Genomic DNA, 115,343 nt, shown 5'->3' with positions numbered 1-115,343 from the left:
AGCTGGACCTGACTTTCCAGACCAATGACGGGCCGATTCATGCGCTCAAGGACGTGAACCTGACCATCGATAAGGGCGAGTTTGTTAGCTTCATCGGGCCATCGGGATGCGGCAAGACCACGTTCCTGCGCTGTATCGCGGCCCTTGAAGCACCGACTGGGGGTAAGCTGACCGTCAACGGCATGACCCCGGACGAAGCGCGGCGAAATCGGGCCTACGGGTATGTGTTTCAGGCAGCAGGACTGTATCCATGGCGCACCATTGCCAAGAACATCAAACTACCGCTTGAGATCATGGGATACTCGGCGGCAGAGCAGGACGAGCGTGTCAAGAACGTTCTAGAGCTCGTTGATCTTGAAGGATTTGGAGGGAAGTTCCCTTGGCAGTTGTCTGGTGGGATGCAGCAGCGCGCAAGTATCGCGCGTGCATTGGCTTTTGATGCCGATATTCTGCTGATGGATGAACCCTTCGGTGCTTTGGATGAGATCGTGCGCGATCATCTGAACGAGCAGTTACTGGCGCTTTGGGCCCGCACGGAAAAGACCATCGGGTTTGTGACGCACTCGATCCCCGAGGCCGTGTATCTCAGCACCAAGATCGTGGTCATGAGCCCGCGTCCGGGAAGGATTACGGATGTGATCGACAGCCCGCTGCCCAAGGAACGGCCATTGGATATTCGGGACTCGTCTGAATTCATCGAAGTAGCACACCGAGTCCGCGAAGGGCTACGGGCCGGGCACGGAGATGAAGTCTGATGCGACGTCTTAACTTTAAAAAGGCGAGGTCGTTATGAAACAGATAATCGCCGTTTTGACAGTAATCGCCGCAATAGTCGTGCTCTGGTACGGGTCTTGCATCCCGATGAATATCAAAGGTGTGCTGACTGAATTGGAACGCGCAGGTGCCGAGGTTCAACCGCCATCCGCCAAGGATCGACGGGATATGAACGAATTCGGCCTTGCGTGGAACAACAGTTTCGCCATTCCGTCCACGTGGGAACAGGATCGGCCCCGATTGCCTGCTCCGCACCAAGTCGGCATCGAGATGTGGGAAACGATCGCCAAGAAGAAGATAACCTCAAAACGATCGCTGATTTATCATGGCTGGGTCACCCTTAGCGCAACGATGCTGGGATTTGTCATCGGAACAGGGCTGGGAATTCTGTTGGCGGTCGGGATCGTGCATAGCCGGGTCATGGACCTGTCCGTCATGCCGTGGGCCATCGTCAGTCAAACCATACCGATCATTGCTCTTGCACCTATGATCATCGTGGTTTTGTACTCGGTGGGCATTCAGGGGATCATTCCGAAGGCAATCATTTCGGCTTACCTGAGTTTCTTCCCGGTCGTTGTCGGCATGGTCAAAGGGTTGCGTAGCCCGGATGCGATGCAATTAGACTTACTGCGCACCTATAATGCCAGCCGCTCGCAAGGGTTCTGGAAACTGCGGCTGCCAGCGTCGATGCCGTATCTGTTTACGTCTCTGAAAATCGGTATCGCGGCGTCTTTGGTCGGCGCTATTGTCGGAGAGCTGCCGACCGGTGCGGTTGCCGGGCTGGGCGCGCGATTGTTGGCGGGTAGCTATTATGGTCAGACGGTGCAGATATGGTCGGCCTTGTTTGCTGCCGCAATTCTTGCGGCATGCCTTGTCGGACTACTTGGGCTCATTGAGCGTTCTGTCCTGACACGGATGGGGATGGCGCAATGATTATGGTTTCGTTTGCATTTGGGTTGTGGCTGCTTGGCTGGTGGCTGAACAGTCGATTGGCCAGTGGACCGCAAGCTGACACACGGTTGGTGCGGTTTCTGGCGCCGCTTATCTTTGGCCTGACCGTTATAGGAATCTGGGAGTTGGTAGTACGCGGGCTCGAAGTCCCTTTGGTTATCTTACCTGCACCATCGCTCATTGCGGCGCGCTTTGCCGACAGTCTGCCGGTTCTTTGGGCCGATTTCGTGCAGACCATCATCAAAGGCGCGTTGAGCGGATATCTAATCGGCTGCGGCGCAGCATTCCTGATGGCCATTGCAGTGGACCGCTGGGATTTTCTACGGCTTGGCCTTTTGCCTGTAGGAAACTTTGTGGCGGCGCTGCCAATTGTCGGAACAGCACCCATTCTGGTGATGTGGTTCGGGTTTGACTGGCATTCCAAGGCGGCCGTGGTTGTGGTGATGGTTTTTTTCCCGATGCTGGTGAATACCGTGGCCGGATTGCGCGAGGCGACAGCGATGCAGCGTGACCTGATGGAGACCTACGCGGCGACCTATTGGCAGAGCTTTCTCAAACTGCGTCTACCTGCTGCGATGCCATTCATTTTCAACGGGTTAAAGATTTCTACCACTCTGGCACTGATCGGCGCTATCGTGGCCGAGTTCTTTGGCTCACCGACATTGGGTATGGGCTTTCGGATCTCGACCAGCGTCGGGCAATTGTCGCTCGATATGGTCTGGGCAGAAATTGTTGTGGCGGCGCTGGCAGGGACGGCGTTCTACGGCTTGGTCGCGATGATCGAAAAGGCGGTGACCTTCTGGCATCCGTCGCAGCGTGGATAGGAAAAAGGAATTCAACAGACCCCGGTAACGGGGCTCAACAAGCAACTAGGAGAAATGAAGATGAACAAGCTACTCAGCGGGGCGGTTGCCGCCTTTAGCCTGGCAGCCAGCGCGGCGCTGGCAGCGGATGAGGTGACACTGCAATTGAAGTGGGTCACTCAGGCACAGTTTGCGGGCTACTACGTGGCCAAGGACAAAGGGTTCTATGAGGAAGAGGGGCTGGACGTTACCATTCTACCTGGTGGTCCCGACATCGCGCCGACGCAGGTCATTGCTGGTGGTGGCGCGGATGTGACCGTCGAATGGATGCCCGCCGCGCTGGCGGCGCGCGAAAAGGGACTGCCGCTGGTCAACATCGCGCAGCCGTTCAAAAGCTCGGGCATGATGTTGACCTGCTGGAAGGATGCCGGGATTTCCTCGCCCGAAGATCTAAAGAACCGCACATTGGGGGTCTGGTTCTTCGGTAATGAGTTCCCGTTCATGAGCTGGATGAGCCAGCTTGGCATCGACACCGGTGGCAAAGGTGAAAACGGCGTCGAAGTTCTGAAGCAAGGCTTTAACGTCGATCCATTGCTGCAACGTCAGGCCGATTGCATCAGCACCATGACCTACAACGAGTATTGGCAGGTCATCGATGCAGGTGTCAGCCCGGATGAACTGGTAACCTTCAAATATGAGGATCAGGGCGTCGCGACGCTGGAAGACGGTCTTTATGTGCTGGAAGAAAACCTGGGCGACGCTGCTTTTGTCGACAAGATGGAGCGTTTTGTTCGTGCTTCGATGAAAGGTTGGAAATACGCGGAAGAACATCCGGATGAGGCCGCCGATATCGTTTTGGAGAATGATGCAACAGGTGCCCAGACTGAAGAGCATCAAAAGCGCATGATGGGTGAGATCGCCAAGCTGACGGCAGGTTCGAACGGCGCGTTGGACCCCGCGGACTTTGAACGCACAGTTGGCACGTTGCTGGCTGGTGGTTCGGACCCGGTCATCACCAAGCAACCCGACGGTGCCTGGACTCACCAGATCACGGATGCTGCGCTGAACTGATTGCGGTACTTCTGTGCGATTAACAAAACGCGGCCCGGATGCGGGCCGCGTTTCTCGTTGTAGATGTCGGAAATGATCCTGTACTTGGATTGAAATCGGTTTAGTATTCTCCTGTAAATTATGGCATTTCACGCGAAATGCATAAACAATGGTAGAGAATGCAGGGATTTGCATCAGAATTCAGTTCAGCATTGGCTCTGATCCTGAGTGGCGATTCAGACCTGTGGGCAATTGTGCTGCTTTCACTTGAAGTTTCTATCTTTGCAGTCCTGATTTCGGCTGCGATTGGGATGCCTGTTGGTGCAGCTCTGGCGGTCGCCCGGTTTCCGGGGCGCCGGATTTTGATCGTTTTGATGAATGCATTGATGGGCTTCCCGCCGGTGGTTGTTGGCTTATTGGTTTATTTGATGCTGTCCCGCTCTGGTCCGCTGGGTGTGCTGGAGCTGCTTTATACGCCCACAGCGATGATCATCGCACAGGTCGTGCTGGTAACTCCGATCATCGCTGCCTTGACGCGGCAGGTGGTTGAACTGCTTGCCGAAGAGTATGCAGAGCAGTTGCGGTCATTGGGCGTGTCCCGTCTGGCCTCCGTGCCGGTGCTGCTGTGGGACGCACGGTTGGCGCTGGTGACGGCTTTGCTGGCTGGCTTCGGGCGCGCCATTGCCGAGGTCGGCGCGGTGATCATCGTCGGCGGCAATATCAATCACGTCACACGTGTCATGACCACGACCATTGCGCTGGAAACGTCGAAGGGCAATCTGGCTTTGGCACTTGCGCTGGGAGCCATCCTGATCGGTATCGCCATTGCCGTGAACGCAATGGTCAGCAGTCTGAGCCTACGCGCAGAACAAGAGGGGCTGCGCCATGCGTGATTTGGTAACAGGGGTGTCAGACAGGCTTGAGGTGCAAGGCCTGCGAATTGCGCGTAAGGGTAAAACTCTGCTGGACGTGCAAAAGCTGATGCTGGATGGACCCGGACCCACGTTGATACTGGGTCCGAACGGATCGGGCAAAAGCCTTTTGCTGCGGTGCCTGCATGGCCTGATCTCACCTGATCGGGGCAGAGTTCTCCAAAGCGGCGCTCAATTGAACGCAGAACACAAGGCACGGCAGGCTATGGTATTCCAAAGCCCGGTGTTGTTGCGTCGGTCCGTTGCCGCAAATCTGGAATTTGTTCTGAAACGTCAGGGACAGCCTCGCGCGGCCCGCAAATTGCAGATCACCCAGTTGTTGTCCGAAGGCGGATTGGACGACAAGGCACGGCAGGCAGCGCGTTCTTTGTCTGGGGGTGAGGCCCAGCGGCTTGCCATTCTGCGTGCTTTGGCAACCGGGCCAGAGACTTTGTTTCTGGACGAACCAACAAGCGCACTGGACCCGAGTGCGACGCAAAAGATCGAGGACATGATACTGCGTGCGTCTGAACGAGGCGTACGCGTTGTGATGGTGACGCATGATATCGGGCAAGCCCGCCGTCTGGCGGCCGATGTGGTGATGATGCAGGGCGGCCAAGTGGTTGAACACGGTGCGGCCCTTCAGGTGCTGGAGAAACCGACAAGCCCCGCTGCACGCCGATATCTGGCCGGCGGGCTGGTCACGTAGTTTAAAAGAAAACGGAGAAATCGATGTTCCGCGCAATTTTCAGCGCTGTTTTGATCGCGCTTGGCTTGGCTCCCGCGCAGGCTGCGGCCGAAGAGCCGTTTCTCGTGGTGCAATCGACCACCTCGACCCAGAATTCCGGTCTGCTGGACTACATCTTGCCCGGGTTCGAGGCCGAGACCGGAATAGATGTCCGCGTGGTCGCTGTGGGCACAGGGCAGGCGATCCGAAATGCGATCAACGGGGACGGGGATGTCCTGTTAGTCCATGCCAAACCAGCCGAAGAGCAGTTCGTGGCCGACGGATGGGGGGTTGAGCGTTTTGACGTGATGTACAACGACTTTGTCCTTGTCGGCCCGATGTCTGACCCGGCCAAAGTCAAAGGTGGCAACAACATCGTCGCCGCTCTGACAGCTATAGCGCAATCTGAGGCGCCTTTTGCCTCGCGCGGGGATGACAGCGGGACCCATAAAGCCGAGATGCAACACTGGGCCAGTGCCGGTGTTGATCCGACCGGCGCGTCCGGTGCGTGGTACCGCGAGACTGGGTCTGGCATGGGCGCAACACTTAACGTGGCGAGCGGAATGGACGCCTACGTGCTGACCGATCGAGCAACATGGCTGTCATTTGGAAACAGAGGGGACTTGGGTGTTTTGGTCGAGGGTGACCCGCGCCTGTTCAATCAATACGGAGTGATCCTTGTTAACCCCAAAAAAAACCCTGGTGTCCGTGCCGCAGCGGGGCAGCGGTTCATCGACTGGTTGACCGGGCCAGACGGTCAAGACGCAATTGCGTCTTACAGCCTTGACGGGGCGCAGCTTTTTTTCCCGAATGCACGGTGATTGGGCCCGCCGCCCGCGCCTGCGGCCGGGATGTTTGGGCGGGGATGAAGCCTATCAGCCGCTTGCACCGCTGTGATGGATTTTGCCCATCTTGGTGATGTCGTACCCACCAAGTTCTGCCGCGCGGGTTGAGAAACGGTCGCTTTGCAAAAACTTCAGGAGCTTTTGCATCGGCGGATCAAAATACGCGCGGCGCCAGATGGCCAGGTCCAGCCTTTCGGTGTGTGTGGGGACAAAGCTCAGACCGTGAAACCGGGCGAGGGCGCCAAGACCGAAACCGGCTTCGGCCTTGCTGTCGCGCAGGGCCGTAGCAAGCTCTTCTTCCGTGCGGGCGCAATCGGGAAGGGCGGCCAGATCAGCGCGGTCCAATCCGTTCGCGGCAAGTTGAGCGTCGAAAAGGTGCTGGCTGGCGGCACTGTCCTGTCGCAAGATGACGCGGCGCCCCTTGAGGTCCTGAAACCCTGAAATGCCAACAGTGTTGGGGGCCAGCAACAGGCCTCGTTGACGTTGCGCGACTTCAACCAAAACAACGGGCGCCTCACCAAGTGTTTCTCGCAAGGATTGCGCATTGAAACCGTTGTCTTCGTGGATGTGCAGCACAGCCGCCTGAGCATCGCGAACCTTCAGCCGTTCAAGCCCGTCAAACGAGCCGTCATAATAGGTTGCCAGCCCCGATCCGCTTTCGCGCAATGCCCAGTCCAGTAACGGATCGTGGCTGCCTGCAACAATCGGCGGCAATGGTGGCTCGGCGACCTGCGGGCCGGATCGGGACGCGTTGAGCCAGGCAACGATTTCGGCTTTGGGGAAAAGCAGTTTACCCATGGCCCGAACGCAGGGGATTTCACCTGAGGAGGCGAGGTCATAAGCTTTCCGCTCGCCGATGCGCAGCATATCGGCCAGCTCGCGGGTGGTCAGGTACTGGGGCATTCAGTCGAGACGCACAGCCGAACTCGTGCCCGCGTCCGCTGCACTGAACCCGATCTGGTTCAGCACAAAGGGGGCTGCGAAGGTTATGACGACCATCGCTGCGACGGCGGCAAGAAAGGCTTTCATAGTTTCCTCCGGCTCAGTTCTCGGGCGCCGTGGCGCGGCGCAGAAAAGTGATCAGATCGGTTCGGTCCTGTGGTCCCGTTATCCGTTGCATCGGCATCTTGGACCCCGGAATGTAGTGATCCGGTCCTTCAACGAACAGAGCGTTTATCGTGTCTTCATCCCAAATGATATCAGAGTCTTGCAGGATGTCCGAGTATAAATATCCCGGCACAGACCCCGCTTGCCGCCCGAAGACACCGTGCAGGGTAGGACCAGCGCGCCTCTGTCCTTTGGGTGTCAGGCTATGGCAGATCGAGCACTTCCGCGCGAATTGCCGTTCACCGTTCCCCATCTCTTCAGGCTGCTTCAGGAAATCCGGTTGGGTTGATGCCATCTTCGTATGATCCCCCAGCGAAGCAACGGGCCAGCTGTACATCGCCTCATCCAGCCCTCCGGCATGAATGTTTTGACCATCATTGGAAAACGCCAGCGCCCAGACAGGCCCTCGCAGCGTTGCACGAAAATCCTGTGCAATGCGCCAGTCTGCCGTGTCGATCACCATGATAAAGCCCTGTCCGTCGCCGACAGCCAACATCCGTCGGTCCGGGCTAAGAGCCAAAGCAAGGATGGGACGGCGCCCGAGGGAAAAGTCGCGTTCTTCACCGGTGGTCAGATCGCGAATACGGGTAACGCCGTCGACCGCACCATAGGCGATCCAGTTGTCCTGCGTGTTTAGGATCAATTCGTTGATGCCAAAACCATGTTCGACCAATCGTTCTCGCTCTTGGCCCGTAACTATGTCCCAAAGACGCAATGTCCCGTCCATGCCAGCCGAATAAAGCTGCGCCCCATCCTGAGAGAAGACAACTGCATTCACGCCACTGCCGGTTGGGCCAAGTGTTTTCGTCTCGGACCCGTCGACGGGCCAAATTCCGATGGTCCCGTCCCAGCTGGCCGTAGCGACATGGGTCTTGGACGCAGCGATTTCGACGATTTTGCCCGCGTGCTGTCCTACGACCTGTCCGCCGGGCCAGCGCCTTAAGGTGAAATCGTCACCGGCCGAGTAAATCGCGGTTCCGTTGAAAACGACCGTGTTGACGGCAGCCTCATGCCCTTCAAGCCATTTGGGTTGGCGTCCTGACCATAGGCCGACCGAATTGTCGAAACTGGCGGTTGCAATTCGCCCATCTGAAGACGCGGCGATCCCCATGATGGGGCCCCCATGACCCTTCAGCGTATAGAATTCGGCATACGCCGGAAGAGGCAGCAACGCCAGGACACACAGCAGATTGCGCATCTATTCAGCGGGCGAAGCCGCACCCTTGCTGGCTTCGTTTTCCTGCACCTCTTCCAACCAAAGCGAATGGTGCTCACGGGCCCATTGCTCTTCGACTTCGCCGGTGCCCATAGCGTCGAATGCACCTTCCATTCCGATCGAGCCGAGATAGATATGGGCCAGAATGATCGCGATGAAGACATAGGCGATCATGACATGCCAAACTTGGGCATATTGCATCTCTTCCTGCGGGGACATCTGCACCGGAAGGTCCAATCCCATCATTTGCGGCAGGCCGGTTGCATTGGCAATCGCGAAGGTTTTTGCGAACAGAGGCATCTCGAACGGGAAAAGCAGCGACAAGCCAGACAGGCTGATCGAAACACCCAGCACGATGCAGGCCCAGAAGATGATTTTTTGACCTGCGTTGAATTTCTTGGCTGCAGGGTGACTGTCCTTTGTGAACAAACCGCCTCCTGCCGCCAGCCATCTGAGGTCAGTGCGGTTGGGAATGTTGTGGGCGATCCAGGTCACGGTGACGATCACGAGCCCCAGCATGAATGACCAGGCAAGGTTATTGTGCATCCATTTGCAGCCCTGTGCGATGGCGGCGAAACCTTCTTTGCCGAAAATCGGGATCAGGAAGTCGCGACCATAAAGAGTTAGCAGGCCGGTGAGACCCAGGATCAGGAAAGATCCGGCAAACAGCCAGTGACCAAACCGTTCGAAGCCGGAAAAACGGGTGACGGTTCGTCCTGTCTTTTCCCCGTCGATCCGGATTTTCCCTCGGATCAGGAAGAAGAGCAGCAGAACAACAAGCATTCCACCCAAAATATAGGTGCCATATTCGCGTAGTGGGCCGGTACGGAAGTTTAACCACCAAATGCCACCGTCCTGAATCAAGACACCCGCCGCGGGCCCTTTGGACGAGACGGTGACATCTGCCGAGCCGTATCGGAGGGCGCGATACACGTCGCTGTCCGAGGCGACGCCACGTGTTCCAAGCTGCCCCAGAAGACCCTCTGCGTTGCTTTGACCTGTATTCCCGGATCGATAACTGTTGTCGATTTTTTCGCCGCGTTGCCGGGCCAATATGTCTTCCAGAGTTGTCGCGCCGCCCGTGGCGCTGCGGTCAGGTTCCGAAACAACCTCGGTGTTTTCCTGAGCCCATGCAAAACTGGCGAGGAAAAGTGGTATCAGCAGCAATTGGATCAGGCGCATCTGTTATAACTCCTGTGTCATCCGGGATTAACGGTCAAAACCGCCGACTTGTTCGTGAAAGACAGCGCCAACCGGAGTGAGGGTTGCGCGTAGATCGTCACTCACCGGGCCGTAGACGTCCAGTTGAGTAGGCGTCAAAATGGAGAGGAACCGCTCGGCAAAATTGGCCCCAAAGTTCTGCATATGGATCATGGCGTCGCAGGAACTGGCATAACGTTCAAAGATGTGTACGGCAGACCCACTGCGATGCCATTCATAAGATTTAGCACCGCTTTCATCCAACGTCACGGCGACCATTTCTGCCATGAGCGCATTAAAGGACGCGTCCTGATCAGCGTGCAGCTCAAGTTTTAGCGTCCAATAAATATCTTCAGTCATGAAATGCTCCGCGCGGGTAGGTCATGCCAGTTTAGTTCGGCGGCAAATGTCTGACCGAACAGAGACAGCCCCGGGGAAGATCACGGGGCCGTCTTATTTCAGACGGTGTTAACCGTCTTTCTGGTCGTAGGCCGTACCCCAACCCCAGGCGCCGGAACCAAATCCGCGCGCTACGACGCGTTCCCGGTAAATGGCGGACACCACGTCGCCGTTACCGGCAAGCAGGGCTTTGGTCGAACACATTTCGGCGCAGATGGGCAGTTTGCCTTCGGCGATCCGGTTGCGACCATATTTGGAGAACTCTGCGTTCGAATGGTTCTCTTCGGGGCCGCCGGCGCAGAAGGTACATTTGTCCATCTTGCCGCGCGATCCGAAGTTGCCAGCCTGCGGATACTGCGGCGCGCCGAACGGGCACGCATAGAAGCAATAGCCACAACCAATGCACAGGTCCTTGGAGTGCAGGACGATCCCTTCTTCATTCTGATAGAAGCAATCGACCGGGCACACCGCCATGCAAGGCGCATCCGAACAATGCATGCAGGCCACCGAAATCGAGCGTTCGCCCGGGTTGCCGTCATTGATCGTCACCACCCTGCGGCGGTTGATGCCCCATGGGACCTCGTGCTCGTTCTTGCACGCGGTGACGCAGGCGTTGCACTCGATGCAGCGTTCAGCGTCGCAGAGAAACTTTGCTCTAGCCATTAATCGTCCTCCTTACGCTGCCGAGATTTTGCAGAGAGTACACTTGGTCTCCTGCATCTGGGTCACTGAATCATAGCCATAGGTCTGGGCCGTGTTCGAACTTTCACCCAACACATAAGGATCAGCTCCGGCAGGGTATTTGTGCCGCAGATCCTCGCCCTGGAAATGGCCGCCAAAGTGGAATGGCATAAAGGCCACCCCGGCACCGACCCTGTTGGTCAGCATCGCCATTACCTTGACCTTTCCGCCCTCGGGACCTTCGACCCAAACCTGTGACCCGTCACGAATACCAAGATTGTTGGCATCACGCGGGTTGATCTCGACGAACATGTCCTGCTGAAGCTCGGCAAGCCACGGGTTAGACCGTGTTTCTTCACCGCCGCCCTCGTACTCGACCAGACGACCTGACGTGAGGATTATTGGGTAATCCTTTGAAAAGTCGTTCTTTTGGATCGAAGCATAAAGGGTGGGCAGGCGATAGGCCTGACGGTCCTCGTAGGTGGGGTAATCCTCGACCAGATCTCGCCGCGGTGTATAGAGCGGTTCGCGATGGATCGGGATCGGGTCCGGGAAAGTCCAGACAACCGTCCGCGCCTTAGCATTGCCAAACGGTGCGCAGCCATGGGCGATAGCAACCCTCTGGATGCCGCCTGACAGGTCGGTTTTCCAGTTGGTTTTTTCAGCAGCCACAGCGTCGATTGCCGCACGCTCTTCGGCGGTCAGGTCGCCATCCCAGCCGAGATCCATCAGCATTTGCATGGTAAACTCAGGATAGCCGTCCTGAATCTCCGAGCCGACGCTATAGACACCTTCGGCCAGCAGGTTCTGCCCGTCCCGTTCCACGCCAAAACGGGCGCGGAAGGTCAGGCCGCCTTCGGCAACAGGCTTGGACATGTCATAGAGGTTCGGTGTCCCCGGATGACCCATTTCCGCCGTACCCCAGCAGGGCCAAGGCAGACCGTAGTACTCACCATCGTTCGGACCGCCAATAGCTTGCAGCGTCGTTCTGTCGAACATGTGCTGGTTGGCCATGTGGCTTTTCAAACGTTCCGGAGACTGACCAGTGTAGCCGATCGTCCAGAGGCCCGAGTTGAACTCACGCGTTATGCTTTCAACATTCGGGGTTTCCGGGTCTTCCATCTCGATATTGCGGAAGAACCGATCCGCCCAGCCGAATTTGTTGGCGAACTTGGCCATGATGACCTCATCCGGCAGGCTTTCGAACAGCGGATCAACCACTTTGTCACGCCACTGCAACGACCGGTTCGACGCCGTGACAGAACCACGGGTTTCGAACTGCGTACAGGCTGGCAACAAGTAAACGCCATCGGTTCGGTCATGCAGAACGGCGGAAACGGTGGGGTATGGGTCGATCACGACCAGCATGTCCAGCTTCTCCATGGCCGTCTTCATTTCCGGGCCGCGCGTTTGCGAGTTCGGCGCGTGGCCCCACAGAACCATGGCGCGGACATTGTTGTCCTGATCCATGTTCTCGGGGTCTTCCAGAACACCGTCGATCCAGCGGGAAACAGGGATGCCACGCTCATTCTGCAGCGGCTTGTCCTTGCCTTCCTTGTCCTTGATCGTTGCGAACTGACCGGCAAGCCATTCGGGTTCTTCACCCCAGACACGCGCCCAGTGACCCCAGGCACCTTTCGACAAGCCGTAATAGCCGGGCAGGGTGTGGGACAGAACACCAAGGTCCGTCGCGCCTTGAACGTTGTCGTGGCCGCGGAAGATGTTGGTGCCGCCACCCGAGGTGCCCATGTTGCCCAGTGCAAGCTGCAGCACGCAGTAGGCGCGGGTGTTGTTGTTGCCGTTTGTGTGCTGCGTTCCGCCCATACACCAGATCACCGTGCCGGGACGGTTGTTGGCCATGGTGCGCGCAACGCGGCGCAGTTGCGATCCGGGCGTGCCGGTGACGCGTTCGACTTCATCCGGGTTCCATTTCCGAACTTCATCCCGGATCTGGTCCATGCCCCAAACACGGGTGCGGATGAATTCTTTGTCCTCCCAGCCGTTGTCGAAGATGTGCCACAGGATACCCCAGATCAGAGCGACGTCTGTTCCGGGGCGGAAGCGGACATATTCATCCGCATGCGCCGCTGTGCGCGTGAAGCGCGGGTCGCAGACGATCAGCGGGGCGTTGTTCTGCTCTTTCGCGCGCAGGACGTGCAACAGCGACACGGGGTGCGCCTCGGCCGGGTTGCCGCCGATGATGAAGATGGCCCGAGAGTTGTGGATGTCGTTATACGAATTGGTCATGGCGCCGTAGCCCCATGTATTCGCAACACCCGCAACCGTGGTCGAGTGGCAGATGCGGGCCTGATGATCCACGTTGTTCGTGCCCCAGTAGGCAGCGAACTTACGGAACAGATAGGCCTGTTCGTTGTTGTGCTTGGCCGAGCCCAGCCAATAGACGCTGTCTGGACCGGATTCCTCACGGATGCTCATCATGCCGTCGCCGATCTCGTCGATCGCCTGCTCCCAGCTGATGCGCTTCCACTCGCCACCTTCCTTTTTCATCGGATACTTGAGGCGGCGCTCGCCATGGGCATGCTCGCGAACCGCGGCACCCTTGGCGCAGTGTGCACCCAGATTGAATGGGCTGTCCCAACCGGGTTCTTGCCCAATCCAGACGCCGTTCTGTACTTCGGCAATCACTGTGCAGCCGACCGAACAATGAGTGCATATAGATTTGATATTTTCGACGGCCTGATTGGCCGCTGTCTGGGCGCTGGCTGGCGTCACGGTTCCACCCGTGGCGCTGATCGCGGCGAGGCCGCCGATCGTCAAGCCCGATCCACGCAGGAACGCGCGGCGATCGACGGTTTTTTCGCCGACCTGGGACAGGATACTTGTCCGCTGGGGGCGTCTCGCAACCCCGTTGGTCTTTTTCCTAAGCATTTCTTTCCTCCCTTGCTGGCCATGTAAGCCATGGCTGGCTTGGTACTGCTGATGCCGACGTCAGGGCCAATCGCAACCGTCAGTCGGAGGCGACGACGTCCGGTTCAGAACCGGGCGCTGTCCAGATAGGCGCGGGTATGCGCAGTGTCCTGAATGCGGGTTTCGTCCGTCGGCAGCTCGGCTGCCTCGGCTTTCCCGGTCAGGCTGGCTGCGGCAACGGCAGCTGGTGCTGCGGTTCCGGCCAGTTTGAGGAAGTCGCGGCGCGTGGCGCCTTCTTCCTTGGTCTTGCTCATGGGGTCCTCCTCTCCCATTTGCGATCTAGCGCCTTTACTGGCGCTGGCGAGTGGCGGATCAAGCCGCCGTCATTCGGAATGCCTCTCGCTCAATCTCCATGAACACACGACCGGCCGTACCGACCGACGCATAGAGGACCGAGTTTTCAGCGGCTTCCAAATCCGAATAGAAATGTGCGGCCCAGGGGCCGATATGCTTGTTCCAGAATGTTTTTTGTTCGTCCAATGAGGCAGGCGCGCCAAAGCGACCGATGATCATCCCCGCCATCATCTCCATCAGCGAGGCGATGTTGTCTTCGGGTTCGAACACGTTCTGCGCCCGCGTAATCCCGCGGACGGCCATGTCATTGCGCAACTGCGCCAAAGGCTTTTCGTTCAGGAACCCTGTCAGATAAAAACTGGCGTAAGGCAGCAATTCGCCGCGACCCAACCCAATGAACAATGCATTGAATTCCCGCTCGGCCGCCGCTGGCTTGGTTACCTTGGCGACGCGAGACATCGCCTGGATCGCCTGACCCAGTTCGCTGTCGTCTCCGGTCAGGCTTGAAACCTGTTCCAGAAGCATCTGATCCGGAGGGACTGCCAACAGAAGCCCGAGAAAGTTGTAGAAATCCGCGCGCAGGCGATCTTCGGCCGAAACATCCAGATGTTGCGCGTTGTTTGCGGTCATTGGGTTATCCTTCAAATTCAAATTTCATACGGCGCGGGGCATAGGGATAATCGACTTCTTCGACCTCTTCGGTTTCGGCATATAGAACCGGTTCCTCGACCGGCTCCCCCATTGGCTCAGGATTTGGCTCGGGTTCCGGGACTTCGACCTCAGCCTCGGGTTCGTCTTCAACTGCTTCTGCCGCCAATGTCTCGACATGGGCCAACATGCCTTTGCCCACCTGATAGGCAGTCTGGATGTTCTCGAGCACGCAGGCCGCGTCCGTATAATCCTCGCCGTAATCAACCAGACCATCCACGTTGGCCAGAACCGGGTTCAGCCGCCACAGCCGGCGCAAAGCGCGGCGGCGAAGACGGTCGGGAACGGCTTTTGCCATGAACGCCGAAACATCGTCGCCCGTTTGCAGGTGGTCCGGGTCCGGCAGGTTCAATTCAGCGAGAATCTCAACGTCGCTCTTTTCTTCAAGTTCAGCTTGGTGAGCGGCCAATGTCTGGGCTTCGACGGCCTCGCATTCAGCCTCAGTTTCAGCCCGCACAGCGGCCTTGCGACGAGACCAGAAATCGCGGGCTTCGGTCATTGCACAACCCTCCGCGGCGCTCGGTAGACGTCCGAGGCTTGACGAATGCGGGCGTCGCCCCGGCCGTCTTCGACCAGATCGATCCGTTTTTTGTCACGGCGACGCTTTACAAAGACCTCGTCGCGATGATGCTGCAAGGTGAAATCCCGCACCCATGCGATCAGCCCATCACTCATCGGGATCTTCTCGACGATCTCTTCACCGGTATCGGCGTAATCCTGACCTTCGAAAGGAGACGCAGTGACTAGAACGGCGTTCAGTGGGCTGTCCCCGTCCAGCTCGTCCCGCAGGACCAGATAGAGTGACGGCTGTCCGTCCGACAGGTTCACCATATAGCTTTCGGTTTCGTCTGCCCAAAGAGTAAGGGGCAGGGTGGCCGCATGGTATTCCACGGCCTCACCCTCGCGGCGCAGTTCCTGCCAGTTCGCGGGACCCGCGCCGGGTAACGCAGCGACGGCACGCCAACTCCACTTCGCCCAGCGAGTAACCCCGGGCGTTTTGCGTACAACAACACCAACCGGCATTTCGATTTGACTTGCGGCCTTGGCCACGCTTCCTCCCCGAAAAGGCTCTCCCCTGCCTTCTCTTAGATGTACTATGGTACACAAAACGACTGCGTGCCAAGTCTGCATCGAGCGCAAAGGTCGCTATCACAGATTATTTATTCGTTTTTGAGCGCTGAACCGGCGAGCAGATTGGACCGTGATGAAAATTAGTGCACAAATATTGGTTTCTTTGATCCCGCCGCATTGTCACCATCAGGTTTAGGTCTAAGCTGCTTGCAATGGGAACGTGTGTGGGGAGAAAAATGGCGACCAAGATTTTGCTATGCGACTGCGCGGGGTCGCAATCGCTGAACCCCGATGAGATTTCCACGGCCTGTGAAACGGCTTGCTCCAAAGTTCATACAGCACTTTGCACGCGCGAGTTGGAGGCGGCGGCGAAACTGTTGCAGCCGGGTGAGCCAATAGTGATCGCCTGCGGGCAAGAGACCCAGGTTTTTAGCGAACTGGCGGAAGAGCTGGGTGTTGACCAGCCTGGATTTGTCGATCTTCGGGATCGGGCGGGATGGTCCGATCAGGGCCATGAGGCGACGCCAAAGATGGCGGCCCTTGCTGCCGAGGCGCTACTGCCTCAGCCCGAAACCCCCAGTGTTGATGTCATCAGCGAGGGGACATGTTGCGTCATCGGCCCCGGTGACTTTGCCTTTGACTTGGCTGAACTTCTTTCCGAGAATCTGGCTGTCACGGTTCTGGTTACGGATGCAGCGGAACCGCTTAGCCGCGCATTTGATGTGGTTCGTGGCCGACTAAGTGGTCTGACCGGTGCTCTGGGCGGCTTCACCCTGCGTCTAGATCAGGTGCAGCAGTTGGAGCCCGGCGGGCGCGGTGCTTTTGGGTGGAGCGCTCCGCGGGATGGGGCCACTTCGCGTTGTGACATCGTCGTCGATCTGACAGGGGACACGCCTCTGGTCGCAGCACCAGAGAAACGCGAAGGCTACCTGCGGGCGGATCCTCGTGATGCGGTTGCCGTGGCCAAGCTGGCTCTTGAAATTGCGCAACATGTCGGCACCTTTGAAAAACCGCTTTATGTGCGGCTGGACGAAGCGCTCTGTGCCCATTCTCGGGCCGAGCAGGTGGGATGCTCAAATTGTCTGAACGTCTGTCCCACAGGAGCGATCACACCTGCGGGTGAGCATGTTGCTGTCGACCCAATGATCTGCGCGGGATGTGGTGAGTGTGCGGCCCTTTGCCCCTCGACCGCGATTACCTATGAAGACCCGCCGGTGTCGGCGCTGCTGGCACGGATGCATATTCTGGCCCGTACCTATCGCCGTGCTGGCGGCACGGCGCCGCGGCTTTTGGTGCATGACGGCCACGGGGCGCAGATGATCCGACTTGCCGCCCGATTTGGCCGGGGTCTGCCTGCAGATGTCATTCCGCTGGAACTTAATGGCGTGTCCGGGGTCGGACACGCGGAAATGCTGGCAGGTCTGGCGCATGGATTTGCGCGTGTGGATGTTCTGCTGTCCCCCAAAACCGAACGCGATGCGCTGGATCGGGAACTGCCGCTGGCGCAAGCTATTGCCGGACAGGCGGTGTTGGGCTTGATCGATGTTGCGGACCCTGATGCCCTTTCGGATATCCTGTACGGTCAAGAGGTTCTCACGCCCTTGACCGATCCGGTCCTGCCGCTGGGTAACCGGAGACAGATCGCGAGGCTATCCGCACAGGCTCTTAACCCCGGGACGGAGGTGCCATTGCCTTTGCCCGAAGGTGCTCCTTATGGCGCGATTGCCGTGAATACGGATACCTGCACCCTGTGTCTCAGTTGTGTGTCCCTGTGCCCTTCGGGCGCATTGGCCGACAACCCGGATAAGCCTCAGTTGAATTTTCAACAGGACGCCTGCCTGCAATGCGGGCTCTGCCGTACGATCTGTCCGGAACAGGCCATCACACTGGTGCCGCAACTGGATCTCAGTGATGCCGCTCTGTCTCAGCGGGTTCTGAACGAGGAAGAACCGTTTGCCTGTATCGAATGCGGCGCTTTGTTCGGTGTGAAATCAACCGTCGAACGGGTTATGGAAAAGCTCTCGGGCACGCATCCGATGTTTGCCACTTCGGAACAGGCCCGGATGATCCAGATGTGCGATAATTGCCGGGTTAACGCGCAGTTCCACAGTCAGGATAATCCATTCACGTCGAAACCCAGGCCGCCCGTTGTGACCACCGAGGATTACTTCTCAAAGCGCAAGGATCACTGAAATTGAAGTGGGGCGCCCAGATCGGCGGCGCTGAGGGCTGCGACAAAGGCCACAATGGCCTCGAGGTCGCCCATGGTCATCTCGACCGGATGAATCGGAGATGGGCGTTCCTTGGAGAATGGAGGGGTGACGTCCTGGATCTGTGTGAAAGCGGGATGGGGGTTCAAAGCAAAGAACGCCTGAAACCGCTCGGACCAGTCCGGCAGCGCGCGCAGGACGGAAAAAGACGGTGTCGAACCCAAACCGTTCATCCTGTTCTGTGGGCCGATGACATGACATCTGCCGCAATGGGTCATCGACAATTCCTGCCCCAGACTGACATCGCCTTCAACGGTTTGTTCATCCTCGACAGAAACGACCTCGAATCTGGCGCTGAACGGCGCACCCTGCGGAGGGGCAAAGCTTTCGACAGTGCGCTTACCGATATCGGACAACAACCAGTCCCGGAAACGGATCTGGCGGGCATTGTCGTTGGTGCGCAAATGGTAGGTGACGCCGTCACGGGCAAAGACCGGATCGCCGGGTGGCGCAGGGGACAATGACATTTCACCATTTTCTTCCGCGACAACGCGTATCCCGGTCTTGAGAGAGAAGCGCGGAAGGATATGTTGCAAAAGGCCAGAGGCCGAAACCTCTTCCGGGGCCGCAAGGCCAAGCGCCTCCTGCGACAAGGAAGGGCTGGCAGAGAGCGTCAGGCTCAGGCACAAGAGAACAAAGCGCATGGCCCAGCCTAACGGCCCACGGGCAAATGCGTCAAATAAGCAGAATGAGACGGAGATACATGCAATGAGCGGCGACTGCTTTCTGTCGATACGCAAAGCGCGCACCACGGTGCAGATCAAGGGGAATGACGCATGAGCATCCGTGATGCGGTTCTGGCGAACCTGAAAAAGATCACCGACCCGGTTTCCGGTCAGGACATTGTCAGCGCGGGGATTGTGCGCGCGCTGAACGTCGAAGGCGACACTGTGCGCTTTGTGTTGGAGATCGATCCTAAACAGGCCGAGCGTATGGAGCCGGTGCGTGCCACTGCCGAGCAGGCGGCGCAGATGGTGGACGGTGTGGCCAATGTCTCGGCTATGTTGACCGCGCATTCCGACAAGGCTCCGCCTGATCTGAAGCCGAAACCCAAGCCGTCACAAACCGGACCCCAGGCTGTGCCCGGTGTGGATAGGATTATTGCTGTTGCCTCGGGCAAAGGCGGGGTGGGCAAGTCCACAGTCTCCGCCAACCTCGCCTGTGCGCTGGCGGCTGAAGGGCGGCGCGTGGGCCTGCTGGATGCGGATGTTTACGGACCGTCGCAGCCACGGATGTTGGGTGTCTCGGGCCGTCCCGCCAGCCCCGATGGAAAGACTATTCTGCCGTTGCGCAATCACGGCGTGACGATGATGTCGATGGGGCTGATGACCAATGAAGGGCAGGCTGTTGTCTGGCGCGGTCCGATGTTGATGGGTGCGCTGCAGCAGATGATGAGTCAGGTGCAATGGGGCGCGTTGGACGTGCTGATCGTCGACTTGCCGCCCGGCACCGGTGATGTGCAACTGACGCTGAGCCAGAAGTTCAAAGTAGACGGTGCTATTGTCGTTTCGACCCCTCAGGACGTGGCGCTGATCGATGCCCGCAAGGGGATCGATATGTTCAATCAGCTCAAGACGCCGATCGTCGGGATGATCGAGAACATGTCCACCCATATCTGTTCAAACTGCGGGCATGAGGAACACGTGTTCGGTCATGGCGGTGTAAAGTCCGAAGCCGAGGCGCTGGGCGTTCCGCTGCTGGGGGAAATCCCGCTGCATCTGGATATCCGAGTGGCGGCGGATGGCGGCGCCCCCATCGTCGTCAGCAAACCCGACACTCCGCAGGCCGATGCTTTCCGCAAGATCGCCCGTGACATGATTGCCAAGGGCAACGCATGAGTGAACCGGTCTTTCCCCCTCTGCTGACGGGCCATCCGGTGCAGGGTGTGGAGGATCCGTTTGAACGGGCCCAGGCAATGGCCGCGCTGGGCTGTGAGTCCGGCGCTGTCGTCTACAACATTCAGGCCGACCGTCTGAGGGTTGCAATTGTCTTTGCCCCTGAGGTCGCCTTGGCTGATGCCATGGCGATGTTGCCGCTGTGTGCTTTGGGCTTTCAGAATGCGTTGGGCGCACTCGCCCCGCCTGAAGTGGCTGTGCATCTGGGATGGGACGGGTTGATTTGTGTGAACGGAGCGCGCTGCGGCCAGTTTCGCGCTGCCGCCTCTGACTGTGAACCGGGCGAAGCACCCGATTGGCTGGTGATCGGCTGGGAACTGGCGCTGCTGCAAACAGGCGATGCACCGGGTAAGACACCGGATGTGACAGCTTTGTATGATGAGGGATGCGCTGAGGTGTCTTCCACGCAGCTGATCGAAAGCTGGTCACGGCACATGCTGACTTGGCTCAACCGCTGGCAGGAGGATGGCAATGCGCCTCTGCATTCCGAGTGGATGGGTCTGCTGCGCGGCGTTGGCGAGCCGATTGACGGGCGGGGTGTGTTTCTGGGAACAGACGAACGGTTTGGAATGTTGATCCGTGACGGTGCGGACACCCATCTGCGCCCCCTAACGGATTTGCTGGAGGACACAAGATGAAGCTCGCACGAGCCATTCACTTCGACGAAAGCGATATGAACGTCTTTCATGTCCCGGCTCGCACCGGCGAATGGTGCATCTCGGGTGGGTTCGAGTTTTCCAACTGGGGTGAGGGTGATCTTGAAGGCAAGGCGCGGCAGGCCTTTGCCAATGGGTGGCTGGGATTGGAAACCTTTGGTCGTGTAACTTTTGTGGCGGTGACGCAGATCGAATCCGCTGAGCAAGAACAGATCACTCAGAATCTGGCCGAACATTTTGTGCGAATCTATGGTGCACCATCGGTCGAGGCCGCGTTGGGCGTGGCGCGGGCCGAGTTGGACCATATGTCCGAACTGTGCGAGGAGCACGCGCCAAACACGCTGCTGACCGTTGCGCGTGAATTGACCGGGGCAGGGGTGCACGAGGCGTTTCGTGTGATCACTCCGCAGGATGCACAGCTGGAAGCCTTGGCCGTGCACGGCTCTTTGGACGAATAGCCTTCAGAACAGATCGGCGAACCCGCCGAACTGACCACGTTTGAAAATCAACCCCTGACCTTTGCGGTACATGACCTTGTCCACATGACCGACCAGGATCAAGTGATCGCCGGCCTCGTGACAGTCGTGAAGGCTGCAGTCGAAACGGGCCAGACAACCTGCGAGTTGCGGTCGTCCGGCCTCATCGAGCTGCCATTCCGCGTGCGAGAAATCCAATCCGTTACGGGCGAATTTCACCGCCTGGTCCTGCTGATCCTGCGCCATTACATGGATCGAATAAGATTGGCAGGTGCTGAAAGTATCAAACCGGTTCGAGTCCCGAGCCAGGCACCAAAGCACCAATGGCGGGTCCAGAGATACGGACGAGAACGAGTTGACGGTGATGGCGTGCGGGCCATTCTCCGTATGGGCCGTAACGACCGTGACCCCAGTGCCAAAACAACCCAATGCCTCGCGAAAGGCCATGCTTTGGTCCGGGTTGGGCATAAAGGTCTTTTCGGTCATTGCACGCTCGTTCACTGGGCTCGTCTCAGGTGCCACGCCGTGCCGGGATTGTCCACGAAAAGCTAGGTCAAGTTCACATCTTTTTGGTCAGTTCAGATCTTCCAGCAACCGCCCGTGTTTACGGGTTTCCGCGATAACATCGCCAAAGGTAACCATGCCGCGGGCCGAAAGCATCGGCAGCATCCGGACCAGAACCTCGGCAGTTGCCACCGCATCGCCCAGAGCTGTATGCCGCAGTGTCTCGGGGATGGAAATGCCAAGTCGGTCGCATACCGCATCCAGGGTATGCGTTTCGCTGGCTCCGAACAGAACTGCCGAAAGCAGAACTGTGTCCAGAATTGGGTGTGTCCATTCCACTTCCATCTTGTCCGCGTGGCGGCGCAAAAAGGCCATGTCGAACGGCGCGTTGTGGGCCACGATCACGGCGTCACGTGCAAACTGGTGAAAACTACGCCCGGCACTGGCGATATCAGGTGCGCCCTGTACCATTGCGTCGTTGACTTTGTGTACTTTGGTCGAGGCAACAGGGATCGGAATGCCAGGATCGACCAGAGTATTCAGCTGCTCGCCTTCAACGATCTTTCCTTTCACGACGCGAACTGCGCCGATCTGCACGATCTCATCCTTATGGGGCAAAAGCCCGGTTGTTTCCGTGTCAAATACGACGAAGATCAGGTCAGACAGCGCGCGGTCTTCAAAGACATCATCGCCCGGCGTGTCCAAAAGATCGAAATCGTATACCAGCGGACGGGCATCGTCGGGCGGGATGCGAGCAATGCTGTCTTCGAAAATCAACATATACCCCGGCGCATCACCAAGCGGTTTCATCCGGGCAGTGTAAGTTTGTCGCCCGTCAACGCTGGTCAGTGTGCAATAGACATCCATGCCGGTTTTGTTCATCTTGGCATAAGCATCCGTCAACCCGGTGCTTTCGAGATAGTCAAACAGCGATGCATTTAGTCTGGGATGCGCGATTTGCGCCAAAACCTCAGCTGCTTGCGCGTCGTAAAGAACAATCTGATGCTTTGGTCCGGCCAATAACATGGCGACGGGAATTTCGGTCAGCAGCGCGGTCAACCGCTGCTTTTCGGTGGCCAGGTGGGCGGTCTCGGCAGCAACGGCTTCGGCTGTGTTCATCGCAGTGTCGGCCAGTTGTTCCGCCAACCCTGCAGCGGCCGGGGCCAGGTCTCCCAGATACCGCGCTGCTTGCAGATCCAGCTCTGTGCTGACACCGGCGTGTGCCCGGGCACGCAGCTGCGCCGACAGGCGCTCGATCGGTTTCGCCACGTTGTCATCAAACAGAAGCCAGACGCCGACGATCAAGCCCAGAAACCCAAAGGCGATCAGAAGCCCTGCAAATACGTAGGCGTCCAACAGGTCTGGGTTGCCGACCCTTTGATAGCTGATCCACAACGCGGTCGAACTGACGAGCAATCCTCCGACCGCCAACAGGCAGAAGAACAGGAAAATCCGCAGGCGTAGGCTCAGGTGGTTAAACATTTTCAGACCCCGCAGGTCGCCTCGATGACCGGGTCGCCAGAGCCCGCCACAAACCAGTCGGCGTTCAGAAGACGCCCGTCATCGGCAAATTCTGCTCCATCGGCCAGTGTGGCCCGGCTGTTTTCGACACAGTTTACAGCAATCGGCATTTTGGAAACCGGAGCCCAGCGGCCAAAGAAATACAGATCGACCAGGCGCTGTTCCGGAACACTTTCGTTGGTGCGCACCGACACGGTGTCGATGGCGGCAAACCGGTCCACGAAGGGCACCGCATAGGTCCAGGGGCGATAGAGGGCGCGGCTCTCGACCTCTTGCACAATGGTCAACTCTTCCGGCAACTGACCGCGTGTTCGATCATACCACGAATATTCGCTGGAAATGGTCATGGCGATCATGCCCACACCTGCCGCCACAGGGGCAGCCCATTTGGGCAACCGCCCTCCGGTCAGCTTGTTTGCCACCATGACGATGCCCGCAAAGGCAAAGCCTGCAAAGACTGTGCCGATCAATTCCAGAAACATGTCGTCTCTCCGTTCTTCAGCCGCATGTTAACCCAGCATTCCCTTGCCGTGGCCGACCGCGGATTGCATCGTTTTTACCACGACGAAGGCATCGCGCAGATGACTTCGCTCAAAGTCCGACAATTCGGACGGTGGCAGGTAGTTGTCAGGCTTTTCGCCGGACTTGACCAGCCGAACTTGATGGTCCAAGCGCGTTTCCGCGATCAGGTCATACGCGTCCAGCAGATCGTGTGCCCCAGAATGGCTGAGCACGCCCGCCGCTTCGGCAGCTTTCAGGCGCGCACGAGTGTTCGCTTCGGTCAATTTGCCCTGCAAGCTGTAGACACGAGCCAAATCAACCACCGGCACCACGCCGTTGTGTTTCAGATCCAGCGTGTTGCGATGCTCGCCCGAGCGGATGGTGGCAAACCCGCGCAACAACCCCAACGGCGGCGTGTGTTTAAGAGAGTTTGAGATCATGTGCGCCACAAAGATCGAGTTCGCGTTGGCGGCGGCCAGCGTATCGGTCTGCAAGTCTGTGAATAGTTCGAACGCGCCGCCGATGGGGCGCAGGTCAAACATAACCGAGGCCAGCATCTGTGCCTCGGGGTTGGGCTTTGCGATCCACCCCTGGAAATAGTCGCGCCAGACCCGTACCGGCTGACACCAGCGCGGATTGGTCGCCATCATGTCGCCAGGGCAATAGAAGTACCCGCAGATGTCCAGCCCGTCTGAAACAAACTTCGCAAGCTTCGCGAAATAGTCCATGTCCGCATCGGTTACGCTGTCATCCAGCATCAGGCAATTGTCCTGATCCGACACACCTGTCTGTTCCTGCCGCCCCTGTGAACCGCACGCCAGCCACAGATAGGGCACCGGAGGGGCGCCGAGCTTGTCTTCCGCCAGTGCAAGTAAACGGCGTGTTGCCGTGTCAGCAATGTCCGTAATCAAGCGGGTTACGATTTCGTGGCGGTTACCGCCGGCAACCAACTGTACCAGGAGTTGTGGGATTTCGGCCGTGACACTCGCCATGTCCTGTGCCGTGTTCGCGCGCGCAATCCGGCGCACGAGCTCGCCCGAACTGACCGCCTGATAGTGGGTCAGGTCTGTTTGCGTTACAATTCCAACCAGCCGACCGGCTTCAGAGATCGGAATATGACCGATCCCGCGCTCCATCATCACGTGCAGAACATCGGAACCTATGTCATTGGGCGACAAGGTAATTGGGTTAGCCGTCATGATGGCTGAAATCGGAGTGTTCTGCGGTAGTGCCTCCGCTACGAACTTACCGGAAATGTCCCGCAAAGTGGCAATGCCCAGCAGCGCTTCATCCTCAGTCACGCAAAGCGAAGAAATATGTCTGTCGCGCATCATCTGCGCTGCCTGTTGAACCGACGTGTTCGGAGGGCAGGTGGCCGGGTCGCGCGCCATCAGCACGTCAACGGCGCTGGTGGCCAGGCTCTGCGGACCAGCGCGCTGGCCGCGCGAGCGATTGAAGAATTTCGCGACCACATCGTGTTCGGAGATCAAAGTGTGCACCAGGTCGGGCGGTAGCACGATCAGAATGGAAGGCGTATGCGCCCTCGCTTTGGTTGCGGCCTTGCCATCTTTCAGCAAGCCACGTTCGCCAAAGGAATTGCGTAACCCCAAATGCGAAACGACTGCGCCGTTCTCATCGGTAATTTCAATCTGACCTTCATAGATGACGAATACGCCGGGCAGGGGATGTCCCAATTCGTAAACCGCTGAATCCGCCTCGATTTCCCAGACCTTGATCTGACTGGCAAGGTCCTCCAGCGCGTCTGCGGAAAGGGCGTCATACGGGTGTACGGATTTCAGAAACCGCGTGATCTCATCATGGGACAGGGGCATTGTGTGTCTCTGGAATTCTGAAATAAAAGCCCCGCCCGGTGGAATGCCGGGCGGGTACAGTGGATCGAAGGATACGGTCAGAGACGTTAGCCGCCGACCGCATCTAACTCAGTGATCCTGAGCTGCGCCCGCACCACGGGGAATGCGTACGCTTTCGACCAGATCTTTGATCTCCTGCGGTGTCTCTTTGGTCATGCCTGCAACTACGTAGGCAACCGCAAAGTTGATCATCGCACCGATGGCGCCGAACGAGGTCGACTTGATCGGACCCAGAAGCGGATCAGCATCGGTGAACGAGTTGGTGCCCGGAATGAACAGCCAACCCTTGTGCAGGAAGATGTAGACCAGTGTCACGGTCAGACCCGCCAGCATACCAGCAACCGCGCCGGTGTTGTTGATGCGGGTCGAGAAGATCCCCATCATCAGCGCCGGGAAGATCGAGGCAGCCGCCAGACCAAACGCCAGAGCAACCGTCTGCGCAGCAAAGCCCGGTGGGTTCAGACCCAGGTAGGTTGCAACAACGATGGCTACGGCCATTGCGATCCGCGCCGCCAGCAGTTCACCCTTTTCAGAGATCGACGGGTTGATCGCACCTTTGACGAGGTCGTGGGACACAGCCGACGAGATCGCCAGCAACAGGCCCGCAGCGGTCGACAGAGCGGCCGCAAGACCACCGGCCGCAACCAGACCGATTACCCAACCTGGCAGGTTGGCGATCTCGGGGTTGGCCAGAACCAGGATGTCACGGTTGAACTTGGTCAGCTCGTTACCGACCCAGCCTTTTTCTTCCGCAATTGCCTGCATGGCTTCGGACTTGTCGTTGTAGTACTGGATTTTGCCGTCGCCGTTCTTGTCTTCCCAATCCAGCAGACCGGTTTTCTGCCACGTGGCCATCCAGTCATAGCGCGGATCGTTGTCGATCTCTTCGACCGATACGGCGCCACCTTCGATGCCACCGTTGGGCCACATCATGTCGGTGATGTTCAGACGAGCCATTGCGCCAACCGCAGGGGCGGTCAGGTACAGCAGCGCGATGAACACCAGCGCCCAGCCAGCGGACCAGCGTGCGTCAGACACTTTCGGCACGGTGAAGAAGCGCATGATCACGTGCGGCAGACCGGCAGTACCGATCATCAGCGACAGCGTGAACAGCACCATGTTCAGCGTGTTCGAATGGTGTGCTGTGTACTCGGCAAAGCCAAGCTCGGCCACGATGGCGTCCAGTTTGGTCAGCAGCGGCTCACCACCTGCGGCATCACCGAACAGACCCAGCGCCGGAACCGGATTTCCGGTCAGCTGCAGCGAGATAAAGATCGCCGGGATGGTGTAGGCGGTGATCAGCACGCAGTACTGAGCGACCTGAGTGTAGGTCACGCCCTTCATCCCACCAAACACCGCATAAGCAAACACAACGCCCGCGCCGATCAGCAGACCGGTGGTGTTCGATACCTCGAGGAAGCGGCCAAAGGCCACGCCAACGCCGGTCATCTGACCAATAACGTAGGTCACCGACGCCACGATCAGACAGATCACCGCAACGATACGTGCGGTCTGGCTGTAGAAGCGATCACCGATGAATTCAGACACGGTGTATTTGCCGAACTTCCGCAGGTAAGGCGCAAGCAAAAGTGCCAGCAGCACGTAGCCGCCTGTCCAGCCCATCAGGAACGAGCTGTTGTCGTAGCCGGTAAAGGCGATCAGGCCCGCCATCGAGATGAACGAAGCTGCCGACATCCAGTCAGCCGCTGTCGCCATACCGTTGGTGACCGGGTGGATGCCGCGACCCGCGGCGTAGAATTCAGATGTGGAACCCGCGCGGGCCCAGATCGCGATGCCGATGTACAGCGCAAAGGACGCGCCAACAAACAGCAGGTTAATGGTAAACTGGTCCATGCTGCTTAGTCCTCCTCAACACCGTATTCGGCGTCCAGCTTGTTCATGCGCCAGGCGTAGTTGAAGATCAGCACCAGAAAGACCAGAATCGATCCTTGCTGAGCGAACCAAAAGCCCAGATCGGTGCCGCCAACGGCGATACCGGACAGCAATGGACGCAGCAGAATGCCGAATCCAAACGACACCAGCGCCCATATCGCGAGGCTGATGTAGATGAGGCGCAGGTTGGCTTGCCAATAACCCTTATCGGCGTCGGCAGCCTGCGCGGAGTTTGTCGAATTATCCGCCATTGCGGGTTCCTCCTTCGCTTCCTCGTTTGGCGACCCGGAGCAATACTCCTCCAGTGCGTCGGGTCGCTTCTCGATTGTGCCAAACGCCTGGTTGGCGTCGGGCAAAACTCCACCGGTCCGCCAAGGCGGGGCCTTTGAAGTATTCTGTTGTAGGATCAAAGCCCGGAGTGTTGGGCTTATCTCCTCCCCTTAACTCATCGCGTCGCCGACGATCTCTTCCAGATCGCGTGCAATGTTTTCGATCTTGCCCATGGCGTCGGTGCGTTTCAGCACACCATGGTTCTGGTAGTAGTCGATCAGCGGCGCGGTTTGTGCGTGATAAGCCTCAAGGCGTGAGGCCACCGTTTCGGCATTATCATCGGCGCGGCGCTTGAATTCGGTATGGCCGCAATTGTCGCATTTGCCCTCTTCGGCAGGTTGTTTGAACGTGTCATGGAACCCTTCGCCGCAACCTGCACAGGTGTAACGGCCCGAGATACGGGTCACCATTTCAGCGTCTTCAACCTCGAGGCTGATGGCCGCGTTGATCTTTTGGCTTGCCGAGGCCAGCAGGCCATCCAGGGCTTCGGCCTGAACTGTGGTGCGCGGAAAACCGTCCAGAATGACGCCCTTGGCGCAGTCCGGTTGGGCCATGCGGTCACGCAGGATGGCGATGACGATCCCGTCACTGACCAGATCGCCGGCTTCCATGACGGCTTGCGCCGCTTTTCCGGCTTCAGTTCCCGCTGCGACGGCTTCGCGCAGTAGATCGCCAGTGCTGAGTTGAACCAGACCGAACTTGTCTTCGAGCATACGGGCCTGTGTACCCTTCCCGGCACCCGGAGGGCCGAGAAGGATCAGAACAGTGGGTGTGGTGATTGTGGCAGCGTCCATCACATCCTCACTTGCCTGCACGGTTTTCGATCAGGTCTTCGACCACCGACGGATCGGCGAGTGTCGAAGTATCACCCAGCGAGCCAAAATCGTTCTCGGCAATCTTGCGCAGGATACGGCGCATGATCTTGCCCGAACGGGTCTTCGGCAGGCCCGGCGCCCACTGGATCACATCGGGGCTGGCTATAGGTCCGATCTCGGTCCGGACCCATGTGCGCAGCTCTTTGATCAACTCATCGCTGGGTTCGCGGTCGTTCATGAGGGTGACGTAGCAATAGATGCCTTGCCCTTTGATTTCGTGCGGATAGCCAACAACAGCGGCCTCGGCAACGGCGGCATGTGCTACCAGCGCGCTTTCAACCTCGGCTGTGCCCATGCGGTGACCCGAGACGTTGATCACGTCATCTACGCGCCCGGTGATCCAATAGTCTCCGTCCTCGTCGCGGCGGCAGCCGTCGCCAGTGAAGTAATAGCCCTTGTAGTCGGCGAAATACGTCTTCTGGAACCGCTCATGATCGCCCCAGACGGTACGCATCTGGCCGGGCCAGCTGTCCTTGATGCAGAGCACACCTTCGACTCCGTTGCCCTGGATCTCGACACCCGATTGCGGGTCCAGAACCACCGGCTGAATGCCGAAGAAAGGTTTCATGGCCGAGCCAGGCTTCATCGCGTGTGCACCCGGAAGCGGCGTCATCAGATGGCCGCCGGTTTCGGTCTGCCACCAGGTGTCGACGATGGGGCAGCGGCCGCCACCGACAACTTCGTTGTACCAATTCCATGCCTCAGGATTGATCGGCTCGCCGACCGTGCCCAATGTGCGCAGATCGCTCAGATCGCATTTCTCGACCCATTCGTTGCCTTGCCCCATCAGGGCGCGCAGCGCGGTCGGGGCGGTGTAGAACTGGTTGACCTTGTGCTTTTCGCAAACCTGCCAGAATCGGCTGGCATCGGGATAGGTCGGCACACCTTCGAACATCAGCGTTGTCGCGCCGTTGGCCAGCGGACCGTATACGATGTAACTGTGGCCGGTGACCCAGCCTACATCTGCCGTGCACCAATAGACATCGCCTTCGTGATAGTCGAAGGTGATCTCATGCGTCAGAGCAGCATAGACCAGATACCCGCCCGTCGTGTGTACAACACCTTTGGGTTGGCCGGTCGATCCAGAGGTATAGAGAATGAACAGAGGATCTTCTGCACTCATCTCGGCGGGTGCACAGTAGTCATCCGCCTCGAGCGCCATTTCATTGTAGTCATAGTCGCGGCCATCGATCCACGTGGTCTGACCACCGGTGCGCTTGACGACCAAACACTTCACAGTGTCCTTGCAGTGCAGCAGTGCCGCGTCGGCATTTGATTTAAGCGGCGTTTTGCGCCCACCGCGCGGAGCCTCATCGGCGGTAATTACAACTTTTGCGTCGCAGCCATTGATCCGCGCGGCCAGAGCGTCAGGCGAGAAGCCTGCGAAAACGATCGAGTGGATCGCGCCGATCCGAGCGCAGGCCAGCATGGCATAGGCAGCTTCGGGGATCATCGGCAGATAGATGACGACACGGTCACCCTTACGCACGCCCATCGATTCCAGAATGTTGGCCATCCGGCAGGTGCGGCGGTGCAGTTCGGCATAGGTAATGTGCTCGGCGGCATCGTTTGGATCATCCGGCTCCCAGATGATCGCGGTTTGATCGCCCCGTGTTTTCAGGTGCCGATCCAGACAGTTGGCCGAAACGTTCAACGTGCCATCGGCATACCAGTTGATCTTAACCGACCCGAAGTCGTAATTGACGTCCTTGACCTGCGTGTATGGCTTGATCCAGTCAACCCGTTTGCCGTGTTCGCCCCAAAATGCATCAGGATCACTCACCGAGGCCGCATACATGTCGGCGTACTTGTCAGCATCGACATGGGCGCGCGCGACGGTTTCTGCGGATGGCGGATAGGTATTGGCATCTGCCTGGGCAGCGGTAGTCATTTTTGAGGCTCCTCCCTCTGGACTGGATGATATTGGACCGTTTTGCTCGCCGATTAGGCAAAGTCGACCCTGTTCCTCCCCAACTTTGGATAATACGGAGTTCTGAAAAGAAATAAATAAATTGCCGTAATCCTTGGATTTGTTTGTAAACAAATTTTTGAAGGCCAGGGAATTTTGTAAATAAATACTGATGTGCGTGAAAAAATAACACAAAAACAATTGCTAACCTGTAAAAAAATCTATCACGTCAGGCTACCTATTTTGTGCGTGCCGGTCAGGGCTAGCGCTCTTTGTCTAGCTGAATTGTCTAAACTGGCACGTTTCCGATGCAGGGGTTGGCACATCCTAAGGTTGGCGCTAGCTTTACCTCCAAGCGCCTCGGGAGGGGGCGCACCAAAGGGAGAAATCATTATGAACAAGATGTTGAGCGGTGCAGTTGTCGCCGCCCAGAGCATGTCGTTTGTTACCCAAGCGGCTGCAACCGAATGGAATGCTTCGGTTTGGGGTAAGCGCCGGGCCTTTACCGAACATGTGGAAAAGCTGGCTGAGCTGGTCAGCGAAAAGACTAACGGTGACTTCACCATCAATGTCAGCTACGGCGGTTTGTCCAAACCGCGTGAAAACCTGGACGGAATCGAAATCGGCGCCTTTGAAATGGCACAGTTTTGCGCGGGTTATCATCGCGACAAAAACCGGGCGATCACCGTCCTGGAATTGCCGTTTCTCGGCGTGAATACGCTGGACGAAGAGGTGGCGGTCAGCCACGCTGTCTATGATCACCCGGCGGTAAAAGACGAGATGGCGCAGTGGAACGCCCGGATCATTATGACTTCGCCTATGCCACAATACAATCTGGTGGGTACCGGTGATGCACGTGACGAACTGGCGGATTTCGAAGGAATGCGCGTGCGCGCCACAGGTGGTTTGGGTCAGGCGTTCGAAGCCGTAGGCGGTGTGCCGACATCCGTGCCTGCAACCGAAGCCTACAATGCTATGGAGTCTGGCGTTGTGGATACCGTGGCCTTTGCCCAGCACGCGCATCTGTCCTTTGGTACGATCAATGAGGCTGATTGGTGGACAGCGAACCTGAACCCGGGGACGGTTAATTGCCCGGTTGTTGTGAATATCGAAGCCTATGAATCCCTACCTGCCGAGCACCTTGAAGCTTTGAACAGCTCGATTGATGAAGCCATTGACCATTACCTGGCCAACTATGGTGGTCTGTTAGAGCAATGGGACAGTGTCTTGGACGAGAAGGGCGTCCAAAAAGTAATGATCGACGACGCCGTGATTGAAGAGTTCCGCGCCAAAGCGGCGGACCCGATCCGCGAGAAGTGGATTGAAGATATGTCCGCTCAGGGCTTGCCAGCGCAGGATCTCTACGACCTGGTTCAGGCAACGCTGAAACAACAACGTGGCGGCAACTGAAAATCCAGACCGGGTGCCACCTGGCACCCGGGTTATTCTTTCAAGATAGAGGGTCACGGGGATGGCAGGACAGGCCACGGTGCTGGAAGACGGCAGTCTTCTCAGCCGTCTGGATCAGCGACTATTGAGACTTGAGCGGCTTTTGGCATTGATCAGCGGATTTGCGGTGTTCGGCCTGATGGTTCTGGCGGTCGTGTCTGTCAGCGGGCGAAATGCCTTGAACGCACCGTTGCCGGGTTATGTGGACTGGATCGAACAGGCCATGCCGCTGATTGCCTTTTTGGGCATTTCTTTCGTTCAACGCGATGGCGGACACATTCGCATGGACATCGTGATCTCGCGCCTGACCGGGCGGGCTTTGTGGTTTTTCGAATTGATTTCGATCCTGCTGATCCTCGCTTTGATGCTGGCTTTGGTGTGGGGCAGTTGGGCTCATTTCGACCGGTCCTTTGACTTTGGTGCACCACTTTGGAGCCGAGACAGCTCGATCGACATTGGTATCCCGATCTGGCCTGCCAAGCTGCTTGCCCCCATAGCCTTCTCCGTTTTGTCCGCACGTTTGGTTCTGCAAGCATGGGGTTATGGCCGCGCTTTCGTTTTGGGGCTGGAAACACCGGTTGCTGTCCCGCTGATCCAAGACGCTGCGGCGCAAGCAGCGGCAGAGGCTGAACAGTTCGAAGGGCGCTCATAACTCATGGACACGATAGAAATCGGACTTTGGGTCACGGGCGGCATGTTGGCTCTGGTCGTGGTCGGGATGCGCGTGGCGTTTGCTGCCGGACTTGCCGGGCTTGTAGGACTGATTTGGATATTCTGGGCCAAATTCGGCTATGATCCGGGGCGGTTCGGCAAGGCGGTCACGGTCGCCGTCAAAACAGCAGGGCAGGTGCCTCATTCCAAGGTCGCTTCCCATACGCTCAGCCTGATTCCAACCTTTATCCTGATCGGTTATCTGGCCTACTACGCGGGGCTGACCCGGGCCTTGTTCGAAGCCGCCAAACGCTGGGTGGCATGGGTGCCGGGTGGGCTGGCGGTGTCGACCATTTTCGCCACCGCCGGGTTTGCTGCGGTGTCGGGTGCTTCGGTCGCAACGTCGGCAGTGTTCGCTCGGATAGCTATCCCAGAGATGCTGGCCGTGGGATATAACAAACGCTTTGCCGCTGGCGTGGTCGCCGCAGGAGGGACGTTGGCTTCGTTGATCCCGCCCTCTGCAATTCTTGTAATCTATGCCATTATTGTCGAACAGGACGTAGGAAAGCTGCTGCTTGCAGGCTTCATCCCAGGGGCTTTTTCGGCGGTGATTTACGGATTGTTGATCGTCGGAATTGCCGTGATTTTCAAATCCGTTGGCCCTCCCGTGACTGGGTTTACATGGAAAGAACGCTTTGCTGCTTTGCCGGGCGCATTGCCGATCGTAGCTGTCATCCTGATCATCATCTGCTTTGTCTATAACCCCTTCGGTGAAAAGGCATGGGGCACTCCAACCGAGGGTGGCGCCATCGGCGCCTTTATCGTCTTCTGTTTTGCCCTGTTCCATGGCATGCGTTGGCCCCAGTTCAAATCGGCACTGCTGGAAACCGCCAAGCTGACCGCCATGATCTTTGCGATCATCTGGGGTGTTCTGATCTACGTGCGCTTTCTTGGGTTCGCCGACTTGCCTGGCGCGTTCTCCGACTGGATCACGTCGCTGCAGATGTCGCCCATGCTGATCCTGATCTGTATCCTGCTTGCCTACGCGGTGCTGGGCATGTTCATGGACGCAATCGGAATGCTGCTGCTGACCTTGCCGGTCGTCTATCCTGCAGTCATGGCCCTGAATGGCGGCGAGGCAGTATCGGCCGCCGACAGCGCCTTTGGTATGTCGGGCCCGATGTGTGCGATCTGGTTTGGCATTTTAGTTGTGAAAATGGCTGAGTTCTGCCTGATCACGCCCCCTATCGGCCTGAACTGCTTTGTCGTGGCGGGTGTGCGCCCTGATTTGAGTGTTCAGGACGTCTTCAAGGGTGTTACCCCGTTTTTCGTAGCGGATGCTCTGACTATAGCTCTGCTCGTGGCATTCCCGGGCATCGTCCTCTACCTGCCGTCACTGGCCGGATAAAAAAGACCCCAGCGAAAAGCTGGGGTCAGTCAGTCGTCAGAGAGGGTTCTTAGCTTGCCCGCATCAACATCCCAAAAAGGTCTCGTGGATCGTCAGGGTCTGCCAGCATGTCCAGAGATTCATAGAAATCAGTGCCTTCAATGGCAGTCTTGATGTATCGAAGCGCCGAGAAATCCTCGATAGCAAATCCGACGCTATCGAAAAGAGTAATCTGGCGATCATCGGTGCGGCCTTTGGCCTGCCCGGTCATGACTTGCCACATCTCAGTGACGGGGTGATCAGCTTCCAAAGCCTGAATTTCACCCTCGATCCTTGTCTGCTCCGGATACTCCACGAAGATGTCTGATCGTAGAAGGATGTCCCGGTGCAACTCGGTTTTGCCAGGGCAGTCGCCCCCGATCGCGTTGATGTGTACGCCGGGTCCAACCATGTTATCTGTCAGGATCGTTGCGTATTTCTTGTCCGCCGTGCAGGTCGTGATGATCTGAGTACCCTCGATAGCGTCTTCGGGGGTTTTGCAGGAGACAACCGTCAAGCCTTTTCCCGTAAGGTTCGCCGCGCATTTGGCGGTCGCATTGTGGTCCGTATCAAAAAGACGGACTGTATCGATTCCGCACATCGCCTTGAACGCAAGACACTGGAATTCGGATTGCGCTCCGTTACCGATCATCGCCATAGTTGTGGCCGATTTCGGTGCCAGGTACTTGCCAACCATCGCCGATGTGGCCGCGGTACGCAAAGCCGTTAGCATAGTCATCTCAGTCAGCAGAGTGGGGTAGCCCGTATAGACATCTGCCAGCAGGCCAAAGGCTGTCACCGTTTGCAATCCTTCGGACGTATTCTTTGGGTGACCGTTGACATATTTGAACCCGTAGGCCTCGCCATCCGAAGTCGGCATCAACTCGATCACCCCATGAGGTGAATGAGCCGGGATGCGAGGGGTCTTGTCGAAGCTTTCCCAACGTTTGAAGTCAGCCTCGATCTGGGCGGCGATCTGGGTGATCATCGCCTCGACGCCGATGTGGTGAACCAACCGCATCATGTTGTCGACGGAAACGAATGGAACAAGCGCCTTGTCAGAAGGTTGCATGGGAATTCTCCTAGCGGCGTGACAGGTGGATGCCTGCGATCATGCAGCGCACCGACCCACCGGCGGTTTCGATTGTTGGAACGGAAAGCGGCAAGGGTGACGCGCTTGCTTCGATCACGGCAAGCTGATCGGGCCTAAGCGCGGCCAGCGCGCGGCTGGACAGGGCCAGCACCAGACCATCGCGACCGGCCAGTTCGATGGCATTGCCAGCAAATTCGGCGATCTGTTCGTGGCTGAGATCAATAACGGTACGCCCGGATTCTTCCAGCCGGGCCTGCACCGTCGCCCTGCGTTCCCGATCGGTGATCATGTCCAGGCAAATCAGGGCGTAATGTGTGCCAATGCCCATCAAAACGTTGGTGTGGTAGACGTCCCGACCTTGCGCGTCCCGTGCTTCAAACGCGATGGGCTCATAGTTGAAGTGCGTGCAAAACCGCTCAAGCAACACTGGATCGGCACGATTGGATTTGACCGTGTATGCGATACGGCCCACGTGATCCAAAACCATGGCTCCGGTGCCTTCCAAGGCAAGATCGTCCGGTTCAAGTCCCGAATAGTCGATCACGTCCTGCACGCGATAGTCGTGTTTCAGCATCTCAATCACATCCATTCGGCGTTCGCGCCGACGAGACGGGACAAACATCGGATAGATCGCCACATGCCCACCCGGATGCGTAGAGAACCAATTGTTCGGGAACACGCTGTCAGGGGTATCGTGTTCACCGTGATCGTCAAACACGTGGACGGTTACGCCAGCTTCGCGCAGTTGCTCGACCGCACGGTCATGTTCGTCGCGGGCTGCGGCCGAGGTGGCCTCGGAGGAACGATTTGCCAGCGTTTGAAAGGCGTTGTCGTCGCGAGTTTCCGGATTGGACGCAAAGGCGTGGGGGCGGATCATGACGACGGCGGAAGGTGCCTGAAGGGACAGCATCAGAAGCTCCGTGTTACGCGGTCGAAGATGCGGCGGCCCAGCAGTGAAGCCGCCAGATCGACCATCAGTTTTGCGGTACGGCCGCGTTCATCAAGGAATGGATTCAATTCGACCAGATCCAGCGAACACACAAGGCCACTTTCATGCAGAAGCTCCATGACCAGATGCGCCTCGCGCTCGGTCGCGCCGCCGGGAACGGTGGTGCCGACAGCGGGCGCGACGGACGGGTCCAGAAAGTCGACGTCCAGTGAAACGTGCAAAATCCCGTTCGCAGCGCGCACTTTGTCCAGAAACGCCATCAGCGGTGCCTTGATCCCGTGCTCGTCAATGCTGCGCATGTCGACCAGCATGGCATGGTCTTTTTCCAAGGCTGCACGTTCTGCCGGGTCGACCGAGCGTAATCCGATCATGCCGACACGGTCGGTGGAAACAGGTGCAGTCAACGCGGGAAATGCATCGAATCCGGGCTGGCCCGTGAAATAGGCCACTGGCGTGCCGTGTAGATTACCGCTGCCTGTGCTGTCTGGCGTGTGAAAATCGCTGTGGGCATCCAACCAAAGAACGAAAAGCGGTCGTCCGACGCGATCTGCATGCGCCGCCATTCCTGCGACGGTTCCCATCGACAAAGCGTGATCGCCGCCCATGAATATCGGTAGTCCGGTCTGCGAAGATTCCTGCGCTGTACGGCTGAGCGCGCTGGTCCATCCCACGCATTCGGGAAGGGAAAACAAGTGCGGGTGCTCGGGGATGTCCACCAGATCAGGGTGGATGTCTCCGATATCCGAAACGTTGTGCCCAAGGTCTGCAAGGGCTTGTGCGAGACCCGCGACACGATATGCGTCAGGGCCCATTCGGCACCCCTGCCGTTGTTTTCCGGCGTCCATTGGCACACCGGCAAGAATAAGGTTCATTTTGTCCATATGTCTATCTACCGACACAAGCTGGGTTGCGAGAAGAGGGCAAAATGTTCAAATTGAAAGGTAGAAATACGAAATGGAAAGTAAATTTGGACGATTTGGATAACAGATTGCTGAACGCCCTTCACAGGGACGCCCGCGCATCCCTGTCTGAACTGGCCGAGGTGTTAGGGGTGACTCGCACGACGGTACGCAGCCGCCTGCAACGCCTAAAGCAATCTGGTGAGATTGTAGGCTTTACCGTTCTGACCCGGCAGGGCGTCGCTGAAAGCTCGGTGCGCGGACTGATGATGCTGGAAATTGAAGGCCGGGGAACCGAAAGGACCATGGCCCGGATTGCCGCAATGCGTCAGGTGCGGGCGGTTCATTCGACAAATGGCAGTTGGGACCTGATTGCCGAGATCGGCACCGAGACCCTGGCCGAGCTGGATGAAGTTCTGTTTCAGATCAGGCGCATGGAAGGTGTCACGCGGTCTGAGACCAATTTGTTGTTGTCCACCCGCAAGGGACGGTATTGATTGCGTTTCGTCGCACTTTGACCGAGGCGCAAACTGTGCCAAGGTTCACCCATGGCCAAAATACGCCCCTGTTGTCATGCAGTTGGGGCACGGGTGCATAACCGCGCAGGAGCAGAGGCGTTCACCATGAGCACACAGGAAACCGGCGAAGACCCACGCGCCATACGCTGGGCCGAGAAGGTTACCGAGCTTTTGGAAAAGCCCTGGGTGCGTATTGTCATCCCGATATTGGTTACTCTGATTGCATTGACGGTTTTGCATGACCTGTCGTCTCATGTGAAATGGGTGGACGTCAGGACGGATATTGCCGGCACATCTTGGAAAATCATGTTCTTTGCGATGTGCTGGACGGCGATCAGCTTTGTATCGCTGTCACTATATGACGTGTTCGCAGTGCAAAGCATTGCAGGCGGCAAGGTGCCATTGCCGGTGGCTGGCATGGCCGGGGCAAGCGGGTATGCCGTGTCGAACTGTCTTGGCTTTTCCTACATAACCGGCACAGCGATCAGATACCGGATCTACGCCTCGCTCGGGCTGGACCTGGGGCGCGTGGCGGGTGTCATCGCCACGTCCTGGGTCGCGTTCTGGATGGGGTTGGTCCTGATATTGGGCATCCTGCTGACCTTCCACCCGGATGGTGTGGCCAAAGTGCTGCCGATCAGCGAGACAACCGAAACCGCGATCGGCCTGTGTCTGCTGGCCGGGTTGGCCGTTCTGTTCATCTGGCTGTCAAGCGGCGGGCGGCGGCTGTCCGTTGCGGGGTTTGGGTTTAATCTGCCCGGCGGCAAGCTGGCCAGTCTGCTGACACTCGCAGCATTGGGGGATCTGTTTGGTGCCTCGATGACGCTGTATGTCTTGATGCCGGATGATCTTGGGGTGGGTTTCCCCTACTTCTTTACTGTCTACGTAGCGGCCATCGCGGTTGGCATCCTCAGCCATGCTCCCGGAGGCATTGGTGTTTTCGAGGCCACGTTGATTGCCGGACTGGGCGCATCGGGGCGGTCCGACGTAATCGCCGCGCTGCTGCTTTATCGCGTTGTATACACTTTCCTGCCGTTTGGTATCGCCACTCTGTCGATTGCGATTGCCTCGACCTTGACGCAGAGGAACCGGATTGGCGGCGCTGCAACGTGGGTTTACCGAGTCATCCGGCCCATGGTACCGATGGTGGCCGCCGGCGTTGCGGCAGTCGCCGGGGTAACCCTGCTGGTCTCGGGCGCGTTGCCAGCCGGGTCACAAAACCTGGGCGTCCTGCGAGAGGTCTTGCCGCTCTCTTTTGTCGAAGCTTCGCATCTTGCGGGCAGCGCCGTTGGGGTCTTGTTGCTGCTTGTGTCGCGTGGGTTGTTTCGAAAACTCTATCGGGCGTGGGTCGTGGCCATGTTTCTGATGGTAGCGGGTTTCTTTGCGTCGCTTGCCAAGGGGTTGGACACGCATGAAGCCCTGTCGATGCTCGCCACGATCGGGCTGCTGGCGATGTTCCGTGGCGCGTTTTACCGGGTCAGCGGCGCTTCGATATTTCGATTGAACATCCCTTGGCTGGTCAGCGTCGTTGTCTTGCTAGCGGTGATTTTCTGGGTGGGCCTGTTTGCCTATTCCCACGTTGAATATCAGAATGCCTTGTGGTGGGATTTTGCCTGGAACGGCGACGCTTCACGGTTCCTGCGCTCCAGCCTCGTGGTGGCCGTGATTGTCGGCGTTGTGGCAGTGAACTCTCTGTTCGGACGTGAGCTTCCGACCCCTGTACGAACTGAAATCCCCGAGGTCGTCGAGCGCTTGGTGATGGAGTGCGAAGACACCGAGTCGCAGATTTCGCTGACCGGTGACAAACAGTTTCTGATTTCCCCGGATGAAACCGCCTTCATCGCTTATGCCGATACCGGCAACGCGCTGATCTCTAAAGGTGAGCCGGTGGGCGATGAAAAAGCAGGCCAACAATTGATCTGGCAGCTGCGCGAAATGGCGGACCGCGAAGGCAAGCTTTGTGCTTTTTACAGTGTTTCCACTGAATACCTGCCGACATTTTTGGACCTCGGTCTGTCGATCCTGAAAATCGGTGAGGTCGCGCGGGTGCCGCTAAAGGATTTCTCGCTGGATGGCAAATCCCGTAAACGGTTTCGTCAGGCCAAGAACCGGGCCAAGCGCGAAGGGTATGCATTCGAGATTATCCCAAAAGAGAATTTGGCTCCGGTCTTACCCGAATTGCGAAAGATTTCTGACGACTGGCTGGCGCAGAAGGCGGGTGAGGAGAAAGGGTTCGCCCTGGGTGGGTTTGATGACCAATACCTGTCCTATTTCGACCACGCAGTGCTGCGCGATGGCGAAACCGGTAAGATCATGGCATTCGCCAACCTCTTTCAGGGGGGAAACAAATCCGAGCTCTCGCTGGATCTGATGCGATACGAACCCGACAGTCCAAGCTTTGTCATGGACGCATTGTTCGCCGAGATGATGGTCTGGGGGTCCGAGCAGGGGTTCCACTGGTTTTCGCTGGGCGCCGCGCCGTTTTCAGGGATCGAAAACCGGCAGCTGGCCTCGCTGTGGAACCGCATTGGCGGGTTCGTTTACGAGCATGGCGAGCAGTTTTATCACTTCGAAGGATTGCGCGCGTTCAAACAGAAGTTCGACCCGGAATGGAGCCCGAATTATCTGGCCAGCCCCGGAGGGCTGGCTGCACCCCGCATTTTGTATGAAGTGAACATCTTGATTTCAGGCGGATTGCGCGGCCTGACGAAATAGGGGTCAGTTCAGGCTGGCGCGGGTTGGTGTCTTTTCCAGCAAATCGCCCCAATCCGTGCGATACGCCATTTCGGCAAGCACGGTTTCGGGCAGGAATTCCCGGTTTTGTCGGATTTGCCAGCCGCCGCCCAGACCTTTGTAGACCGCAACCAGATTGCTGGACACTTGCTGACGCGCCTCGATCAGATTGGCCTGAGACCGCAGCAGCGCCGTTTGCGTGTTCAGGATGCGGGAATAGCTGGCGATGCCGTCGCGGTACTGATCAACGGCGATTTCGGCCGCCTTGCGTGAGGCATCAACGCTTTTCTGATAAAACGCCACCTGCTTGCGCGCCTCGCTATAGGCAACCATAGCGCTTTCGACTTCGGAATAGGCTGTCAGAACGGTGTTCTGATAGTTCGCAATCAATGCTTGGTATGCGGCATCCTGCGCCCGTACGTTGTTCTGAATCCGACCATAGTTCAGCACGTTCCAAACAACCCCGGCGCTGGCCAGCCCCGTGTTGCTGCCGGAGCTGAACAGATCCTGCCCACCCGAAGCCTGCAATCCGATTGCCCCGGACAGGACGAACTGAGGATAGAGATCTGCAATCGCAATGCCCACCTGCGCCGATTGCGTCGCGGCTGCCAGTTCGGCAGCGCGCACGTCGGGACGGCGGCGCAACAGTTCGGCGGGCACCCCGACAGCCACGTTGGACCGCGCCGAGGGGATACGTCCCGAATTGCCCAGTAGGCTGGTCATGCGTGAAGGCGTCTTGCCCAGCAACACGGCCAAGGCGTTCTTGGCCTGTTGCAGGTCGCTTTCCAATTCGGGGACCAGAGCCTTGGTGTTGTTCAGCAAGGCGAGGGACTCCTGCACGTCCAGCTCGGTCGTGACGCCGTTGTTGAAGCGCAATTGGGTCAGATCCGCCGATTCCTGCTGCAGTTTGATGTTTTCGCGGGCAATTCCCAGTGCTTCTTGCAGCGACCGGATATTGATATAGAGCGCAGCCACATCACCGGTCAGCGTCACCAGCGCGTCGTCGTAATTTGCCACTTGCAGCGCCAGATTAGAGCGTGCCGCCTGAACCCCGCGCCGTTGCGCGCCCCAGACGTCCAGCTCCCATTGCGCGTCAAACCCAACCTGTGAGGTAGAAAATTCGGTATCCAGCGGGATAATCCGCCGGATATCTGAAACCGGTCCCAGATTGTCGCTGATCCGACGCCGCTCAAACGAGCCTCCGACCGCCTGTGACTGGGGGTAAAGCTCTCCGAAGGCTATCCCCAATTGAGCACGGGCCTGCAGGACACGCGCGCCTGCGACCTGTAGTGACAGGTTCTGAGCATAAGCTTCGGCGATCAGCTTGTTTAGCGTTGGGTCGTTGAACGTCTCCCACCAGCGCACCACCGGTGCACTGCGGGAAGTCAGCCCGCTTTGACCTGCGCTGGGGCTGTTTACCTCGATCCATTGTTTCACGACCGGAGAATTCGGGCGGACGAAATCCGGACCAACCGGGGCACAGGCGGCGAGTGTGGCTGCGCAGAGGGCCGAGCCCAACAACCGGCGGAGTGTCATGGCGCGCATCCTCAAATATCCAGCGGTCGGATGAAGTTGGCGAAGGAATAAAGGCGAATGTTAATACGCCTCAGGAACTCGAAACTTTTGCCCATGCCCGTGTAAATAGCCACGGCCGCATGTCCGCCGGCCGGGAAAGTATGCCCCTCGGGCACATCGACCGAGATTTGCACTGCGATCCGCCCAGGAAGCTTGGGCAACTCGAAGCCGGGTAGGCGGCCAGAAGGCAGGTACTGCCCCTGCCTGGTGGCCCACCAGATCGCCTCGACCTTGCCGGTCAGGATTTCACCGGGGTAGAGGTCCAGCGCGACCTCAACCGGTTGGCCGGGTTCAACGAATTTCAGGTTTTGCTGTCGATAGGTGGCAAGGATGTATGGGTTTTCCTCTGTCACGAAACTGGCAATGGCGCCCAGGCGAATATCACCGACCACCAGACCGGGGCGCGCCTGTTGAGAAACGATCATGCCATTTTCGGGCGCATAGATCGTTGTGTTTTCAAGGAAATACTCAGCTTCGGCCAGTTGCGCCTGCGCTTGCAGAATACCGGTGTTCACACCGTCGATCTGTGAAGCCTGAGCCAGTTTCGACTTCTCAAGGTTGGCTTCGGCCTGTTTGACCTGCGCCTGATCTTCGGTGACCTGTTCGTCCCAGCGATCCAACTCGTCCTGCCGTGCTCCACCGGCCGGGACGAGGTTTTCATACCTTGCCTGCTGCGTCAGGGCATAGGCCAATTGCGCGTTGGCGCGCTCGACTGCTTCGGTCGAAGCGATCACATCCTGTTCGAGTATCTTGGCGTTTTGTTCGGCAGCCACCAGCTGTGCCTTGGCATTGTCCACCGCTAGCGAAAAGACCGTATCGTCAAAACGGTAAAGCGGATCGCCTTTGCTGACCGGAGCGTTCGGCTCGACCAGAACTTCGGTCAGAATCGTCGGTTGAGTCAGTTTGGGTACGAGCTGGATGGTCGACCGGACCACGTGGCTGTCGACCGAGAATGGTTGAAAGAACCGCAGGGCAACAAGAAAAATCAGCAGCAGATGGGCACCGACCCAGAAGGAAACGATCCCCCAGGCGATATTGAATTTCAGCCACTCCATCTTGAAGAAGATGAACCAGACGAAAATGATGTAGAAAAGCGTGATGCCTAGGGCAACGAACATAGTAATTAGTTTCCCTTGGCCTTAGCTTTGCTGTGTCTCGTCTGTATCGAGCCGGTCCTGATATTCGGGTTTGATCTTGCCGCCCAGTCGTTTGATCTCATCGCGGATCGCATCACGCTCCTCGTCCGGGCCACGCCGGATGTCTACCGTCACTCCGTCGTGGAATGCCCACATGAACGCGTGAACCCAGGGTACAACGGCCAGAAAACCCATCCAACCCATGATCTTGACGGCCTCGGCATGCGGGTGGTTGCGCTTGATCGCAATGCGTCCAGGCAAGCCCATGAGGAAAAGAAACAGTCCCATAATAGCGGCCAGCAGCAGGATGAGTGCCACAAACGTAAGGTAGTCGTAATATTCCAGTGGTTGTCCCAGAAGTCCCATGCTCACGCCTCCTTATGGGAAGGTTGTTCTATCCTCAGTTGTTGTTGTCCAGTTCGTCAATCAATTTGTAGCTGGTTGGAGGATCTGCGCAAATGCCCGGACCGCATTCCAACAGTGTCGTTCCGGCATTCATTACCGCCAGCCCCAGCATGACAAAGAAAGCGATCTTGGCGAGTTTGTTGCCTCCGAACCGCGGTTCGGCCCGCGAGCGATCCACGTATTGGCGATCAAACAGCAGCATGAAGGCCGTGCCCAACAAGATCAGGAAAAAGCAAATCGCAGCCCACGTATAATAGTGCAGCCCCAATACCGGAGAGCCATAATGACCAGTACCCGGCACGATATGCAGCAGGATTTGCCGAACCGCGACGCTACCGCCGAAAAGCGCTGCAATAAGCACGATCGCATAATGCTGCGGACGTGCGCCATAGAGAAGGTTTAGGCCGAGACCAACACCGACCGCAACGAAACCGACCCGTTGCAGAAGGCATAGAGGGCAGGGAAGCTCGTAGAGTTTCAGTTGGTAGAAATATGCCAACGTCAGAACAATGCAGACGGCCAGCATTCCAAGAGCGTTGAGGGTTCTGGACAATTCAGGTGTCATCTCGCGCCCCTCACAATTGAATGGTCAGCTGGCTGGTGGCGTGGAACTTCAGCCAATACACACTCAACGCCAGCGTGACAAAAAACAGCACGTTGGCTACCTTCGTCAGATTGAAGTAATTCAGTCCCATTGTGACCGTAAGTAATGCAAATAAAAGCGCAATCATGGCCCGGTTCTCCCCTCCCGTGCACAAGTTTCAATGCTAGGGATAGTGTCAGGACCATTGGTATCTGGCAAGAAGCGGCTGCCAGAATTCGTGTTATATGCGAAAGACGCCTAATCGCATAGAACGACCGACGTCTGCCAGTCGCGACAGAGTCGAGGTAGATCGCCGGGCAGGGGAGCGTCGGTATAGACTGTATCGATGTCCGACATCGAGGCGATACGACCGGGTGCCGTTCGCTGGAATTTTGACTGATCGGCAACCAGGCATGTGTGTCGGGATTGTGCAATGATTGCTTGACTGACCTGCACTTCTTGCAGGTCGAAATCCAGCAAATCCCCGTCCGCATCCAGCGCGGAACAGCCGATGATCGCGTGGTCGAATTTGAACTGCCGGATCGTGGATGCGGTCAGGTCCCCCACAAGGCCGCCGTCCGACCGTCGCAGAACTCCGCCGGCGACGACGATCTGACATTCGGGGCTGTCTACCAGAATATTCGCCACGTTCATGTTGTTGGTCACAACCATCAGGTTCCTGTGGCCCAACAGATGCCGCGCGACGGCCTCGGTCGAGGTGCCGATGTTCAGAAAGATCGAGCTACCGTCGGGAATATCTGCAGCGCAGCGCTCAGCGATGCGGGTTTTGACCTTTTCGTTAAGGGCGCGGCGGTCTTCATAGCCGATATTGGACACGCCCGAACGCAGAACGGCGCCTCCGTGGACCCGATCCAGCTTACCCACCTCTGACAGCTCGGAAAGGTCACGGCGGATCGTTTGGACGGTCACGCCGAACCGGTCCGCCAGATCGTCGACGGCTACTCGACCTTCGGCGCTGGCGATTTCAAGAATGTCAGTCTGACGAAATGACAAGGACATGGCAGGTTCCCAAAGATGATAGCTTTATTCGTTTTTGTTCCTTTTTAGGTAGATGGCAAGCAAAACGTGAGAAATTCTCGAATGAAGCCCTAGTTTGTGCTGTAAAGCGAAAGAAAACGAATAAATACGTTGACCTTCCGAATGATGTTCCAATTAATGCCGATGACTATCGTCATCAGGGAATCATCTGACATGCAGCCTCAGGAAGATCAGATCAAAGACCTCTTTGTCATTGGTGGCGGTATCAATGGATGTGGTATCGCGCGGGATGCCGCGGGTCGGGGGTTGTCGGTAACATTAGCCGAGATGAATGACCTGGCGTCGGCTACATCTTCCGCCTCGACTAAACTGTTTCACGGCGGGCTGCGGTATCTGGAGTATTTTGAGTTCCGGCTAGTACGCGAAGCCCTGATCGAACGCGAGACTCTGCTGCGGGCCATGCCGCATATCAGTTGGCCTATGCGGTTCGTGCTGCCTTATCACGCCGACATGAGGTTTGACGCGGAAACGCCCACCTCGCGCGTGTTGAGCACGGTGATGCCCTGGATGCGCGGACGCAGGCCAGCTTGGCTGATCCGTTTGGGGCTTTTCCTGTATGACAATCTGGGTGGGCGGAAAATCCTACCGGGCACAACGTCGCTGAACCTGCATTGCGCTCCGGAAGGCGATCCATTGCACAGCAAATTCGAGACGGCATATGAATACTCCGACTGTTGGGTAGAAGACTCCCGGCTGGTCGTCTTGAATGCTCGAGATGCTGAAGCGCGCGGTGCGCAAATTCTGGTGCAGACCGAAGTTCTCTCGGCCGAGCGCAGTGGCGATCTGTGGAACGTCACCATTCGAGACCGGGCTAGTGGCGAGACACGTGTTGTCGGCGCGAAAATGTTGATCAATGCAGGTGGCCCCTGGGTTGGAGACATCATTCAAACCAAGATCCGGTCAAATTCGCGAGAGGGCGTGCGCCTTGTGCGGGGCAGTCATATTGTGACTCCGAAACTCTATGATCACGACAGATGTTACTTTTTCCAGGGTGAAGATGGCCGGATCATTTTTGCGATCCCCTATGAGCAGGATTTCACCCTGATCGGAACAACGGATCAGGATCATCCCGACCCAGACCAAAAGCCTGAATGCACCGAAGCCGAGCAGGATTACCTTTGCGCCTTCGCATCAAAGTACTTTGAGCGTGCCGTGACGCGCGATGAGATCGTTTGGACCTATTCCGGCGTCCGGCCTTTGTATGATGATGGGGCCAGCAGCGCCACGGCTGCAACGCGGGATTATACGCTGAAAGTAGATGCGGAAGGTGGAGCTCCGGTTCTGAACGTCTTTGGCGGCAAGATCACGACCTATCGCCGCCTTGCCGAAAGCGCGTTGGACAAGGTGGCGACGTTTTTCCCGGACTTGCCCGGGCCCTGGACTGCTGGTGTCGCATTGCCCGGAGGGGATTTCCCAGTTGAGGATGTGCAGAACCAGATCGACGGATTGCTGACGGACTACACGTTTCTGAACGCAAAATGGGCGCGTCGCCTGATCCGCGCCTACGGAACCGACGCGCGAGCCATTCTGGGCGACGCGCAGGATGCCATTGACTTGGGCGAAGATTTTGGTGCCACGCTCACGGAACTGGAACTGGTGTGGTTGATGGACAAGGAATACGCCCGTAAGGCCGAGGATGTGATCTGGCGTCGCAACAAACTGGGTCTTCGCCTGAACGCGGATCAGGTTGCGCGGATAGACACGTGGATGGTGGATCGTCTGCAACCTGAAAAGGTCGCTTGACGGCTTCGGATAATTTGCACGTTTTCAACGATTGGGCGTTTGACGCTTGGCCAACGGGGCATACCGTGTTAGCCATCTGACACGGTCGGCAGACACCGAGGCGTCGCTGCTCTTTTCCAGAGTGCTAAACCTGCCAGAAGACATAAACGACATCGCATACATCAGGGCGTAGTTTCGTTAAGCCAGCGACCAACGATCGAGCAAAACGCCCGACATGGATGCATGATGACCAAAGTCTCTGTTCCCCTTCACACCGATGATTTGACAGCCTTCGTGCGTGCTTTGTCCCGTCAACTGGGAGATACAAGCCCGTCGCACCTGACCTTGATGAACATGGTGGCCCGCGCCGCGGGGTTTCAAAACGTTCAACATATGCGATCCGCCAATGCGGCGCGAAGACGGCTGAACGCGCGAGAAGATCAGCCCGCAACAGATATGCGTACGGTTGAACGCGCCCTTCACCGGTTTGACGAACTGGGCCGTTTGCGTGAGTGGCCGTCAAAGCGGTCCGTGCAAAACCTGTCGCTCTGGGTGCTGTGGTCAGGATTGCCTGCTGGGACGTCTTTTAGGGAAAAGGACATCAACGCGTATCTGTCCCAAGAACATAATTTTGAGGACCCGGCCACGTTGCGCCGGACCATGATATCCAGCGGGTTGTTGACCCGGCAACGGGACGGAACGGACTATCGCCGGGTCGAACAGGAACCTCCGGCCGAGGCAAAGGCGTTGATCCGAGCAGTTACCTCCCGCCGCCGTGCGCGTTCAGCTTAGATCCGCGCTGTGTTGTAAAGCCAAGGACTAGTATCCGAAAGAAAAAGCCCCGCGTTATCGGCGGGGCTTTTTCTTGTGTTTTTTCGGGTTTAGGCGGCCTCTTCGGTCGGGTCCGAATCGTTCTTGGTACCCTTTACCCATTCTCGCAGGCTTTGCATCAAGGCATACAAGACCGGGACCACGATTACACCAATCAGCGTAGCAGCCAGCATCCCGCCGAATACAGCCACGCCGATTGCCCTTTGGCTGGCCGCACCGGCTCCGCTAGCCGCCAGTAGTGGCACAACGCCCAGAAGGAACGACAGTGCGGTCATCATCACCGCGCGGAAACGCTGATGCGCGGCTTCAGCCGCCGCCTCTTTGATCGACAGCCCTTTGGCACGCTGCTCCATCGCAAATTCGACGATTAGAATGCCGTTCTTTGAGGCAAGACCGACAAGCATGATCATCCCGATCTGCGTGTAAAGGTTGATGTCGCTGCCCACGATTGCCACCGCCGCAACCGCGCCAAACAAGGCCACGACGACCGACAACAGAATGGAGACCGGCATGGTCCAACTCTCGTATTGCCCAACCAGGAACAGATACCCAAACAGGATCGCAAGCCCCAGAATGACGATCACCAGACCACCCGAAGCCAGCTGCTGCTGCGCTGTGCCGGTCCATTCGAACGCATAGCCAGGGGGTAGGGCGTTTGCCGATTCCTCGGTCATCACGTTGATCGCATCACCCGTCGACAAGCCCGGAGCGGGAACAGCCGTAACAGTCGCCGACCGGAACAGATTGTGACGCTTGAGCAGGACCGGGCCCAGCACGTTCTCCACGTCGATCAGTGTACCCAGTGGCACCATCTCGCCCTTTTCAGACCGAACATAGAGGTTCGAGATATCCTCGACATTGTCACGATATGTGCCGTCAGCCTGGATCATTACGCGGTAGACGCGACCGAACAGGTTGAAGTCGTTTACATAGTACGAGCCCAGTTGGGCCTGCATTGTCTGGAAAACCTCTGCCACCGACACTTGCAGTGTCTTGGCTTTCTCACGGTCCAGATCAACAAACAGCTGTGGAACATTGGCGCGGAAGGTGGTGTAGGCCTGCGCGATTTCGGGCCGTTGATTGGCGGCATAGACAAAAGATCCAACGGCTGATGCCAAATCCTGCGGTGTGCCGCCTCCGGTCTGTTGTACCTCCATTTCGACGCCGGCGGACATGCCGAGGCCCTGAATCGGGGGCGGGTTGAAGGCGACGATCGAGGCTGCGGATTCGCCGTAGGCGATGGCCAATACCTTGGCGAGGATGGCATCTGCGCTCAGATCATCATCCTGACGTTCGTCCCAGTTGGTAAGGTTGACGAAAATTGCCGCACCGTTTGTTGTGGTGCCGTTCAGCAGCGAAAAGCCGTTCACGAGAACCGTGTTGGCGACGCCTGGGATTTCGCGAATTTGATCGTCGACCCGTGAGCTGATGGTTTCGGTGCGTTCCAGCGTGGCGGCATCCGGCAGCTGGATGTCAACGAACAGATAGCCGTTGTCCTCCAGAGGGATAAAGCCACTGGATGTGTTGGACATGATGGTTCCGGTACCCATTGCGAGCACGACAATCACGCCCAATGCTGCGACTGGCAGGATGAGAAGTTTCCGTACGATCGCGACATAGCCGCTGCGTACGGTGCCGATGAAGCGCTCAAAAGTAGCCAGCACCCCTTTGGGGGGGCCGGACCTTGCCTTCAGCACCAGTCCGCATAGGGCCGGAGACAGTGTCAGCGCGTTAATCGAGGAAATTACAACCGCGGTCGAGATCGTGACGGCGAACTGCGAATATAGCCGCCCCGAGATGCCAGGCATGAACGTCACCGGCACGAATACAGCCAACAGCACGAGAGTTGTCGCAATAACAGGCCCGGTGATCTGCCCCATAGCCTTGCGGGTAGCCTCGGCCGGAGGAAGTCCTTCGTCTGCGATAATCCGCTCGACGTTTTCGACCACAACGATGGCGTCATCCACCACGATCCCGATGGCAAGCACGAGTGCGAACAACGAGATTGTGTTCAGCGACATCCCAAAGGCCAACAAAAAGGCGAATGTCCCGATCAACGAGACCGGAATCGCCACCGCGGGAATGATCGTTGCGCGCCAACTGCCCAGGAACAGGAACACGACCGAGATCACAAGGGTAAAGGTCAGGATCAGGGTTGTGACCACGTCGTTCAGCGATTGCTCAACGAAATCCGTAGTGTTGAAGGGGACAGCATATTCCACATCTGTCGGGAAGGACCGCGACAGGCGTTCCAGCTCTGCCTCCACCCGTTCCGAAACCGCCAGAGCGTTGGCGCCCGGAGCCTGATAAATGCCGATCACCGTCGCAGGGACCGCCTGGTAGTACCCCGAGGCCGAATAGAACTGAGCGCCCAGTTCAATGCGTGCAATGTCCTTTACACGCACGATTGCGCCGGCTTCCCCGGTGCGGATGACGATATCGCCGAATTCGGCGGCCGAGGTCAGGCGCCCTTTGGTCTTGATCGTATACTGAAAAGTCTGCCCTTCAGGGACCGGAGGTGAGCCGATTGAGCCCGCCGAAACTTCGATATTTTGTTCCCGAATGGCGTTGATCACGTCGCCGGGCGTGATGGAGAGCGCAGCCATTTTGTCTGGATCCATCCAGATCCGCATGGCGTATTCCAGATTGGTCAGAACGTCCGCCTTGCCGACGCCCTGAACCCGCGCAAGCGCATCTTTCAGATTGATCGACGCATAGTTCGACAAAAACACACTGTCATAGGTGCCATTGGGAGACGTCAGCGTGACCAGCAACAGCATGTTGGTCGACGCTTTCTCGGTCACCACGCCTGATGATGTCACCTCGGTCGGCAGCGAGGACATCGCCTGCGCCACGCGGTTCTGCACATTCACTGAGGCGATATCCGGATCCGTGCCGACCTCGAACGTGATGTTCAACGAATATGAGCCGTTATCAGACGAAGTTGATGTCATGTAGATCATGTCATCCACACCGTTTACTTGCGCCTCGATCGGGGCGGCGACGGTGTTTTCGACGGTTTCGGCATTGGCGCCCGTGTAGGTCGTAGACACACTGACGACAGGTGGCGTGATGTCCGGGAACTGGGCTACGGGCAGGACCATGTAGCCGATACCGCCCAGAATGGTCAGGACAAGCGAGATGACAAGGGCCAGCTTAGGCCGGCTGATGAACAGGGCTGAGAACATCGGTTATTCTCCCGGCTGTTCTGAGGCGACGACCGCATCGACGGCTACACCTGGACGAACCCTCTGCAAACCTTCGACAATCACGCTTTCACCTTCACGCAGACCGTCAAGAACAATGATGGCAGTTTCTACTGTGTCTCCGGTCGTGATATAGCGCTGTTCGACCATCTGCTTGTCGTTGACGACCAGAACGAATTCGCCGCGCTGGTCGCGTTGCAGCGCCGCTTGCGGGACCAATACCTGCAGGGTGGGCTCCAGCGCCTCGATCTGCACATTCACAAATGCACCGTCGATGATCAGGCGGTTGGTGTTGTCAAACTGCGCGCGCAAGGTGATGGCACCGGTCAGCGGATCGATCCTGTTGTCGACAAAGACGATTTCGCCTGTTTCATCCAGTTCCGTTCCGTTAGGCAAAATCACATGGACATTCGGACTTTTCTGGCTTTCGGCCAGCGATGCCGCGTTTTCTCCGAAAGTCTCCAGGATCGAAGTAAACATTTTTTCGTTTAGCGAGAAGTTCACGTAGATCGGTGCCTCGCTCACCACGTTGACGAGGGGTGGGTTGTTTGGGCCGACGACGTCACCGACGCTGGTTGTGATCCTGCCGATACGCCCGTCAAAGGGCGCGTGAATTTTGGTATAGCTCAGATCCAGTTCTGCCTGCTGGATTGCGGCATTGGCGGCTTTGACCTCGGCCTCGGCCACCAGTTCGTTCGCGCGGGCAATGTCGCGCTCGGATTCCGGCGTGGCATCGCGTTTGTACAATTCTTCTTTTCGAGCCAGATCGACCTTGGCCAGTTCCAGATTGGCCTCGGCCCGGTCCAGATCGGCTTTGCGCGCCTCCAGTGTGGCTTCATAGAGGTCGGGTTCAATGGTGAATAGCAAGTCGCCCGCGGCCACCAACGATCCGTCGTCCACTTCCTTGCTGTCCAAAAAACCGCTTACGCGGGCGATGATGTCGACCTTGTTGATCGCCTCTGCCCGGCCGATGAACACGGCTTCGTCCGTGATTTCCTGTGTGTAGGCTGCGGCAATCGATACCTTAGGCGGCGGCGCGTCGCTTTGATCCTGAGCGGCGGAAATCTGTGCCGATCCCAAAACCGCCAGCATTGCAAGAGGCAGGCCGATCGCCCTGAACCGCCCGCAATTTTGAAATTTCGAAGAAAAGATTGCTGGGGACATTGCGACCGCCTCGTTCAAACTAAGGGTGATGGGCCAAGGCGCATTTTGAGCCTCGACGAGTCGAAGTAATTCTACGGCAGGATGGACGGTTTGGTGGGATTCCTCAAGCACGTTGAAAGACGTGGCGTATCAGCAGTTCGGGATTTTCTTGTGCCAAGCAACCGACTTAGGCGGCCAAACGCGAGAAACAGGGTTCGAATGCCGTTGAAACCCGCAAAATCGAGGACGTAGGCCGCCCCCGATTAATCAATTTGCCTGGTAGGCGTTTAGTCGCGCGCCCCGGCAAACCTGGTCTGCCAGTCTTCGCGCTGCTCGTCCGCGATCTTGGCAAACATTACGTCCGGCACGCTGAACGTGTGTCCGGAGGGCAGGGCATTCAACGCTGCGTCCACGTTCTCGGGCCAACTGGTGTCCAGCGTGTTCATGGCGCTGAGCATCCGGGCCGAGGTTTCGGGGATGAAAGGCGCACTGAGAACAGCATAAAGACGGATTAGGTTCAGTCCCAACCGCACCTGTGCTGCGGCCTGTTCCGGGTTTTCCTTGAAGGTCGACCAAGGAGCGGCCGCTTGCAGGTATTCGTTACCTGCAACCCAGATCGCCCTCAATTCCTGCGCGGATTTGCGAACCTCCATTGCTTCCATATGACCCTCGTACGCGCGCACGCGGCGGGTCAGGTCAGCGATCAGTTCTTGTTCCCGCTCGCCGAATTCGCCGCCCTCAGGAACGGCCTCGCCGAATTTCGAGCGGCAGAACTTGGTGATACGGCTGACGAAGTTGCCCAGAACGTCGGCCAAATCTTTGTTCACCGACTGCTGAAAGTTTTCCCATGTGAATTCACTGTCGCTGCTTTCGGGCGCATGGCTCAGCAACCACCAGCGCCAGTAGTCGGCGGGCAGAATCTCCAGCGCCTGATCCATGAACACGCCACGACCTTGCGAGGTAGAAAACTGGCCGCCATCATAGTTCAGGTAATTGAACGATTTGAGGTGATCGACCATCTTCCACGGCTCGCCCGAGCCCAGAATGGTCGCGGGGAACGATAGAGTATGGAAGGGAACGTTGTCCTTGCCCATGAACTGGACATAGCGCACGTCATCCGCACCTTTGTCCGTGCGCCACCAGCGTTCCCATTCAGCATCGGTTTTGCCGCTGGAATCCGCCCACTCCTTGGCGCAGGCAATGTACTCGATAGGCGCATCAAACCAGACGTAGAATACTTTGCCCTCCATCCCTGGCCAATCCTGATCACCTTTCTTGACCGGCACGCCCCAGTCCAGATCGCGTGTGATCCCGCGGTCTTGCAGACCGTCACCGTCATGTAGCCATTTCTTGGCGATTGATGTCGTCAGGATAGGCCAGTCGCTTTTGCTGTCGATCCACGCATCCAGTTGATCCTTCATCGCAGACTGACGCAGGTACAGGTGCTTGGTTTCGCGCACTTCCAAATCGGTGGACCCGGAAATCGCTGAGCGCGGCTCAATCAGGTCGGTGGGATCCAGCTGTTTGGTGCAATTCTCGCACTGGTCTCCGCGGGCGCGCTCATAGCCGCAATTGGGGCAGGTGCCTTCGATATAACGGTCAGGCAAGAAGCGCTTGTCGGCGTTGGAATAGACCTGCTTTTCCGTGACTTCGCGGATCAGCCCGGCGTCATCCAGTTTGCCCGCGAAATGCTGGGTCAGTTTTTTATTCTGTTCGCTGGATGAGCGGCCGAAGTGATCAAAGCTCAACCCAAAGCGATTGGCGATGTCTGCCTGAATGCCGTACATCTCGGCGCAATACTCAGCCACCGGCTTGCCCGCTTTGGCGGCAGCCAGCTCGGCAGGGGTGCCGTGTTCATCCGTGGCGCACAGGAACATGACCTCGTTCCCCCGGCCACGCTGATAGCGTGCATACAGATCGGCAGGCAATTGCGAGCCGATCAGGTTGCCGAGGTGCTTGATCCCATTGATGTATGGGATTGCCGAGGTAATGAGAATTCGAGCCATGTTCCGTATCCGCGTAACTGTCTGCGCGCCCGTCTACATGAAGTGACCGGCCAGCAAAAGCCCGGTTTCACTCACATCCGAATTTCCGTGCCATCAAGGGATGGAGTTACCTGACACCGAGATCGGTGACCGTCCTTCAGATGACTGTGTCGGAGTGAATGCGCCTTACTCTTCCTACCGCGCGTGCTTACGATGGAATTGAGTGACGACGCGGTGTTCGCGCAACAGGCTTCCACGGTGTATGATGGTTCGGCGAACCTGTCGTGGGGGATATAAAATGCAGTATTCATCGATATGGCGCGGCTTGAAGGCCGCCGTTGTCTTGTGTGCAACCATCTTCTTGTCTTCGGTAGACGCGTCCGCTGATCAAAATGATGCGGAAAAGGCGGTGGAAACATTCAACCACGCGATGCTTTCAATCTTTCATCGCGGTCAGGATGCGCTGACCGCTGAAACACGACCGATCATGGTAATTGCTCGTGATGTCACAGTGATATCGGATGAAGGAGAGGCGACATATTCAAGGAACGCGCCACGGTATGAGATATTTAAGTCAACGTCGCATGTCCTATTGGCAATTATTGGCGCCGTAACACCTTGGCCGGAAGATGATGCGGGGAAAGAGCGCTGGAAGCAGGATTTTTCGGTTGTAGCCACAGAAATAGAAAGCTTGCTCGCTTCAATCGATGGGCTCGACTTACCGAAAGACGAACTGGCGAGCCAACGGGAAATGCTTGAGATGGCCCGCGATTTCGCCAAAAACGCACTGAGCAAAGATGAGCTTTCACGCGAAGCAGTCTCTCAGGTAATCAACGATATGCGACCGGTATGGGCAGCAAACATGCGTTCGGCCGCTCGCGCAGAATTGACCGCGCTCCATTCCGCGGTGTCTCAAGCGCGTGCCGCTATGGACGAGCGGGAATGGGCGAAAATGTACGTCGTGCATCACGGCGGCTCCAGCGTTGAAGACGTAAACGTAGTTCTGCTGTATTTGCAGCGCGTGATGCCCGAAAAGGTGGCAGCCGGCCAAGTGTTGTTCGCAGAAAACGCGCACGGGAATGATGCGCTGACGAAGTATGCTGGTTACGTGAGAATGCAGAGAAATGTCGGGGCGTGGGCTTTCGGAGACCCGGCGCGGATGGAGGTCGACCTTTTGGGCTACGAAGCGGGTTCAATTCTGGACGAAATGATCCCGGCTTCGCCTTCAGCAGTTACTGATGCCGACTGAACATTTTTGACCCTAAGTCCGGGACCAAAAACGCGGTGTGTCTATCGCCTTTCGCGTGACCGTTTCAGCAATCGGCCAATAGTAAAAGAAGTTCGAGGGGCGTAGACGTAGTTGGTCCGTTCTTCCGGGGTAGGGCGGGACCGCATTCGGGCCAGGCCAAAGACGATCAGGAATACATGGCCCAGCGCCACGAAGGCGAACAACGCTCCGGGACCGAACTGCTGGATTAGCGTCGACGATACATAGGGCGACGCGATCGCTCCCAATGCGTACCAGAACATCAATGCAGCGGATAACTCGACCCTTTGTTCCGTCGTGGCAAAGTCGTTCGCGTGCGCAGAAGAAACCGAAAAGATCGGAAACGTTGTGAATCCGAACAGCCCTGCCGCCAGCATGACGCCGAAGGTTCCGGTGCCGCTGGCGATCATCGTTATTCCACAGCTCAGAACCGCTGCGATCGATAGCCAGATCAGAACCCAGCGCCGGTCGTATTTGTCGGCAAGCCATCCCATCGGGTATTGGGCCAGCGCACCGCCCAGAACAAATGACGCCAGGAAGAAGGCGATTTGATCCACACCCAGACCGACCTCTTGCCCGTATACTGGTCCGACCATTCGGAAGGATGCGGAACTCAGAGCGGCCACAATAACGCCCGCAACGGCCAAGGGAGAACTGTTCCAAGCAAGCTTTGGACGCAGACGCGGGGCCTTAGGTGTTTCAGGCTGGCTAGCACGTGTCAGTGTCAGCGGGAGCAGCGATGCACAGCACAAAATGGCCAGCAAATTGTACGAGACGTAAGACGCAGGGGGTAGCACTGCTATAATCAGCTGAGCACCAAGTGACGCGCCCATATCGACAATGCGGTAGGTGCCCATGGCACGCCCGCGCGTCTCATTCGTGACTTTGGCGTTTAACCACGCTTCGATAACCGTATAGCTGCCCGCGACGCAGGTGCCTGATGCGATGCGCAGTGCCGCCCAAATGTAAGGGTTGTCGGTCAGGGTATGTCCGATCAGCCCCATCGCCCCCAATGCTGTGCAAACAGCAAAGGCGCGAGAGTGGCCGACATTGCCCATCAGGCGCGGCGCCCACCAGCAACCGATGAAGAACCCGATAAAATGCGACGACCCCAACAAACCGATCTGCTCGGTCGAGAATTCCAGGGTGATACCAGAGATCGCATCCAGAGGACCGACGCCCCCCGTCGAGAGCTGAAGTAGAATGACTGAAAAAAAGAGGGCGGCAAAGGAAATGATCGTGCGCATGATGGTTTCAGGGTTAACGTATCGCAGAATAATGCGCGCGCCTATTCGACCTCCGCGCGTCGTTTTTTTGCTTTTCTGTAATCAGGTCATGCGTTCGATCTCAGCTTCGATGTTCAGGCCCACCTCTTCCTGCACCAAGTCTGGGTAGCCTGATGCACCAAAGTCGTGACGATTCAGTCTTCCGGTCAGGTGAATGAACAGAACATCCAACTCATCCGCGGCGCTGCCTGGTGGGCGGTAGAGGTTTGCGCTCAGCGTTATTGGGCGTGTGACGCCGCGCAGTGTGAGATCTCCGGTAATGGATGCGCCTTCGGAAATGCGGCCATGGGGACCCAGTCGTATTTTTGTCGAAGAGAATCGGATCGTCGGGAAACGGGCGGCGTCCAGTACGCTTTGGCCCAGCATCGGACCACGAGCGAAGTGAAGTTTGGTCCGCGCCTTGGCCACGTCCATCACGACGTCAACTCGGCTGTTCTGCAAGCGCGTTGTGTCGACCTGAATATTTGCGGACTGGATAGGCATCGTTCCTGACTGAGTTACTCCAGACAATTCAAAGGAAAAGCCGACCGTGGTTTCCCGTGGCGCCAGGACATAGGGGAACAGGGCAGCCTGTGCGGCGCGCGCCAGTGGCAGGGCGGCCAGCCCTGCGATCAGCGTGCGTCGTGAGAAGTGGTTCATGCCAACGCCTGGGATTCGCGTGGACGTGACCGGTTAAGCAAGATCAGCAGGATGGCAATGTTCAACCCGTTCCACAGAATACCATTCACGAAGGCAAGTTGGTAATTTCCGGTAACATCGTAAATCCATCCCGACATCCACCCACCCAGAGCCATGCCCATGATGGTCATCATCATAACAAACCCAACGCGTGCGCCGGCCTCTTGTGGGGGCATGTATTCACGAACCACCAGAGCGTAGCTGGGGACAATGCCACCTTGAGCCAGACCAAAGAGCATGCTGATGACGTAAAGCGACACCATCCCATCGTAGGGCAGGAACATAAAAAGCGCGACGCATTGCAGGATGGATCCGATCAGCAATGTGTAAAGCCCGCCCAGCCGATCCGCTACCAGGCCCGAGATGATGCGGCTGACCACGCCGCCCATCAGCATGAGCGATAGCATTTCGGCCCCTACAGCAGGCCCGTAACCCAGTCCAACACAATAGGAAACGATGTGGACTTGTGGCATCGCCATTGCCACGCAGCATCCAATCCCAGCCAGCCCCAGTATATATTGCAGAGCTCGCGGCGACAGGCCTACGCTTTGCGATCTGACTTCTGCTGCAGCTGCGGCAGTGTTGTGGGCTTCGACCGGAACAGTACGACGCAGCAGCAGAGAGAGGGGGATGACCGAAACCAAAGTGATGAGGGCAAGGCTCAGGTAAACCTGTTGCCAGCCTTCGCGTTGCAATATGCCGGCCAGCAGGGTGGGCCAGATTGCGCCGGACAGGTAATTGCCGCTGGCCACCAGTGCCACCGCGATCCCCCGCTTGCGCATGAACCAGTGCGATATATCGGCGATTAACGGGCCGAAGCCGACGGAAGTGCCCAGCCCCAAGATTAGATGTGCCACCGAAAGCAGAACCATGTTGGGTGCAAGCGTCGCCATAAGATAGCTGACAGCGCTAAGCACAGCCGCCCCGATCAACGCTTTCGTTACGCCCATTCGGTCGACCAACCTACCCAGCCACATGTTGCCAAGCGCAAACCCGATCATGGTAAGCGTGTAGGGCATTGAGGCTTCCGCGCGTCCGGCGCCGAACTGGGTTTCGATGGCTGGCATGACGACGATCACGGCCCACATGCCTACATTGACTACTGTCGCGATGGCCAATGTGATCAGGAGGCGTAGCCAGGAGTATCGGCTGTCATGGATGGGATGCGTCATGCCGGAACGCTAGGGCGCGCCGCTGGCTTTGACCAGTCACAAGTTGCGTGATGTGCCGATCCGTTAAGCAAGCGTGTCTTCTGTTTCGATCTGTTGCAGGTGCAGACCGGCGCGGGCTGCGGTCTGGGTGGCCTGCCAGCTGACCGGGGGCAGGGCGCGGGCACGGCGGCGAGTCAAGGTCCAGCGCCGAGCCTCGCCCTGATGGGCTGCGGCCATGTGCCAGCGCGTCTCAATCCCCTGCGCGCCGCCGTCGCCAGGGGTCAGAAGCAGCCCCATCGGAGCCCGCCCCATCGTGCCACCCTGTTCGGCGGCCAAATGCATCCGTCGTATCGGTGTCAGCCCCGGCGCGCCGGGCAGATCGCCGATGACCAGCGGGATGGTTCCGCTGCGCAGCGCTTCCTCGATACACCACAGCAGATCTTCGGCGCGGGTGGGGCGAACAAACAGAAATCGGGCCGGATCGGCAAAGGGCATCATCCCGTCCGGGTTCAGTTGCCCGGGCTCCCACGCGGGCGATATCCACAGCACCGGCCCCTGCGCCTGACCGGCCAGCCACATGGCAAAGCTGCGCCGGGCGGGGCCGCAGGCCTCGTGCACGCGCCCCAATTGCAGCGTGATCTGCGGGTGCAGTTTCAGCCCCGGCGCCTCACGCGCGGGTTTGCGGCCAAGAAGATGGGTAGACATGCCGAGATGCTAGCATGTTCCGCTTTTGTTCTCAATCGAAAAGCGCAGCGGTTGCGCGATCTAACGCGACAGGATCAGGCGGCCATCCGCGAACTGAATGCTGGGAAACCGATGCAGATACTCCATACCCAGCAGCGATTGATCCAGATCTCCTTCGTTGATCGAGGCCGGGACATTGCGGTCCGTTATCGGCCCCAGCGCCAAGCTCTCCAGGCGGACCGGAGCAGTACGCACCACTCCATTAGCGGTCACGGCCCGGCCCAGATAGTTCAGCTGATCCGTATCAATCCCGACCCGTTTGGCATCCCGCGGGCTGAGGACGATCTGGCTGGCACCAGTGTCGACCATAAAGGTGACAGGCTCGCCATTCACCAGCAACGGCAAGTAATAATGCCCGTCAAAGGATCGCGGCACTTCGATCCGATGGTCGGTCACAGTCATCTGGGGCGTGGTGCTGACGGTCGAGCGGATGTCGCCCCAAAGCCCGATCACTGCGATGACGCCGATAAAGATGAACACCCAGGCGGCGGCCATCTGCATGGTCTTGCCCAGCGATTGCCGGTTCTGAGTGATGAACCACATCAGCAGCGCAGCACCCAGCAGGACCAGATAGGTCAAACGCCCGATTTCATAACCATCCATGCCGTCACCCGAAAAATGCTCTACCAATCCCAATATGGGAATTCATGAAGCAAATCCAAAGGCCTTGAGCCCGTCCAGAATGAACTGAACCGACAAGGCGGCCAGAAGCATCCCGAGCAGCCGCGTCAGAACATTCAACCCGGTTTTGCCCAGAATGCGCGCGATCAGTCCGCCAGACAGGAAGAACGTCAGGACCACAGCCATTACGGCCAACATGACTGCACAGGCTGCCGCGATCCCCTGTATGCCGGGGTTCTGTCCCGCCAGCAGGATGATTGTTGCAATCGAGCCCGGTCCGGCCACCAGCGGGATTGCCAGCGGGAAGACAGACGGATCGGGGTGTTCTTCTTCTTCTGCGCGATCCTCGCGCCGCTTGGTACGCCGATCAAACAACATATCGAGCGCGGTTAAAAACAGCAGCGCGCCACCTGCGACCCGGAATGCCTCCATCGAGATGCCGACGAAACCCAGAACCGCTTCGCCAAAGGCGGCAAACGCGATCAGGATACCAGAGGCCGTCAGGCAGGTGCGAATGGCAGTAATACGACGTGCGCGCGCGCCCATGCCCTGCGTCATGGCCACAAAAATCGGCGTCGTGCCAAAGGGGTCGATCACCACGAATAGTGTGGTGAATGCCGTTACGAAAAAAGCCGCCTCAATCAATCTCTTGCATCCTGTTGCAAACGTTCAAGAACTGCCATTGCATCGTCCAACTGTGTTGCCGGAACGTAGACATGATCGTGATGGTAACCTGCGACCATGTTTGCTGGTATCCCGGATTGTGCAAGTGCTGCCGATACTGCTGCAGTAAGGCCAACGCCTTCAAGCGATGAGTGGACCTGCAGCGTGATGCAGCGCATAGGTAGGGCGCCATGGGTGGCGGCGTTGACGGGAACGATCAGAGAGAGGCCTTCGTCTTCGATACAGCTGGCGCGAGTCCCTTTTGGCCAGGCCGTGTCTTCTGGCCAAATGACGAATGCGAATTCCCCGGCCACCGCATGGGGTCGCATGCCAGCAATCATCGCTTTGGTTTCTTTCACCGGAGAAGTCATGCTGCGGCCTCGGCTTTCTCAAGCCGTTCGGCGGCGGCAACCCACAGCGCCTCGGCTTTTTGCATCGCTTCGGTCACTTCGGCAAATTTACGATTCCAGCCTTCCAGATCGTTGACCCGGTCATCCTCGTACAGCGCCGGGTCTGCCAGCTTGGCCGAGAGTTTCTCGTGCATGTCCGTCAGTTTCTCGATCCGATCCTCGCATTTGCGCAAATCGGCGCGTAACGCGAGCATTGCATCGCGTGAAGGGCGCTTCGGTTTTGCCGTCTGAGGCTTTTCTTTCACGGGTTTGTCGCGCGCCAGCAGCTGGTCGCGATAAACCTCCAGATCGCCGTCAAACGGTTTGACGGTTCCATCCGAAACCAGCCAAAGCCGATCTGCCACCAACCCCAACAGGTGCATATCGTGGCTGACCAGAATGACTGCGCCGGAATAGGCGGTCAGCGCCTCGACCAACGCTTCGCGGCTTTCGATGTCGAGGTGGTTTGTCGGTTCGTCGAGGATCAACATGTGCGGCGCGTCGATTGTGGCGATCAGCAGCGACAGGCGCGCCTTTTGGCCACCCGATAGGCGGCCAACCACGGTTTCCGCCTGATCCGCGCCAAGACCGAACCCGGCCAGTCGCGAGCGCCATTTACCCGGCGCCTCATCCGGGCGCAGCCGACGCAAGTGATCCAGAGGCGTTTCGTCTACGTGCAGCTCATCCACCTGATGCTGCGCGAAATAACCGATGCGCAGCTTCGAACTGCGAGTCATCTTTCCCGCCATCAGGGGCAGGCGGTCGGAAAGTAGTTTCGACAAGGTCGATTTACCTTGACCATTTTTGCCGAGCAGGGCGATGCGGTCATCCTGATCGATACGCAAGTTCAACCGTCGTAGCACCTCGGTCTCGCCATAACCCGTTACGCCGCCCTCAAGTTGAATGATCGGTGGTGACAGCTCTTCGGGTTCCGGGAACGTGAACGCGCGCAGGGCGGCCTCTTGCGGGGTCGAAACCAGCTGGATGCGTTCGATCATTTTCAAACGCGACTGGGCCTGAACGGCTTTGGAGGCCTTGTAGCGGAACCTGTCCACGAAGCTTTGCAGATGCGCGATGCGCGCCTTTGCTCTGGCATTCTCGGATTCGGCCTGCGCCAGACGCTCGGCTCGGCGTTCGGCGAATTTGTCGTACGGAACCGCATAATAGGTCAGCTTGCGGTCTTCCAGGTGCAGAATCGATCCTACGGCACGGTTCAGGAGGCCGCGATCGTGGCTGATGATAATCACCGTATGCGGATATTTCGCCAGATAGCTCTCTAGCCACAGCGCGCCTTCGAGATCCAGATAGTTGGTCGGTTCGTCCAACAGCAGCAGATCAGGCTGCGAAAACAGCACCGCCGCCAATGCTACGCGCATCCGCCAGCCGCCCGAGAAATCCGAGCACGGTTTCAACTGATCTTCGTCATCGAACCCAAGACCCTTTAGGATCGAGGCCGCGCGCGCCTCGGCCGACCACGCGTCGATATCCGCCAGGCGGGTCTGGATATCAGCAATACGACCAGGGTCCGTTGCACTGTCGGCTTCGGCCATCAGCGCACTGCGTTCTGTATCCGCGGCCAGAACCGTGTTGACCAGCGAAACGTCGGACGAGGGCACCTCTTGCGCCACGCCCCCGATCCGCGCCCGTTTGGGAAGGGAAATGTTCCCCGATTCCAGTGCCAACTCTCCCCGGATCAGGCGGAACAGTGTGGTCTTCCCGGTGCCGTTGCGGCCAACAAGGCCGACCTTGTGACCATCCGGGATTGTCGCGCTGGCCCCATCAAACAGGGGGCGGCCTTCGACGGCGTAAGTGATGTCTTCAATCCGTAGCATAGGCCGAGCACTGCGGCACGGCCTGACGCTTGTCAATGGGGTTACTTTGCTGACTGCGTATCAGTTCAATTCAACAGCCACGTCTTCGAACGGGTAGGAGGCAAATCCAACCAAAACCTGGTCGCCTTCCTCACTGAAAGCAAAGACGTGAAATTCGTCGTGGTGCAAAGTGGCACGACAAAAAGCGCCTGATTGGGGCAAGTTTGCCGGGCAAGTTTCCAGATCGGTGTGCGCAATTGATGTTTCGAACAGCTCATAGTCCATTGTCACTGTCGTCTCATCAGCTATGGCCGTTGAAGCAAGAAAACAGGTGGTAAAAGCAAGCTTTGGTATCATTAGAGTGACCTTGTGTTGTTTGTCGACTCTGTTCGCGCAAGGAGTAACTGACTTAAATAATCAGGAATTGAAAGCGCTGTTTTCCGGCTGCGTCATTCCTTCGCACTCGTCCAAGGGGCTATGCGCTCAATCCATGTCCATTCCCCGCAATGCACAGTGGCAAAGGTTCGGCATGGGCATGGCGCGGACCATATGATAGCACGGGTTCGGTTGGCATTTCACACCGGTTTTCTTCATGCGCGCGGCTCAAACACCTCCGTCTCTGATCACGCTGATTTTTGCGACCGCGTTGTCAGTGTTGTCACTGAATATGTTCCTGCCATCGCTTGCTCGGATGGGAGAGGATTTTCAGGTCGATTACGGGCTGGTGAACCTGTCGGTTGCCGGATACCTGGCGGTTTCGGCGGTGCTGCAACTGATCATGGGGCCTCTGTCTGATCGATACGGTCGCAGACCCATCCTGCTGATCTGTATGGCAATCTTCTCCTTTGCATCGTTGGGCTGTGTATTAGCCGACTCGATCTGGACCTTCCTTGGGTTTCGCCTGCTGCAAGCGGCTGTGGTCGCCGGACCAGTTCTTTCAAGCGCATCGATCCGGGATATGCATCCCCCAAACGAGGCGGCCAGTAAGCTGGGTTACGTTGCGATGGCGATGGCTCTGGCGCCCATGTTGGGGCCGATGTTGGGTGGCGCCCTTGATATGCTGTTCGGCTGGCGCGCCGGGTTTATTTTGTATTCCGCATTTGGCGCCGGCATGCTGGTGCTGCTTTGGGTGGATATGGGTGAAACGAATACCGATCGCTCCTCAACTTTCGGTGCTCAGCTGCGAGAATACCCGTATCTTTTTAGGGCGCGCCGCTTCTGGGGCTATGCCTTGTGCGCGGCGTTCTCAATCGGCGGGTTTTTCAGCTTTATCACGGGTGCGCCGTTGGTGGCGGCAGCATGGTTCGACCTCAGCCCGGCGATGCTGGGCCTTGGTATAGGTATCATAACCGGTGGGTTCATGGTGGGTAACTTCATCACAGGACGCATCGCTGCGTCTACACCGTTGACCACTATGATCCTGGCGGGCCGCATCGTCGCATTCTTGGGGCCGCTGTTCGGTTTGATTCTGTTTCTCGGTGAGATGGGCTCGGTCTGGGTTTTCTTCGGTTCGGCGGTATTTGTGGGGTTCGGCAATGGGCTGACCAACGCGAATGCCTCGGCCGGCCTGATGTCAGTGCGGCCCAAACTTGCAGGCAGTGCAGCCGGGCTGTCGGGGGCGATGATTGTGGCGTTGGGGGCGGTTATCACGTCGCTGACCGGTGCATTTGTTAACCCGCAAAACGGGCCGTTTCTGGTGCTGGGCATGATGTGCATCAGCAGCTTCATCGGCCTGTTGGCGGTATTGTATGTCCGCTGGGTAGACCGTCAGGACCCGTTGCCTGAAACGATCTGAACCGCTTTGCATCATAGTGCTTTTCATACGCCCCGTACCATGTTAGGCGGCGCGCGATATATTTCGGCGCGGCACCCCGCGCTTTCAGAGTAAGGAGAGGCCGATATGGCACTGGAACGCACATTCTCGATCATCAAGCCCGATGCAACCCGCCGCAACCTGACTGGCAAGATCAATGCCAAGTTCGAAGATGCAGGCCTGCGCATCGTGGCGCAAAAGCGCATCCACATGACCAAGGCTCAGGCTGGCAAGTTCTATGACGTGCATGCCGAGCGTCCGTTCTATGACGAACTGTGCGAATTCATGTCGTCGGCTCCGGTTGTTGTTCAGGTTCTGGAAGGCGAAGGCGCCATTGCCAAAAACCGCGAAGTCATGGGCGCAACCAACCCCGCAGACGCGGCCCCCGGCACCATCCGTGCTGAGTTCGCTGAATCGGTTGGCGAAAATTCGGTCCACGGCTCAGACGCTCCGGAAACTGCTGCTGTTGAGATCGCCTACTTCTTCTCGGGCATCGAACTGGTCGGCTAAACCGCCGTCAGACGGAACTGATTTGGCCGCTCCCGAATTCGGGGGCGGCTTTTTTGTACTCAGATCTGTTTTAGGTCGCGCGGCGCAATGCGCACCCCGATCGCGTCCAGATCAGAGATCATCTGCGTTTCCGGTGCCGACGATGCCTCGGCCTTGATTGCATCGAACCTCTGCCGCAGCGCCTTTTTCTCTTCGCCCTTGCAGTCGTTCCATGGGCGTCCCTGCAAACCCATTACAAGCACATAGTAGCCAATGAAATGTGGCCGAGTCCCGGCCTGCAACAGCCGCGAATACGCTGCATCAGCACCCAGGTCGCGCAACTCCTGCGCTGAATGAATACCAGCGCGAGCACAGGCTTGCTCAAAAGCTGGACCAAGGTTGCGGATCGAAGAAACGGGGTCGGTCATGCTTTGGTCTTATCGTGACCTCGGGCCGCTGTCACCAGCCCTAGCCGGGTGTTTGCGCCAGACCGGGGGCAGTTTTCCTTGATCCGGCTTACACGTTCCGATTTCATACCTAATAAGAGTGACTGAACGAACTCCGAGAAAGGATAATGCAACACATCGCTTGTGCTTGGTGAATGCCCCGGGTGTCTTTGGCAGGCTTGGCTGTGCTCGGAAACGGTGTTCGGGGAAATGGCGTTTCCAGGGTGGGAATGTATCCGGTGACAGCATGGAAGGGTCTGGTGTGACGGGTGAACAGGGCGCAATTTTTGTGGTCCCGCAGGAACTGCAGGCCGGTTCGCTTGAAGAAGCGTTGGACGGGTACCGGGTGGAGCTGGCGACAATATCGGCGGACCGGGCGTTAACGTTTCTGGATTGCCATGATCAATCGCTGCGACGTTCCGGGCGACTGCTGATCGAAACTTCAGGCGGGGTGCGGCTGATTGGCGATAACGGCGTTGTCGTCGCAGAAGATGTCATCGGGCAGGGCCGTTTTATTCAGGATCTCCCGGATGGAGCATTGCGTCGGACACTTTCAGATTTTCCTTCCTTGCGGGCGCTGATGGTCGTTGGAGAAGGACGGATCGGTGAGCAATCGATTGCTGTCCTGGATGATCTTCAGAAAACCCTGGTTCGCGGCTCGGTCATGTCGCTGAAATCCGAGAATGGTCAGATCGCTATCGTTCACCTGCAACGTCTGCGCGGGTATGATCGCGCGTTTGCCAGGACTTGCGCTGCTTTGGGCAAGCTCGACAAGGGCCAACCCCGAGCCGAGTTTGTGTTTTCTCAATTGTATCCGGGTATGCGCCCCTATCTCGCCAAGCCAGATATTCCGCTTGGGAAATCTGAACCCGCCATTCAGGCCGCCACGGACATCATCCGAACATTCCTTGAAGTCGCACGTCAGAACGAAGCGGGCATCATTGCCGATATCGATACCGAATTCCTGCATGACTACCGAGTGTCTCTGCGTCGTATCCGTTCGGCTCTCAGCCTGTTTCAAAGCGTGTACTCAGATGACCTGACCGATCAACTGAAAAACGTGTTCGCTGACCATATGACACCGACGGGTCGTTTACGGGATTTGGATGTCTATCTTTTTGAGAAAGATAGGTACTTCAGCGTTTTACCAAAAGAACTTCATGCCGGGTTAATTGAATTGTTTGCTCAGATCCAAGCAGAGCGCGTTCAGGAACTATCCCGACTATCACGTCGTCTTCGCAGCGCGAAATACAAGGCCTCCATGCAAGCCTTGGCCACTCAGTTTCAGGACCACACACAGCTTGCGGTTGGTCTGAACGCCGACGTCGGCGCCTATGCCTATGCCCGATCGCTGATCTGGAAACGCTATCGCAAGGTCTGCAAACTTGCTCGCGGCATCACTCCCGATACTTCGGATAAGGTGGTGCACACTTTGCGTATTCACTGCAAGAAATTGCGGTATCTCATGGAATTCTTCGCGCCATTGTTCGATGCTAAAGCTTTCAGAACGATCATTAAGCCATTGAAGAAGCTTCAAAATAACCTTGGATTGTTCAACGACTGTTCTGTTCAGCAAGAGGCGTTGCTGCGTTTTGTTGCCCAACGGACCGCGCGCTCGGGTCAGGCAAATGCGCAGCTTGGCATGGCAGTTGGCGGTCTGGTTGCGGTGCTAAGCCAGAAGCAATTGGAAGAACGCGATCGTGTCCTTTCGAATTTCGAACACTTCGACAGCCCCAAAATCCGCCGCCTGTTCCGAACTCTGTTTCACGAGTCGGAGGACTAAGGAATGAAGATATTGGCCTGCTACAGCAACAAAGGCGGCGTAGGGAAAACAGCAACTGCTGTGAACCTTGCCTATGCTTACGCGCAGGCGGGCAAGCGCGTGCTGCTGTGCGATCTGGACCCACAAGGGGCGTCGGGATTTTATCTGCGCGTGAAGCCGTCAAGAAAATTGACAGAGGCTCGGTTTTTCGAGGGTGTTCAACGCTTTACCAAGGCCATACGCGCCAGTGATTTCGAAGGGTTGGACGTTCTTCCTGCAAATCTGACCCACCGTGATTTTGACGTGTTCCTATCACGCATGCGGAACAAACGCTCGCGTTTGAAAAAGGCATTGATGTTGGTTGGAGGGGACTACGACGTGATCGTTTTGGACTGCCCGCCGAATTTCTCGATACTGTCAGAAAACATCTTCAAGGCTGCTGACACTATCGTCGTGCCGGTTATTCCCACAACGCTTTCGGAGCGATCATTTGAGCAATTGGTCGGATTCTTCGCCGCAAAGAATCTGCCCAAGAAAAAGCTGCGGGCGTTCTTTTCGATGGTACAGAAACGAAAAACGCTACATCTCGAGACAATGCAGTCGATGCGCAAGCAGTACCGCAAGCGGTTCCTGCGTAGCTGCATACCCTTTGCCGCTGATATTGAACGCATGGGACAACACCGCGCGCCAGTGCAAACCTATGCCAGGCGCAGCGCAGCCAGCGCGGCTTATCAGGCGCTGTATGACGAATTGGACAACAGAGTGACTCGGGCCAAATGAGTACGGAAATCGAACGCAAATTCCTTGTGGCCGAGTTGCCCGATCTGACCAAAGTGCAAAAGGCCTTGGTCCGCCAAGGGTATCTGACCGCGCCCGAGGATTCGACAGAGTTGCGTCTACGGCAAAAGAACGAAACCTATTACCTGACCCTCAAAGGTGCCGGGTCGCTGGTGCGAGTCGAACGAGAGGCTGAGATATCAGCCGAGCAATTCGAAACATTCTGGCCCGAAACCTCTGGCCGCCGTGTCGAGAAAGAACGCTTTACCGGAAACCTTGCAGACGGGCGTGTCTTTGAGCTGGATATTTTTCGGGGAGACTTGGCGCCTTTGCAGCTGGTTGAGGTCGAATTTGGGTCTGAATCCGAGGCCAAGCAGTTTAGTCCCCCCGACTGGTTTGGCGTCGAGGTGACTGAGGATAAGCGATTTAAAAACAAGAATATGGCGATCAAAGGTAAACCGATTTAAGGCTTCCTGGCCAATTGAATTACGGTCTCCAGACCCGGGGAGCGGTTTCGTGCCAGGAACGCGCCGCCGTGCATTCGCGAGATGGCGGCGACAAGCGCCAGACCCAGCCCTGCATTACGACCGGTTCTGGCCGGATCAAGCGTAATGAATGGCAGTTGCAGGCGCGGTAGATCGGCTTCGGGTACACCCGGGCCACGATCCCGTACGCTGAGCAGTGTGTGAGGACCATTTTCGCTGATGTTGATGGTGATAGCCGTACCTTTTGGCGCATAGCGCATAGCGTTTTCGAGAAGATTCGAAAGCGCTTGCGACAGCAGCGGCCGGTGGCCTTGGATCGGGTCCGCTGAGCCTGTTACTTCAAGCCGGATACCCTGATCCGCTGCGACCGGTTCGTAAAGTTCGACTACGTCCCCGACCAGTTGCAACAGGTTCACGGGCTCGAATTGTTCGCGACCCAAGCCGGCCTCGGCCCGCGAGATTTCAGTAAGCTGACTGAGAACACGCAGCAAATGGTCGATTTCCACGGTGGCCCGAGCGGTATCGACCTCTCGCTCCTGATCGGATTTTCCGGGTTCTGCCAGAGCTTCGATCCGCTGACGCAGGCGCGACAGAGGGGAGCGCAGGTCATGCGCGATCGAATTGGATGTGGTGCGCAGATTGCTGATCAGTTCTTCGATCCGGTCCAGCATGTTGTTGAGCGTGCCCGCCATCTGATCGAACTCATCGCCCGTGCCGCGGATCGGCATGCGGTGGGACAGGTCGCCCGAAACGATGTCCTCGGCTGTATCCGCAATATCTTTCAGGCGCGAAAACACCAGCCTTGTCAGCAACCATCCGGTCAGCAGACTGAGAGCAAGCGCTGCAGTCAGCGCCAACACGACCGAACGCCATAGCACCTGGTCGAATTGCTGCCGCGCTTGCGCGTCGCGCCCGACCAGCAGCCGCTCTCCTCCGGGCAGGCGGATCGACGCGGCAGAGATCGGAACGAACTGATCGGTGTCCACTTTGCGCAGGCTCAACTCGACCCAACCACTTCCTGCTGCAATGCCTTCGGGCCAGCTAGTCAGGTTACCAGCCAGTTTGTTGCCGACACGATCTGCCAGCAGGTACACGGCGTCGCGTTCGGGCGCACTTGGCAATCGCCGTTCGATCGCGGACATCAGCCCGATCAGACCACGCCGTTCGTATTCGTCGGCCAGACCCGTCAGTTCGGCGGACACAACCGATCTGGTTTCGCCGGAAATGGTTCGGTTGGCCGTGACATAAACCATTGCCAGAACAGTTGCCGTCAGCAGGGCGCTGAGGACCATACTGGCCAGAACCAGACGTGTGCGCGCGTTCTTGAGCGACAGGCGCAGCTCAGCCATCCGATACCATATATCCAGCCCCCCGAACTGTCTCGATCAACGGGTCGGCCCCGTCCTCGTCCAGCTGTCTGCGCAGTTTTGAAATGTGAACATCGACTACGTTCGTATTGGGGTCAAAGTGATAATCCCAAACCCCCTCCAGCAACATGGTGCGCGATACGACGCGGTTTTTTCGACGCAGAAAAAACTCCAGTATCTGAAACTCACGCGGGGTCAGAGTGATTTCCCGATCACCGCGCGTAACTCTGCGGGTCAATAGATCCATTTCAAGGTCGCGACAGGTGAGGGTAGGTGTTTCTTCGGCTTCTTGTGGGCGACGCAGTAAGGCTTCGATCCGGGCGTGCAGTTCCTGAAAAGAAAATGGTTTGACCAGATAATCGTCAGCGCCACCCCGCAGGCCTTTGACGCGTTCGTCTACTGCACTCATCGCGGTCAGCATCAAGACCGGAGTTTTCAGTCCGGCGGCCCGCATCGATTTGATCAACGACAACCCATCCAGCCCAGGCAGCATCCTGTCCAGCACGATGGCATCAAATCCGCCATCAGTGGCATGGTACAGCCCTTCGCGGCCGTCCGCAGCAACCTCGACCACATAACCTTCTTCGCCAAATCCTTTGGCGATGAAATCCCGTGTGTCGGCGTCGTCCTCAACGATCAGCAGGCGTCTACTCATGCTTACGGTTCCTTTCAATCGGGATTTAAACACAGATGGCCGTTAAAAAAAACATGCCGGGTGCGATGCCGCACCCGGCCGTCCTGGCAGCACGTGGACAAACCATGCCAACCAGGAGGCGCGCACCCGTTTTCCCCATCTAAGGTACGCGCTGGGGGGTTAGACGAGTTCGATCGCAACGAAGATCTGGTTGCCGCCACGATTGATCAGAACCAACGCCGGATCGGTCTTTTCGCTCTCCAATGCGGTCTGCAGAGCATCCGGAGTTGCGGTGTCCTGATTGCCCAACCGGACAATGACGTCGCCACGTTGCAACCCGGCCTTGGCGGCGGGGCCTTCGGGCTGCAATTCGGTCACGACAACTCCGTCCACGGTCTCGGCAACGCCCATTTCGGCGCGAGCAGCCTCGGTCAACGGCGTAACTGTGACACCCAATGAGCTGTCGGCGAACTTATCTTCGACAACAGTGTCCGTAGTTGCAGATGCGGATTGATGCTGGCCGATGGTCAGCTCGATCTGCTGTTGCTTACCATCACGCAGAACGGTCAGAACGCTTTCAGTTCCAGCCTTGGTCGTACCGACCAGAATTGGCAAATCGCTGCTGGAATTGACGGCCTCATCGTTGAACGACAGGATTACATCGCCCTGCTGCAGCACACCGTCCGCTGGGCTGCCAGAAACCACGTCTGACACCAGCGCGCCGTTTGCCGCGTCGATTCCCAATGCAGCGGCCAACTGCGGGCTGACGGTCTGGATTGCAACGCCCAACCAGCCACGGCTGACCTGGCCGTCATCACGCAGGTCGGCAGCAATGTGTTCGACGATGTTCGAGGTCACGGCAAAGCCCAGACCAACCGATCCGCCGCTGGGCGAATAGATGGCCGAGTTCACGCCGATTACTTCACCTTCCATGTTGAACAGGGGACCACCCGAGTTGCCTTTGTTGATTGCAGCATCCGTCTGGATGAATTCGGCATAGGGACCTTCCGAGATGTTGCGCCCTTTGGCGGACACGATCCCGGTCGTGACCGTCGAGCTGAGACCGAACGGGTTGCCAATCGCCACAACGTCTTCGCCGACGCGAATAATTTCGCTGTCGCCCATCTCGACGGCTTGCAGGTTTTCACCGGCATCGATCTTGAGCACGGCGATATCGGTCAGTGGGTCAGTACCAACAATTTCGGCCTCGAAGGTGCGATCGTCACTCAGACGAACGGTGACAGTGCTGGCGTTGTCGACGACATGGTGATTGGTGACGATATAGCCTGTTTCCTCCAGCACGAAACCGGACCCCAATCCTTGGCTGGGCCCACGCTGCGGCATTTTGAATCCTTCCGGACCGCCGAACCTTTTGAAGAACTCACCGAACGGGTGGCCTTCAAAATCAAATTCCTGGCCCCGAGCGGGCGCGGGCGCGGCGGTTTGTTCAGCAATGATGGTCACGACCGAAGGCGACACGGCTTCGACCAGATCAGCCAATGCCTCGTCTGCCATCGAGGGCATGGCAGTGGTGGCCAACATGGCCGCGCCCAGGGCGCCGGCGCCGATCCAGTTTGACGTGCGCGGGAAAAGCAGTGAGGATTTGCGGATGCTCATTATGACTCCTGTGTGTGTTTGGCGGTTTAGTCCGCGCTTGGAGACAGGAGATGCCGCATCAGTCTTTGGGGTTTCTGTGCTGCAGGTTAAGAAACATTAATTTTGCTGTTTTTCAGCGCCGAAACGAGGCCCTTCGAGGTTTCGAATGAACAGAATCACGCTGATGTGCGTCAATCGAATCGGTGGATTGTTGCCGAGAATGACCGCAAATCACTAAAACAGTTGAATTGAATCGAATTTGTTAACAAAGAAACTGAGTTGGACGCGTTCTGCGGCAATTTCCCTTATAGGTAGAGTAAAGTATCAGATGCGGTATCAGCGGCTCCACACAGGTATACGCAAAAACGAGATTTTGCGAGTTGCGCGTCAACAGGCTGGTCAAAACCGTAGAGGCTGCTCCTGATTGTCCACAACTTTAAGGAGAACGTGGCGAGTCGTGTTGTTGCGTAAATACAAGATTGCTTCCAACAAAATTAACTGATTCTTCTAATTTTACGTTGTTTGAACGCATCTTATGGGTGACGATGAAATTGCCCAATCGAGGGGGGCCCGAGACACTAGGGGGTGTCGGAGGCATATTTCAGGTACCGTGGGCGCTGAGCTGCTTGTTAACGAGGGGGTCTTGTTTAGGTTCGGCAGCGATCTCGGGACGCTTTTAAAGTGATCCGGTCGCGCGTTCGGGAATGGTGAAAGTGGTAGTCTTGATTTAGGGCAATCGGCCCGGTCGTTTTCGACCGGGCCGTGTTCATTTTGGGATCAGCATTTATCAAGATGACTGCGTCGCTTTCCAACGCGCCCAATCCTCGGGTGTATCCAGATCCAGCAGAGCATTCTGCCCAGGCAAGCGTTGAACGTGCAATTTGTTCCGGAAGGCTCTGACAACGGCTTGAGCGCCACCATCGCCTGTCAAATCCGAAAGTCGTTCAAAAAGCGACTTGTCGAAAACAACCGGATGTCCGTGCACACCGTCGCTGGTTGCTCCGCGCCAGATCAAGTTCTGGGGATTGTCCTCCACGGATTGCCGGACAGCTTCCAAATCGGCCGCTGTCAGATCTGGCAAGTCAGCCAGCAGAATCATTACAGCTGACGCGCCGGGTGGAACGCGTGTCAGCGCGCCTCGCAGACTGGCGTTCATGCCCTCTGCTGCATCGGGGATCGCAACCCTTTCCAGATCCAGACCAACTAGCGCGTCATAACGGGGATGCGGGGCTGGGGGCAGAGCGACGATTAGTGGCCCAACCGGCATAGCCCGCAACGCCGACCGGCGTAGCAATGGCATGCCGTCGACGATTTGCATCAGTTTGTCTTTGCCGCCCATGCGGCTGGACTGACCAGCGGCCAGTAAAATGACGGGAATTTGGGTCATTGCGTCACCATGCCGTCAGAATAGGGGCGAGTCATCCCCGCATGCGCGCCCCGTCTGCGTCGAACAAAGGTGTCGAGATCACACGGGCCGACCGCATCTGCCCAAGAATCTCGATTTCGACCTCCAATCCGTCGATCACGCGATCAGTTGGCAGGAAGCCCAAAGCGACAGATTTCTGCGCGTAATGAGAATACCCGCCCGAGGTGCAAAACCCCACGACCTGACCTTCAAGCCAGATGGGTTCGTAGGCGTTGACGTCGGCGTCTGTGGCGTCGACGTCAAAGGCCACCAACTTGCGGTCCGTGCCTTCTTTGCGCTGCGCCTCGGCTGCCGAACGGCCGATGAAATCTGCACTCTTGGTGAATGAGATAAACCGGTCCAGCCCAGTTTCGGCTGCGGTGTAATCTGGCGAGAACTCTCGCATCCACGAGCCAAAGAACTTGTCGAGACGCAGGCTCATCATAGCGCGCATCCCGAACGGCACCATGCCATACGGTTGTCCGGCTTCCCACAATGTCCACCATAGCTGCCTTTGCGCCATGGGATCGCAGTAAATCTCATAACCAAGATCGCCGGTGTAGCTGACCCTCTGAACGATGCAGTCTGTCATGCCGACAGTCATCCGGCGTACGTCAAGAAATTTGAGGTCCGAAATTTCGTCGCGTGTGCAGGCGGCTAAAACCTGAGTGGCCTTGGGTCCGGCGATCTGGAGCCCGTTGAGACGATCACTGATATTTTCGACGGTTACATCCTGCTGCGTGTTCTGTTCGAACCAGCGCATATGGAACGCCTGACTGCCATATGACGCGGTCACTTGAAATTCCTGCTCGCCGAGACAGGAGATGGTTAAATCCCCGATTAACTTGCCCCGGGGCGACAGCATCGGGGTCAGGGACAGGCGTCCAGGCTTAGGAATGCGCCCAGCCATGATCCGATCCAGCCATGCGCGAGCACCGGTGCCGGTAATGCGATACTTGCCGAAATTGTGGATCTCATTGATGCCCACATGTTCGCGCACGGCGCGAACCTCGCGGCCTGTTGCCTCGAACGCGTCCGAGCGGCGGAAGGAAGGCGTTTCGTAGCTGGGCTCGTCGCCCTGGGCGAAGTAATTTGGCACCTCCAGCCCGTATTGTTGTCCCCACACTGCGCCAAGGTCGCTGAAAATATCATACATCGGAGTGGTGCGATTGGGTCGGGCTGCGGGCAGCTCTTCGTTTGGGTAGGCGACGCTAAAGCGTTTCTGGTAGTTCTCAATCACTTTTGGCCGCGTGTAACCAGGGCTGATCCAGTCGCCGAAGCGGGCCACATCCATGGCAAAGACATCGCGTTCCGGCTCGCCTTCGATCATCCATTGCGCCAGTGTCAAACCAACGCCGCCACCCTGGCTGAAACCGGCCATGACACCGCAAGCGGACCAGTAATTGCGCATACCCGGCACTGGTCCGACCAAGGGGTTGCCGTCCGGAGCAAAGGTGAACGGTCCGTGTATTACCGATTTCACTCCGGCCTCGGCCAATACCGGGAAGCGTTTATACGCAAACTCGATGCTGTCGGTGATCTTGTCGAAATCGTCCGGTAGCAGCTCGTGCCCGAACTCCCATGGGGTGCCGTCCACGGCCCAGGGTTTGCAGGGCTGTTCGTAGAATCCGATACACAGACCGCGCCCTTCCTGCCGCAAATAGCTTTCACCGGCGGGGTCCATCACATGCGGGTGTTCGCCGCCCGTGTCGATGATCGCCTCGATCTGCGGGATCGAATCCGTCACCAGATACTGGTGCTCCATCGGGTGCAGCGGGAAATAAACTCCGGCCATCGCGCCAACCTCGCGTGCCCAAAGACCGCCTGCATTGACGACGTGTTCGGCATGTATGGTGCCTTTGTCCGTCACCACGTCCCACGTTCCGTCGGGCCGTTGATTGGTTTCACGCACCATACAATGGGTTTCGATCATTGCCCCGCCCATTCGAGCGGCCTTGGCATAGGCGTGAGTTGTACCCGAAGGGTCCAAGTGGCCATCAAGAGGGTCATACAGAGCACCGATAATCCCGTCGGTATTGGTGATAGGAGCAATCTTCTTGATCTCGTCCGGGCCGACGATCTCGGTCTCGAGCCCCATGAAGCGGTGCTTGGCGCGTTCGGCCAGCAGCATGTCGAACCGGTCCTGATTATCAGCCAGCGTGATACCACCCACATGATGCAGACCGCAGGACATGCCAGTAATCTCTTCCAGCTCTTTATACAGCCGGATCGTATAGCCCTGCAGCGCGGCCATGTTTGTGTCGCCGTTCAGAGTGTGAAATCCGCCCGCCGCATGCCAGGTAGATCCGCTGGTCAGTTCCGAACGTTCCAGCAGCATCACATCCGACCAGCCTAGCTTGGTCAGGTGGTATAGTACGGAACATCCGACGACGCCGCCGCCGATCACTGCGACTTGGGTAGTGGTTTTCACATTGGCCTCCTGCTGTTTTGCAAAACCTGTCGCCGGGTTGCGCATATTACTGTTCCGTTAGCGACACCATCTGTCGTTTGTCACGCATTGCACCAGCTACGGATTTGAGAGGCTTTCTCTCGCAGCCACAGAGCGTCAAACCCACCGATAAGCCTGTATCCTTTGACAAACAGGTCCTTCGCGCGATCTTCCGTCAGGGCGATATTGCCCAATGGGATACCGGCGCTCATTGCTGCTTTTTCGATCCGGTCGACCGCAGACAGAAAATCCGGATGCTCAAATTGCCCCATCAACCCGAGTTCGGTGCTGAGGTCGAATTGTGCGATGATCAAGAGGTCAAGGCCGGGAACGGCGCAGATATCCTCGATATTCTTGAGTGCTTCGGTGGTTTCGATCAGCAGACAGCAAACCAGTTCGGGCTCGACCGATTGCGCATAGGATGGCAGGGACTCTCCCCAGCGTGATTGCGCCAGAAATGGCCCAAAACCTCGCGTGCCGCTTGGTGGATAATGCAAGCTTGCCACCGCCTCCCGCGCATCCGCCACCGTGCGAATGAGAGGAAAGACAATTCCTTCTGCACCTAAATCCAATACGCGTTTCACATGCGCCGGATCGTTTTTGGCAACCCTGACCAAAGGCGCGCATTCCGTTCCTGCCGTTGCCGCGATCATGGCATGAGCCGAGGCATAGTCCACCGCCCCATGTTCCAGGTCAATGATGACTGAATCGACACCACAAGCAGCGACTGCCTGCGTGACCGTGGCTGACGGAATAGTACAGACCACCGAACTGATCCGGTCGCTTGTGTCACGCAGTTTGCGCTTCAGGCTGGGCATCTTATTGGGCTCCTGATCCAAGTTGTCAAAAATTCGATTTGCCAACTCTATCAGTGACCAATTGGCCGAAGATACAGAAACTTACCCGCCGTCACAGTGGGCGTATTTTCAACTCAGTGACCCGGTTGCCTTCGCGTGCCGTGACCTCGAACCGGAAACCGTGGAACGAGAAAACCTGACCCACGATCGGAATCATCTGCGCCTCGTGTATCACCAGACCGGCCAGCGTGTTGGCTTCTTCATCAGGCAGGGACCATTCAAGGGCACGGTTGAGGTCACGAATGGTCATCGCGCCTTCGACCAGGTATTGCCCGTCCTCGGTTCGGGTAACGGGAACGTCTTCGTCGATGTCGAACTCATCGGCGATTTCGCCGACGATCTCTTCCAGAATGTCCTCCAGTGTGATCAGCCCCCGCAGAGACCCGTATTCGTCCACGACCAGCGCAAAATGGCTATGCATCCGAAGAAATTCACGCATCTGGTCATCCAGAGTCGTCGTCTCGGGAACGAAATAGGGGGCATTCGCCACCTTCGCGATATCGAAATCCTTCAGCCGACCAGTATCACCACCGGTCCCGCCGACCTGCGTATACATGGCGCGGAACAGGTCCTTGGCATGGACAACACCCACGATATTCTCGGGCTCGTCCCGGAAAACCGGCAGGCGAGTATGGGGGCTTTCCAGACATTGTTTCAGGATTGCCTCGGGCTCATCATTCGCGTCGATCATCTCAATATTCGAACGGTGCAGCATGATCTCTTCCACAGCGCGGTCGCCTAAGTCCAGCGCACCCAGAATGCGGTCGCGGTCTTCTTTTTCGACTACGCCTTCGGAATGCCCCAGCTGCAAAGCACCAGCGATCTCCTCGCGTACAGCCAAGATGTTGCTGTCCGGGTCGATCCGAACACCGAACAGGCGCAAGACTCCGCGGACCAACAGGCGGACGGCAGCCACAATGGGTGAGAAGACCGTCACGACAGCGCCAATCACCGGTGCAACCGCGGCAGCCGCTTTCTCGGCATTTGTGATGGCATAGGTCTTGGGCAACACCTCGGCAAAGATCAGTACCAGAAAGGTCATTACCAACGTCGCCAGTGCCACGCCGCTTTCTCCGAAAAGCCGGGTAAACAAGGCGGTGGCCAGCGAAGCCGCCAGGATATTGACCAGGTTGTTGCCCAGCAGGACCGATCCGATCAGACGTTCGTTGTCTTCTGTAATATCCAGCGCTTTTCGCGCCCCGCGCGAACCTTTGTCAGCCTGTGTCCTCAGCTTGCCGCGGGATGAGGCCGTCAGGGCCGTTTCCGAGCCAGAGAAAAAGCCCGACAGTACGAGCAGGAGAAGGATAGAGCCTGAGGTGATCCAGAAGGCGCCATCAAGCAGAGATTCGGTGGGTTCCATCGGTCCTTGAAAATTCTTGTTACTGCATTCGTTATGGGGGCGCGGCCCCGTCCGATCAAGGGGTTAGCCCTTACCGGTCGGATCATCCTTCGCCAAAGGGTGGTGTTCCAACACCAGTTCCGACAGGCGTTCGTCCAGAACATGCGTGTATATTTCGGTGGTGGCGACATCCGCGTGACCCAGCAGGGTCTGGATTGACCTGAGATCGGCGCCGTTGGCCAGAAGGTGCGTTGCAAAGGCGTGACGCAGGGTGTGCGGTGTGACCTTTTCCGGTGAAACACCGCCGTTAACCGCGAACTCCTTGACCAGCAGAAAGAACCGGTGGCGCGTTAGGTGCCCCGATTTGCCGCGCGATGGGAACAGGAACCGAGACCTTTGCGCACCTTTCGACACGGCATCTTCTTCGGCTTCATCCCGGATGATCAGCCAGGCGGCCAACGCTTCGCGGGCAGGCGGCGACAGGGGAACCATTCGTTCTTTGCCGCCTTTACCCAGAACCAACAACATACGCGGATCGCCACGCGCGGATGAGACAGGCAGAGATACCAGCTCGGTCACCCGCATTCCCGTGGCATAGAGTAATTCCATCAAGCAGGTGTTACGCACCTTGTCCGCTGTGCCGCGCCCGGTTTGGCGCGCGGCCTCCAACAATCGGTCGACTTCCTCCACGTCCAATGTCTTGGGCAGTCGTTTTTGCCGTCCGGGGCCTTTGATTTGTATGGCCGGGTTGGTTTCGCGCCAGCCTTCTTCGAACGCAAAGCGATAGAGCTGTTTGATCGCCGACAACCGCCGTGCGCGGGTCGAGCGCGACAAACCTTCGGCGTCGCAATCAATCAGATAGCCTTCGATCTGATCCCGATCTGCGTCGGCAAAGCTGGACTTGTGGCGGTTCAGCCATTCCGAGAAATCACGTAGATCCCGCCCATAAGCCAGCAGCGTGTTTGTCGCCGCGCCAAGTTCTGCAGCTTGCGCTTCGAGGAAGGTGGAAATCCACAGATTCTGCGTGGCTGGCGCCGTCATGGTCAGGCCCCGTTCAGAATCATCAGTTGCAATGCCGCGCGGCGCGCCGTGTCTTCGAGCCCGACTCGCCGAAATGCCGCGATGGCTGCGGTCAGATCAACAAGATTACCGCGCGCACCATGGGCGAACAGGTTCATCGCCTCAAGAATGGCCTCGCCCAGCTGTTCGTTTTGCAACAGCACATCAATGTCGGACGGAATTGGGGCTGACCATGCGAACCCTTCGGAGATTGCATCCGCCAATGGTGAAGGCGAGGGTGCGCGACCGGGGTCTCCCTGTGCCAGTGCGGCCAGAAACGGGTTTTCTTCCGGCCCATTGGGTTCAGCCAAAGCGGCATCCTCATAGCGTTCGGACAGCAACAGGATGCGCCAGCGCAGGTTTTCCGCTTCGGTATCTTCAAGGGAAACGTTCGAAAGCCTTTCTGCAAACAGTTCGGCAAAGGGAACTTCCAATCCAATGCTGCGCATCTGCTTCCAGGCTTCGGGCAGAGTTTTCGCGACACCTTCGGGGTTGTCGGGTTGCAACGCCGTGTCAAATCGCTGAATAGCGGCCACGCGGTCCCAGACCGCGCCGGACGCGGCGGGTTTGCGTTCGGTATAGAGCCCCAGCAGTTGATTTGGCGTCAATGCACCGATCCGGGTCAGACGCTCGGCAGCCTCGACCTGAGCTTTCCATCCGGCTACATCCCGCAAGTCGGCGTTGGCAAAGGCACGGGGCAGGGATGCTGTGGGTAACCGCTCGCCAATTGCTTCGAACAGGCGGAAGGTCAGTGGATCAGGGTCCTCGGGTTGCGGCAGGTAGGCCGCGTCTTCGAACAGCTCGGGGCTGAGGAATCGGTCAAGCACGTCCAGCTCATCTTGCGGCAAGACCTGCAAAGCATGCGCCGCCTCAAGCGTCAGAGCAGCCGAGGTCCAGTCGCCGCGGCGCGCCTTGCAGAATATCTGTGCGGCATAATCCCGCGACAGGTGTGGTTGCGCAATCAGCGCTGTACAGCTGCGGTCCTCGTCGCCGGTCAGCAATGTGGCATCAAACCAGCGTTCGAACCGATCCTGCGAGTCGGTTGGACCTGCAAGTTGTACCAAAGATTGGACCGGATCCGCCGCACCTAGCTGCATCAGACGATCCAACCGCGCCATCAACAACTCGCCGGGTGTGTCGGACACCGCAGGCGGGCGAGCTTCGGACAGCAGCAGGGTGAACAACAGTCTCTGCATGGCGGGGTTGGCCTTGACCGGCACACGCGCGATCAACTCGGCCAACCGCGTTGGATCGCTGCGTTGCCAAAGATCGACGGGCAGGCCGGTGACAGACGATGATACCAGCCCAAGGGGTGGTGAAAGAGCCTCGAGCGGGGTGACCTGCACGTCCGGTTGCAGCCCGTTTTGGGTCACCGGAGGTTCCAGCAGGACAGTGCCGGGCAGGTTTTCAGGCGGGGCAGACAGCCAGTCGATTACCGACAGCGGCTCTTGCGTCTGGGCCTGTGCAGTGCCGGCCAGGAATATCGCCAGCAGAGCGGCTCTAGTCGGCATTCAAAATGACCGGTTCGCGGATTTCGCTTTGCGGGGCGGAGAAATCCACTCCGAAGAACGGCCCGAGATAGGCATAGCCCACCAGCCCGATGAAACTCAGGCAAATAATGTAGAGCAGGAACTTTAACAGACGGCCCATGGGTCAACGCTGCCTCAATTTTTGGTTTTGTCCAAGTTATAACTGGCATTTTTCCCAAGATCACGTCATTCACGATGAAATGAGCGAAATTAAGCATAACACCTCTCAGGCGGACACAGCGCGGCGGTTTGATCTGCACAAAACCGTTGTTTTGGTTGGTATGATGGGCGCCGGGAAAACAGCGGTGGGTCGGGCGCTGGCCGCGCGGCTTGGTGTTCCGTTTCTGGACAGCGATGCCGAGATCGAATCAGCAGCCAATATGACCATCCCCGAGATTTTCGCCCGCGATGGTGAGGACTTCTTTCGCGCCAAGGAAAGTCAGGTCATCAGCCGTCTTCTGGACGAGGAAAAGGGCATTCTGTCGACCGGTGGCGGTGCTTTTCTGGCGGAAGGAAACCGCCGGATGATCTCGGAACGTGGCGTTTCTGTCTGGTTGCGGGCTGATCTGGGCGTGTTGTGGAACCGCGTTCGCCACAAGGATACACGCCCGCTTTTGCGCACAGCTGACCCTCATGCGACTTTGCGCGCGCTGTTTGAAGCGCGTGTTCCGATCTATGAGCAGGCCGATCTGGTGGCCGATTCCGACGGCGAAACCGCAATCGAAGATATGGTGGACCGAGTGCTGGTTGCTTTGGCAACCCGCCCGGATGTTTTGGAACAAAAGTAGATGCATCAATCCGTACATGTAGAGCTGGGCGAACGATCCTATGATGTCGAGATCGGCCCTGACCTGTTGGCCCAATCCGGTGCGCGTATCGCGCCGTTGTTGCCACGGCCGCGTGTGGCCGTTCTGACGGATGAGACGGTTGCCTCGCTACATCTGGACACTTTGCGAGAGGGTCTGGGTGCAGCAGGGATCGAGATGACGGCGCTGGCCTTGCCAGCTGGCGAATCCACGAAAAGCTGGCCTCACTTTGAACGCGCGGTCGAATGGTTGCTGGCGGAAAAGATTGAAAGACGAGATGTCGTTGTCGCCTTTGGCGGCGGAGTGATCGGGGATCTGGCTGGTTTTGCGGCTGCCGTCTTGCGGCGTGGGGTTCGGTTCGTGCAAATTCCGACGTCGCTGCTGGCGCAGGTGGACAGCTCGGTTGGGGGCAAAACGGGTATCAACGCCCCGCAGGGCAAGAATCTGATCGGCGCGTTTCATCAACCTTCGCTGGTCCTGGCGGACACGTCGGTTCTAGGGACACTGACCGCGCGGGACTTTCTGGCCGGATATGGTGAGGTCGTGAAATACGGCCTGCTGGGTGATGCGGAATTCTTTGAGTGGCTTGAGGTCAACGGACCGGCCCTTTCCTCCGGTGACATGGCAACGCGCGTGCAGGCGGTGACCCGTTCAGTGCAGATGAAGGCCGATATCGTCGCGCGTGATGAGACCGAGCAGGGCGATCGCGCGCTGCTGAACCTTGGCCACACCTTCTGCCACGCGCTGGAAGCCGCGACCGGCTATTCTGATCGGTTGCTGCATGGCGAAGGAGTTGCCATCGGCTGTGCTTTGGCATTCGAACTGTCCTCGCGAATTGGCTTGTGTTCACAGGAAGATCCCAGCCGGGTGCGAGCGCATCTGCGAACCATGGGAATGAAGACTGATCTCGCTGATATTCCGGGCGAACTGCCGGGTGCCGAGGCTCTGGTCGATCTGATGGCTCAGGACAAAAAGGTTATCGACGGTCAGTTGCGGTTTATTCTGGCACGAGGAATCGGGCAGGCATTTGTTACATCCGACGTACCGAGGGACGCAGTATTGTCCGTTCTCGAGGATGCCCTAGCCGTCTGTTAAGGGCGGTGATCAGCGCCCCTGGATAACCATCAACTCGCCGATATTCTCGCGGGTGATATAGCCCACCATCTGCCCGGACTGGGTGCAGACGGCGATAGCCGGGGCACCTTTGTGCAAACCGTCCAGCACTTTGTTCAGCCCGCTGGTCAACGCGACCTGAGGAATATCGGTTTCCATAATGGATGTGGCTGGGTCAGAGCGGGGATGCTCGCCAGCCAGCGCAGCAAACAAGTGGTTTCGTGTGACGAAGCCCAGCAACGCGCCATCGGCGTCGATCACGGGAAATTCGTGCTGCGTCGTGTGGATGACGGCCTGCGCTGCAGTGCTGAGTGTGTCGCCCGGCGAAAGGGCGCGAAATTCGGTGATCATCGCATCCCGCGCCATCACCCGCCGCGCGACCGAGCGCATGGCGACATCCTGGCTTTCGGCATTGGCTGCGACAAAGACGAAAATGCCGATCAGCACGAGAATGGGGTTTGCCGTGGTCAATCCCAGAAAACCGAGGCCAACCGCAACAAATTGCCCGGCAAAAGCTGCAATGCGCGTGGCCTTGACCCGATCCATCTTCAGGCACAACAAAGCGCGAAAAACACGACCGCCATCCATGGGGAAAGCGGGAATCATGTTGAACACAGCCAGCAGCAAATTGACAAACGCCAGACGGCTGAGAAGATCAGCCCGGGTCGAGTCTATCTGAGCCAGAGAGTCGATCTGCGTTCCCGCCCCCAATACAACCAGAACTACCCAGATCACCACATTCACGGCAGGACCGGCGAGGGCGACCCAGACTTCTTGCATTGGCTTTTCCGGCATCCGCTCCAGCCGCGCCAGTCCACCGATGGGCAACAGGGTGATGTCAGGTGTTTTGATGCCATAGCGCCGCGCCATCAGTGCGTGACCGAACTCGTGCGCCACTACACAGGCGAAAAGCGCCAAAACGAAAATGATGTTGTCGATGGCTGCGGGCCAACCACCGCTGGAATAAGCTGCGTACCCGACCCATGCCAGCAGCAGGAAAAATGTGACATGGACCCTCAGTTCCGAACCGAGCAACCGGCCGAGCGAGAAGGACCATGCCATTTTGTGTCTCCGAATTGGTTAGAACGGGATCTCGTCGTCGTCGATACCGCCGGATGCAGGTGCCGGAGCGCTGGACGAGCCACTGTAGGGATCGCCATACCCACCTCCGGCCTGGCCGCCACCGTAACCGCCCGACTGGCCGCCGCCGTAGCCACCACCGCCGCCTTCACCGCGGGCATCCAGCATGACCAGGGTCGAACCGAACCCTTGCAGGACAACCTCGGTCGAATAACGATCCTGGCCCGACTGATCCTGCCATTTGCGGGTCTGCAGCTGACCTTCTACATAGATCTTCGAGCCCTTGCGTAAATATTGCTCGGCTACGCGAACCAGACCTTCGTTGAAGATTGCGACCGAGTGCCATTCGGTCCGTTCGCGGCGTTCGCCGGTGTTTCTGTCTTTCCAGGTTTCCGAGGTCGCAATACGCAGGTTGCAGACCTTACCGCCGTTCTGAAATGTCCGTACCTCGGGGTCTCGGCCCAGATTTCCGACCAGAATGACCTTATTGACTGAACCCGCCATGTATTCCCTCGTTCTTTTTTGACTGGAGCGCGCCCGAATCTGACGCTGTGTTCTGTTGCCGACCCTATACGGCCTGCGTCGTGGTTAAAACACGGTTGATGAAGCAACGGAAACCGGGAAATTTTTAGTCCTCTCTTAACCAAGCTTTCATTTCTGGGCGTAATACATATAATCCGTCGAGTTAAAGAGCGAGCGGGACAGGCTTTAATGCGTTTTCTGGTTGGTGGTATTGCAGCGTTGGTTTTGGGTGCGACGTCAGGAGCGGTTGCGGCCGAAACCCTGTCTTCCAAGAGCCGCAAGGCAATTTTCCTGAAGCAAGCCAAGGTGTTGGATAGCCGTGCCGCCAGCCAGTACCGTGATTCCGAGCGTCTGAAACCGAAAACCGAACACGGCACTTTTTCAAAGCGATACACCGGGAACTATAAGGGGCAGTATCTGGAGCATGCGCGAAAAGTCGCGCGCCAGCACAACGTGCCCGAAGAGCTGTTCTTGCGCCTCGTTCAGCAGGAAAGCGGTTGGAACCCCCATGCCAAGTCACACAAAGGTGCATTGGGCTTGGCACAATTGATGCCACAGACCGCGCGGGTGCTGGGCGTTAACCCGCATGATCCAATCCAGAATCTTGAAGGCGGAGCGCGGTATCTGTCTTGGCAGTACCGCAAGTTCAAATCGTGGCGTCTTGCTTTGGCCGCGTATAACGCGGGCCCCGAAGCGGTAGAGCGACACGGCGGTGTCCCACCTTATGCCGAAACGCAGAATTACGTGAAAGTAATCTGGGGCGGATAAAACCGAGACGGAAAAAGAGAAAAAGGCTGGCATATCGCCAGCCTTTTCTCGTTGTTTTGGCCTTGGTTACTCGGCCGCGATTTTTATGACCGGCTCCATACGGGCCAGAATGTCTTCGGCGAGGTGGCATTTGACCTGATGCCCATCCACAAGCGTTTGAACCGGTGGTACATGCGACTCGCACCGTCCGTCTGGCACTTCGGATTTCCAGCGGCAACGTGTCTGGAACGGGCATCCCGGTGGCGGGTTCATGGCCGATGGAATATCGCCCTCAAGAACGATGTGCTGTTTCTCGACCGAGGTATCGGCGATGGGTACAGCGCTCAGCAACGCCTCGGTATATGGGTGATAGGGCGGGCTGAACACCTGATCAGTGGTCCCCAGTTCAACCACATGACCCAGATACATGACCATAACCCGATCGCTGAGATAACGAACGATGGACAGATCATGGCTGATAAACAGCAAAGTGGTTTTGTGTTCCCGCTGGATTTCCATCAACAGGTCGGTCACGGCAGCCTGAACTGAAACATCCAGCGCCGACACTGGCTCGTCCGCCACAACGATGCGGGCGTCGCCCGCAAAGGCGCGTGCAATACCCACACGCTGCTTTTGACCACCTGACAGCTGGCGCGGCATCCGATCAGCAAAGGCGCGCGGCAGCTTCACCAGATCCAGTAGTTCCAGCATCCGCTTTTTGCGCTCGGCTTCTGAATTGCCGATGCCGAAGATTTCCAGTGCCCGGATGATCTGACGGCCAACGGTCATAGAGGGGTTCAGCGTGTCGAACGGGTTCTGGAACACCATCTGCACTTCGCCTACCGTCTTGGCGTCCCGTTCTTCAATTGGCACGTCCTCGATATTGCGGTTATCCAAAAGGATTTGGCCGTCCGTGGCCGTTTCAAGCCCCATCAGAACCTTGGCGAAGGTGGACTTGCCGCACCCGGACTCACCCACAATAGCCAGCGTTTCAGATTCATGGGCTTCGAAACTCAGCGTCTCGTTAGCTTTGACAACTTTCTTCTCGCCGCCGCCAAACAGAGCGTTCGCCGCAACCTCATAGTATTTCTTGAGGTTGTCCATCTTCAGAACCGTCCGGCCAATCTCGCCTTTTTCCTTCTGGTCCGCGAGCGTAATCGGGGCGTTCCAGTCGATTTCCTGGAACTTGAGGCAGCGCGTGTGGTGCCGGTCGTTGCCTGGAACGGCCTGCATCAGGATGTCCTGCGAGTCACAGCGCCCCTCTTCGAAGTAGTCGCAGCGGGGTCCAAAGTTACACCCCGGCGGGCGTTCGTGGGGCAGAGGGAAGTTCCCTGGAATGGCCACCAGAGGGCGCGAGTTCTTGTCAGCGCCCGGCAGCGGGATCGAGCGGAACAGCGCCTGTGTATAGGGGTGCTGCATCTCGTCGAACACGTCGTGGATCGAACCGCGTTCCACCGCTTCGCCCGAATACATCACGCATAGCCGGTCGCAGGTTTCCAGAACCAGACCCAGATTGTGGGAGATGAACAGCATCGACGTGCCGTATTTCTTGCCCAGGTCTCTGACCAGTTCGACCACGGCGGCTTCGACGGTCACGTCCAGCGCGGTTGTCGGCTCGTCAAGGATCAGTAGTGCCGGCTTAGACATCAATGCCATCGCGATCACGATCCGCTGCTGCTGACCACCTGACAATTGGTGCGGAAAGCTGTTCAGCATCCGCTCAGGGTCGGGCAGGCGCACATCGGTCACCACTTCCAGAGCACGGGCATAGGCCTCGTCCTGACTGACGCCTTCGTGGATCATCGGCACTTCCATCAGCTGCTTGCCGATCTTCATCGCCGGGTTCAACGAAGCCATCGGCTCCTGATAAATCATCGCGATTTCGTTGCCGCGGATGTCGCGCAGCTCCTCGGAGCTCATCTCGGCCAGATCTCGACCCTTGAACTTGATCGTGCCGCCCACAACCCGACCGTTCTTGCCAAGGTCCTGCATTACACCCAGTGCAACGGTCGACTTCCCGCATCCGGATTCACCAACCAGCCCAACGGCTTCGCCGGGTTGCACGCTGACGGAAAAATCCATCACGGCGGGGATTTCCCGCAGGCGGGTGAAAAAAGAGATCGACAGCTTATCGATCTCAAGGATCGGGCCGTCATATTCCGCCATTTTGCTCATCTTGTTCTCCCTGTCGGCGCAAAGAAAAGGATCCCTTTTCATTTGGCCAAATATATCTCGGGGGTCGGGGGGCTGGCCCCCCGACCTCGATCACATCAGTCCTTCAAACTTTCCTCGCGCAGGCCGTCGGCCAACAGGTTCAGACCCAGAACCAGAGACAACAAGGCAAAGGCAGGCGGAAGGGCAGGGTGCAGGTAGATCGACAGAAGCTTGCGCCCTTCGTTAATCGTCGAACCCCAATCCGGGCTTTCCGGAGGAAGACCCAAGCCAAAGAAACCCAAGGTTCCCAGAAGGATGGTGGTGTAACCGATCCGCAAACAGAAATCGACGATCAGAGGACCACGAGCGTTGGGCAGGATTTCCCACAGCATGATGTACCATGGGCCCTCACCACGGGTTTGGGCCGCAGCCACGTAGTCGCGTGTTTTGATGTCTAGCGCCAGACCGCGCACGATGCGGAACACCGTGGGTGAGTTGACGAAGACCACCGAGACAAAGACCACGAGAATGCCACCGGGGATATCGAACAGATCCAGGTAGGTCGGCAGGCCCCAAATCCTGTAGTCATCGGTGTCGATAATATACCCGCCGCTCGAGATCAGCGATAGGTACAACCAGATCGCCACTCCCAATACCCCAATCAGCAGCGGCGTGCGGAAGTTCGGTCGCGTGTAGTAGCGTGAATTCAGTAGAACACCGATGAAGAGGATCGGAAAGACGAACAGCACAGCAGCCATGTAGTTCGGCACACCCGTGGCCACGATCTCTGGTGTCACCAGCAGGTAGAACAGCAGAATAACCGGGAAGGCCAGGATCAGGTTGGCAAGGAAGGACAGGAAGGTGTCCAAACGACCACCATAATATCCTGCGGGCAAGCCCAGCGTGATACCGACCATGAAGGCAAACAGCGTTGCAAGCGGGGCAATCTGCACCACGATCCAAGCGCCTTTCACCATCCGGCTAAAGACGTCACGGGCAAGATTGTCACCCCCCAGAAGATACCAGGCAAACTCGCCATCTTTCGGGCTTGGCAACGGTGTTCCAGGCAACTTGTTCTTCATGCCCGAGATTTGGGTCAGCGGATCATGGGTCACGATAAGATCAAGGGCTCCGAAAACGCCGGTAAAGACCCAGAACATGACAAGCCCGAACCCAATCATACCAATCGGGCTGTCATACAATTTGCCGTACAGACCCAGCCGTCGCTTGAAGGCTATAGACATGGCAAACATTATGATCAGCGACAACCAGACGGGCAGGAATTGCTGGGAAATCGCCCCAATGATGCCTGCGCCAGTGCCCATCACGATACCCAGGATCAGATAGGCCAACGCCAGTCCAACACAGGCCATGAAACTGAAGCGTAGGGCTAGGTTGGTCAACCCGCGGACACCGCCGCTGGCCGCAATCGATCCATCGGAATTGATAATGACCTGCTCTTCGGGCAGAAAAATGCTGCCGATGATCCAGATCAGGATGGACAGCAGCAGCGCCGCCAACGCAATCATCAGCAAGGGGTTGAGAAAGGCGATAGAGCCGGTCCAGCTAAGAGGTTCCATGTTCTATCTCCCTTACGAAATGCGGATGCGCGGGTTGAGGTAGACATAGCCGATATCCGAGATCAGCTGCGTCACCAGCACCACAAAGACCGACACGACCGAAATCGCCAGCAGCAGCTGGATGTCATTGTTGCCTGCCGCCTGCACCAGCGCCCAGCCAAAGCCCTTGTAGTTGAACAGGGTCTCGACGATGACCACACCATTCAGCAGCCATGGGAACTGCAGCATGATGACGGTGAAGGGCGCGATCAGCGCATTGCGAAGCGCGTGTTTCATGACGATGTTGGGGAACGAAACCCCTTTCAGACGCGCGGTCCGGATGTATTGAGCCGTCATGACCTCGGTCATCGAGGCTCGGGTCATCCGGGCGATATACCCCATCCCGTACAGTGCAATGGTCAGCACTGGCAGAAAGAAGTTCTCGAAGGTCGGATTGTCCATCGCTTGTGTCGCCGTGCCCTTGAACCATTTCAGGCCAACGGTCGAGGACGTGAAGATCGCGATAAAGATAACACCGGACACGTATTCAGGTGTCGCCGTCGTTATGATCGAAAACGTGGACAGCGAACGGTCCAGCGCTGATCCTTCGCGCATTCCGGCCAACACGCCCACCAGCAGAGCCGTGGGAACCATCAGAACCAGAACCCAGAACATCAGATACCCGGTGTTGCCTAGGCGTTTGCCGACAATACCGCCGACCTCATCCTTAAAGACTGATGAATAGCCCCAGTCGCCCTGCAGAACGCCGCAGTACTTGGGTGTGTTCTCGGGCGTCGAACCGGGTCTTGTGCAGGTTCCCACAACCTGGCCGTCGTCCAGTGTTTTCTGGAAGCCGGGCATCACACCCAGCCATTGGCCATATTTGATTAGGGTGGGTTGAAGGTAGCCGCGATTGCCCAGCCAGGTTTCGACCTGTTCGTCGGACATCCGCTGGTTGCCCTGCGTTTTGGCAAGCTTTTCGAGGTTCGGGTAGAGATTGGTCAGAAAAAAGACCACGAAAGTCAGACATAATGCTGTCAACAGCATGACGCCGAACCGTCGGAGGATGAATAGTCCCATGATGGCCCCTGTTGTTCGGGTGTTCCGCAGATCATTGGACCATTATCTGGCCTCGGACGTCCGACCCCGCGTCGGCAAGTCTGCGGCTGGAAAGGGGCGCCCGATACAGGCGCCCCTATGTGGTTTGAGCAGGTATTAAGCCGCCCAGCCCCACTTGTAGTGGTGGTGTTCGAAAGTCACGTGCATGTCGGTTCCGACAAGACCTTCTTTCATGTGACGGTACAGCGAACGCCAGTATGGCTGGATCGTAACCGCATCTTCCTGCAGCAGAGCTTCGCCACGGGCCATGACCTCGCGACGCTGGTCCGCGTCAGCGATGGCCAGGGCCTCGTCCAGGATGGCGTCGAACTCGGGGCTCGCGTAACCGAACTCGTTCCAGGCTTCACCCGAGCGATAGGCCAGCGCCCAAATCTGAACACCCAGCGGACGCGGGTTCCAGTTGGTCGAGCTGTACGGATACTTCGCCCAGTCGTTCCAGAACGTGTTGCCCGGCAGAACGGTCCGTTTCACGTTGATGCCCGCGTCGCGCAGCTGCGCGGCTACGGCATCGGTGGTGTTGCGGCGCCAGTCGTCGTCGATCGAGATGATCTCATGTTCGAAATCGCCGTAACCGGCTTCGTCCATCAGTGCTTTCGCGGCTGCCGGGTCGACTTTCTGCGGTGGCAGCTCGGCATATTCAGGATGCAACGGAGCAACATGGTGGTTTTCCGCAGGTGCGCCGCGACCGCCATAGCCCAGTTCCAGACAGATGGAATTGTCGACGGCCATCTGAAGCGCCTGGCGAACGCGCTTGTCCGCATAGGGCTGCTTGCCATCGATTTCGGCCAGCTGGTTGGTGCGGATAACGATAGTCGCCGCAGTCACCACTTCGGACTTCACGTAGCCGAGGCCGTCCATGACGTCGATGAATTCACCCACCGATTCATAGAGCATGTCGACTTCGTCGGATTCCAAAGCTGCCAGCCACGCCGACGGGTCCGTGCCGTAATCGATGTACTCGATGCGATCCAGAGCCGGGCGGCCAAAGACTTCATCACCCCACCAGGTGTGATTGTCGTTGCGTACGAGAACGGCCTTTACGCCGACCTCGAGCTCGTCAATCAGGTAGGGGCCGGTGCCCACATTGTTCAACAGGTCTGTTTCGCTGAACGAGCTGTGAACGATCGCACCCGGATAGTCGGCCATGCCTGGAATAAGCGTGATATCGGGCTTCGGCAGGTTCAGTTTAACCGTCGTCGCATCGACGACTTCGATTACACCATCACCGGCTTGTCCGGAATCTGCATCGATCAGCGTGGCGAAACGCCCTGCCATCGAGTTGGTCTCCGAGCTCTTGTCGCACCAACGGGCAATGTTGCGAGCCACGTCGTCGGCAGTGAAATCGTCACCATTGTTCCACTTGACGCCTGGACGAACCTTCAGCGTGTAAACAGTGGCGTCGTCGTTGACTTCCCATCCGTCCAGCAGCATGCCGCGGAACGATCCGTCCGAGTTGTACTCGACCAGATATTCCAGCGTGCCACGCGACACGTTGGCGATTTGCGACCAGTCATAGGTGCGCGGGTCTTTCAAGGCGCGAACTTCCTGCTGCACGCGCAGGACACCGCCTTCTTTCTTGGGCGCGTCTCCTGCTGCAAGAGCAGGGGTCGGCAGACCGATCAGGCCATACGCCGCGGCTGCAGTAACACCAAGGCTGGTTGCGCGGGTCAGGAACTCGCGGCGGCTTAGCTTGCCGTCGCGATACTCCTGGGCGTGCATCTCGGCCGCCCAGTGCACCTGATCTTCGGTGGATTGCTGATTACTCATGGATGTCTCCCTGTGACACTGTATTTTCGTTGATTACTTTTTGCGCTACGCGGCCCGGGCAGGGCCGGGGCATAGGGCTTTGGGCATTCTTTTTTGGATTCTGTACATCCCCATGGCATCATTCCGCACCAGTTTTGGGGCTAGGTCAATGTTCGAAATCGTCATTCGGAGTACAAAAGCGACATTCGTGCGAAAAGTCAGGCATGCACGGATTTACGAATTTGCACTGAATACGCCAGATAAACACTTCCTTGAAGATCGGAACGCTCCGGATGCATCCAAATTATAAGCTCATATTTTCATGGGGTTTTTAAAGGTTATAACCGATTGTGACATTCGAATCAGTATGCAGTGTCGATCCGATTCCAGTGTTTCATCCTCGCCCGAAACCATGTGCGCTGTCGTTTCGCGAATTGCCGGGTCGAAATCGTGGCCTTTTCTCGTGCTTGGTCCAGAGTCATCTGGCCCGCCAGATAGGCCATCAATTCGGGCACGCCAATGGCCTTACAAGCGGGCAGAACGGGGTCATACTTATCCCGCATTGCTGCCACTTCGTCCAATGCGCCAAGGGAAAGCATCTGGTCAAACCGACGGTTGATCCGGTCTTCAAGCCAGCTTTTGTCAACATCGAAAACGACCGGCACAGTGTTCGACAAAGCCAAAATCGGGGGCGGAGTGTCCTCTTGCCAAGCGGCAAGGGGGCGACCGGTTGCTGTCTGCACTTCCCATGCTCGTTGCACACGAGCCCGGTTATTGGCGTCCAAGCGTTTCAGAGTCTTGGCGTCTAATGCGTCGATCAGCGTCTGCAAGGACAATTGATCAGCTTGAAACCTGACCTCAGGCGGGGTGGCCGGAATATCGGCCATTCCTTCGGTCAGCGCAGTGAAATAAAGACCCGTTCCACCCACAATGATCGGGCGCGGGCCGTCTGACAGCAAAGGCGTGACCTCGCGGAGCCAATGGCCGGCAGAATAGGTTTGGTCAAAAGCGACGTGGCCGTACAGCTTGTGTGGTGCTCGAGTTTCATCCTCGGCTGATGGGCGCGCTGAAATGACCCGCCAGCAATCGTAGACCTGACTGGCATCGGCATTCACGATGATACCGCCATGACGTTCCGCGATTTGCAGGGCCAGTTCAGATTTACCCGATGCGGTCGGGCCCGCGATGAGCACAGGTATGTCGTCCGGAATTTCGGGCAGGCGGTCCAAAAGCCGTGTTGCTGAGGTGTCGGCCATGTGTGGTTGCCTTATTCCTTACCATCCGCATTGAACCTGCGCGGTTTTTGCTTCATTTTGCGCCGGAAAATAACCCCGTGCCAGCCCGGAGCGCAATATGAGCCTTTCCCAAACTACCAAGACCACCGAAAGCCCGAAGACTACATATAGCAGGGTCATGTTGAAGATCTCCGGCGAGGCGCTGATGGGCGACCAGGGATTCGGGCTGCACCCGCCGACCGTTCAACGGATCGCGCAAGAGGTCAAATCCGTACATGATCTGGGTGTCGAGATTTGCATGGTAATCGGCGGCGGCAACATCTTTCGCGGACTTTCGGGCTCGGCGCAGGGGATGGAAAGAACCACAGCCGATTACATGGGGATGCTCGCAACCGTCATGAACGCGCTTGGGATGCAGTCCGCTCTGGAAGAGGTCGGGGTCTTCACCCGGGTTATTTCGGCCATTCGCATGGATGAGGTGTGCGAACCTTATATTCGCCGCCGCGCTGTGCGCCACCTCGAGAAAAAGCGGGTTTGCATTTTCGCTGCCGGAACAGGCAACCCTTATTTCACAACCGATACGGCAGCGACCCTGCGCGCCAACGAGATGGCATGCGAGGCCATCTTCATGGGCAAGAACGGTGTAGACGGCATCTACGACAAGGACCCGAAAACAAACGCTGATGCTGTGCGCTACGACACGGTAAGCTATGACGATGTGCTGGCCAAGCGGCTACGGGTCATGGATGCGTCGGCCATTGCACTGGCCCGCGACAACAACCTGCCGCTGATCGTTTTTGGTCTGGACGAACCGGGCGGGTTCCGCGGCATCCTGGCGGGAGAGGGGACATATACCAAGGTTCAGGGCTAAACTGAATACACACAGGAATAGCGGGCCGGGTCAATTCCCCGGCCCGTTTTGCATTCGGCGCAATCCTCTTGATGAACTTGCTGCCGCGGTCCTTTCCAAACGTCGCTTTTTGGGCGAAATGTCGTTTTCGGTTAACATGATGTCTTGTCAGTCAAGCCTCTGCATTCCGCAATCCTGGATGTGAATTGTACCGAATAAGGGAAGGATGAGACTATGTCCGACAATACGGATACCGACTACGAAGTCGGTCAGGACAACGTCCAGATCATGGGTCTGGATGTCCATAATCCGGTCTTCGCCGTTTCGGGGCTTACCATCATTGCATTCGTGTTCTTCTCGCTCGTCTTTCGCGAGCAGGCGACCGAGTTCTTTGGGTGGCTTCGTCCGGCGCTGACCAGCAATTTTGACTGGGTGTTCATGATTGCAGCCAACATCTTTGTGGTGTTCTCACTGCTGCTGATCGTGACGCCCTATGGCTCGATCCGTCTGGGTGGCGACAATGCCAAACCGGATTACAGCTATGCAGGCTGGTTCTCGATGCTGTTCGCTGCAGGCATGGGCATCGGTCTGGTGTTCTGGGGTGTCGCCGAGCCGATCTCGCACTATGGATCGTCGTTGGGTGGCGTTGCAGTCGGCGAAGATGGCGTGCGTACCGACTGGGCCCCGCTGGGCGCTGGCCTGGAAGATCCCGAAGCATCCAAAAAACTGGCAATGGCGGCCACCATATTCCACTGGGGCATGCACCCTTGGGCTGTTTACGCTGTAGTGGCATTGGCGCTGGCATTCTTTAGCTTCAACCGCGGTCTTCCGCTGACCATGCGGTCTGTGTTCTACCCGCTCTTTGGTGAGGCCACATGGGGTCCGTTGGGCCATATCATCGACGTTCTCGCGGTGTTTGCGACGATCTTTGGCCTTGCAACATCACTGGGGCTGGGCGCGACGCAGGCGCTGGCTGGTCTGAACTACCTGTTCGGCGTACCGATATCAGACGGAATGAAAGTCCTGCTGATCGGCCTGATCACCGTCTTCGCGTTGATCTCGGTTGTGGCGGGTCTGGACAAGGGTGTTAAGCGTTTGTCCGAAGCGAACATGATCCTGGCGGCTGCATTGCTGTTGCTTGTTCTGATTGTGGGCCCGACGGTGGCGATCCTGACAGGGTTCTTCGACAGCATGATCGAGTATGTCATCGCACTGCCGGCTCTGTCGAACTGGGTTGGCCGCGAAGACACCAACTTCCTGCAAGGCTGGACCACCTTCTACTGGGCCTGGTGGATTTCCTGGTCGCCTTTCGTTGGCATGTTCATCGCCCGCATCTCGCGCGGTCGTACGGTGCGTGAATTCGTGACCTGTGTCATCCTGATTCCGACGGTGGTCGGGGCGCTGTGGATGAGCGTCTTTGGTGGCGCCGCACTGGATCAGGTTATGTCCGGTTCGGGCCAAGCCCTGTCGGATGCCGCGCTCGAACTGAAGATGTTCTCCATGTTCGAACAGTTTCCAATGACCTCGTTGCTGTCTTTCGTCGGCATCATTCTGGTTGTTGTGTTCTTTGTGACCAGCTCGGATTCGGGCTCGCTGGTAATCGATACGATTACGGCTGGCGGCAAGACCGACGCGCCAACGGCACAGCGGGTTTTCTGGTGCATTCTGGAAGGCGCAATCGCGGTTGTATTGTTGCTTGGCGGTGGCCTTGGCGCGCTTCAGGCAGCGGCCATTGCAACTGGGTTCCCGTTTGCAATCGTTCTTGTTCTGATGTGCGTTTCACTGTTCATCGGGCTTGCCAATGAACGGCGTCGCAGCTGACGATCCAAAAAAGCAATAAAATGGCAAAGGCCCCGGATTTCGTCCGGGGCCTTTTTTTGCACCGCCATCGCATCGAATGTTTGCGTGTTCCGGCCTGTTTCTAACGAATTGCAAAGCTCGACCCGGCTTGACGGGGCGGGAAGGGCGCTGCTTACTGCCGGCGAAAAAAACCGAAGGAAAGTATGGAGGTCGGAGCAATGAGCTCTCTGGATATTGATTTTGTGCGAGCCCAGTTCCCGGCTTTTTCCGAATCTAGTCTGCAAGGGCAGGCATTCTTCGAAAATGCTGGTGGATCATATACTTGCAAACCGGTTATCGACAGGTTGACCCGGTTTTACACCCAGCGAAAAGTGCAACCCTATGCCCCATACAAAGCCAGCCGTCTGGGCGGGCAGGAAATGGACGAGGCGCGCTCGCGGATGGCGGCGCTGCTTGGTGTGGACAGCGAAGAGCTGAGCTTTGGTCCGTCGACCACACAGAATACCTATGTATTGGCGCAGGCCTTCCGCCAATGGATGCAACCGGGCGATGCCATCGTCGTGACAAATCAGGATCATGAGGCGAATTCCGGCCCGTGGCGGCGTCTGGCCGATGACGGCATCGAGATTCGCGAATGGCAGGTTGATCCTGAGACAGGCAGCCTAAATCCGCTGGATCTTGAGAACCTGCTGGATGAACGGGTTCGGCTGGTGTGCTTTCCGCACTGCTCGAACGTAGTGGCCGAAATCAATCCTGTGACGCAGATCACCGCGATTGCCCATGCAGCCGGCGCATTTGTCTGTGTCGACGGTGTGTCCTACGCTCCGCACGGCTTTCCCAATGTTGGTGATTTGGGGCCCGATATCTACCTGTTCTCGGCTTATAAAACCTACGGTCCGCATCAGGGTTGCATGGTAATCCGGCGCGCATTGGGAGAGTTGTTGCCCAATCAGGCGCACTACTTCAACGCGGACGTTCTGTACAAGCGCTTCACGCCTGCTGGTCCGGATCATGCACAGATTGCGGCCAGTGCGGGGATGGCGGACTATATTGATCTGCTCAATGATCACCATGGCGGCCCCAAAGATGGCGCCGCCGCGCGTGGAGCTTTTGTTCACGACCTGATGCGCGCGCAGGAAGTTTCCTTGCTGCAACCGCTTTTGGATGCTGTCAAAGACCGAAATACACTGCGCCTAATAGGCCCTTCGGACGCTTCAAAGCGCGCGCCGACAGTTGCTCTGGCGTTGAATGGCCCCGCCGAACCAGTGGCAGCCGAATTGGAGAAATTCGGGATCATGGCTGGCGGTGGTGATTTTTATGCGGTTCGACCACTGACTGCGATGGGCGTTGATCCCGACCAGGGAGTATTGCGGCTAAGCTTTACACATTACACAAGCCAACAGGAAATCGATCAATTGTTAGAGGCGCTTGACCGCGTTTTGTGATCCAGTTTTCGCCCTGCCGCGTAAGTCAAAGGAAAAGGTGGGGCAAAAATGGCGGTCGATCAAACTCCGATAATTCTATGGTTCAGACGTGATCTGCGTCTGTCGGATCATCCGGCATTGGATGTCGCCGTTCGCTGTGGCCGACCTGTTCTGCCGGTTTTCATTTTGGATGATCACGCGCAGCGTCTGGGCAGTGCGCCGAAATGGCGACTGGGTTTGGGGCTCGAAGCTTTTGCCAAATCTCTTGCGCGCCGTGGTAGTCGCCTGATCCTGCGCCGAGGCGACCCGCTCGTGGTGTTGCGTGATCTGGTTGCAGAAACCGGCGCTGGCGCCGTTTACTGGTCGCGCGCCTATGATCCGTTGTCGATCGAGCGGGATAGGCGGGTCAAAACGAACTTGACTCAACAGGGTGTTCAAGCCCGGTCCTTTGCCGGTCATCTGTTGTTTGAACCCTGGCAGGTTGCCACAAAAGATGGGCAGCCTTTTCGGGTTTTCACACCTATGTGGCGTGCGGTCCAGTCCCGTGAGGTTTTGCCTCCATTACCATCTCCGTCCAAATTGATGGCCCCGTCTAGTTGGCCCGTGTCGGAGACATTGGACACATGGGATTTGTTCCGAGGCATGCAACGCGGCGGATCAATCGTTCGTCCTTTTGTCAGTCCCGGAGAGGAAGCGGCTCAGGACAAACTGGATCGGTTTCTGGATCATATCGGAACGTATTCCGAGCGGAGAGACAGGGTGGACGAAGACGGAACGTCGAACCTGTCGGAATACCTGTCTCTGGGCGAGATCAGTCCGAGGACAATCTGGCATGGAGTTCAAAGGGCCAGCGTTCTGGGCGCGCCCGGGACCGATGTGTATCTGCGACAGCTGGCGTGGCGCGAATTCGCCTACCACCTGATGTACAATTGGCCTCACATCCTGACCGACAACTGGAAGCAGGATTGGGACAGTTTTCCCTGGCAAACTGATCCCGACACCTCTGAAGTAAGGGCGTGGCGGCAGGCGCGTACCGGTGTGCCTTTGGTCGATGCAGGTTTGCGTCAAATGTACGTGACCGGGCGCATGCACAACCGGGCGCGCATGGTCGTGGCCAGTTTTCTGACAAAACATCTGATGACGCATTGGCGGATCGGGATGAACTGGTTCGCCGAATGCCTGACCGACTGGGACCCGGCCGCAAACGCGATGGGTTGGCAATGGGTGGCGGGATCGGGGCCCGATGCCGCTCCGTTTTTTCGGATTTTCAACCCTGAAACCCAGCGGAAACGGTTCGATCCGAACTCGGCCTACCTGCAGGCATGGATTGCCGAAGGTCAGAAAAACCCGCCGGACAGTGCCTTGGCCTATTTCGATGCTGTTCCTCGATCCTGGGGCATGAGCGCAACTGACAATTACCCTCAGCCAGTGGTTGATTTGGCCGAAGGTCGCAATCGGGCTCTGACCCTCTATCAATCGGCGAAAAACCAGTAAGGAACTGAAAACTTGCCAGAAACAAAATCCCGTCTTAGCCTAAATACAGGACCACAAAGGGGAGAGCGGATGGTTCTGACTACCACGGACGGGCAGGAAAACCTGCCAAGATATTTCGCACAAGTGTTCAAGATGATCACGCGGATCAACTGTGGGCAGCTGGATATTGCATTGCCGGACGGTCGTGTATTTCGGGCTAAAGCACCCGATCCGGGCCCAGTCGCGCGCGTGGATATACACGATCCCGAAGTCTTTGCCCGCCTTGTACGAGAAGGTGAGCTTGGGTTCTCCGATGCCTATCTAGAAGGTGAATGGAGCACTCCGGATTTGCGGTCATTCATGGATCTGGTGCATCTGGGCACGGAAACGGTCTATGACGACTTTACCGGAAAATTCCTGGTCCGGGCTTATGAAAGATTGCGTTTCTGGTTGCATCGCAACAACCGTTCACAGGCGAAAAAAAACATCTCGTACCACTATGACCTGGGCAATGAGTTTTATGGTCTGTGGTTGGACGAAACGATGACCTATTCCAGCGCCATTTTCAAAAGCGGTCAGGAAAGCCTCGAAAACGCGCAAACCGCTAAATACGCCAGTCTGATCGACGAAATGGGCGCGCAGCCCGGCGATCACGTACTGGAAATCGGCTGCGGATGGGGCGGGTTTGCTGAGTTTGCCGCCAAAGAGCGGGGTCTGCGTGTGACCGGACTGACACTTAGTCAGGAGCAGTTGAAGTTTGCGCAGGAACGCATTGAAAAGGCAGGGCTTTCCGATCAAGTTCAGTTTAAGCTTCAGGATTATCGAGATGAGCGGGGGCTATATGACGGCATTGCCTCGATCGAGATGTTCGAAGCTGTTGGGCAAAAGTACTGGCCTGTCTTCTTTGATACTGTGCGCGACCGGCTGAAGCCAGGATCACAGGCAACGTTGCAGATCATCACCGTCGCTGACCACCGGTGGGATATTTACAAGAACGGCGTTGATTTCATTCAGAAATATATTTTCCCGGGAGGTATGTTGCCGGCTCCGACAGTCCTGAAAGAACATATAAGTCAGGCGGGTCTGGACGTTATCCGGTCAAAGGAATTCGGCAAAAGCTACGATCTGACCCTGCGCCGCTGGTACGATACTTTCAACGACAAATGGGATCAGATCGCAGATTTGGGCTTTGACGAGCGTTTTCGCCGCATGTGGAATTATTATTTGACCGCCTGCGGCGCAGCCTTTGACACCGGTAATTGCGATGTGACACAGATCACTATAGCGAAACCGAGTTAACGAACGGAACCTCTCGAATGCCTACTGCCACACGTCTTGTCGCCGCTGTCTGTCTTATGGTGGTGGGGTTCATTGTGTCTGGCATGATCATCGACAATGGTGAACCGGGGAAAGACTATGGCTATTTCACCTTCGTGAACATGGGTCTGGGGCTGGCCTGCGGCTGGGTCATCATGGGCAAGCGCGCTGGCCGGGGGTGGACTGCCGCCATCAACAACGGGCTGACAGGGATCGCGTCTTTAGTGTTTTGGGGCTTGTTTGTTCAGGGCACATACGAAATGTTCCGGTTGGCCATGCGAAATCGTTTCGATGGTCCATTCGAAGCGGTACTGGCCATTTTCAAACTTGGTGTGGGATTTGGTCAACAATTGTTAGTGCCGGAAATCCTCTGGACACTTGCAATCGGTGCTCTTGTAGCCGGGTTGATGTCTGAAGAAGCGTCGCGCCGCTGGCGGTAAAATCTCCTTTCAATAACGAGGCTCAAAGCTTTGCCTGATCTGTTTTTTTACGGAACACTGCGACATGTTCCCTTGCTCGAACTTGTTCTGGGTCGGGCATCTGGCGATCTTTCCATTGCTCAGGCCACGTTGGCCGACCATTCAGTTCATGCGGTGATGGATCAGATTTTTCCAATGATCGTTGCTGACAAGGGTGGCACAGCAGAAGGTGTTCTGGCGCAAGGCTTGACCCAAGAAGATCTGGACCGCCTGGCCTATTACGAGGGCGGATTCGATTACGATCTGCAAACTCAATTGGTCACGCTGTCTGACGGTACAGCTCAAAACGCTCAGGTGTTTTTTCCCGAACCCGGTTTGTGGCGGCCAGGTCCGCGATGGTCTCTGACCGATTGGGTCGATGCGTGGGGAGCGGTTACTTTGCTGGCCGCAGAAGAGGTGATGGCCTACTATGGCAAGGTCGATGCCGCCACAATTGCGCGTTGCTTCCCCTCCATTCGTATGCGTGCCTGGGCGAAGCTAACAGCGCGCGCTCGACGAACCGGTGACACTCGGGACACAGCGAAAGACGTTATCGTTCATAAACACCGGCGCGCATATATCGATTACTTCGGCGTTGACGAGATCGAATTGCAGCACCGACTTTATGACGGAACCATGGGGCCGACCCTTAAGCGCAGTGCATTGATGCAGGGCAGCGCGGTGATCGTGCTGCCCTATGACCCAGTTCGCGACACTGTTTTGCTGGTGGAACAGTTCCGTGCCCCGGCCTATTTGATGGATGACCCTGAACCCTGGATTTGGGAGACAATTGCCGGCATGATCGACCCCGGCGAAACACCAGAACAAGCCGCGCATCGCGAGTCTTTGGAGGAGGCGGGTCTGGTGCTGAACGCGCTGCACTTTGCCGGCGGTGCTTATTCATCAACCGGATCTTCGACCGAATATGTTAATCTTTATGTGGGGCTTGCGGACTTGACGGAAACAGTCAGCGGCGGCGGACTGGCTTCCGAAGGCGAAGACATTCGTAGCAAAATCCTTCCATACGACGAATTTATGGAAATGGTGGATGGTCACGTTTTCAAGGACCTGCCACTGTTGGCGGTGGCGCACTGGCTGGCGCGGCACCGCGACGGATTGAGGGCATAGCTATCGCCGCTTGTGGTTATGGCGGGGCACCTGTAAATCTTCTGCGATACCAAACGACAAGAGGGCGCCATGCGCATTGCACGAGACCTGGCCGACGCAGTTGGCAAAACACCCCTGATCCGTCTGCGTCGCATCAGCGAGGAAACCGGATGCGAGATACTTGGGAAAGCCGAGTTCATGAATCCGGGCCAGTCCGTCAAGGATCGCGCGGCGCTGTATATCATCCGTGATGCTGTCGCGCGCGGAGACCTGAAGCCGGGCGGCACGATCGTTGAAGGCACAGCGGGCAATACCGGCATTGGGCTGGCGCTGGTCGGGGCCTCAATGGGGTTCAAGACGGTCATTGTGATCCCGGAAACGCAGTCGGAAGAAAAGAAAGACATGCTGCGGTTGGCTGGGGCTCAGCTGGTGCAGGTTCCGGCCGCGCCTTACCGCAATCCCAACAACTTTGTGCACTACTCGCGCCGACTGGCCGAGGAGCTGGCTCAGACAGAGCCCAACGGAGCGATTTGGGCGAACCAGTTCGACAATGTCGCCAACCGCCAGTCGCACGTGGAAACGACCGGCCCTGAAATCTGGGAACAAACTGGCGGGAAAGTCGATGGTTTCGTTTGCGCTGTAGGCTCAGGCGGGACACTGGCCGGTGTGGCCGACGCACTACAGCCCAAGGGCGTCAAAATCGGGCTGGCTGATCCGATGGGTGCTGGCCTCTTTTCCTACTATACCACCGGCGAGATCGCGATGGAGGGCAGCTCGATCGCTGAAGGCATCGGTCAGGTTCGGGTTACGAAAAACCTGGAAGGGTTTACCCCCGATTTCTCGTATCAGGTCACCGACAACGAGGCGTTGCCTTATATCTTTGATCTACTCCGCGAAGAAGGTTTGGTTATGGGCGGTTCGACCGCGATCAACATGGCCGGTGCGGTGCGTCTGGCCAAGGATCTTGGCCCGGGTCATACAATCGTGACGATCCTGTGCGATTATGGCACCCGCTATCAGTCCAAACTGTTCAATCCGGAATTTCTGCGGGAAAAAGAGTTGCCTGTGCCTGACTGGATGACAGAGGCGCCTCGCAGTATCCCCGGCGTGTTCGAGGACGTGTGATGTTGCGACAGGTCCGCCTGTTTCTGATCCTTCTGACATTTTGCCTTTTCGGGCTGGGTGGAGTGGCCTCTGCCCAGCTGACGGATCGGCAAAGCGACTATTACAAAGGATGGATCAGTACGGCGGACCGCGCCGAAGCGGTGATCGAGACCAACCGGGCCTCGAATGCTTCACTTGAAAATTTACGTTCAGAAATAAACGGTTACCGCGAAGACTTTAACAAGGCGCGCAGCGCCAATACTGAGCGTATCCAAACGCTGGAAAATCAAATCAAGGCGCTGGGGCCCAAGCCCGAAGACGGCGGTAGCGAACCCGAAGATATTTCCAAGCTGCGCGAGCACCTTGAAAACCAGCTCAACGGTTTGCGGGTGCCGCGGATCATCTCGGAAGAGGCCTATACCCGCGCAAACGGTTTGATAAGCGAGATTGATCAGATCATTCGGAAACGCCAAACGAAGGAGCTGTTGCAGCGGGACCCATCGCCATTAAATCCCGCGTATTGGCGACCAGCTTGGATAGATGTGACAGAGGCCGTTCGCAGCCTTTGGAACGAAACCATAAAGAACCTGCGCTCTGACGTCGTGCGTGAGCAGATGCGTGAACGTGCCCTTGGAATCGTGTTCTTACTGGCTGTCGCAAGTGTGCTTCTGCTTTACGGGCGTAGCTGGTCGGAAAAGGGCGGCGATTACCTGCGGCGTTTTGGGGGAAGTGGCAGCGGAGTCTGGACGTTTGTCATTTCACTTCTGCGGATTATCCTGCCCTGGTTAGGAGTTTGGGCATTCGTCCAAGCAGTCATGTTGACCGGTGTTTTGGGGCTGCGGGGGACGCTTCTGTTCCAGAATATCCCATTCTGGGCAGCGACGATCTTCTATTTCGACTGGATCGGTCGACAGATTTATCTGATGGGGGCCACACAGGGTTTCAGCAGAGTATCCGCCCAAAAAATTATCGAGCTTCGCGTCTATATCGATCTACTGGCGGGAATGCTGATCCTTCATGAATTGGCAATCCTGTTCGAGCAGATCGAGAATATCTCGGATGCAACGCGCGCAGTTGTCGGGTTTCCGGTTGTTGTAGTGACGGCGCTGCTGCTGCTGCGCGTCCGCCAGATCCGGCAATCGCCGCAATACACCGATCCGGCGATCGCCGAAACCCCTTCGCGTCTAGCCGGGTTCAGCCAGCTTGTTGAATTCCTCCGCCGGGCTTTGTTTCTGCTTGGGATTGCCACACCGATTTTGGCAGCGTTTGGATATATCAATGCTGCCGAAGCGATTGTGTTTCCGGCGGTCAAGACTCTCGTCCTGATAGCCGCGATCATCATTGTGCAACGGTTCTTCAGTCTTGTTTACGGATGGATCACAGGGCAGGGCGAGGCGGCCAAAGACTCTTTGTTCTCTGTTCTGGTTGGGTTCGCATTGGCAATTCTCTCGCTTCCTTTGCTTGCGATCTACTGGGGGGCGCGGGAAACGGACCTGCTCGAAGCCTGGGCGCGTCTGCTTCTGGGGTTCGATATCGGCGGCGTGACGATTTCCCCCAGCAATTTCATGGTCTTTGTCGCTGTCTTTGTCATCGGTTACACGCTGACTCGTCTGGTTCAGGGGGGGCTGCGCAATTCCCTTTTGCCAAAGACCAGTATTGATCCCGGTGGACAGAATGCCATCGTTGCGGGCACCGGGTACGTCGGCATATTCCTTGCTGCGTTGGCAGCGATCATGGTGGCCGGGTTTGATCTTTCGTCACTGGCGATCGTAGCGGGTGCACTGTCCGTTGGTATCGGCTTCGGATTGCAAACCATCGTTTCCAACTTCGTATCTGGAATTATTTTGCTGGTCGAGCGTCCGATTTCCAAAGGCGATTGGATCGATGTGAACGGAATGATGGGGTATGTCCGCGACATCTCGGTCCGTTCCACGCGGATCGAGACGTTTGACCGAACCGATGTGATTGTGCCGAATTCAGATTTGATCAGCGGAGTGGTCACGAATTATACGCGCGGCAACACGATCGGGCGTGTGATCGTGCCGGTCGGTGTGGCGTACGGAACCGACACGCGCAAGGTCGAAACCATTTTGGGTGAGATTGCGAATGCTCATCCCATGGTGCTGGCCAATCCTGCGCCCAGCGTTGTATTTCAGGGCTTCGGAGCGGACTCGCTGGATTTCGAAATCCGGGCCATCTTGCGCGATGTGAATTGGGTGCTGAGCGTAAAATCGGACATGAATCACGAAATCAACCAGCGGTTCGTGAACGAGGGTATCGAGATTCCGTTTGCTCAGCGCGATGTCTGGCTGCGCAATGCCGAGGTGCTACGCAGTTCGGGCGAGGCGGCTGAGAAACCGGCTCAGACGCCGCCAGAGCCGCGCGAAACCGACGAAAAAGCACAGCCTGTTGAACTGACCGAAACGGATCTGGATGCGGGTGACGGGGACGAGCTCTGAACCAGTGGATTGATCCTGCGGCGACGGTATAGCAGCGCAAGAGTTTAGTGCCGAAACCGGAAATTTGTTTTTCACCTGAGAGGCTTCATTTCATTGCAATCGGCCCTTGCAAATCCAGTTTCTATGGTCCAAACAACGCCGGCACGGAGAGGTGGCCGAGTGGTCGAAGGCGCACGCCTGGAAAGTGTGTAGGCGGGAAACCGTCTCCAGGGTTCGAATCCCTGTCTCTCCGCCATTCACCAGCATTTGCCGATAACACCAAAGGTGAGGGTTCACCTGCGATCTGGTCATGTTCTTTTTTCGCCGGTCGAAAAGCTCATTGTTGCAATCCAACCGGCGTTTGAAGTCAGATACACATCTCTAGACTGGAGCCCGGAAACTGTTTCAAAACCACGTCGTGGCGCTCCGTTGGAATCGCACACAAGGCAGTGGACAGACCGTCCGCAAGGGCCGCATCGGGCGCCGATACGGATAGAATCTGGTGATGCAGTTCACCGCCGTTTGGATTCAGGATATGCCCTTGTGCATCAGTCAGCATGAGAGTTTTGGCATCCGATGTGGCGATGGCTCTGTCCCGAAGTTCAACGCGCTTTATGACATCGCGGTTCGGGCCGGTCACGCCTACACGCCAGTCACGTCCGTCGGCGCGCTGGCCACTGGCGACGATCTCTCCCATGTTGACTAACACGTCGCGCAAGCCATGCGATGCAAGTAGGGCGGCAATTCGGTCTGTTATGGCCCCTTGGGCGATGCCATTGAGTGTTAGGCCCGAAAGGCCCGGCTTGGGTAGCTGAATTGCGTCTGTTTGGACGGAAACCTTGTTCCACCCAATCGTTTCGCGGGCCGACAAGATGTCTTCAGTACTCGCACCGGTCGCCAGCGCAGCCCAGAGAGGCTGAATTGTGGGGTCGAATACGCCATCAGTGGCGTTGTGAAGGGCCGAGCACAGGCTAAGCACGTTCAGAAGTTCTGGGGCTGGTGCCGCAAGAAAGCCGTCCCGATTCAATCGGCAGATCTCTGAGTTGGGGCGGTAGAGGCTAAAGATGTTCTCCAACCTGGTTACTTCGGCTTCAACAGCTGAAATCACGGGTCCGGCTTGTTTATCGGTTAGTCCTTCCAGCCTTAGGCTGGCTGCGGCACCCAACGCAGTACCGCGCCAATGTGCAACAGGTGCTGCCATTGTGCCTGCCGGGAGAGCAGCACAAGCGGCCGAGATGGTCAGAAACCGACGGCGGGACAGATGGGTCATGCTGGCGTCTCCAATTTCAGATCCAAATCGACGGGGCCCAGAACCTCGACATCCGGTATGTCGGTCAAGGACAACGATGTGCCCCCGTGTTGGCCGATGAACGCTTCGGCATCCGAAGGGTCGGCAAATGGCACGACTTCACGCGCGCCCATGCCGCCGGCGACGTTTGCGCCGACCACAAAAGTCGCTCCGCCGGCGTGTATCCAATTTGAAATACCGGGCTGCTGCCAATTTGGCGCGACACCCATGTCACTGACATAGACGGCGGTAATCCGGGCATCCCGCTCGGGGCTTTTGAGATAAGCCACCATGTCACGCACCTGTGCAAAGAACAAAGGGGCAGGGTAGCCTTCGAGATGGATCTGGCCTTTTGGTCCGCCATGTTCAGCGATGTTCATCTGGCAGAAGAAGCTTAGTGCATCCGGGGTCAGATCGACAGGATCGGGGGCGGCGATCTGCTCCTCTTTGCAGGCGCTCAGGGCGACCAGTGCAATCACGGCAAGGTGCTTCATGGCTCGACCTTCCGGAATGCGGCGCGGGCGAGGATGAAACCAAGCACCGGCCAGATCAGCAGCGAGGCAGGCGCGGCCCAGACGGGCAGGGCCTGCGCGGCTCCGGTCATGCCAGAGGCCATAGCCACACCTTCGGTCGCAGCAATGTTCCACAGACGGAATGCGTCGGCCGGGTTGGCTACCATCACCCATGGAAAGACGGATTGAGTGAAGGTGCCGTCCTTATCCATGACGACGGCCCCCAACAGGCCCAGATCATAGAGGACGACAAAAACCAGCCAGAGCCCGGCCGACAGGCCTGCCGCTGCCGTGGCGCCCCTGGCCAGAGCAGACAGCAGGTAACCCAGCGCCAAAAAAACGGCGCCCAGCAGAATGGATGTGAGGATGAGGCGGGCCAGTGCGATCAGGCTTTCCGGGCCAGCGCCGCCGAACCAAGCCGCAACCGCGCCTGCCGTGCCAAAGCCGACGGTCATGGCAAAAGCCAATGCGGCCAGGTGGGCGGTGAACTTGCCCAACAGGATTTCACCGCGCCCCGCAGGGTAGGACAGCAGCAGCGACAGGCTGCCGCGATCCACGTCACCGGCGATGGCATCAAAGGCGATCATCAGCGCCAACAACGGCGCAAGATAGACTGACAGCGTGGTCATCGACGCGACCGAGACGGTCAACATGTCGACTCCCAATGTGCCAGTTGGCGCGCTGCCTGCGAAAGTCAGCGCCAGCGCAAACAGCACCATGATCAGCGTAGCCATCAGCAGCCAACGGTTGCGGCGCAGGATTAGCATTTCAGTGCGGGTTATGGCGAGGAAGCGAGTCATTGCAAATCCTCCTGGGCGTAATGACGATAGAGGTCTTCCAGCTTGGGCGGCGTCATTTCGACATCCGCCACTGCGTCGCCCAGTCCGGCGATGCGGCGCAGGGCCTCCATCTTGTCATCGGGTGCGCAGAGAAGTTCAACCGCAGCCCCGTTGATCCGGTTGCCGCCCAGTTCAGCGGCGAGTGCGTCGGGGTTGTCGCTGGCGCGGACCCGCAGGCGGATCGGCAGGCCAGCCAGAGCTGACAAATTGCTCAACGTGTCATCAGCGACCATCTTCCCCTTGCGCATGATGGCGATGCGGTCGGTGCGGGCTTCGACCTCGGTCAGGGCGTGGGACGCGATCAGGACGGCTGTGCCCTGCGCGGCCAGTTCGTCGATGATGGCGTAGAGGTCCTGCCGTGAGATCGGATCCAAACCGGATGTCGGTTCATCCAGCAGCGCCACTTTGGGCTGACCCAGCAGTACCTGTGCCAGTCCCAGACGTTGCCGCATGCCTTTGGAATAGGCTCCGATGCGGCGGTCCAGCGCGTCGCTGAGGCCAACGCGTTCCAGAAGTCCGGGAATATCGGCTTTCTCACCGGAAAGCTGCGCAAACAGGGTCAATTGCTCGCGCCCGGTCAATGCGGGATGGAACGAGACCGCCTCGGGCAGATAAGCCGTATCCCGACGTGCACGTGCACTGCCGGGGAGCGAGTCGCCGATCTGAATTGCTCCGCAATTGATCGGCGTCAGGCCGAGGATGGATTTGATCAGAGTAGATTTGCCCGCGCCGTTATGGCCCAGCAGCGCAACACGCTGACCGGGGGCGAGAGAGAGGGTGATATCGTCAAGAACGCGGGTCTTGCCACGGTCCTTGCAGACGCTTTCGATCGTCAGGGCCTTATCCGTCATGAGGCACCTTTTTCATTGCTGGGGGTTCAGGGGCTTGCATCAATGGGTTGCTGTCGATCACGCCACCCGGCAGCAGAGCCGGGAATGCCGATTGCGACCAGCGCACCAGTTGCACGGCAGGAGAGCCGAGCAGAAGTTTGGCTGCGGGTTGGGTCCACAGCACATGGTCCATACTGTCATTGGGGCGATAAGGGGCATCGGCGATGCCGTTGCCATCCACATCATAAGCGGCAAAATCAGACCAGTAATTGCCGCGTCCGTCTTCGGACCACTCGACCCATTTGGTCGAGACGTATTTCACCTGTGTCCGGTTGCCGACAAAGGCATTGCCAACAATGCGGTTGCGTTCGCTGCCGGCGGTAAAGTGAATGCCGATGCCGCAACCCTGGAACCAGTTGTCGGTGAATTCGTTCTTGTTGGAGTTATAGAGGAAGGTGCATTTTTCCTTGGCACCTTTCACCACGTTGCCGGTGATGACGCTTTTGTTGGCATAGTTCAGCATCACGCCATGTTCACGGTCACCGATCGAGACATTGTTGGCCACGGTCACATTGGTCGTGAACATCACCGCATAGCCCAGATCATTCCCAATCGAGACATTGTCGCTGACGACCGAGTCGTCTGCATACATGTAATGCACCGCGAAACGTAGATCGCGGAACAGGTTGTTGGTGAAGGTGTTTTTCTTGGACGAGTTCACAAAGATCCCGTCACGACCGTACCGGATATCATTGCCATCAACCACCGCGCCGGGTGCATTCCAGACGTAGACGCCATTGCCGCGGTCATTCATCCGCTGGTCTTGGCGGCCTTCGATCCGGTTGCCACGTACGATGCTGTCCTTGGCACCATGAATGTCGACGCCATAGAGATTTCCCAGCAGCACGTTATCTTCGACCACCGGCGCTTTGGCCGTCTTGGTCAATTGGATACCACTGTCGATCCCGTCATGGCTCGAGCCCGAGCCGATCACCGTCAGACCGCGCACGGTCACGCCGGGTCCGGTCACTGTGATGACGCTGCCCGCGCCTTGTCCGTCAATAGTGGCCTGTCCCAGCCCGTCGATGGTGACGGGCCGGTCCAGAACCAGGGTTTCGGTGTAAACACCGGGGCTCAGGCGGAGGGTGTCCCCATCCGCCGCCTGCGCCAGTATCTCGCTGATGGCCCCCGCCCGGTTGGGCACATCCCAGTCCGCCGCCCAAAGGGGCGAGCCGAGCAGGAGCGGTATGAGCAGGGGCCAACGCATGGGTTATGCCCCCTGCGGCTCGACCAGCATCCGGCCGCGCATTTCCATGTGCAGCGCGTGGCAGAACCACTGGCAGTAGAACCAGTGCACGCCCGGACGGTCGGCAGTGAAGGTGACCGAGGCTGTCGCCAGCGGCGCAACTTCCATCGCGATGCCGTAGTTGCCCAGGCAGAAGCCGTGGGTCACGTCGTCCACGTCATCCAGGTTGGTGATGTAGACAGTTACTTCATCACCCTGTTTGACGGTGAACTTCTCAAGGCTGAAGGTCGGTGCCTGCGAAGTCATGTAGACCCGCACCTTGTTGCCATCACGGATGGGTTCTTCGGCGCCTTCTTCCAGATCGATGCCATCGGCTTCGGCCTGTTTGCGGGCGTCTTCCCAAGTGATGTCGTTGCGATCCCAGACGTTGACCGGGTTAACGATGTCGCTGCGAACGATGATCGAGTCATGCGGCTCGGCAAAGGTCGGGCCGTCGTGAACCACTTTCATCTCGTCGGTTGAGATGTCGATCAGCTGCTCGTTCTCGGGCTTCAGCGGACCCGTGTTCAGGAACCGGTCTTTCGAGAACTTGTTCATCGAAATCAGCCATTTGCCGTCGGCATCCTTGGTTTCACCCATGGAAGTCGAGTTGTGGCCCGGCTGATAGTGCACATCGACCTTCGAGATGATCGGGTCGACATCAGCGCCACCGTAAGCTTCGATTGCCTTGTCGATGTTCCACTTCACGATCTGACTGTCCAGGAACAGCGTGGTGAACGCGTTGCCCTGACCATCATATGCGGTGTGAAGCGGGCCAAGGCCCAGCTGCGGTTCACCCACGATGCAGGACCGCGGGTCGGCATCGCTTTCGAACAGAGCGTCCAGCTTGGTAACGTCCATGATCGACACGGTCGGCGACAGCTTACCGTTGATGCAGACGTGCTTGCCGTCAGGCGCGGTGTTGATGCCGTGGGGCGAGTTCGGGATCGGGATGTAGCGGGTATACTTCTTGTTCTGACCCTTACGACCGTCCAGAACCTTGACGCCTTTCAGCTCCTGATAGTCGCCAGCCTCGATGCCTTTTTCGATTTCCGCGAGGTTGAATACAACAACGTGGTCCAGTTCGTTCTCAGTCATCTCGGCCAGGTTCATACCCATTTCCGAGTTGTACGAGGTCGAATAGGCGTATTTGCCCTGATAGTCGCAGTCGGTGTTGTCGAGGTTACCCGACACAATCACCTGCCATGCCACTTCCATGGTGTCGCCATCCAGCGCGGTGAAGATGTTCACGTATTGCGACGGATCATCCAGCACTGTGCCATCATTGACCAGCGGAGTTTCATCTTCACCGTTGGCAAAGACATAACCGGTGCGCGGGAATTTTTGCGGACGCAGCCCGTGGATCGCCTTGGCGTTCGGGATTTCGGTGATCTTGTCGCACTTCATCACATCGCAGCGTACACGAGCGACGCGGGTGTTGGCCTTGTCGTTCATGAACAGATAGCGGCCGTCATAGGTGCCGTCAGTGAACGACATATGCGGGTGGTGAAGGTCGCCGTTGTCATAGGTTTTCATGCCACGCTTGGCGAGGAACTCCTTGGTTTCCGGCAGCAGACCGTCGGTCATGATCTTCAGCGACTCGTTGGTCTGACCCCAACCTGTGGCCGAGCAGCGGTTGAATACCGGAACCCGCATCAGTTCGCGCATGGACGGGAAGCCCAGGATACGCAGTTCACCGGTCTGACCCGAGGACCAGAAGCCGTAATACTCGTCCAGCTCGCCAGGCTGCAAGTTCGCATTGGCTGCAGCGCTGGCCTGTTTCGCGGTCATCAGGGTCGAGCCCAGACCGGTCCCGGCCAGCACGGCGCCGGTTGCGGTTGCACCCAGCATCCCGCGGCGTGTGACGGTTAGTTTCTTGTCATGTTCCGACATGATCGTTCCTCCTTTAGGAAACGGTTTGCGGTTTGGCGTTCGGATGGTTCGCCGGTGGTTGTCCGAGAGGGGTTTTCGGTTGAACCGACCCCGTCTTGCCCCGCCGTTTCAGCTGGCGGATGACGACGGGACACTTGGTCTCGGACTGGTAGAGCACCTGACAATGCAGGCAGGTGACGCACTCGTTCGGGTTGATCTCACCGGTTGGGTGGATTGCCTGAACGGGGCATTCGTTGGCGCAGGTCTGACAAGGCGTGCCGCAATCTTTGTAGCGGCGCAGCCAGTCGAACATGCGGACACGGGCAGGGATCGCCAGCGCACCGCCCAGCGGGCAGAGGTAGCGACAGTAAAAGCGTTCAATGAACAGACCGATCACCAGCAAAGCCAGCGCAAAGACCACGAAAGGCCAGTCGCGCATGAATTTCAGAATGATCGCGGTCTTGAACGGTTCAATCTCGGCATAGGTTTCGGCCAATGGGATCGAGACAAAACTCAGGCCAAACAGGCCAAGGAAGATCATGTATTTCGCAGGCCAGAGGCGTTCATTCAGGCCCCAGGGCAGGGTCCATTGCGGTACTTTCAGAGCGCGTGCGATCTTGTTGGTCAGTTCTTGCAAGGCACCGAACGGGCACAACCAGCCGCAATAGGCGCCACGACCCCAGAACAGCAGGGCGGCAGCGACGGCAAACCATTGAATGAACACCAGCGGATCCAGCAGGAAGGCATCCCACGAGAAGCCGGTTCGCAAGCTGCCCGCCAGTGCCATCAGGTTCACGACGCTCAACTGGGCATTGGCGTACCATCCGATGAAGAACAGTGTCATTGTCAGATAACCGATGCGAAACCAGTAGAAGACCCGCGCATTCATGGTGGCGTGGAACTGGAAGAAGAACGTGGCGGTCAGCACCAGCAGCATGAAACCCAAACCGGCAATCTCAACCGTGCGGTCCTTCCAGATACGTTTCCACAGAGCGGCTTTGGCAGCAGCTTCGCCGGTGGCGTCATCGACAACGGTGGGGGCCGCAACTGGTAGCAGGTATTGCTCGGGCAGTTTGTAGCCCAGATCGAAGGTCAGAAAGATCTTTTCCACCGCACCTACCGCACGTTGCACCAGCAGTTGCAGGCGGAACGGTTCGGTCGGGTCGAACTCGGCATCTGCCGGGATCTTGAAGATGTCCAGTTCGACAAAGCTCGGGGCATCAGGCGCTGCAACCTTGCCCAGTCGCCGTTGCTGCTTGTCGAAGAAACGAACCGAATTGTCGCCCTGTATCAGCTGAATCCGGTCGAAAATCCCACCGCGAACATAACCTGAGCCTTTAAAGCTATAGTCCCCGCGCCCCAGAACCAGAATGGCCTGTTCGCCTTCGTTCAGCCATTCGGTCAGGTTTTCATATTCAGCCTCGCCCAACAGGGACTTGCCGATCGAAGGAACCGAGACCAGCGCTACGTGCATGTCGATGAATGTGTCTTCCGGCTCACCAGGTTCGGGGCGCTTGATGGCGCGCTGATCGCCCGTCGCTTCAAAGGCCGCGTTGACCTGGCCTACATCCAGCGTCAGTCGGCGGATCGAACCGTCACCCGAAAGGGTTGCCCAGTCATAGAGAGCGCTCTTCGCCATATCGACTTCGCGCTTTGGACCATCGGCCTGCAACGGTGACAGACCGCCCAGACCCAGTGCGCGGGCCACCTTGATACCGCCGCGCACAAGGCTGTCGTCGATCACCATGATCGTGACGGTGGCGCCCGAGATGATGTCGAGGTCATGCCCCTCACCACCCGTCTCGGCTTCAATCTTGAGGTCAAGCCCGGTGTAACCTTCGGTCAGTTCAACCATGCGAGAGTTGGGAATACCGATCAGAACAATGGGTTCCGAGTGTTTGACCAGCTGCACGCCAGTCAGAACAGCATCGTCGTCGATAGCCGCGACCACATGGATGGGTTTGCCAGAATACCCGGTGGTTCCAACAAAATCAGAGGTCAGGAAGGCCCAGGCGACGGTTTCGCCCCCCTTCAGAACAGGGGCGACTTTTATGTCCTCGCGGACCGGGCCAAAAGCATCGGCACCAGGCGCCAAATCGGCGGGGCTCAGATCGGGCAGGAAACTGGCGAGGCTGTCGGCACGGGCGCTGATCGCGATCAGGCAGGACAGAGTAAGGGCCAGCAGGAAATGGATTGCGCGACTTACGACCACGGCGCACCTCCGGAAATTTGGATTGACGCCATGGACGCGCGCAGGGCGCGTTCGGTTTTATCTTGGGACGCAAACGGAGGGCCTCGGGTTTCGGGCCACAATCGTTTCGAGTGGTACAAATCGCACAGGTCCCGGTTTCCAGCGCGTACAATCTGTACATTTCCAGCCTGCGACAACACAGGGACCTCGGGCAGCGGCGCCGCCGTCGTCACAGCGCAAAGTGCGCAATCCGCACATTTCGGGCATGGCGCAGCTGGGTCGTTGCTGTCCTCTTCAAGGTCGACCTCGACCCAGACCGCGCCTGCCTCCGAGCAGATCTCCACCCACATGCTTTCCCCGGGACTCGCCAGCGCCGGGCCAAGCATTTGTAACAACAGAAGGAAAATGCCTGCCAGCGCACACGCCGCGCGTGAAACGCGGACAGGGAAAGTGTGCATAAGGTTACGGGCAGGCATGGAGAATCCAACTCGGCAGTCTTTCGTGAGTTCTACGGGATTCTCTCTGACGGATACTTGACTTAGGTCAGGTTTCAGAAAATTTGGGACCTATCCGTCGGCTTCATCCATTAGGCCACGCACCCAACGTCCGGCAAGCCAGGAAGCAGGTATGCCCAGCGGTAACGACCACAGGATTGCAGGTACCGGTCCAATCGCACCGAAACCCGCACTGTGTAGGATCAACCCTGCCAAAAACAAGTTGATGGCCACGGTCAACGCCGTGGCCGGATAGAGCAAAATGGCCAGTTTCCAGACCGGCCATTTTTCATCAGTGGCTGGTGCCTTCTGAGAATGTGATCTTGTTCCAGACATTGTATTTCCCCGAGGGTTTGCGCATCGGCAGGCGGCGGACTTCTTCCAGCGTTTGCGCATCGTAAACGATCACCGCGCCGTCATCTTCCCAAATCGACACCAGCGCATAGCTGCCGTCCTTGGTAAATTCGACGTGGGCAACGGTTTTGCCGGGAGCCGGACGCAGAGTCTTTACGATTTCAAGACTTTGCTTGTCGATCACATGCATGGCGTCCTTGTTAGGGCCAAAGAACACATCGGCCCAGACGTAAGGCGAATTCTCATGGCTGCGCATAAAGAAACCTGGGCCTTCGGTCTTGATTCGCTTGACGGTCTCCCATGTCTCCATGTCAATCACCGAGACTGTGCCGTCGGTCAGATGCGGCGTGGCCATTACTGTGGTGTCGCTGTGCTTCCACGTAATACCCGAACCCAAGTGCGGCATCCCCGGCAGATCCAAATCAGCCACTTTCTGACCGATCACCAAGTCGATTACCTGACCGCCTTTGCCATCGCGCGAGGCGCCCATGACGTATTCATAGCTCTGGTCAAAGAAGAAATCGTCCAGATAGTCGGGCGTTGTGATTTTGCGTACGGGGAAAGGGTTGGGGTTCTTGAACTGGCCTTCGATGCGGAAATCGTGACCCAACCCGGATTGAGGTGGGTTGTCGCCGTAGAAGACCTCCCAGATCTCCGGGACGTCTTTCAAAGCCAGCACAAAGCTCTCGCGCGGTGGGGCCTGATAGACGGCCGATACGCGGCTGGGATTTCCCTTTTTACTTTTGATCTCAATAACCTGTGCAACAGAAAGGTCCTCGGTCGACAGTAGGGTCAAGCTGTTCGGCAGGTAATTTGCCACGGCCACCCATTTGCCGTCGCCGGACATGGCGATGTTGCGGCTATTGAGGCCCGCGCGCACGCGGCCCACCTGTTTCAGCGCCCAGATGTCATACTTCTGCACCCAGCCATCGCGAGACATAATGAAGACATACCGCCCGTCGGGACTGAACTTTGGTCCACCGTGAACGGCAAATGGGGTCTCGAAACGATCCAGGACTTCGAAGGTATCGCCGTCCAATACGCTGACATGATGGTCGCCGGTTTCTACAGCCAGAGTGATGTTCATCGGGTCGCTGGCCCAAACAGGGGCGTCAACCGCAATGTAGTCTTCATCCAGTGTGCGGCTTGCCATGATATCGGCCTCACCCCATTCCGGGTTGGTTTCCAGCGGAGATTTCAACCAGCCCGCCAGTTCCTCGATCTGCAACGTGTCGAGCTCATGCGAAAACGCCGGCATCTGCGTGGCGGTGCGCCCTTCG

105 protein-coding genes and 1 tRNA gene (2 of these 106 running past the window's edge) are annotated in these 115,343 nt (G+C 57.5%); 37 read left to right on the top strand and 69 right to left on the bottom strand.

From position 1 onward, the window contains the following. The 7 genes from AC2TCY_RS05080 to AC2TCY_RS05050 form a co-directional block, all read left to right on the top strand. A protein-coding gene (locus AC2TCY_RS05080) for an ABC transporter ATP-binding protein (RefSeq protein ID WP_480845928.1) crosses the window boundary here: on the top strand, positions 1-755 show its 3' portion. 43 nt of this gene lie to the left of the window's left edge; the window shows 755 of its 798 coding nt (coding positions 44-798); the start codon falls outside the window, past its left edge; its stop codon occupies positions 753-755. A gap of 34 nt (positions 756-789) precedes the next feature. Beyond that, positions 790-1,707, top strand: a complete 918-nt coding sequence (locus AC2TCY_RS05075; RefSeq protein ID WP_480845927.1) for an ABC transporter permease — start codon at positions 790-792, stop codon at positions 1,705-1,707. Next, positions 1,704-2,549, top strand: coding sequence for an ABC transporter permease (locus AC2TCY_RS05070; RefSeq protein ID WP_480845926.1), 846 nt, complete (start codon positions 1,704-1,706; stop codon positions 2,547-2,549). Before AC2TCY_RS05075 ends, AC2TCY_RS05070 begins: the two co-directional genes overlap by 4 nt. Before the next feature lie 60 nt (positions 2,550-2,609). Next, positions 2,610-3,599: an ABC transporter substrate-binding protein gene (locus tag AC2TCY_RS05065; protein WP_480845924.1), complete on the top strand. Its 990-nt coding sequence runs from the start codon at positions 2,610-2,612 to the stop codon at positions 3,597-3,599. Positions 3,600-3,757: 158 nt separating this feature from the next. Further along, positions 3,758-4,471: an ABC transporter permease gene (locus AC2TCY_RS05060; RefSeq protein ID WP_480845923.1), complete on the top strand. Its 714-nt coding sequence runs from the start codon at positions 3,758-3,760 to the stop codon at positions 4,469-4,471. Beyond that, a complete protein-coding gene (locus AC2TCY_RS05055; protein ID WP_480845922.1) occupies positions 4,464-5,198 on the top strand; it encodes an ATP-binding cassette domain-containing protein in 735 nt (244 codons plus the stop codon). The genes AC2TCY_RS05060 and AC2TCY_RS05055 overlap by 8 nt, the downstream gene beginning before the upstream one ends. 23 nt (positions 5,199-5,221) lie before the next feature. Beyond that, a complete protein-coding gene (locus AC2TCY_RS05050; protein ID WP_480845921.1) occupies positions 5,222-6,037 on the top strand; it encodes an ABC transporter substrate-binding protein in 816 nt (271 codons plus the stop codon). Positions 6,038-6,091: 54 nt separating this feature from the next. Here AC2TCY_RS05050 and AC2TCY_RS05045 read toward each other — a convergent pair whose 3' ends face one another. The 11 genes from AC2TCY_RS05045 to AC2TCY_RS04995 form a co-directional block, all read right to left on the bottom strand. Continuing rightward, positions 6,092-6,964 (bottom strand): substrate-binding domain-containing protein, encoded by an 873-nt coding sequence (locus tag AC2TCY_RS05045; protein ID WP_480845920.1) that lies wholly within the window; start codon positions 6,962-6,964, stop codon positions 6,092-6,094. Beyond that, entirely contained in the window at positions 6,965-7,090 is a 126-nt protein-coding gene (locus AC2TCY_RS05040; protein ID WP_480845919.1) for a hypothetical protein, read from the bottom strand. Between the two features lie 13 nt (positions 7,091-7,103). Next, positions 7,104-8,366 carry a c-type cytochrome gene (locus AC2TCY_RS05035; RefSeq protein ID WP_480845918.1) on the bottom strand — a complete coding sequence of 421 codons (1,263 nt, stop codon included), beginning with the start codon at positions 8,364-8,366 and terminating at the stop codon, positions 7,104-7,106. After that, a complete protein-coding gene (locus AC2TCY_RS05030) occupies positions 8,367-9,566 on the bottom strand; it encodes a formate dehydrogenase subunit gamma (RefSeq protein WP_480845917.1) in 1,200 nt (399 codons plus the stop codon). Between the two features lie 27 nt (positions 9,567-9,593). After that, positions 9,594-9,944, bottom strand: a complete 351-nt coding sequence (locus tag AC2TCY_RS05025) for a putative quinol monooxygenase (RefSeq protein ID WP_480845916.1) — start codon at positions 9,942-9,944, stop codon at positions 9,594-9,596. Positions 9,945-10,052: 108 nt separating this feature from the next. Then, positions 10,053-10,646: a formate dehydrogenase FDH3 subunit beta gene (gene fdh3B, locus AC2TCY_RS05020; RefSeq protein WP_480845914.1), complete on the bottom strand. Its 594-nt coding sequence runs from the start codon at positions 10,644-10,646 to the stop codon at positions 10,053-10,055. A 12-nt stretch (positions 10,647-10,658) separates the two neighbouring features. Beyond that, positions 10,659-13,553, bottom strand: a complete 2,895-nt coding sequence (locus AC2TCY_RS05015; protein WP_480845913.1) for a formate dehydrogenase subunit alpha — start codon at positions 13,551-13,553, stop codon at positions 10,659-10,661. A 104-nt stretch (positions 13,554-13,657) separates the two neighbouring features. Next, positions 13,658-13,846 (bottom strand): ubiquinol-cytochrome c reductase iron-sulfur subunit N-terminal domain-containing protein, encoded by a 189-nt coding sequence (locus tag AC2TCY_RS05010; RefSeq protein WP_480845912.1) that lies wholly within the window; start codon positions 13,844-13,846, stop codon positions 13,658-13,660. 58 nt (positions 13,847-13,904) lie between these two features. Further along, complete coding sequence (locus AC2TCY_RS05005; RefSeq protein WP_480845911.1) at positions 13,905-14,516, bottom strand: TorD/DmsD family molecular chaperone; 612 nt, start codon at positions 14,514-14,516, stop codon at positions 13,905-13,907. Between the two features lie 4 nt (positions 14,517-14,520). Then, the gene (locus tag AC2TCY_RS05000) at positions 14,521-15,093 is read right to left on the bottom strand and encodes a DUF3306 domain-containing protein (RefSeq protein ID WP_480845909.1); all 573 of its coding nucleotides are present in this window, start codon (positions 15,091-15,093) and stop codon (positions 14,521-14,523) included. After that, a complete protein-coding gene (locus tag AC2TCY_RS04995) occupies positions 15,090-15,644 on the bottom strand; it encodes a DUF3305 domain-containing protein (RefSeq protein ID WP_480845908.1) in 555 nt (184 codons plus the stop codon). Before AC2TCY_RS04995 ends, AC2TCY_RS05000 begins: the two co-directional genes overlap by 4 nt. Before the next feature lie 257 nt (positions 15,645-15,901). Between AC2TCY_RS04995 and AC2TCY_RS04990 the strand changes: the two genes are divergently transcribed. Beyond that, positions 15,902-17,857, top strand: a complete 1,956-nt coding sequence (locus tag AC2TCY_RS04990) for a 4Fe-4S binding protein (RefSeq protein WP_480845907.1) — start codon at positions 15,902-15,904, stop codon at positions 17,855-17,857. Here the strand turns inward: AC2TCY_RS04990 and AC2TCY_RS04985 are convergent. Next, the gene (locus AC2TCY_RS04985; RefSeq protein WP_480845906.1) at positions 17,851-18,579 is read right to left on the bottom strand and encodes a c-type cytochrome; all 729 of its coding nucleotides are present in this window, start codon (positions 18,577-18,579) and stop codon (positions 17,851-17,853) included. The genes AC2TCY_RS04990 and AC2TCY_RS04985 overlap by 7 nt on opposite strands. Positions 18,580-18,711: 132 nt before the next feature. On the opposite strand from AC2TCY_RS04985, the gene AC2TCY_RS04980 reads away from it, so the two are divergent. Genes AC2TCY_RS04980 through AC2TCY_RS04970 form a run of 3 tightly spaced genes read left to right on the top strand, consistent with a single transcriptional unit; the run spans position 18,712 to position 20,944 of the window. Next, positions 18,712-19,773, top strand: coding sequence for an Mrp/NBP35 family ATP-binding protein (locus tag AC2TCY_RS04980; RefSeq protein ID WP_480845905.1), 1,062 nt, complete (start codon positions 18,712-18,714; stop codon positions 19,771-19,773). Beyond that, positions 19,770-20,468, top strand: a complete 699-nt coding sequence (locus AC2TCY_RS04975) for a biotin/lipoate--protein ligase family protein (protein WP_480845904.1) — start codon at positions 19,770-19,772, stop codon at positions 20,466-20,468. The genes AC2TCY_RS04980 and AC2TCY_RS04975 overlap by 4 nt, the downstream gene beginning before the upstream one ends. Further along, positions 20,465-20,944: a DUF6505 family protein gene (locus tag AC2TCY_RS04970; RefSeq protein ID WP_480845902.1), complete on the top strand. Its 480-nt coding sequence runs from the start codon at positions 20,465-20,467 to the stop codon at positions 20,942-20,944. The genes AC2TCY_RS04975 and AC2TCY_RS04970 overlap by 4 nt, the downstream gene beginning before the upstream one ends. Positions 20,945-20,947: 3 nt before the next feature. Here the strand turns inward: AC2TCY_RS04970 and AC2TCY_RS04965 are convergent, their stop codons facing one another. From AC2TCY_RS04965 to acs, 8 genes are all read right to left on the bottom strand, one after another. Next, positions 20,948-21,448, bottom strand: coding sequence for a flavin reductase family protein (locus tag AC2TCY_RS04965; protein WP_480845900.1), 501 nt, complete (start codon positions 21,446-21,448; stop codon positions 20,948-20,950). 87 nt (positions 21,449-21,535) lie between these two features. After that, entirely contained in the window at positions 21,536-22,948 is a 1,413-nt protein-coding gene (locus AC2TCY_RS04960; RefSeq protein ID WP_480845899.1) for a 3'-5' exonuclease, read from the bottom strand. Between the two features lie 2 nt (positions 22,949-22,950). Further along, complete coding sequence (locus AC2TCY_RS04955) at positions 22,951-23,469, bottom strand: hypothetical protein (protein ID WP_480845898.1); 519 nt, start codon at positions 23,467-23,469, stop codon at positions 22,951-22,953. Between the two features lie 27 nt (positions 23,470-23,496). Next, positions 23,497-25,320: a DUF294 nucleotidyltransferase-like domain-containing protein gene (locus AC2TCY_RS04950; protein WP_480845896.1), complete on the bottom strand. Its 1,824-nt coding sequence runs from the start codon at positions 25,318-25,320 to the stop codon at positions 23,497-23,499. Positions 25,321-25,428: 108 nt separating this feature from the next. Then, a complete protein-coding gene (locus AC2TCY_RS04945) occupies positions 25,429-27,213 on the bottom strand; it encodes a sodium:solute symporter family protein (protein ID WP_480845894.1) in 1,785 nt (594 codons plus the stop codon). Positions 27,214-27,218: 5 nt separating this feature from the next. Continuing rightward, a complete protein-coding gene (locus AC2TCY_RS04940; RefSeq protein WP_480845893.1) occupies positions 27,219-27,503 on the bottom strand; it encodes a DUF4212 domain-containing protein in 285 nt (94 codons plus the stop codon). A 189-nt stretch (positions 27,504-27,692) separates the two neighbouring features. After that, a complete protein-coding gene (locus AC2TCY_RS04935) occupies positions 27,693-28,376 on the bottom strand; it encodes an adenylate kinase (protein WP_480845891.1) in 684 nt (227 codons plus the stop codon). Positions 28,377-28,383: 7 nt separating this feature from the next. After that, positions 28,384-30,348: an acetate--CoA ligase gene (gene acs, locus AC2TCY_RS04930; protein ID WP_480845889.1), complete on the bottom strand. Its 1,965-nt coding sequence runs from the start codon at positions 30,346-30,348 to the stop codon at positions 28,384-28,386. Between the two features lie 411 nt (positions 30,349-30,759). On the opposite strand from acs, the gene dctP reads away from it, so the two are divergent. The 3 genes from dctP (at position 30,760) to AC2TCY_RS04915 (ending at position 33,874) form a co-directional block, all read left to right on the top strand. Then, positions 30,760-31,776 carry a TRAP transporter substrate-binding protein DctP gene (gene dctP, locus AC2TCY_RS04925; RefSeq protein ID WP_480845887.1) on the top strand — a complete coding sequence of 339 codons (1,017 nt, stop codon included), beginning with the start codon at positions 30,760-30,762 and terminating at the stop codon, positions 31,774-31,776. 61 nt (positions 31,777-31,837) lie between these two features. Then, entirely contained in the window at positions 31,838-32,467 is a 630-nt protein-coding gene (locus tag AC2TCY_RS04920; protein ID WP_480845885.1) for a TRAP transporter small permease, read from the top strand. A gap of 3 nt (positions 32,468-32,470) precedes the next feature. Continuing rightward, complete coding sequence (locus tag AC2TCY_RS04915; protein WP_480845884.1) at positions 32,471-33,874, top strand: TRAP transporter large permease; 1,404 nt, start codon at positions 32,471-32,473, stop codon at positions 33,872-33,874. Positions 33,875-33,923: 49 nt separating this feature from the next. On the opposite strand, the gene AC2TCY_RS04910 is transcribed toward AC2TCY_RS04915, so the two are convergent. From AC2TCY_RS04910 to rocF, 3 genes are read right to left on the bottom strand one after another with little or no spacing between them, the layout of a single operon-like run. After that, positions 33,924-34,964 (bottom strand): ornithine cyclodeaminase, encoded by a 1,041-nt coding sequence (locus AC2TCY_RS04910; RefSeq protein ID WP_480845882.1) that lies wholly within the window; start codon positions 34,962-34,964, stop codon positions 33,924-33,926. A gap of 10 nt (positions 34,965-34,974) precedes the next feature. After that, on the bottom strand, positions 34,975-35,895 hold the full coding sequence (ctlX, locus tag AC2TCY_RS04905) for a citrulline utilization hydrolase CtlX (protein ID WP_480845881.1): 921 nt from the start codon (positions 35,893-35,895) through the stop codon (positions 34,975-34,977). Continuing rightward, the gene (gene rocF / locus AC2TCY_RS04900) at positions 35,895-36,815 is read right to left on the bottom strand and encodes an arginase (protein WP_480845879.1); all 921 of its coding nucleotides are present in this window, start codon (positions 36,813-36,815) and stop codon (positions 35,895-35,897) included. The genes ctlX and rocF overlap by 1 nt, the downstream gene beginning before the upstream one ends. A gap of 86 nt (positions 36,816-36,901) precedes the next feature. Between rocF and AC2TCY_RS04895 the strand changes: the two genes are divergently transcribed. Then, entirely contained in the window at positions 36,902-37,330 is a 429-nt protein-coding gene (locus AC2TCY_RS04895) for an Lrp/AsnC family transcriptional regulator (RefSeq protein ID WP_480846364.1), read from the top strand. Positions 37,331-37,456: 126 nt separating this feature from the next. Beyond that, positions 37,457-40,066 carry a bifunctional lysylphosphatidylglycerol flippase/synthetase MprF gene (gene mprF / locus AC2TCY_RS04890; protein ID WP_480845878.1) on the top strand — a complete coding sequence of 870 codons (2,610 nt, stop codon included), beginning with the start codon at positions 37,457-37,459 and terminating at the stop codon, positions 40,064-40,066. A 3-nt stretch (positions 40,067-40,069) separates the two neighbouring features. Here mprF and AC2TCY_RS04885 read toward each other — a convergent pair whose 3' ends face one another. The 6 genes from AC2TCY_RS04885 to AC2TCY_RS04860 form a co-directional block, all read right to left on the bottom strand. Next, a complete protein-coding gene (locus tag AC2TCY_RS04885; protein WP_480845877.1) occupies positions 40,070-41,620 on the bottom strand; it encodes an efflux transporter outer membrane subunit in 1,551 nt (516 codons plus the stop codon). Between the two features lie 11 nt (positions 41,621-41,631). Then, positions 41,632-42,777, bottom strand: a complete 1,146-nt coding sequence (locus tag AC2TCY_RS04880) for an HlyD family secretion protein (RefSeq protein ID WP_480845876.1) — start codon at positions 42,775-42,777, stop codon at positions 41,632-41,634. A 21-nt stretch (positions 42,778-42,798) separates the two neighbouring features. Continuing rightward, positions 42,799-43,161 carry a DUF3302 domain-containing protein gene (locus AC2TCY_RS04875; RefSeq protein WP_480845875.1) on the bottom strand — a complete coding sequence of 121 codons (363 nt, stop codon included), beginning with the start codon at positions 43,159-43,161 and terminating at the stop codon, positions 42,799-42,801. 34 nt (positions 43,162-43,195) lie between these two features. Then, positions 43,196-43,765 (bottom strand): disulfide bond formation protein B, encoded by a 570-nt coding sequence (locus AC2TCY_RS04870; RefSeq protein WP_480845874.1) that lies wholly within the window; start codon positions 43,763-43,765, stop codon positions 43,196-43,198. A 10-nt stretch (positions 43,766-43,775) separates the two neighbouring features. Then, positions 43,776-43,931, bottom strand: a complete 156-nt coding sequence (locus AC2TCY_RS04865) for a DUF5993 family protein (protein ID WP_480845873.1) — start codon at positions 43,929-43,931, stop codon at positions 43,776-43,778. A gap of 110 nt (positions 43,932-44,041) precedes the next feature. Then, entirely contained in the window at positions 44,042-44,803 is a 762-nt protein-coding gene (locus AC2TCY_RS04860) for a DeoR/GlpR family DNA-binding transcription regulator (RefSeq protein ID WP_480845871.1), read from the bottom strand. 192 nt (positions 44,804-44,995) lie between these two features. On the opposite strand from AC2TCY_RS04860, the gene glpD reads away from it, so the two are divergent. Next, positions 44,996-46,585: a glycerol-3-phosphate dehydrogenase gene (gene glpD / locus AC2TCY_RS04855; RefSeq protein ID WP_480845870.1), complete on the top strand. Its 1,590-nt coding sequence runs from the start codon at positions 44,996-44,998 to the stop codon at positions 46,583-46,585. A 225-nt stretch (positions 46,586-46,810) separates the two neighbouring features. Beyond that, positions 46,811-47,356, top strand: a complete 546-nt coding sequence (locus AC2TCY_RS04850) for a DUF2087 domain-containing protein (RefSeq protein ID WP_480845869.1) — start codon at positions 46,811-46,813, stop codon at positions 47,354-47,356. An 89-nt stretch (positions 47,357-47,445) separates the two neighbouring features. Here AC2TCY_RS04850 and AC2TCY_RS04845 read toward each other — a convergent pair whose 3' ends face one another. From AC2TCY_RS04845 to metG, 3 genes are all read right to left on the bottom strand, one after another. Continuing rightward, positions 47,446-50,583: an efflux RND transporter permease subunit gene (locus AC2TCY_RS04845; protein WP_480845868.1), complete on the bottom strand. Its 3,138-nt coding sequence runs from the start codon at positions 50,581-50,583 to the stop codon at positions 47,446-47,448. A gap of 3 nt (positions 50,584-50,586) precedes the next feature. Further along, entirely contained in the window at positions 50,587-51,765 is a 1,179-nt protein-coding gene (locus tag AC2TCY_RS04840) for an efflux RND transporter periplasmic adaptor subunit (RefSeq protein ID WP_480845867.1), read from the bottom strand. 266 nt (positions 51,766-52,031) lie between these two features. Next, positions 52,032-53,750, bottom strand: coding sequence for a methionine--tRNA ligase (gene metG, locus AC2TCY_RS04835; RefSeq protein WP_480845866.1), 1,719 nt, complete (start codon positions 53,748-53,750; stop codon positions 52,032-52,034). 277 nt (positions 53,751-54,027) lie between these two features. Here metG and AC2TCY_RS04830 point away from each other — a divergent pair, with 277 nt between their 5' ends. Further along, entirely contained in the window at positions 54,028-54,978 is a 951-nt protein-coding gene (locus AC2TCY_RS04830; protein WP_480845865.1) for a hypothetical protein, read from the top strand. Positions 54,979-55,019: 41 nt separating this feature from the next. On the opposite strand, the gene AC2TCY_RS04825 is transcribed toward AC2TCY_RS04830, so the two are convergent. From AC2TCY_RS04825 to AC2TCY_RS04785, 9 genes are all read right to left on the bottom strand, one after another. Beyond that, positions 55,020-56,243: an MFS transporter gene (locus tag AC2TCY_RS04825; RefSeq protein WP_480845864.1), complete on the bottom strand. Its 1,224-nt coding sequence runs from the start codon at positions 56,241-56,243 to the stop codon at positions 55,020-55,022. Positions 56,244-56,324: 81 nt separating this feature from the next. Next, positions 56,325-56,921 carry a YceI family protein gene (locus AC2TCY_RS04820; RefSeq protein ID WP_480845863.1) on the bottom strand — a complete coding sequence of 199 codons (597 nt, stop codon included), beginning with the start codon at positions 56,919-56,921 and terminating at the stop codon, positions 56,325-56,327. Continuing rightward, entirely contained in the window at positions 56,918-58,132 is a 1,215-nt protein-coding gene (locus AC2TCY_RS04815) for an MFS transporter (protein WP_480845862.1), read from the bottom strand. Before AC2TCY_RS04815 ends, AC2TCY_RS04820 begins: the two co-directional genes overlap by 4 nt. Before the next feature lie 63 nt (positions 58,133-58,195). Then, on the bottom strand, positions 58,196-58,816 hold the full coding sequence (locus AC2TCY_RS04810) for an ImuA family protein (protein WP_480845861.1): 621 nt from the start codon (positions 58,814-58,816) through the stop codon (positions 58,196-58,198). Between the two features lie 60 nt (positions 58,817-58,876). Then, positions 58,877-59,458, bottom strand: coding sequence for a retropepsin-like aspartic protease family protein (locus tag AC2TCY_RS04805; protein WP_480845860.1), 582 nt, complete (start codon positions 59,456-59,458; stop codon positions 58,877-58,879). A gap of 42 nt (positions 59,459-59,500) precedes the next feature. Continuing rightward, positions 59,501-60,121 (bottom strand): MarC family protein, encoded by a 621-nt coding sequence (locus AC2TCY_RS04800; RefSeq protein ID WP_480845858.1) that lies wholly within the window; start codon positions 60,119-60,121, stop codon positions 59,501-59,503. Next, positions 60,118-60,510, bottom strand: coding sequence for an ACT domain-containing protein (locus AC2TCY_RS04795; RefSeq protein WP_480845857.1), 393 nt, complete (start codon positions 60,508-60,510; stop codon positions 60,118-60,120). Before AC2TCY_RS04795 ends, AC2TCY_RS04800 begins: the two co-directional genes overlap by 4 nt. After that, positions 60,507-62,360, bottom strand: a complete 1,854-nt coding sequence (locus tag AC2TCY_RS04790; protein ID WP_480845855.1) for an ABC-F family ATP-binding cassette domain-containing protein — start codon at positions 62,358-62,360, stop codon at positions 60,507-60,509. The genes AC2TCY_RS04795 and AC2TCY_RS04790 overlap by 4 nt, the downstream gene beginning before the upstream one ends. Before the next feature lie 60 nt (positions 62,361-62,420). Beyond that, complete coding sequence (locus AC2TCY_RS04785) at positions 62,421-62,630, bottom strand: hypothetical protein (protein ID WP_480845853.1); 210 nt, start codon at positions 62,628-62,630, stop codon at positions 62,421-62,423. Between the two features lie 301 nt (positions 62,631-62,931). On the opposite strand from AC2TCY_RS04785, the gene AC2TCY_RS04780 reads away from it, so the two are divergent. Next, positions 62,932-64,134 (top strand): multidrug effflux MFS transporter, encoded by a 1,203-nt coding sequence (locus tag AC2TCY_RS04780; RefSeq protein ID WP_480845851.1) that lies wholly within the window; start codon positions 62,932-62,934, stop codon positions 64,132-64,134. Positions 64,135-64,239: 105 nt separating this feature from the next. Further along, on the top strand, positions 64,240-64,662 hold the full coding sequence (ndk, locus tag AC2TCY_RS04775) for a nucleoside-diphosphate kinase (RefSeq protein ID WP_239337727.1): 423 nt from the start codon (positions 64,240-64,242) through the stop codon (positions 64,660-64,662). Positions 64,663-64,721: 59 nt separating this feature from the next. On the opposite strand, the gene AC2TCY_RS04770 is transcribed toward ndk, so the two are convergent. Further along, positions 64,722-65,069 (bottom strand): TfoX/Sxy family protein, encoded by a 348-nt coding sequence (locus AC2TCY_RS04770; protein WP_480845848.1) that lies wholly within the window; start codon positions 65,067-65,069, stop codon positions 64,722-64,724. 265 nt (positions 65,070-65,334) lie between these two features. On the opposite strand from AC2TCY_RS04770, the gene AC2TCY_RS04765 reads away from it, so the two are divergent. Genes AC2TCY_RS04765 through AC2TCY_RS04755 form a run of 3 tightly spaced genes read left to right on the top strand, consistent with a single transcriptional unit; the run spans position 65,335 to position 68,093 of the window. Then, positions 65,335-66,870 carry a CHAD domain-containing protein gene (locus tag AC2TCY_RS04765; RefSeq protein ID WP_480845846.1) on the top strand — a complete coding sequence of 512 codons (1,536 nt, stop codon included), beginning with the start codon at positions 65,335-65,337 and terminating at the stop codon, positions 66,868-66,870. 3 nt (positions 66,871-66,873) lie between these two features. After that, positions 66,874-67,629 carry a ParA family protein gene (locus AC2TCY_RS04760; protein ID WP_480845844.1) on the top strand — a complete coding sequence of 252 codons (756 nt, stop codon included), beginning with the start codon at positions 66,874-66,876 and terminating at the stop codon, positions 67,627-67,629. Further along, positions 67,626-68,093, top strand: coding sequence for a CYTH domain-containing protein (locus AC2TCY_RS04755; RefSeq protein WP_480845842.1), 468 nt, complete (start codon positions 67,626-67,628; stop codon positions 68,091-68,093). Before AC2TCY_RS04760 ends, AC2TCY_RS04755 begins: the two co-directional genes overlap by 4 nt. Here the strand turns inward: AC2TCY_RS04755 and AC2TCY_RS04750 are convergent. From AC2TCY_RS04750 to AC2TCY_RS04705, 10 genes are all read right to left on the bottom strand, one after another. After that, positions 68,090-69,460, bottom strand: a complete 1,371-nt coding sequence (locus AC2TCY_RS04750; protein WP_480845840.1) for a sensor histidine kinase — start codon at positions 69,458-69,460, stop codon at positions 68,090-68,092. The genes AC2TCY_RS04755 and AC2TCY_RS04750 overlap by 4 nt on opposite strands. Then, positions 69,453-70,133 (bottom strand): response regulator transcription factor, encoded by a 681-nt coding sequence (locus AC2TCY_RS04745; RefSeq protein WP_480845838.1) that lies wholly within the window; start codon positions 70,131-70,133, stop codon positions 69,453-69,455. The genes AC2TCY_RS04750 and AC2TCY_RS04745 overlap by 8 nt, the downstream gene beginning before the upstream one ends. A gap of 159 nt (positions 70,134-70,292) precedes the next feature. Continuing rightward, positions 70,293-71,729, bottom strand: coding sequence for a DegQ family serine endoprotease (locus AC2TCY_RS04740; RefSeq protein ID WP_480845836.1), 1,437 nt, complete (start codon positions 71,727-71,729; stop codon positions 70,293-70,295). A gap of 766 nt (positions 71,730-72,495) precedes the next feature. Continuing rightward, entirely contained in the window at positions 72,496-73,095 is a 600-nt protein-coding gene (locus AC2TCY_RS04735; RefSeq protein ID WP_480845834.1) for a nucleotidyltransferase family protein, read from the bottom strand. A 31-nt stretch (positions 73,096-73,126) separates the two neighbouring features. Further along, positions 73,127-75,544 (bottom strand): GcvT family protein, encoded by a 2,418-nt coding sequence (locus AC2TCY_RS04730; RefSeq protein WP_480845833.1) that lies wholly within the window; start codon positions 75,542-75,544, stop codon positions 73,127-73,129. A gap of 80 nt (positions 75,545-75,624) precedes the next feature. Then, a complete protein-coding gene (locus AC2TCY_RS04725) occupies positions 75,625-76,380 on the bottom strand; it encodes an HpcH/HpaI aldolase family protein (protein WP_480845831.1) in 756 nt (251 codons plus the stop codon). A gap of 91 nt (positions 76,381-76,471) precedes the next feature. Further along, a complete protein-coding gene (locus AC2TCY_RS04720) occupies positions 76,472-77,779 on the bottom strand; it encodes an HlyC/CorC family transporter (protein ID WP_480845829.1) in 1,308 nt (435 codons plus the stop codon). A 63-nt stretch (positions 77,780-77,842) separates the two neighbouring features. Then, positions 77,843-78,799, bottom strand: coding sequence for a site-specific tyrosine recombinase XerD (locus AC2TCY_RS04715; protein WP_480845827.1), 957 nt, complete (start codon positions 78,797-78,799; stop codon positions 77,843-77,845). A 2-nt stretch (positions 78,800-78,801) separates the two neighbouring features. Beyond that, positions 78,802-80,328, bottom strand: a complete 1,527-nt coding sequence (locus tag AC2TCY_RS04710) for a hypothetical protein (RefSeq protein ID WP_480845825.1) — start codon at positions 80,326-80,328, stop codon at positions 78,802-78,804. Next, a complete protein-coding gene (locus tag AC2TCY_RS04705; RefSeq protein WP_480845823.1) occupies positions 80,318-80,467 on the bottom strand; it encodes a hypothetical protein in 150 nt (49 codons plus the stop codon). Before AC2TCY_RS04705 ends, AC2TCY_RS04710 begins: the two co-directional genes overlap by 11 nt. A 79-nt stretch (positions 80,468-80,546) precedes the next feature. Between AC2TCY_RS04705 and AC2TCY_RS04700 the strand changes: the two genes are divergently transcribed. Together AC2TCY_RS04700 and aroB are read left to right on the top strand one after the other, a co-directional pair. Next, positions 80,547-81,134 carry a shikimate kinase gene (locus AC2TCY_RS04700; RefSeq protein WP_480845821.1) on the top strand — a complete coding sequence of 196 codons (588 nt, stop codon included), beginning with the start codon at positions 80,547-80,549 and terminating at the stop codon, positions 81,132-81,134. Continuing rightward, on the top strand, positions 81,135-82,247 hold the full coding sequence (gene aroB, locus AC2TCY_RS04695) for a 3-dehydroquinate synthase (RefSeq protein ID WP_480845819.1): 1,113 nt from the start codon (positions 81,135-81,137) through the stop codon (positions 82,245-82,247). It begins immediately after the preceding gene. A gap of 9 nt (positions 82,248-82,256) precedes the next feature. Here aroB and AC2TCY_RS04690 read toward each other — a convergent pair whose 3' ends face one another. Continuing rightward, complete coding sequence (locus tag AC2TCY_RS04690) at positions 82,257-83,327, bottom strand: site-2 protease family protein (protein WP_480845817.1); 1,071 nt, start codon at positions 83,325-83,327, stop codon at positions 82,257-82,259. Positions 83,328-83,345: 18 nt separating this feature from the next. Then, positions 83,346-83,849 carry a single-stranded DNA-binding protein gene (ssb, locus tag AC2TCY_RS04685; RefSeq protein WP_480845815.1) on the bottom strand — a complete coding sequence of 168 codons (504 nt, stop codon included), beginning with the start codon at positions 83,847-83,849 and terminating at the stop codon, positions 83,346-83,348. Positions 83,850-84,056: 207 nt separating this feature from the next. On the opposite strand from ssb, the gene AC2TCY_RS04680 reads away from it, so the two are divergent. Continuing rightward, positions 84,057-84,635, top strand: a complete 579-nt coding sequence (locus tag AC2TCY_RS04680) for a lytic transglycosylase domain-containing protein (RefSeq protein WP_480845813.1) — start codon at positions 84,057-84,059, stop codon at positions 84,633-84,635. Between the two features lie 66 nt (positions 84,636-84,701). On the opposite strand, the gene AC2TCY_RS04675 is transcribed toward AC2TCY_RS04680, so the two are convergent. The 5 genes from AC2TCY_RS04675 to miaA form a co-directional block, all read right to left on the bottom strand. Beyond that, on the bottom strand, positions 84,702-86,789 hold the full coding sequence (locus tag AC2TCY_RS04675) for a dipeptide ABC transporter ATP-binding protein (protein WP_480845812.1): 2,088 nt from the start codon (positions 86,787-86,789) through the stop codon (positions 84,702-84,704). Positions 86,790-86,884: 95 nt separating this feature from the next. Then, positions 86,885-88,348 carry an ABC transporter permease gene (locus tag AC2TCY_RS04670; protein ID WP_480845810.1) on the bottom strand — a complete coding sequence of 488 codons (1,464 nt, stop codon included), beginning with the start codon at positions 88,346-88,348 and terminating at the stop codon, positions 86,885-86,887. Positions 88,349-88,360: 12 nt separating this feature from the next. Beyond that, positions 88,361-89,407: an ABC transporter permease gene (locus tag AC2TCY_RS04665; RefSeq protein ID WP_480845808.1), complete on the bottom strand. Its 1,047-nt coding sequence runs from the start codon at positions 89,405-89,407 to the stop codon at positions 88,361-88,363. A gap of 135 nt (positions 89,408-89,542) precedes the next feature. After that, positions 89,543-91,213, bottom strand: a complete 1,671-nt coding sequence (locus tag AC2TCY_RS04660) for an ABC transporter substrate-binding protein (protein ID WP_480845807.1) — start codon at positions 91,211-91,213, stop codon at positions 89,543-89,545. Between the two features lie 341 nt (positions 91,214-91,554). Then, a complete protein-coding gene (gene miaA, locus AC2TCY_RS04655) occupies positions 91,555-92,448 on the bottom strand; it encodes a tRNA (adenosine(37)-N6)-dimethylallyltransferase MiaA (protein ID WP_480845806.1) in 894 nt (297 codons plus the stop codon). A gap of 97 nt (positions 92,449-92,545) precedes the next feature. On the opposite strand from miaA, the gene pyrH reads away from it, so the two are divergent. The 10 genes from pyrH to AC2TCY_RS04605 all read left to right on the top strand — a co-directional run bounded on the left by pyrH (position 92,546) and on the right by AC2TCY_RS04605 (position 104,654). Next, a complete protein-coding gene (gene pyrH / locus AC2TCY_RS04650; RefSeq protein WP_480845805.1) occupies positions 92,546-93,298 on the top strand; it encodes a UMP kinase in 753 nt (250 codons plus the stop codon). Positions 93,299-93,511: 213 nt separating this feature from the next. Then, entirely contained in the window at positions 93,512-95,098 is a 1,587-nt protein-coding gene (locus AC2TCY_RS04645; RefSeq protein WP_480845804.1) for a BCCT family transporter, read from the top strand. Positions 95,099-95,295: 197 nt separating this feature from the next. Next, positions 95,296-96,522, top strand: a complete 1,227-nt coding sequence (locus AC2TCY_RS04640; RefSeq protein WP_480845803.1) for an aminotransferase class V-fold PLP-dependent enzyme — start codon at positions 95,296-95,298, stop codon at positions 96,520-96,522. Positions 96,523-96,570: 48 nt separating this feature from the next. Next, on the top strand, positions 96,571-97,995 hold the full coding sequence (locus AC2TCY_RS04635; protein ID WP_480845802.1) for a cryptochrome/photolyase family protein: 1,425 nt from the start codon (positions 96,571-96,573) through the stop codon (positions 97,993-97,995). Positions 97,996-98,064: 69 nt separating this feature from the next. Continuing rightward, on the top strand, positions 98,065-99,273 hold the full coding sequence (locus AC2TCY_RS04630; RefSeq protein WP_480845801.1) for a class I SAM-dependent methyltransferase: 1,209 nt from the start codon (positions 98,065-98,067) through the stop codon (positions 99,271-99,273). Positions 99,274-99,290: 17 nt separating this feature from the next. Beyond that, positions 99,291-99,731 carry a TrgA family protein gene (locus tag AC2TCY_RS04625; protein WP_480845800.1) on the top strand — a complete coding sequence of 147 codons (441 nt, stop codon included), beginning with the start codon at positions 99,291-99,293 and terminating at the stop codon, positions 99,729-99,731. A 30-nt stretch (positions 99,732-99,761) separates the two neighbouring features. Beyond that, complete coding sequence (locus AC2TCY_RS04620) at positions 99,762-100,877, top strand: NUDIX domain-containing protein (protein ID WP_480845799.1); 1,116 nt, start codon at positions 99,762-99,764, stop codon at positions 100,875-100,877. 69 nt (positions 100,878-100,946) lie between these two features. Continuing rightward, the gene (locus AC2TCY_RS04615) at positions 100,947-101,981 is read left to right on the top strand and encodes a cysteine synthase A (RefSeq protein WP_480845797.1); all 1,035 of its coding nucleotides are present in this window, start codon (positions 100,947-100,949) and stop codon (positions 101,979-101,981) included. Next, on the top strand, positions 101,981-104,419 hold the full coding sequence (locus AC2TCY_RS04610; protein ID WP_480845796.1) for a DUF3772 domain-containing protein: 2,439 nt from the start codon (positions 101,981-101,983) through the stop codon (positions 104,417-104,419). Before AC2TCY_RS04615 ends, AC2TCY_RS04610 begins: the two co-directional genes overlap by 1 nt. 145 nt (positions 104,420-104,564) lie before the next feature. Then, positions 104,565-104,654 (top strand) — tRNA-Ser (locus tag AC2TCY_RS04605). Positions 104,655-104,765: 111 nt separating this feature from the next. On the opposite strand, the gene AC2TCY_RS04600 is transcribed toward AC2TCY_RS04605, so the two are convergent. The 10 genes from AC2TCY_RS04600 to AC2TCY_RS04555 form a co-directional block, all read right to left on the bottom strand. Then, positions 104,766-105,668 carry an FAD:protein FMN transferase gene (locus AC2TCY_RS04600; RefSeq protein ID WP_480845794.1) on the bottom strand — a complete coding sequence of 301 codons (903 nt, stop codon included), beginning with the start codon at positions 105,666-105,668 and terminating at the stop codon, positions 104,766-104,768. Beyond that, complete coding sequence (locus tag AC2TCY_RS04595; protein ID WP_480845792.1) at positions 105,665-106,180, bottom strand: nitrous oxide reductase accessory protein NosL; 516 nt, start codon at positions 106,178-106,180, stop codon at positions 105,665-105,667. The genes AC2TCY_RS04600 and AC2TCY_RS04595 overlap by 4 nt, the downstream gene beginning before the upstream one ends. Further along, a complete protein-coding gene (locus AC2TCY_RS04590; protein WP_480845791.1) occupies positions 106,177-106,998 on the bottom strand; it encodes an ABC transporter permease in 822 nt (273 codons plus the stop codon). Before AC2TCY_RS04590 ends, AC2TCY_RS04595 begins: the two co-directional genes overlap by 4 nt. Beyond that, a complete protein-coding gene (locus AC2TCY_RS04585) occupies positions 106,995-107,888 on the bottom strand; it encodes an ABC transporter ATP-binding protein (protein ID WP_480845790.1) in 894 nt (297 codons plus the stop codon). Before AC2TCY_RS04585 ends, AC2TCY_RS04590 begins: the two co-directional genes overlap by 4 nt. Then, complete coding sequence (locus AC2TCY_RS04580) at positions 107,878-109,134, bottom strand: nitrous oxide reductase family maturation protein NosD (RefSeq protein WP_480845789.1); 1,257 nt, start codon at positions 109,132-109,134, stop codon at positions 107,878-107,880. The genes AC2TCY_RS04585 and AC2TCY_RS04580 overlap by 11 nt, the downstream gene beginning before the upstream one ends. Positions 109,135-109,137: 3 nt before the next feature. Then, the gene (gene nosZ / locus AC2TCY_RS04575) at positions 109,138-111,045 is read right to left on the bottom strand and encodes a TAT-dependent nitrous-oxide reductase (RefSeq protein WP_480845787.1); all 1,908 of its coding nucleotides are present in this window, start codon (positions 111,043-111,045) and stop codon (positions 109,138-109,140) included. Between the two features lie 13 nt (positions 111,046-111,058). Then, the gene (locus tag AC2TCY_RS04570) at positions 111,059-113,236 is read right to left on the bottom strand and encodes a 4Fe-4S binding protein (protein WP_480845786.1); all 2,178 of its coding nucleotides are present in this window, start codon (positions 113,234-113,236) and stop codon (positions 111,059-111,061) included. Beyond that, positions 113,227-113,691, bottom strand: coding sequence for a DUF2946 family protein (locus AC2TCY_RS04565; protein WP_480845785.1), 465 nt, complete (start codon positions 113,689-113,691; stop codon positions 113,227-113,229). Before AC2TCY_RS04565 ends, AC2TCY_RS04570 begins: the two co-directional genes overlap by 10 nt. Before the next feature lie 90 nt (positions 113,692-113,781). After that, complete coding sequence (locus AC2TCY_RS04560; protein WP_480845784.1) at positions 113,782-114,045, bottom strand: hypothetical protein; 264 nt, start codon at positions 114,043-114,045, stop codon at positions 113,782-113,784. After that, positions 114,002-115,343: the 3' portion of a cytochrome D1 domain-containing protein gene (locus tag AC2TCY_RS04555; RefSeq protein WP_480845783.1), read on the bottom strand. 212 nt of this gene lie beyond the right edge of the window; 1,342 of the gene's 1,554 nt are visible here — the last part of the coding sequence; the start codon falls outside the window, past its right edge — the gene reads right to left on this strand; the stop codon is at positions 114,002-114,004. Before AC2TCY_RS04555 ends, AC2TCY_RS04560 begins: the two co-directional genes overlap by 44 nt.

Source organism: Ruegeria sp. HKCCD7181, assembly GCF_057221055.1.
Note: the sequence above shows the minus strand (reverse complement) of the source record. Positions and strands in the feature narration are given on the sequence as shown.

Coding starts and splice junctions, on each gene's coding strand:
- AC2TCY_RS05075 (WP_480845927.1), top strand. CDS start 790: ATGAAACAGATAATCGCCGTTTTGACAGTAATCGCCGCAATAGTCGTG.
- AC2TCY_RS05070 (WP_480845926.1), top strand. CDS start 1,704: ATGATTATGGTTTCGTTTGCATTTGGGTTGTGGCTGCTTGGCTGGTGG.
- AC2TCY_RS05065 (WP_480845924.1), top strand. CDS start 2,610: ATGAACAAGCTACTCAGCGGGGCGGTTGCCGCCTTTAGCCTGGCAGCC.
- AC2TCY_RS05060 (WP_480845923.1), top strand. CDS start 3,758: ATGCAGGGATTTGCATCAGAATTCAGTTCAGCATTGGCTCTGATCCTG.
- AC2TCY_RS05055 (WP_480845922.1), top strand. CDS start 4,464: ATGCGTGATTTGGTAACAGGGGTGTCAGACAGGCTTGAGGTGCAAGGC.
- AC2TCY_RS05050 (WP_480845921.1), top strand. CDS start 5,222: ATGTTCCGCGCAATTTTCAGCGCTGTTTTGATCGCGCTTGGCTTGGCT.
- AC2TCY_RS05045 (WP_480845920.1), bottom strand. CDS start 6,964: ATGCCCCAGTACCTGACCACCCGCGAGCTGGCCGATATGCTGCGCATC.
- AC2TCY_RS05040 (WP_480845919.1), bottom strand. CDS start 7,090: ATGAAAGCCTTTCTTGCCGCCGTCGCAGCGATGGTCGTCATAACCTTC.
- AC2TCY_RS05035 (WP_480845918.1), bottom strand. CDS start 8,366: ATGCGCAATCTGCTGTGTGTCCTGGCGTTGCTGCCTCTTCCGGCGTAT.
- AC2TCY_RS05030 (WP_480845917.1), bottom strand. CDS start 9,566: ATGCGCCTGATCCAATTGCTGCTGATACCACTTTTCCTCGCCAGTTTT.
- AC2TCY_RS05025 (WP_480845916.1), bottom strand. CDS start 9,944: ATGACTGAAGATATTTATTGGACGCTAAAACTTGAGCTGCACGCTGAT.
- fdh3B (WP_480845914.1), bottom strand. CDS start 10,646: ATGGCTAGAGCAAAGTTTCTCTGCGACGCTGAACGCTGCATCGAGTGC.
- AC2TCY_RS05015 (WP_480845913.1), bottom strand. CDS start 13,553: ATGCTTAGGAAAAAGACCAACGGGGTTGCGAGACGCCCCCAGCGGACA.
- AC2TCY_RS05010 (WP_480845912.1), bottom strand. CDS start 13,846: ATGAGCAAGACCAAGGAAGAAGGCGCCACGCGCCGCGACTTCCTCAAA.
- AC2TCY_RS05005 (WP_480845911.1), bottom strand. CDS start 14,516: ATGACCGCAAACAACGCGCAACATCTGGATGTTTCGGCCGAAGATCGC.
- AC2TCY_RS05000 (WP_480845909.1), bottom strand. CDS start 15,093: ATGACCGAAGCCCGCGATTTCTGGTCTCGTCGCAAGGCCGCTGTGCGG.
- AC2TCY_RS04990 (WP_480845907.1), top strand. CDS start 15,902: ATGGCGACCAAGATTTTGCTATGCGACTGCGCGGGGTCGCAATCGCTG.
- AC2TCY_RS04985 (WP_480845906.1), bottom strand. CDS start 18,579: ATGCGCTTTGTTCTCTTGTGCCTGAGCCTGACGCTCTCTGCCAGCCCT.
- AC2TCY_RS04980 (WP_480845905.1), top strand. CDS start 18,712: ATGAGCATCCGTGATGCGGTTCTGGCGAACCTGAAAAAGATCACCGAC.
- AC2TCY_RS04975 (WP_480845904.1), top strand. CDS start 19,770: ATGAGTGAACCGGTCTTTCCCCCTCTGCTGACGGGCCATCCGGTGCAG.
- AC2TCY_RS04970 (WP_480845902.1), top strand. CDS start 20,465: ATGAAGCTCGCACGAGCCATTCACTTCGACGAAAGCGATATGAACGTC.
- AC2TCY_RS04965 (WP_480845900.1), bottom strand. CDS start 21,448: ATGACCGAAAAGACCTTTATGCCCAACCCGGACCAAAGCATGGCCTTT.
- AC2TCY_RS04960 (WP_480845899.1), bottom strand. CDS start 22,948: ATGTTTAACCACCTGAGCCTACGCCTGCGGATTTTCCTGTTCTTCTGC.
- AC2TCY_RS04955 (WP_480845898.1), bottom strand. CDS start 23,469: ATGTTTCTGGAATTGATCGGCACAGTCTTTGCAGGCTTTGCCTTTGCG.
- AC2TCY_RS04950 (WP_480845896.1), bottom strand. CDS start 25,320: ATGCCCCTGTCCCATGATGAGATCACGCGGTTTCTGAAATCCGTACAC.
- AC2TCY_RS04945 (WP_480845894.1), bottom strand. CDS start 27,213: ATGGACCAGTTTACCATTAACCTGCTGTTTGTTGGCGCGTCCTTTGCG.
- AC2TCY_RS04940 (WP_480845893.1), bottom strand. CDS start 27,503: ATGGCGGATAATTCGACAAACTCCGCGCAGGCTGCCGACGCCGATAAG.
- AC2TCY_RS04935 (WP_480845891.1), bottom strand. CDS start 28,376: ATGGACGCTGCCACAATCACCACACCCACTGTTCTGATCCTTCTCGGC.
- acs (WP_480845889.1), bottom strand. CDS start 30,348: ATGACTACCGCTGCCCAGGCAGATGCCAATACCTATCCGCCATCCGCA.
- dctP (WP_480845887.1), top strand. CDS start 30,760: ATGAACAAGATGTTGAGCGGTGCAGTTGTCGCCGCCCAGAGCATGTCG.
- AC2TCY_RS04920 (WP_480845885.1), top strand. CDS start 31,838: ATGGCAGGACAGGCCACGGTGCTGGAAGACGGCAGTCTTCTCAGCCGT.
- AC2TCY_RS04915 (WP_480845884.1), top strand. CDS start 32,471: ATGGACACGATAGAAATCGGACTTTGGGTCACGGGCGGCATGTTGGCT.
- AC2TCY_RS04910 (WP_480845882.1), bottom strand. CDS start 34,964: ATGCAACCTTCTGACAAGGCGCTTGTTCCATTCGTTTCCGTCGACAAC.
- ctlX (WP_480845881.1), bottom strand. CDS start 35,895: ATGCTGTCCCTTCAGGCACCTTCCGCCGTCGTCATGATCCGCCCCCAC.
- rocF (WP_480845879.1), bottom strand. CDS start 36,815: ATGGACAAAATGAACCTTATTCTTGCCGGTGTGCCAATGGACGCCGGA.
- mprF (WP_480845878.1), top strand. CDS start 37,457: ATGAGCACACAGGAAACCGGCGAAGACCCACGCGCCATACGCTGGGCC.
- AC2TCY_RS04885 (WP_480845877.1), bottom strand. CDS start 41,620: ATGACACTCCGCCGGTTGTTGGGCTCGGCCCTCTGCGCAGCCACACTC.
- AC2TCY_RS04880 (WP_480845876.1), bottom strand. CDS start 42,777: ATGTTCGTTGCCCTAGGCATCACGCTTTTCTACATCATTTTCGTCTGG.
- AC2TCY_RS04875 (WP_480845875.1), bottom strand. CDS start 43,161: ATGGGACTTCTGGGACAACCACTGGAATATTACGACTACCTTACGTTT.
- AC2TCY_RS04870 (WP_480845874.1), bottom strand. CDS start 43,765: ATGACACCTGAATTGTCCAGAACCCTCAACGCTCTTGGAATGCTGGCC.
- AC2TCY_RS04865 (WP_480845873.1), bottom strand. CDS start 43,931: ATGATTGCGCTTTTATTTGCATTACTTACGGTCACAATGGGACTGAAT.
- AC2TCY_RS04860 (WP_480845871.1), bottom strand. CDS start 44,803: ATGTCCTTGTCATTTCGTCAGACTGACATTCTTGAAATCGCCAGCGCC.
- glpD (WP_480845870.1), top strand. CDS start 44,996: ATGCAGCCTCAGGAAGATCAGATCAAAGACCTCTTTGTCATTGGTGGC.
- AC2TCY_RS04850 (WP_480845869.1), top strand. CDS start 46,811: ATGACCAAAGTCTCTGTTCCCCTTCACACCGATGATTTGACAGCCTTC.
- AC2TCY_RS04845 (WP_480845868.1), bottom strand. CDS start 50,583: ATGTTCTCAGCCCTGTTCATCAGCCGGCCTAAGCTGGCCCTTGTCATC.
- AC2TCY_RS04840 (WP_480845867.1), bottom strand. CDS start 51,765: ATGTCCCCAGCAATCTTTTCTTCGAAATTTCAAAATTGCGGGCGGTTC.
- metG (WP_480845866.1), bottom strand. CDS start 53,750: ATGGCTCGAATTCTCATTACCTCGGCAATCCCATACATCAATGGGATC.
- AC2TCY_RS04830 (WP_480845865.1), top strand. CDS start 54,028: ATGCAGTATTCATCGATATGGCGCGGCTTGAAGGCCGCCGTTGTCTTG.
- AC2TCY_RS04825 (WP_480845864.1), bottom strand. CDS start 56,243: ATGCGCACGATCATTTCCTTTGCCGCCCTCTTTTTTTCAGTCATTCTA.
- AC2TCY_RS04820 (WP_480845863.1), bottom strand. CDS start 56,921: ATGAACCACTTCTCACGACGCACGCTGATCGCAGGGCTGGCCGCCCTG.
- AC2TCY_RS04815 (WP_480845862.1), bottom strand. CDS start 58,132: ATGACGCATCCCATCCATGACAGCCGATACTCCTGGCTACGCCTCCTG.
- AC2TCY_RS04810 (WP_480845861.1), bottom strand. CDS start 58,816: ATGTCTACCCATCTTCTTGGCCGCAAACCCGCGCGTGAGGCGCCGGGG.
- AC2TCY_RS04805 (WP_480845860.1), bottom strand. CDS start 59,458: ATGGATGGTTATGAAATCGGGCGTTTGACCTATCTGGTCCTGCTGGGT.
- AC2TCY_RS04795 (WP_480845857.1), bottom strand. CDS start 60,510: ATGACTTCTCCGGTGAAAGAAACCAAAGCGATGATTGCTGGCATGCGA.
- AC2TCY_RS04790 (WP_480845855.1), bottom strand. CDS start 62,360: ATGCTACGGATTGAAGACATCACTTACGCCGTCGAAGGCCGCCCCCTG.
- AC2TCY_RS04780 (WP_480845851.1), top strand. CDS start 62,932: ATGCGCGCGGCTCAAACACCTCCGTCTCTGATCACGCTGATTTTTGCG.
- ndk (WP_239337727.1), top strand. CDS start 64,240: ATGGCACTGGAACGCACATTCTCGATCATCAAGCCCGATGCAACCCGC.
- AC2TCY_RS04770 (WP_480845848.1), bottom strand. CDS start 65,069: ATGACCGACCCCGTTTCTTCGATCCGCAACCTTGGTCCAGCTTTTGAG.
- AC2TCY_RS04765 (WP_480845846.1), top strand. CDS start 65,335: ATGGAAGGGTCTGGTGTGACGGGTGAACAGGGCGCAATTTTTGTGGTC.
- AC2TCY_RS04760 (WP_480845844.1), top strand. CDS start 66,874: ATGAAGATATTGGCCTGCTACAGCAACAAAGGCGGCGTAGGGAAAACA.
- AC2TCY_RS04755 (WP_480845842.1), top strand. CDS start 67,626: ATGAGTACGGAAATCGAACGCAAATTCCTTGTGGCCGAGTTGCCCGAT.
- AC2TCY_RS04750 (WP_480845840.1), bottom strand. CDS start 69,460: ATGGCTGAGCTGCGCCTGTCGCTCAAGAACGCGCGCACACGTCTGGTT.
- AC2TCY_RS04745 (WP_480845838.1), bottom strand. CDS start 70,133: ATGAGTAGACGCCTGCTGATCGTTGAGGACGACGCCGACACACGGGAT.
- AC2TCY_RS04740 (WP_480845836.1), bottom strand. CDS start 71,729: ATGAGCATCCGCAAATCCTCACTGCTTTTCCCGCGCACGTCAAACTGG.
- AC2TCY_RS04735 (WP_480845834.1), bottom strand. CDS start 73,095: ATGACCCAAATTCCCGTCATTTTACTGGCCGCTGGTCAGTCCAGCCGC.
- AC2TCY_RS04725 (WP_480845831.1), bottom strand. CDS start 76,380: ATGCCCAGCCTGAAGCGCAAACTGCGTGACACAAGCGACCGGATCAGT.
- AC2TCY_RS04720 (WP_480845829.1), bottom strand. CDS start 77,779: ATGGAACCCACCGAATCTCTGCTTGATGGCGCCTTCTGGATCACCTCA.
- AC2TCY_RS04715 (WP_480845827.1), bottom strand. CDS start 78,799: ATGACGGCGCCAGCCACGCAGAATCTGTGGATTTCCACCTTCCTCGAA.
- AC2TCY_RS04710 (WP_480845825.1), bottom strand. CDS start 80,328: ATGCCGACTAGAGCCGCTCTGCTGGCGATATTCCTGGCCGGCACTGCA.
- AC2TCY_RS04705 (WP_480845823.1), bottom strand. CDS start 80,467: ATGGGCCGTCTGTTAAAGTTCCTGCTCTACATTATTTGCCTGAGTTTC.
- AC2TCY_RS04700 (WP_480845821.1), top strand. CDS start 80,547: ATGAGCGAAATTAAGCATAACACCTCTCAGGCGGACACAGCGCGGCGG.
- aroB (WP_480845819.1), top strand. CDS start 81,135: ATGCATCAATCCGTACATGTAGAGCTGGGCGAACGATCCTATGATGTC.
- AC2TCY_RS04690 (WP_480845817.1), bottom strand. CDS start 83,327: ATGGCATGGTCCTTCTCGCTCGGCCGGTTGCTCGGTTCGGAACTGAGG.
- ssb (WP_480845815.1), bottom strand. CDS start 83,849: ATGGCGGGTTCAGTCAATAAGGTCATTCTGGTCGGAAATCTGGGCCGA.
- AC2TCY_RS04680 (WP_480845813.1), top strand. CDS start 84,057: ATGCGTTTTCTGGTTGGTGGTATTGCAGCGTTGGTTTTGGGTGCGACG.
- AC2TCY_RS04675 (WP_480845812.1), bottom strand. CDS start 86,789: ATGAGCAAAATGGCGGAATATGACGGCCCGATCCTTGAGATCGATAAG.
- AC2TCY_RS04670 (WP_480845810.1), bottom strand. CDS start 88,348: ATGGAACCTCTTAGCTGGACCGGCTCTATCGCCTTTCTCAACCCCTTG.
- AC2TCY_RS04665 (WP_480845808.1), bottom strand. CDS start 89,407: ATGGGACTATTCATCCTCCGACGGTTCGGCGTCATGCTGTTGACAGCA.
- AC2TCY_RS04660 (WP_480845807.1), bottom strand. CDS start 91,213: ATGAGTAATCAGCAATCCACCGAAGATCAGGTGCACTGGGCGGCCGAG.
- miaA (WP_480845806.1), bottom strand. CDS start 92,448: ATGGCCGACACCTCAGCAACACGGCTTTTGGACCGCCTGCCCGAAATT.
- pyrH (WP_480845805.1), top strand. CDS start 92,546: ATGAGCCTTTCCCAAACTACCAAGACCACCGAAAGCCCGAAGACTACA.
- AC2TCY_RS04645 (WP_480845804.1), top strand. CDS start 93,512: ATGTCCGACAATACGGATACCGACTACGAAGTCGGTCAGGACAACGTC.
- AC2TCY_RS04640 (WP_480845803.1), top strand. CDS start 95,296: ATGAGCTCTCTGGATATTGATTTTGTGCGAGCCCAGTTCCCGGCTTTT.
- AC2TCY_RS04635 (WP_480845802.1), top strand. CDS start 96,571: ATGGCGGTCGATCAAACTCCGATAATTCTATGGTTCAGACGTGATCTG.
- AC2TCY_RS04630 (WP_480845801.1), top strand. CDS start 98,065: ATGGTTCTGACTACCACGGACGGGCAGGAAAACCTGCCAAGATATTTC.
- AC2TCY_RS04625 (WP_480845800.1), top strand. CDS start 99,291: ATGCCTACTGCCACACGTCTTGTCGCCGCTGTCTGTCTTATGGTGGTG.
- AC2TCY_RS04615 (WP_480845797.1), top strand. CDS start 100,947: ATGCGCATTGCACGAGACCTGGCCGACGCAGTTGGCAAAACACCCCTG.
- AC2TCY_RS04610 (WP_480845796.1), top strand. CDS start 101,981: ATGTTGCGACAGGTCCGCCTGTTTCTGATCCTTCTGACATTTTGCCTT.
- AC2TCY_RS04600 (WP_480845794.1), bottom strand. CDS start 105,668: ATGACCCATCTGTCCCGCCGTCGGTTTCTGACCATCTCGGCCGCTTGT.
- AC2TCY_RS04595 (WP_480845792.1), bottom strand. CDS start 106,180: ATGAAGCACCTTGCCGTGATTGCACTGGTCGCCCTGAGCGCCTGCAAA.
- AC2TCY_RS04590 (WP_480845791.1), bottom strand. CDS start 106,998: ATGACTCGCTTCCTCGCCATAACCCGCACTGAAATGCTAATCCTGCGC.
- AC2TCY_RS04585 (WP_480845790.1), bottom strand. CDS start 107,888: ATGACGGATAAGGCCCTGACGATCGAAAGCGTCTGCAAGGACCGTGGC.
- AC2TCY_RS04580 (WP_480845789.1), bottom strand. CDS start 109,134: ATGCGTTGGCCCCTGCTCATACCGCTCCTGCTCGGCTCGCCCCTTTGG.
- nosZ (WP_480845787.1), bottom strand. CDS start 111,045: ATGTCGGAACATGACAAGAAACTAACCGTCACACGCCGCGGGATGCTG.
- AC2TCY_RS04565 (WP_480845785.1), bottom strand. CDS start 113,691: ATGCCTGCCCGTAACCTTATGCACACTTTCCCTGTCCGCGTTTCACGC.
- AC2TCY_RS04560 (WP_480845784.1), bottom strand. CDS start 114,045: ATGTCTGGAACAAGATCACATTCTCAGAAGGCACCAGCCACTGATGAA.